We start from the raw sequence: 111,034 nt of genomic DNA, 5'->3' as shown, positions 1-111,034 counted from the left end.
GCCCCTGTCAGGGTGCGGCCGACCTTCTCGGGGTCGGGGTCCCGGACGACGAGCCGCAGCAGGGCGCTCGCGGTCTCCTCGGTGGCGGCGTCGGGCCGGTCGGTGCGGACGAGTTCCCAGCGGGTCTCGGCGGGCGGGTTCTCCGCCAGGGCGTCGTGGATCTGCGCCCGGAGGAGGTCCGCCTTGGCCTCGATGCCGAGGCCGGTGAGGACGAACACGACCTCGTTGCGGAAGCCGCCGAGCCGGGTGAGTCCGACCTTGAGCGTCGGGGGCGGCGCCTCGCCCCGTGCGCCCTCGATCCGGACCCGGTCGGGGCCCTCCTGGGTGAGCCGGACGGTGTCGAGGCGGGTGGTCACGTCGGGTCCGGGGTAGCGGGCGCCGGCCGTCTCGTAGAGGAGCTGGGCCGTGACCGTGCCGATGTCGACGAGCCCGCCGGTTCCGGGGTGCTTGGTGATGACCGCGCTGCCGTCCTCGTGGAGTTCGGCGACCGGGAAGCCGGGGCGGCGCAGCAGGCCCGGGTCGTGCTCGCGGAAGAAGGCGTAGTTGCCGCCGGTGGCCTGGGTGCCGCACTCCAGGACGTGTCCGGCGACGACCGCGCCGGCCAGCCGGTCGTACTCCTCCGGGCCCCAGCCGAAGTGCCACTGCGCGGGCCCGGTGACGAGGGCGGCGTCGGTGACCCGGCCGGTGACGACGACATCGGCGCCGGCGGCGAGGCAGGCGGCGATGCCCGCCCCGCCGAGGTAGGCGTTGGCGGCCAGGGCGCCGCCGGTGGCGGGCAGCAGGTCGCCCTCCACATGGGCGATCCGGGTCGGCAGGCCGAGCTTCGCGACGAGCGCGCGCAGGGCGTCGGCGAGCCCGGCGGGGTTGAGGCCGCCGGCGTTGGCGACGATCCGGACCCGGCGCTCGTGGGCGAGGCCGAGGCCCTCCTCCATCTGGCGCAGGAAGGTCTTCGCGTACCCGGCGGAGGGGTCCTTCAGCTGGTCGCGGCCGAGGATGAGCATGGTCAGCTCGGCGAGGTAGTCGCCGGTGAGGACGTCGAGTCCGCCGCCGGTGAGCATCTCGCGGACGGCGTCGAAGCGGTCGCCGTAGAAGCCGGAGGCGTTGCCGATACGGATCATTCCGGGGCTCCGTGGGGTGCGCGGCCGGCGCCCGCCGGGCCCGCGAAGGCCTGGGCGATGGCCAGCCAGCGTTCGGCGTCGGCGCCGTGGGCGACCAGGGCGGTGTCGTCGCGATGCGCGCGCTGGGTGACGAGGAGGCAGAAGTCGAGGGCGGGGCCGGTGACCTTCTGGGCGGCGTCCTCGGGGCCGTACGTCCACAACTCCCCGTCGGGCGCGGCGATCTCGACCCGGACCGGCTCGGCGGGCACCGGGAGGCCCCGTACGAGGAAGGCGTAGTCGCGGGCGCGGTGGCCGATCCAGGCGACGTGCCGGAGCCGGGCGGTGGGCGGGCGGACGGCCCCGAGGGCGTCGGCGACGTCCTGGGCGTGCGCCCAGGTCTCCATCAGCCGGGCCGTGGCCATCGCGGGGGCGCTCATCGGCGGCCCGTACCAGGGGAAACGCACGCCCGGCGGCACCGCGCGCAGGGCCTCCTGGAGCCGTTCGCGGCCCTCGCGCCAGCGGGCGAGGAGAACGGCGGGCGGCAGCTTCGCGCCCTCCTCCGCGCCGTCGTCGACGAAGCGGTCGGGGGCGGCGAGCGCCTTCTCCGTCTCGGCGGCGAAGCCCTCGGTGTCGGTGGCGGCGAGGAGCGCGGCGCGGTCGGTCCAGGCGAGGTGGGCGATCTGGTGGGCGACGGTCCAGCCGGGCGCGGGGGTGGGCGCGGCCCATTCCTCCTCGCTCAACTCTCCGACGAGACGGTCGAGTTCTTCACTCTCGTCGCGCAGGTCGTCGAGGACGACGACGGGGTCGGACACGGTGCGCTCCCCTCGGGGGACGGGCGGTCTCGGGCCTTCGCGAGGAGCATGTCAGTGACACCAGAAACAATCAAGCGTGCTTGCTTTAGATTCTGCGGGAAGTCTCCCGTCATCCCGGAGAGGTACGGCGGCTCCCTCAGGGCCCCCTCCGGTATGACCCTGAATCGTGCCTGGTGGGGCCGTGTCCGGCCGTCCCCCCCTCCTAGCGTGGAGGTCATGTCGTCGTCTCTCCTCACCTTCACCGTCAAGGACTTCGCGGCCCAGCTGCGCCAACTCGTTCTCACCGGCGCGGCGGTCGCCGTCGGGGTCGCCTTCCTCGTCCTGTCGGTCGGCGGCGCGGGCGCGCTCGTCCAGTCCTACGAGCAGTCGGCCGCCGCCGACGTCGGCGGCGCACCCGTCCAGGTCGTCCCGGCCGACGGGCCGTTCCTGCCCGCCGACGCGGCGGCCCGCGCCGCCCGCGTCCCGCACGTGACGGAGGTGGCCGAGCGCCTCGTCGGGTACGCCCATGTGATCACCCCCTCCGGGCGCCCCCTGGACGACCGGGCCCTGGTCACGTCGATCGCCGCCGACCCCGCCCTGCGCTGGCAGCGCCTCGGCGAGGGGCGCTGGCCCGAGGGCCCCGGCGAGGTGGTCCTCGACCGGGAGAGCGCGGACCGCGTCGGCGCGCGCCCCGGCGGCACCGTACGACTGACGAAGGCCGACGGACGTACGACGGAGGCCCTGCTCACCGGCCTCCTGGACACCTCGGCGTCGAACATGCTCGGCTCACAGCCCTCGATCGGGGTGCCGTACGCGGAGACGCGGACGTACGCGGCGGGGGTACGGGCGACGCACCTGGACCTCGGGATCGGCGGGGGACGCGGTTCGGGGGCCGAAACCGACACCGGCACCGGCACCGGCACCGGCACCGGCCAGGATCCGAAAGTGGACGATCTGGCGGTCGCGAAGGCCGTCAAGAAGGCCCTCGGCGGCAAGGCCGTGGCCGCCTACACCCACGCCGGAGCCGTCGACCACGCCACCCGGAGCGCCGGGACCATGTACGCGGTGGTGATGACGGCCGCACTCTCCTTCGTCCTCATCGCGATGGCCGTCGCCCGCATGGTCGTCACCAACACCTTCTCCGTCGTCCTCGCCCAACGCGCCCGCAGGCTCGCCCTGTTGCGCTGCATCGGCGCCGACCGTGAGGAGCTCCTCCGCGTCATCCGCCGCCAGGGCCTGATGCTCGGAGTGCTCGCCTCCGCCGCCGGGCTCGCGGCGGGCGCGGCGGCCTGCGCGCTCGGCACGGCGCTGCTGACGGCCCTCGCCGACCTGGGCCCGGTCGAGGTCTCGCTCATGCCGGGCGGCTGGACGTTCGGCCTGGCCGGGGTGTTCGGGGTGCTGCTCACGCTGTGGGCCGTACGCAAGCCGGCGCGGGCCGCCGCCGCCGTCCCGCCGATCGCCGCGCTCGCCGCGAGCGGGGCGGCCAAGCTGCCGGAACCGGGCAGCCGGGCGGTCCGCGAGACGGTCTCCGCGCTGATGCTGGCCGGTGGGGCCGCGCTGCTCGCCTTCGGCGCGTTCGGCGGCTCGGCACTGGCGGTGCTCCTCGTGACGCTCGGCGCGATCCTGACCTTCTTCGCCGTCCTGCGGTACGCCCACCACCTGCTGCCGCCGCTCGTCGGACTGCTCGGCCTCGCGCTGCGCCGCCCGTTCGGCACCGTCGGAAGGCTGTCCGTGCAGCAGCTGCGGGCGAACGCCCGCCGGACCGCCGCCGCCTCCTCCGCCATGCTCGTCGGCGTCACCGTCGCCGTCTCGGCCGTGACCGCGATCGGCGCCGCGAAGGGCGGACTCGACACCATGCTGGCGAGCCGCATGCCGGCGGTCTTCGCCCTGGACACGGACGCCGGACGGGTGCCGGCCGACGCGGTCGACGCGCTGCGCTCCGCCGACGGGCTGACGGTCACCCCGGTCCGTACGGCCACCCTCAGCGTCGGCGGCCGGAAGACGACCGTCGCGGCGGCCGACCCGGCGGGGCTCAACCCGGACGCGGAAGGCGTGGCGGCGGCCCGAAAGCTGAAGGACGGCGAGGCGCTCGGGCTCACGGGGCGGGGCTCCTCCCCGACCGTCGCGGGCACCCGGCTCACCGTCGTCCCCGGCGGGGCGGCACTGCCCGTCTCGCTCTACCCGGAGGCGACCCTGTACGTCACGGAGGCCACGCTCGCGAAGCTGGCGACCACGGCCGCCGCCCCCGCGATCTCCACCGTGCTGATCAGCCCGGCGGGCGACACCGGCCACGACGCGGCCCGAGCCGCCGTCGACCGGGCCCTCGCCGCGCATCCGGAGATCCGCGTCGCGGACACCGGCAAGGACGCCGAACTCATCCGGGGAACGCTCGACCGGATGATGCTCGTCGTCACCGTGCTGCTCGGCTTCTCCATCGCCATCGCCGCGATCGGCGTGGCCGCCACCCTGATGCTCACCGTCGAGGAGCGCACCCGCGAGTTCGAGACACTCCGCGCGATCGGCCTCGCGGGCGAGCAACTGCGCCGGGTCCTGACCGTCGAGTCGGCGCTGCTCGCCCTCTCCGGCGCGATCGCCGGAACCCTCCTGGGCCTGCTGTACGGAACCCTCGCCGCCCGCTCCGTACTGGCGGGCCACGTCTCCCCGCTCGAAGCGCCGGCCTCGTCGGGCGGTACGGTCCTCGGCATCCTCGCGGCCACGCTCCTCACGGGCATCGCGGCCTCGGTGCTGCCGGTCCGACGGGTACGGAGGATGGTGGTGGTGGACGCGCTGCACGCGGAGTAGCGGCGCGGCGCCCGGCGGCTCAGAGGGTGCCGGAGAGTGTATGCACGTCTGTACGCCCATGCGCATGTGCACCCCCGTGCGCGCCTACGCGGGCACGTCCCCGCGCCACTTCCTCCGGACGACCGACGACAGGGCCGTGACCGCGACGACGAGGGCGAGGGAGCGGAGGGGGAGGAGGGTGCCGGGGGCGTCGTCGATGACGTCGATGCCGTTGCCCACGGCCGTGATCCAACTGACCGTGCCGACGAGGGCCATGGGGCCGACCCGGCGCTCGCCCGTGATGAGCATGCCGATCCACAGGACGATCGGCATGACCAGGAAGGTGTTCACGATCGCCGCCGTGAACGCCTGATCCGTCGAGTACCCCGGCCCCGCCCCCAGCGTCGCCGCCGCCTGACCGGTGAAGGACAGATACAGGCCGTCGGACAGGATCACATGGGAGGCGGCGACGCCGATCGTGGAGACGATCAGCGCCTTCAGCAGCCGGGGGGCGAGCGGGGTGGGTGAGGACGGTGCCATGGCGGTGACTATACGCACGGTCTATACATGCGGTGTATAGCCCCCCTCTCCACGTGACAGCGAGGGGGCGCTTCGACCGACGGCCTTCAACCGTGGGGGTGATGAAGTCCCGCTGAATCGAACGCAGTTCAGGAGTCGGAGGGGAAGACCGTCGCCGCGTAGGCCGCAGCGGCCGGGGCCGGCTGGAGGGCCGCGTGGGCGGCGATGGCATGGATGTCGCGCCAGGCGCGCTCCAGGCCGCCCCCCGCGATGAGCCCCCGGGCGCCACCGGTACGCATCAGGCGCTCGACGGCACCGGCCAGCAGGTCCACGGCGACGGCGGAGTCCCGCTGATTGAGCGCGACGACGGCCGCCCCAGCTCCGTCCCCGTCCTCGGTCCAGTCGTCCGCCCGCGTCGCCGCCGCCCCCAACAGCAGGTGCGCGGCGTCGATTTCGGCCGCGCAGCGGGCAAGAGCCTGCTGGACCACCGGATCCTCCGACAGCGGACGCCCGCCGGGAAGACGGCGGAGTCCCGTCAGAACCGTCCACGCCGCCAGCGCGCCGCGCGCCGCACCGAGCGCCGGAGCGGCGAACAGAAGGGCGGCGACCAGCTGATACGGCACGCGGTGGCAGGGCGCCACCCCGGAACCGCGTACCACGGCGGCTACCGACTCCCCCTCTTCCTCGCGGGCCCCGGTCACCAACGCGTCGCGCACGAAAGTCCGGTGTTCCGGCACGAAGACCGCGTCCGCCTCCTCGATCACCACGCTGTGGCTGCCCGTCGCCCGCAGCCCCACCGCGTCCCACGTCTCCCTGACCCCGACCCGCTCGCGAGGCACGGCGAGGACCCGGTACACCGGCGCGCCCGCCCCGGAGTGATCGAGGGAGGCCAGCAGCACCCACTCCGCATGCTCGACTCCGCTGGCGAACGCCCACTCCCCCGACAGGTTCCAGCCGCCCGGCGCCCGGGTCAGCCGGCCCGCCGGGGGTACGACGGCCGCCGCGACGCGTGTGTCCGGCGAGTCGCCCCACAGCTCGCGCTGCCCCTCGACCGGCAGGTGCGCGGCGAGGCGGCCGTGCGCGGCGAGCAGCACCCCGCACCAGGCGGTGGACGCGCAGGCCGCGCCCACCTCGGCGACGGTGTCGATCAGTTCGGCGAAGCCGCCGGCCGTTCCGCCCCAGCGGCGCGGTACGAAGTGCCGGGCGAGGCCGGCGTCGGTCATCGCGGCGACCACCTCGGGGTGGAGCCGCCCGGTCCGCTCCGACTCCTCGGCGTGCCGCGCGGCGGCGGCGTACAGGTGTCCGGCGGCGAGGGCAGGCACGGTCGCGGGGGTGTCGACGACTGTCATGACGCGTACTCCTTGAGTGGCGGTACTGATGCGAGACTGGCGCGAGTAGAAAAAGATTCGGTCTGGAAGGTATTTTCTGAGCGGCCGTCATGAACCCCATGGAGGCCGGACACGCGACGGGAGGCGGACGCTCGGTGAGGCAACAGGACAGGGCCCGCATGACCTACGACCTGGTGCTCGGCGCCGCAGCCGCCGAGTTCTCCCTGCATGGATTCGCGGGGACGAACCTGGCCGACATCACGGCCCGCACCGGGCTGACCAAGGGAGCCCTCTACGGACACTTCTCGTCCAAGGCGGATCTCGCCGGCGAGCTGACCCGTTCCTTCACGTCGGGATGGGCCGACGCCCTCGCCACCGCCACCGACGAGGCGAAGGCGAAGGCGAAGGCGAAGGAAGAGACGGAGGAGCACGCGGAGGGGGACACCGAGGAGGACCGGGCACTGCCCGCCCTCCGCCGGCTGCTCGTCGGACTCTCCCGAAGGGCGTACGAGGACCTGCCGTTCGCGGCGGGGCTGCGCCTGGTCATGGACGCGGCCCGCGCCGAGGGAACCGTGCCCGCCCACCTCGACGACCTCGCTGCCGTGGTGGCCCTCCTGATCCGGAAGGGCCAGGAGGAGGGCTCCGTGTCCGACGCCCACCCGGCCGGGCTTCTGGCCCAGCTCGTGGTGGCGTTGCTCGTGGGCGCCCCCGCCGTGGTGACGGCGACGGACGCGACGGCCGGTCCGGCCGAGTTCGTACGCGAGGTGTGGGACCTCCTGGAACCGTCACTGTCCGACACCCCTCGTCCTGCGCGCGGATGAGGTGGGGTGATGACGGAAACAAGGGGATGAACGACGGCACCGGCGGAAGTCACCGCCCCCGAAGCCTCCTTGGCGGCGGGGCTTCTCCGGCGGTGGGGCCGACCGGGACCGGGGCAGCTGATGCGGGGGAAGACCGTAGGGCGGGGGGGGAACCCGTACGGCAGGGGGAACCCGTACGGGCGAAGGGGGAACCCGTACGGCAGGGGGGACCCGTACGGGCGAAGGGGGAACCCGTACAGCGAGGGGAACCCGTACGGGCGAAGGGGGAACCCGTACAGGCGGGGGAACCCATACAGCGAGGGGAACCCGTACAGGCGAGGGGGAACCCGTACGGCGGAAACCGCTGTGCCCAGGGAACCCATACGGCGGGGGCTTCTCCGCCAGTGCGGGCTCTTCCGGCGGTGGTGGGGGTCCGCCGGTGCGGGCTTCTCAAGAAATGGGGGTCTCCGTGGCGGAGGTCCCCGGCGCCGGGTCGGCCGGGCGCCGGGGCGGCGGGCCGCCGGTAGTGGTTCCCGCGGCGCTCGGCCGCGTCCACTACGGAGCCTCAGGCCGCCTGTGGTGTCAGTGCGCGGGCCGGTGGGGCGGAGGGCCGCGCGGTCATGGAGCCGGGCAGCGGCACGGGGCCCGGCAGCCAGGACCAGGTGGCCGTCTCCGCGCGGGGCGCGGACACCGGCCCGTCGCCGACCAGGACCGGATGGCCGACGGCCCGCAGCAGCGGCAGATCGCTCTCGTCGTCCGCGTACGCGGAACAGTCCTCGGGGGCGAGGCCGAAGGCCGTCATGATCCGGTGGGCCGCCTCGGCCTTGGCCTCGCCGATCATCGGCGCGCCGATCAGTTCCCCGGTGAGCCGGCCCTCCGAGGTCACCTCGGGCACGGTGCAGACCACCAGGTCGGCGCCGATCTCCCGGGCCAGCGGGTCGAGACAGGCGGCGAAGGCCCCGGAGACGAGGACGACCAGGTCGCCGGCGTCGGCGTGACGGCGCAGCGCCTCGTACACGGGCGTGTGGAGCAGACCGCCGGCGCGGGCCTTCCCGTACCACTCCTGACCGCAGGCCTCCAGGTCGTCGAGGTGGCTGCCGGCGAGGAAGCGGAAGAAGGAACGGTTCACCTGCTCCCGGGGCACCCCCTCGCGGATCTGCTGCTGGAGCGAGGCGCGCGCCGCGGCGAGCCTGCGGGCGGCGACCTCCCCGCGTCCGCAGAAACGCGCGAGGACACAGGCCATGCTCTTGCAGGTGATCAGGGTCTCGTCCACGTCGAAGAACGCGGCCCGGGCGGGAGCGATGCTCATGCTCTTCTCCCTCTGCCCGCGACACCGGCGTCCGCGATACGAGCATCCCCGATGCGGGAGTCCCCGAGACGCGCGTCCCCGAACTGCCCCTTGAGGAACCGCCCGCCGGCACCGGCGCCCACACCGGCACCGGCACCCGCGCCCGCCCCGAAGGCCCTGCCACCGCCCGTCGGAACGACCCGGCGCTCCCGGACCTGCTGCGGCTCGGCGATCTCGTGCTGCGCCGTCTCGACGAGTTCGAGGATGCGTTCCGCCAGGGGCCGCAGACGCGCTCCCGCCGGTGTGAGTTCCACGGAGCGGTTGCCCCGCCGTTGGAAGAGCGACGCCCCCATGTCCTCCTCCAGGCCCTTGATCTGCGCGGTCACCGCGGGCTGGGAGTAGTGCAGGTTGTGAGCGGCGCGGGTGAAGCTGAGCTCGCGGGCCACTTCGCGGAAGGCCCGTAAGTGCTGGAGTTCCATCTCCGTACCTTTCTACGCTCGTCCGTTCTCGCCTTGGCCTTGCTCTCGTACGTTCACGCGGCGCGGCGGGCCACGGCCGTCGCGAGGACGCGGCTCCCCTGGGTGGCGGCAAGCCGCACCCGGCCGTCAGGGGTCGCCGTCGCCTCGACGGTCACGGTCTCGGCCAGCTCGCCGAAGACGGCGAACTCGGCGTCGAGCGAGGCGAGCGCCACCGGGGCGCCGACTCCCGCCCGGGCTCCCGCGACCGCTCCCCCGCCCGTTCCCCCGGTCCGCCCCGTCAGCAGCGCCGCCTGGCGGAAGGCCTCCAGGAGCAGCATCCCGGGTACGTGGTCCGAGGGGTGCTCGAAGTACCCGGGGTGCGTCGGGTCGACGCGCAGCCGCCACGTACCCGGGGCACCCGGTACGGACAGGAGCACGCCCCGGCCCTCCGCGGAGTCCCCGGCGGCAACGGCACCCGCGACGGGACCCGCGGGCTGCGCCGCCGTACGCCCCCGCTGCCGCAGCCGCCCGTACCGCACCCCGTCGATCACGGTCACGCCGGCGGAGGCGCGGGCGCACTCGCGGCCCCCGGCCTCGATCACCATGTCGAAGCGGGCGTCGAAGCGGCGCGGGTTGCGCCCTCCGGCCGGCGTCACGACCCTCACGTCGACGACGACCGGGAGCGGCCCGCCGCCGACCCGGAGGGCACCCGGGTCGCTGATGCGCAGCGACAGCGCCTTGAAGATGAAGTGGTGGCCGAGTGGCACGTCGTGGTAGCGGTGGCTCAGGAAGATCCCGGCCTGCCGTACGGCCTCGACGAGCAGCATGAAGTCGGCCTGCCCGGTCTTCTCCGGGCGGTACAGCGCGTGGTTGCGGGGCAGTTGGGCGCCGACCAGGAAGCGGTCCGCGCCGGCCACGACCGCGTCGGTGAGGAAGACCTCCGTCACCGAGGCGCGGTGCACGAGCCGCCGGGAGACGGTCCGGTCGAAGCTGAGCCCCTCCTTGGCCTCCCGTATCAGTGACTCCAGTGACTCCAGGGGCTCAAGCGGTTCAAGAGGCAATACGGTCTGCAGCACACCGATGGACATCCTTTTCCCCCTCAAGGTGAATCATCGTGGCGACGAGGGACCTCGGCGGTCCCTCGGCAGCAAGAAATATACCTTCGAGAATGTATATTGCAAGGCGTAGGCACGAGAGAGGCGGACAGGCATGGCGACACCCCGAAGCGAACCGAAGCAGGAACGCGCCCGGCGCACGAAGGTGCACATCCTCCAGTCGGCGGCCGAGCTGTTCTCGGAGCGCGGCTACGCGACCGTGACACTCCAGGACGTCGCCGAACGGGCCGAGATGACCAAGGGGGCGGTGTATTTCCACTACACGAACAAGGAGGCCCTCGCCGTCGCGGTCGTCCAGGAGCACTACGCCCGCTGGCCCGGGATCCTCAACGGCGCCGAGGGCGACCACGAGGAGCCCTTCGACCGGCTCGCGGCCGTCCTGGACACCGTCACCAGGGCGTTCGCGCGCGACATCGTCGTCCAGGCGGGCGCCCGGCTCCAGATCGAACGGGCGCTCATCGACGCCGAGCTGCCCGAGCCGTACGTCGGCTGGGAGGACTACCTCAGCAGGCTGATCGCCGAGGCCCAGGACGCCGGACAACTGCGGGCCGGAGTGGAACCTCGCGCCGCCGCCCGCGTCCTGGTCTCCGCCTTCTTCGGCATGCAGCACATCTCCGACGTCCTGACCCGGCGCAAGGACCTTCCCGAGCGGTACGCGGAGCTGCGCACCGTACTCCTCGACGGGATGCGCGGCTGACCAGCCGCGCACGCCCGCCGTGAGAGACCGGAAACGGCGTGGCCCCCCACGAGAGGTGGGAGGCCACGCCGTATGCGTTCAGCGGCCGTCGGCCGCTCCGTACGCGATCAGGACCTGCTGCCCGAACCGACGGGTGCCGCAGCGGAAGCGGAAGCAGAAGCGGAACCGGAAGCCGTACCAGCGGACGCACCGGTGGCCGCCGCGGACGACGTGGCGCTCGAAGCGACGGGGGCCGGGGTCGCCGCCGGGGCCGCCTTCGCCGCGATGCGGCGCAGGTACAGGTTGTTGAAGACCAGCGCCGCCGCCGTGAGCGCGGCACCGACGATCTGCACGCCCGCCGGGACGACACCCGTCAGGGCGGAGATCACGAAGGCCGTGATCGGCACCACGTCCATGAAGAGGACGCCGTTGAGCGGGCCGAGGTAGCGGTTGCCGAAGTTCCAGCCGAGCACACCCACGAACCCGGCGATGACGCTCATGTACGCCAACTGGGGAAGGATCGAGCCGACCGCGCCCGCCGTCGGGACCGGCACGCCGCCGGCGGCCAGGATGATCGCCGTGATCACCGTGGCGCTGGCGAGACCGAGGACCGTGGTGATCGCCGTGTACTTGATCGGGGACCAGGTCGGGAAGTAGCCGGCGCCCGAGGTGTAGACGACCCAGCACAGCGCGGCGAAGAGCAGCAGGGCGTCGGCGCCGGCCGTCTTCGGGTCGGCGATCAGCGAGCCGATGTCACCGTTCGAGACGACGAGGATGGTGCCGACGAAGGACATCGCGATGAAGACGAGCGAGAACTTCGGCGGAACGACCTTCTTCAGCACCCAGTTCACGAGGAAGCCCATCATGGGCATGGTCGCCATCATGATCGAGGCGTTGAGGGCGCCCCGCTCGCCGATGAGGTCCTGGCCGAAGAAGACCAGGAACTGGAAGCCCGCGAAGCCGGCCGTACCGAACAGCCAGGCCAGACCGATGCGTTCGCCCTTCAGGCGCAGCCCCTCGCGTCCCTCCCGCATCCGCAGGAAGACCAGGAACATCGCGCCGGCGATGGTGTACCGCATGACGGTGAAGGTGAAGGGGTCGATGTGCTGGAGGGTGGAGTCCATCAGGGGGAACATCGCGCCCCAGGACACCGTGGCCAGGAGGCAGAGAAGGACGCCTCGCGTGTACGTGTTCTGACTGTTCATGAGTCTTCCTGTCGGGCCTGAGCGGGCTGGGAGTTGAGGGCCTGCGGGGAGGGAGAGGGGTGACGGAACGGAGAGGAGGGCGGCCGGGCCCCGGGTCCGGAGGAGGGGGTACGGGCTCCGGGACCCGGCCGCGTGCGTGCGTGTTCGTGTGTGTGGGCGGGGGGCCGGGGTCAGACCCCGGCCGGCTCCGGCTCGCGGATCTCCGCCGGCCGGACGTCGAGGAGGTGGAGCACCGACTCCAGGAGCTGGGCCGCCCGGACCTTGCCGGTCGGGCTGTACGGGATGGCCTCGACGGGCACCACGTACGCCGGGAGGCAGGGCACGCGGCGGGCGCAGGCGGCGCTGACCGCCCGGTATCCGCTCTCCTGGCGCTCGGGCGCCACCGGCGTGAAGGGGACGACGAGCACCTCGCCCGCCCCGGGAAGGTTCGTCCGCAGCACGGCGGTCTCCCGGACGCAGGGCAGGTCCATCAGGTCGGCTTCGAGGCCGAAGATGTTGACGTCGAGAGGCTTGCCCGCCTCCGCCTTGGCCACGCCGTCGTTGCGGCCGGTGAGTTCGAGCCGGCCGGCCTCGTCGACGAGGCCGCTGTCACCGGTCAACAGGAAGCGCTGGGTACGCCCGCCGTAGTCGAGGGTCATGAAGTCGGGCTCGCTGGTCGCGTAACTGTCCATGAGCTGGTAGCTGGCGATGGCGACCCGGCCCCGACTGCCCTTCGGGAGCGGCTTGTTGTCGGCGTCGAGGACGACGACGGTGTTGCCGGGCATGGGGCGGCCGGAGCGGCAGGGCGCCACGTGCAGCTCCTCGGGGCCGATCATGACGTTCACGCCGGTCTCGGTGGTCCCGTAGTAGAGGTGCAGGACGGGGCCGAGGCGGTCCCAGGCGTTGTTGATGACCCAGCGGTTGAGGTGCCGGCCGCCGGAGAGCACGAAGTGCAGGCGCGACGTCTTGTGCAGGTGCTCGGAGTTCGGGTGGGCGACGACCCGGGCGAGGACCGGCGGGACCATCAGGGTGGTGGACACGCCCTCGTCCTGGATGATCCGGATGAGTTCCTCGGCGTCGTCGTGCGGGCCGAGGACGACGGTGCCGCCCAGGGTGAGGAAGATGCGCGCCCAGCCGGGCCCGGAGGCGTGGTAGAGCGGGACGGTCACCAGGTGCACGTCCTCCTCGTCGAAGGCGTACTGGTCGACGAGATCGGCGAACCGGCGCGCCTCGAAGGAGGTCCGGCGGACGACCATCTTGGGCACGCCGCTGGTGCCGGAGGTGAAGGAGAAGGCCTCGAAGGGCTGCTCGACGGGCTGCGGGTCGCCGGGCGCCGACACGAGGAGGTCGGTGAAGCTGACCGAGACGGTGTGGCCGTCGGGGAGGCCCACGGGCTCGCTGTCGATGAATATGTCGAGTATGTCTCTGCCGTTCGGCCAGCCGCACCCCTCGACGAGGCCGCGGTGGGCCTTCGAGGTGATCACGACGGTCGGCTCCAGCTGGTCGAGCGCCGCGGTGGTCGCGACGGGCCCGGCGGTGTAGTCGAGGCCGACGCAGGGGATGCCGAGCGAGCTGACGGCGGCCATGGCGACCACCAGCTCCCAGCTGTTCTCGGCGAGGAAGACGGCACGTGCGGGCCGGGTCTCGGGCAGCAGGTCCTGAATGGCGCAGGCCACGCGGCTGACCTTGTCGGAGAAACTCGCCCAGGTCATTCGGGTCTCGCCGTCGACGACGGCGACGCGCTGGGGCCAGCGGGCGGCGTGCTTACGGATGTCCGCGATCTTGATCATGGAGGTGTCTCCCTGGAGGTCGGGCGGGACGGTCGTAGCGGGCGGAGCGGTACGGAGGGGGCGGAGCGGTACGGAGGGGGCGGAGCGGTACGGATGGAGGGTGCGGGGCTCGGGTGCGGGGCTCGGGTGCGGGGCTCGGGTGCGGGGCTCGGGTGCGGGGCTCGGGTGCGGGGCTCGGGTGCGGGGCTCGGGTGCGGGGTCCCGGACCTCAGCGGGTGGCGCCGGCCGTGGCGTTCGCCGCCGCCGACACCGTGGCCGCGGTGGTCGACGCGGCGGATACGGCGGTGGCCGCACCGGCGAGGCGAGCGGAGACCGGCGCGGGAGGCACGGACGGAACGGCTGGCACGGACGGCAGGGAGGGGAGGGGCGGGATCGACGGGATCGACGGCACGGACGGCAGGGCCCCCGTCGCCGCCGCCTGCGCGGCCAGTTCGCCCGCCGAGACGGTCGGGTTCCGCAGCGTGTAGATCTCGCAGCCACTGGACCGCAGGGAGTCGATCTGACTGAGCGTCCGCTCGCAGAGCTTCTCGCCGGGCACGGTGATGGGGATGCCGGGCGGGTAGGCGATGATGAAGTGCTCGGAGGTGCCCGTGGACAGGGCCGCCGAGGCGCTTCGGTAGGTGCGCTGGATGGTGCGGAGGGCTTCGAGGAGCCGTAGCAGCGTCGCCTCGTCCACACCGATGTGGATGTGGAAGAGGACGGCGTCGCCGCTCTCACGGGCGACGTACAGCGCGTACTCGTCGAAGAGCATCCGCCGGAAGTCCGCCGCCGTGACGCCGAGGGCGCTGATGTCGACGAGGACCCGGGTGGGGTCGTCGCTGACGAGCTGCGCCGGGTCGACGAGGTGCCCGTCGGGCCCGAGCGGCCGGTACGCGGAGAGGCGCGGGTCCGTGGCGAGTTCGACGCGCAGGGTGCGGGCGAGGCCGAGGGAACGGCCGAGGAGCGCCTCGCCCTCCGTCTCGGCCTGGAGCCGGGCCAGGTCCAGGCTGGCGAGGACGGGCCAGCTGGGCGAGGTGGTGTGGTGCTGGAAGAGGGCCTGCGCGGTGCGTTCGCGGGCTTCGCCGTCGCCGATGAGGTGCAGGTACGAGCCCTGCCGGAGCGCGGACATCGACTTGTGCGCGGAGTGGGTGACGGCGACGTTCATGGCGAGGCGGGGGTCGGCGGCGCGCAGTGCCTCGACGGCGTGCAGCGCGGTGAGCGGGCGCAGCCGGGGGTGGAAGCGGTGGGCCGCGCCCCAGGCCTCGTCGACGAGGACGGAGACGCCGGGGTGGACGGCGGCGAGTTCCGCGAGGACGGTCGGCAGGTCGTACCGGACACCGTCGTAGGAGACGGCGGAGAGGACGACGGTGTCGTAGGGCCGGCCCTCGACGGCGGCGGCGCGGAACATCTCGAGGAGCCGGGGCAGGTCGGCGTACGTCCGCGGGCAGTCGTCGCAGCAGCGCTGCATGGGTGCGTACGCGACCTGGACGCCGAGCGAGTTGAGTGCGAAGTGCACCGACTGATGGCAGGAGCGGTCCGCGAGGACCCGGGAGCCGGGCTGGGTCAGCGCGGTGAGCGCGACGCGGTTGGCGGTGCTGGTGCCGGCCGACAGGAAGAAGGTGGCGTCGGCACCGAAGCTGCGGGCGGCGAGGCGCTGGGCCTCCCGGAGCGGGCCTCGGGGCCGGAAGAAGGAGTCGAGCATCGTGCCGCTGTAGGACACGTCGGCCGCGAGCTGCGCGGCGCCGAAGAGCGCCTCGTAGGTCTCCCGCATGTGGGAGTCGCGGATAGACCGGCCGTGCGAGAGCGGCAGCGCGTGGAACGTGGCGATGTCACGTCGGGCGACTGCGAGCACGGCGTCAGCGAGGGGGGTGGTCCTGCCGTCCGGGTAGGCCCCGGGGCGAGCCGGCAGAGGAGCCGGCTCCGGAGTGGAGCTGGTGGATGCGGTCATGGACCCATGAAATAAAAACCTTCGCGAAGGTATCAACTGTCATCAGTGACGCTGATGGACCCCCGGACCCGCCACCCGGCCGACCAGCACCGATGCCACGGCGGCCGATCGCGGCCTACCCGGCGGTCCGGCGGGGCCGGGGCACGAGTTCACCCCCACAGTTGGGACAGACATCGCTCATGGCGTCGGCGCAGGGCACGCAGAAACTGCACTCGTACGAGCAGATCCGGGCGTCCCCGTCGGCCGCGAGGGCGGCGGTCCCGCACTTCTCGCACCGGTCACGCATCTCCAGGGCCACGACGGCCTCCTTCCCTCGCACGCGCAACGCGTACGTCCGATGAGAAACCCATCGTCGAGGAGGCCGCACCCACGGGAAACAGCCCGAAAGCCAATGATCAACAGGATCGGGTCAGTGTCTGACCAGGCAGAAGGGGTGACCGGCCGGGTCCGCGTAGACCTTCCAGCGTCGGGTGCCCTCGCCCGCGTCCAGGAGGGTCGCCCCCAGGGCGCGGACCCGCTCGTCGGCGGCGTCCAGGTCGGCGACCTCGAAGTCGAGATGGGCCTGCTGGGGGCGGTCGGGGTGCGGCCACGTCGGCGGGCGGTGGTCGGCGACGCCCTGGAAGCAGAGGACGAGCCCGCCGGGCGTGTGCAGGGTGGACCAGGCCGCACCGAGGTGCCAGCGGGGATCCGGCCGGTCGACCTCGCCGCCGAGGACGGCGCGGTAGAACTCGGCGAGCTCGGCGGGCACGGGGCAGTCGATGACGAGGCACTGCAGTTCGGCGATCACGCCGGGAGTCTAGGGCTGGGCGGGAGAGGACGGCGGATCGTCACGGAACCCGGGTGCGGGGCCCCGCGCCCCTGCCCTCCCCTCCCCCTACGGGCCGGGCCCCCTACGGGCCGGGCCGGGCCGGGGGCCCCTACGGGCCGGGCCGGGCCGGGGGCCCACCCCTTACGGGCCCGGCCGGGAAGCTCCTTGCCCTAGGAGGCGAGGTCCCGTGTCCGGTTGCCCCGGACCTGGGTGCGGATCGCACCCATGCTCGCCGCGATGACGAGAGCGATGGCCAGCGCGTCCGTCAGCGACAGGCCCTGGTGGAGGACGAGGAAGCCGGCCGCCGCCGCGATGGCCGGTTCCAGGCTCATCAGGATCGCGAACGTGGGCGCGGGCAGGCGGCGCAGGGCGAGGAGTTCGAGGGTGTACGGCAGGACGGAGGACATCAGCGCGACCCCCAGACCCAGGGCGATCGTCGACGGCACGAGGAGCTTGGCGCCCGCCTCCGCGATGCCCAGCGGCAGGCTCAGGACCGCGCCGAACGCCATCGCGAGCGCGAGCCCGTCGGCCTGCGGGAAGCGTCGGCCCGTGCGCGCGCTGAACACGATGTACGTCGCCCACATCACGCCCGCGGCCAGCGCGAACCCGGCACCGACCGGATCCAGCCGGTCCAGACCGCCACCGCCGAGCAGGACGACACCGCCGAGGGCCAGCCCGGCCCAGAGCAGGTTCACCAGACGCCGGGAGGCGACGACCGAGAGGATCAGCGGGCCGAGGACCTCCAGGGTCACCGCCGCGCCCAGCGGTATGCGGTCGGCGGCCTGGTAGAAGAGGATGTTCATCCCCGCCATGGCCGTACCGAACGCGACGACCGTGCCCCAGTCGGCCCGGCTGTAGCCCCGGACCTTGGGGCGGCAGACCAGGAGCAGGACAAGGGCGGCGAGCACGAGCCGCAGGGTCACGACACCGAGGGCGCCGGCCCGGGGCATCAGAAGGACGGCGACGGCGGAGCCGAACTGCACGGAGAGCCCGCCGGCGACGACGAGCGCGACGGGGCCGAGCCGGTGGCCGGATCCCTTACGGGCCGCGAAGCCCGTCGACTCGGGGGCACCTGCCGCTCCCGGGGTGCCGGGCGCTCCCGAGGAGCCCGCCGTCCCCGAGGAGCCTGCCGCTCCCGGGGCGCCCTTCGACCCCGCGCCGACCCCGGCGCGCGCCGGGGCGGGGGCCGGGGTCAGGGTCGCCTCCTTGACCGGACTGTCCACCGACGACTCCTCACTCGTTCACTGAACTGCACTTTCAGTCCAGAATAATGCACCCTTGGCTCGATGTCGCCAAAGTCCCCCTCCCACGCTACGAGCCCCCGCGCGGCACCGGAAATGCCGATTGGGCTGCGGTTATGCTCGGAAGGCATGAGCATCGAGCTACGCCACCTCCGCTGCTTCCTCGCCATCGCCGAGGAATCCAGCCTCACCAGGGCGGCCGTGCGACTCCACCTCACCCAGCCGGCCGTCTCCCGCACGCTCGCCGCGCTCGAAACGCACTTGGGCGCCCGGCTCGTCGAGCGCAGCACCCACCACCTCGCCCTGACCGCCGACGGCCGCGCCTTCCAGGACCGGGCGGCGGCGGCGCTCGCAGCGTTCGACGCCGCCGTGGACCCGGCGAGGCTCAGACACCGGCCGCTGCGCCTGGGGCACGCGTGGTCGGCGTTCGGCCCGTACACGACGCCGTTGCTACGGCGATGGCAGCGCGAGCACCCGGAGACCCCGCTCGAACTCCTCCGCGTCGACGACCGCACGGCGGGCCTGACGCGGGGAGAGGTGGACGCGGCGCTGCTGAGGGGACCGGTCGAGGCGCCGGGGCTGGTGACCGAGGAACTCACGACGGAGGAACGCGTCGCGGCGGTCCCGGCCGACAGCCCGCTGGCGGACCGGCCGAGGCTGACGCTCGACGACCTGGCGGACGGCACGGTCGTACTGAACACGGTGTCGGGCACGACGGCGCTCACCCTCTGGCCGCCGGGGGCGCGCCCGGCGGCCACGGTGACGGTCGCGAACACGGACGACTGGCTGACGGCGATCGCGGCGGGCAGGGGCGTCGGAGTCTCGTCCGCGTCGACGGCGGCGCTGCACCCGCACCCGGGCGTCACGTACCGCCCCTTGCCCGACGCCCCGACGCTGCCGGTGGTACTGGCATGGCGCGACGCGTTCCCGCACCCGGCGACGGGGGCACTGGCGGCGATGGCGCACGAGATCGTCAGCGGAAAGTGAGGACGACGCGGCGCCGGGCACGGGCGGCGCGGGCGCGGGCGGCGCGGGCGCGGGCGGCGCGGGCGCGGGCGCGACCGGCAGCGGGGCCAGGTCTGCGTGGGTGCGCGCCGTGGGCGGGTGGAAGGTTGGGGGCGGGGTGCGAGGCCGGGCATCGGTTGGGGGTTGGGGGTGGGGTCGGCCGCGCTGGTGAGGGGGTGGGGGCTTGGCCAGTTGCGGGCCTGGGCGGGCGCAGTTCCCTCGTCCCGGGGTGCGCGGGCGGGGAACGGGGCGGCCCGGCGGCGCTTAGCGGGTCCCGGTCGCAGGTGGGCCGGGCTTCAGGCCCCGCCTGTCCGTCTGGGTGGGTGGGTCGAGTGGTTTCCCGCAGTAACTCGGCCTTGGAGGGCCGATCCGGGCCCACTTGAGGGCTATTACCAGGAGTACAGCGGAGTTACCCGCTCTCCAGCCAAACGCCGACGTCACGTCGGAACTCCCGGTCTTCGTTCTTCCTGGCGGGCCGCTCCACCTGCCGCTTCAACTCGCGCAGGACCCCTGGAGAGCCGGCGGGATCGCGGACCGCGTACACGGCCGCACCCGCTTCGTACGTGTCGGCCAGGAGCCAGACGCTGTTGTCCAGGGCCAGCATGGCGAAGCCGGGATGGCCGGCACGGATGCCGAGGAACGTCGCCGCGCCGGCCCCCATGATGTCCCACCGTTCCAGCAGCCGGACCCGCTGCCAGGCGTGCATCGTGCGTCGCCGGCGGTCTTCCTCGGCGGTCCAGGTCCCCCTGGGCAACATGAGGAGGAACTCGCGGTTCTCGTCGATCAGGCCGGAGGACGTGGCGAGTTCGTACCAGGCCTCGTTGAGCCGCTCCACGAATCGCGGGTCCTCGTACTCGACCAGGCAGAACCCGAAGACCCGCTCGCGTTCGTACCCCAGAACATGCGGCACCGCCGAACCCGGAACCGCGTCGGGTATCACCTCGAGCCCGGCTCGCAGCAGCGGCCTGACCACCTTGCGATACCGCTCCTGCCGACCCAACCCGATACCCCCTACCCCACTACCCCATGCCCTGTTCGGCTCGATCGTGCCGCACCCAGCCTATGACCGAGATCGCCTGGCGGCGCTGAGCGGATTCCCGGTCGCAGGCGAGCCGGGAAGCCGCTGAGCTCCGCCCGGCCGCCACACTCACAAAGAGGGCGGGCGCACCGCGCGGCCCGAGCCCCGAACACCCGGCCCGCCCCTAGAAACCTCGCTCCAGCCCCTCGGCCAGCACCTCCGCCAAGTGCCTCGCCCGGAGTCCCTTCGCAGCCCCCGAAGCCGCACCCGACGCCACCCCCTTCACTCCCCCCTTCACTCCCTTCACTCCCTTCGCCCCCTTCATGCCTTTCCCGCCCTTCGCTCGTTCCCCCGCCAACTCCCCGATCTGCGTCCTGCACGAGAAGCCGTCCGCCAGGACTTCCGCCTCCGGTGGGGCCTCCCTGAGGGCCGGGAGCAGTTGGTCCTCCGCGCACGCGACCGAGACCTCGTAGTGGCCCGGTTCGAAACCGAAGTTGCCCGCCAGGCCGCAGCACCCGCCCGACAGCTCTCCCCTCAGACCCGCGCGTTCCCTCAGCCGCCGGTCCGGCCCGTCCCCCAGTACCGCGTGCTGGTGGCAGTGGGTCTGCCCCGCCACCGGCCGGTCCAGGTGCGGCGGTTCCCAGTCCGGCGCCAGCATCTCCAGCGCCTCCGCGAACGTGTGTACCGACGCCGCGAGGCTCGCCGCCCTCGGGTCGTCCGGCAGCAGCTCCGGCAGGTCCGTCCTCAGCGTCGCCGCGCACGAGGGTTCAAGCACGACCACCGGCCTCACGCCTCCCCCCGCCCCCGCAGCCAATCCCCCTCCCGGTCCCTCTCCATCCCCCTCTACCTCCACCGCTCCCTCCTCCTCCATCACGTCCAACATCCGCCCCATCACCTTCCGCGCCGCCCCCAGCTGCCCCGTCGACACGTACGTCAGCCCGCAGCACACCCTCCCCCGCGGCAGCGAGACCCCCAGTCCCGCCGCCTCCAGGACCCGCACCGCCGCCCTTCCCACCTCCGGTGACAAGTGGTCCGTGAACGTGTCCGGCCACAGGGTCAGGGCCGGCGGGCGGGACGAGGCTCGTTCCGCGAACCAGGACGTGAACGTGCTGTCCGCCACGCGCGGCATCGTCCGTTCCGGTGTCAGCCCCGCCCACCGCGCCGCGAACGGCAGCCCCAGCGCCGGGTTCAGCGCCCGTCCGAACCGGTCCAGCCAGTGCGGCAGCCTGCCCATCGTCCAGTGGGAGCGCGGCCTGCGCAGGAACCCGCGCGGCCCCGCGTAGTGCCGGTCCAGGAACTCCGCCTTGTACGCGGCCATGTCGATGCCGACCGGGCAGTCACTCCGGCAGCCCTTGCACGACAGACACAGGTCCAGCGCCTCCCGCACCTCCTCCGAGCGCCAGCCGTCCGTGACGACCTCCCCGAGCGCCATCTCGTGCAGCAGCCTCGCCCGGCCGCGCGTCGAGTGCTTCTCCTCCCCGGTCGCGCGGTACGAGGGACACATCACGTCCGGCCCCGAACTCGGCCCTTCCACGCGGCACTTGGCCACTCCCACACACCGCGCCGCCTCCCTCCCGACCCCGACCAGCGGCAGTCCGGTGAACCGCAGGCCCTCGTCGAGCCGGCGCGGCCGGACGAGCATCCCCGGGTTGAGGCCCCCGTCCGGGTCCCACACGTCCTTCACCGCGCCGAACAGGCCGACCAGCTCCTCCCCGTACATCTTCGGGAGCAGTTCGGCGCGCGCCTGCCCGTCGCCGTGCTCTCCGGAGAGTGAGCCGCCGTGGGCGACCACCAGATCGGCCACCGCCTCCGAGAAGCGGCGGAAGTCCCGTACCCCCTCCCCGGTCCACAGGTCGAAGTCGATCCGGACGTGCACACAGCCGTCACCGAAGTGCCCGTACGGGACTCCCCGGAGGCCGAAATCGGCCAGCAGCGCGCGGAACTCGCGGAGGTACGCGCCGAGCCGCGCCGGCGGGACCGCGCAGTCCTCCCACCCCGGCCAGGCCTCGCCCCCTCCCCCGGACTCCGTCCGAGAGGTGCCCCCAGGCGTCCGCGTCGCCGTCCCCGCCGCGTCCTCCCTGATGCGCCACAGCGCGCGCTGCCCCGCGGGCTCGCGCACCACGGCCGCGTCCAGCGCGTCGGCCGCCCGGACGAGCCGCCGGGCCGCGCCTTCCCCGTCCACCTCGCAGAACAACCACGCCCCACCCCGGGGCAACCCCTCCACTCCACCCCGACCCGACCCCGAGCCCGCACCCCGAGCGGAACCCGCACCCCCACCCCGACCCTGCCCCGGGCCCGCACCCCGGCCCGCGCCCCCACCCCTCACCAGATCCGCCGCCATCCCCTCCACCGTGAGCGGTCCGTACGCCAGCAGGCCCGCCGCCGCGTCCGCCGCCGCGCTCTCGTCCGCGTACCCCAGCACCACCAGCACCGGATCGGCCGGCAGCCGGACCAGGCGTACCGTCGCCTCCGTCACCACCCCGAGCGTGCCCTCGCTGCCGCAGAACGAACGGGCCACGTCCGCGCCCCGCTCGGGCAGCAGCGCGTCGAGCGCGTACCCGGAGATCCGGCGCGGCAGCCCTTCCGGGTATCCGGTCCTCAGCAGCGCGAGGTTCCGGCCGACGAGGTCCATCAGTCCGGGCGGCGCACCCCGCCCCTCCCGCCCCAATGTCAACCTCTCGCCCTGGTACGTCACCACATCGAGCGAGCTCACGTTGTCCGCGGTGGTGCCCCAGGCGACCGAGTGCGCCCCGCACGCGTTGTTGCCGATCATGCCGCCGAGGGTGCAGCGGCTGTGGGTGGACGGGTCGGGGCCGAAGGTCAGTCCGTACGGCCGTGCCGCGTCCCTCAGCCGGTCGAGGACGAGCCCCGGCCGGACGACGGCCGTCCGCTCCTCCGGGTCCAGGGAGACCAGTCCGGCCATGTGCCGTGTGAGGTCGAGCACGACGCCGGTGCCGGTGGCCTGGCCTCCGATGGACGTGCCGCCGCCGCGTGCGACGACCGGTGTGCCGTGCGCCCGGCACACCTCCAGGACCGCCGCCACGTCGTCGGCGTCGCGCGGCGCGACCGTACCGGCGGGCACACGGCGGTAGTTGGAGGCGTCCATGGTCGCCAGGGCGCGCGCGGTGGTCGAGAAGTCGACCTCCCCGGCAATGGCGGACCGCAGATCCGCGCCGAGTCGAGCTGCTTCCGGAGCCTGTTCCTCGTGTGTTCCCACAAGCCCAGGATGTCTCAGTCCTCGTCTCATCGGGCGGACATCCGGCGACCGGCCCCTTCACGACCCGATACTCTCCGCCTCGTGGCTGATATCCAGATTCCCGCTGACATCAAGCCCGCCGACGGCCGTTTCGGCGCGGGCCCCTCCAAGGTGCGTACGGAGGCGCTGGACGCCCTGGCCGCCACCGGCACCTCCCTCCTCGGCACCTCCCACCGCCAGGCTCCGGTCAAGAACCTGGTCGGCGAGGTACGTACCGGCATCCGTGACCTCTTCTCCCTCCCCGAGGGCTACGAGGTGATCCTGGGCAACGGCGGCTCCACCGCCTTCTGGGACGTCGCGACGCACGGTCTGATCGAGCACAAGTCGCAGCACCTCACCTTCGGCGAGTTCTCCTCCAAGTTCGCGAAGGCCGCCAAGCTGGCCCCGTGGCTGGCCGAGCCGACCGTGATCTCCTCCGACCCGGGCACCCACCCGGAGCCGGTGGCCGAGGCGGGTGTCGACGTCTACGCGTACACCCACAACGAGACCTCCACCGGTGTCGCCGCCCCGGTCAAGCGGGTCGCCGGCGCCGACGCGGGCGCGCTCGTCCTGGTCGACGCGACCTCCGGCGCGGGCGGCCTCCCGGTCGACATCGCCGAGACGGACGTCTACTACTTCGCCCCGCAGAAGTCCTTCGCCGCCGAGGGCGGCCTGTGGCTGGCGGCGTTCTCGCCGGCCGCGCTGGAGCGGGCGCAGACGATCAAGGACTCCGGCCGTCACATCCCGGAGTTCTTCTCCCTGCCGACGGCGATCGACAACTCGCTCAAGAACCAGACGTACAACACCCCGGCGCTCTCGACCCTCTTCCTGCTCAACGAGCAGCTGAAGTGGATCAACGGCCAGGGCGGTCTGGACTGGGCCGTGGCCCGTACGAAGGAGTCCTCGGACGCGCTGTACGGCTGGGCCGAGGAGTCCAAGTACGCGACGCCGTTCGTCACGGACGCGGCGAAGCGCTCGCAGGTCATCGGCACGATCGACTTCGCGGACGAGATCGACGCGGCGGCGGTCGCGAGGGTGCTGCGCGCGAACGGCATCGTCGACACGGAGCCGTACCGAAAGCTGGGCCGCAACCAGCTGCGCGTCGCGATGTTCCCGGCGGTCGACCCGGCGGACGTCCGCGCCCTGACGGCGTGCATCGACTACGTGATCGAAAAGCTCTGACCTCTGGTCGTACGAAGGGCCCGGCACCGGACACCGTCCGCGCCGGGCCCTTCGGCATACCCGGGCCGACCTCGTCGGCGCATCCCGGGCCGGGGGCCCTCCGCCTCACCCGGACCTCTGAGATCAGCGGCTTCCGCGGCGGTGGTCGCTGGGCGCCATGCCGTACGCGCGGCGGAAGGCGCGGCTGAAGTCCGCCTGGCGCCGGAAGCCCCAGCGGCTCGCGATCTCGCCGATTCCGCAGTGCCCGAGAAGCGGGTCGGCGAGGTCCGCCCTGCTGCGTTCGAGGCGGAGGCGCCGGATCAGGGCTCCGACCGTCTCCGGCTCCTCACGGAAGAGCAGATGGAGGAGGCGTACGGAGATGTGGCGGTGGGCGGCGACGGCCGCCGGGCCCAGCTCCGGATCGGACAGGTTGTGGTCGATGAAGGCGCGGACGCGGGTGCGCAGGACCTGCTGCCGGGTCTCGGCGGGCAGCGGGGCCGGGCTGTCGCCGGCGGCGGCCAGGAAGGTGGCGGCGAGGTCGAGAGCCGTGCCGCCCAGTCGGCGCAGCTCGGCGGGCGCGCACCGGTCGGCCTCGGCGCGGAGCCCGTTCAGGTAGGTGGCGAGCAGCGCCCCCGAGCCGGTGCGGGCGGGGAGCGCCCTGCCGAGGAGGCGGTCCGCCCGGTTCTGCGGCAGGGGCAGCGCGGCCCGGGACAGGCGCAGCAGGGTGACCTGCGGGAGCCGCCCCTCGTCGTGGAACTCGCAGATCTGGCGAGCACCGGGGGCACCCAGGTCGCCGCCGACAAGATCGCCCTGCCCGGCGGCGAGCTGCTGCTGACGCTTCCCGGGGAGCGGAAGGCCCGCGACCTGGACGCGACGGCGGTCCCGGGCGACACCGTGGGCACCTGCCGCTGCTCGTACGTGTGCGCCTACAAGTTCGAGAACTTCACGGGCGACCGGTTCGACATGTTCACCTGCGACCACCTGTTCCGCATCGAGTGGAACACGACCGGCTCCTGGATCAACAACCAGCGCTCGGACCTGTACGCGGACTTCTACGACAAGGCCAAGGCCATCCGCTGGACCTCGCCCGGCGGTCTCAGCTACGACCCGCAGGCCATGGCGCTGGGTCTGGTACGTGAGCCCCTGCTGATCCGCCGCTCCGGGCTCAGTCCCGGCGCAGCAGTCGTTTGACGCCGACCACGAGGATCGTGGCGCCCGCGAGGACGAGGAAGCCGACGGTGACGTTGCCCTTCTCGCCCTCGGCTGCGGGGGACGAGGGGGAGTCGGGCGCGCCGCCCGGCGACTCCTTCGGCTTCCCGGAGGGCTGCTCCGCTCCTGGCCGCTCCACCCGCAGGACCCGGCTGTCGCGGCCCTCCGAGCCGAACATGAACGCCGAGCCGTCTCTCGTGTACGTCACCGACTCCGCCTGCCCCTGGAAGGGGGCCCCGACCGCCGTGCCGTCGTCACCGAGGCTGCCGCCGCCCGGGCCGCCCTCCTTCCAGGCGTACTCCTTCGCGCTGAAGTAGCCGCGCAGGACCAGCCTGCCACCGTCCGGCGAGAAGGCGCCGTCGGTCACCCACGGCACCTCGTCGACCTTCCGGAAGACGTTCGTCCCCGAGGAGGAGAGCCGCTCGGGGCCCGCGTACAGCCCGCCGCCGTCCTCGTTCTTGCTGGCGATGTACACCCGGCCGGTCTTCGGATGGACCATCAGTGCCTCGGCGTTGCGCGGCCCGTCGGCGTACTTCACGACGTACTGCTTCGCCGCCACCGTCCGGTCCCCCAGCTCCTTCGGCTCGGGGAAGCGGTAGATCCAGACGTGGTCCCAGGAGCCGTCGAGATTGTCGCCGATGTCGCCGACGTAGATGTCGCCGTCCGGGCCGATCGCGATGGCCTCCATGTCCCGGGGGGTCCCGACCCCCTTCATCGTCAGGGTCGCGACCGTCTTTCCCGTACGGGAGTCGATGCCGTAGATCAGGGGGGCGTCCTGGTCGTTGTGCGTCCAGTAGATCCCGGGGTGGGCCCGGCTCGCGGCGAGGCCGCTGGACTCGGTGACCCGGGAGTCCTCGATGGTGAAGTCCCGGTCGGGCTCCTGCCCTTCGGCATGGGCGAGACCGGCCGGGAGCAGCACCAGGGCCGCCGCCGCGCCGAGAGCACACAGAGCAGATCGCATGACCCAAGCCTGCCACGGTGCGGCGGCGCCGGCCTGGCCCCTCGACCCTGAAAACTCCCTTGACCTGCCCCGGAGCCACTGTCAGGGTCGCGCCCGTGACCACCTCCACACCGCAGCCCTCCGCCCCGCAGCCCTCCTCCGCGCAGCCCTCCGCCCCGCAGCCCTCCTCCGCGCAGCCCTCCGCCCCGCAGCCCTCCTCCGCGCAGCCCTCCGCCCCGCAGCCCTCCGCCCCGCAGACCTTCTCCGCGCCCGACGGCACGACGCTCGCCTACCACGTGTCCGGCTCCGGTACCCCGCTGCTCTGTCTCCCCGGCGGCCCCTTCCAGGACTCCGCCTACCTCGGCGACCTCGGCGGGCTGAGCGCCCACCGGCGGCTGATCCGGCTCGACCTCAGGGGCACGGGCGCGTCCGCCGTGCCGGACGACCCGGCCTCGTACCGCTGCGACCGGCTCGTCGAGGACGTGGAGGCGCTGCGCGCGCACCTGGGCCTGGAGACCGTCGACGTGCTCGGGCACTCGGCGGGCGCGAACCTCGCGGCGCTGTACACGGCCCGGTACCCGCAGCGGGTGGCCCGCCTGGTCCTCCTCACCCCGGGCACGGCGGCCGTCGGGATCGACACGAGCGGCGAGGAGCGGCTCGCGGCGGCCCGCCGGCCGTGGCGCGAGGAGGAGCCGTGGTTCCCGGAGGCGTACGCGGCCCTGGAGGAGCTCGCGGCGGGGCGCGGGAGCGCGGCGGCCTTCGCGGCGGTCGCGCCGTTCTTCCACGGCACCTGGGACGAGGCGGCGCGGGAGCGGCACGCGGAGAGCGACCGGCGGCGCAACGCCGAGGGGGCGGCCGTCCACAGCAGCGAGGGCGCCTTCGAACCGGCCGCCACGCGCGCGGTGTTGGCGACGTTCGACCGGCCGGTCCTCGTCGTCGCCGGCGAGGGCGACGCGAACACCCCGGTGCCGACGGCCACCGCGTACGCGGAGCTGTTCCCGAAGGGCGAGCCGGCCGTCGTGGCGGGCGCCGGGCACTTCCCGTGGCATGACGACGCGGAGGGGCTCCTGACGACCGTGGAAACCTTCCTGAAGGACTGAGGACTGGAGACAGGAAGGCCCGGAACCCGGAACCCGGAGCCCTGAGCCGTGAGCCCTGAGCCGTGAGCCGTGAGCCGTGGGAGCTGACGCCTGAGGCCCGACGCGCACCCCCGTCGTGTCCCGGATCACGTCGCTGCCCCGGGACCGCGTCCGCGATGATATGACCATGCGTTTTCTGTTCGTCGGCGACAGCATGACCATCGGACGCGCCGGCGACTGGACCTGGCGCTACCGCATGTGGCGGCACCTGGAGTCCGCGTTCCCGGGCGGGTACGAGATCGTCGGCCCGCGCACCGGACTGTACGACCCCGCCGCCGACGCCCCGGCCTCCGCGGCGTACGCCGACCCGGCCTTCCCCGAGCCCGCCCGCAGGCATCTGGCCGGCTGGGGCGAGGGCTGGCTGCACATGGCGCCGGTGATCGGCGGGACCGTCACGGCGACCGGGGCCGACGTCCTGCTGGTCTCGCTCGGTCTGATCGACCTCGGTTTCTACACCAACAGCGATCAGACCGAGGCGAACGTCCGGGCCTTCGTCGCGGCGGCCCGCGCCGCGAACCCGCACGTCAGGGCGGTCCTCCTGCCCGTCATACCCAATGTCCGCGCAGGCTACGACGCCCCCTTCGCGGCCGAGTGCACCCGCTTCAACGAGCTGCTCGCGAAGGCGGTCGCCGACCTGGACACGGCCGCCTCGCCGCTGCTGCTCGCGACGGTCCCGGAGTCGTACGACCTCGGAGCCGACACGTACGACGGCACCCACCCGGGCCCCACCGGGGAACACAAGCTGGCGGCGGCCTTCGCCGACGCGATGCACCAGGCGTGGGGGCTGGGCGGCCCGTACCGCCCCTGAGCCCGGCCTCCTGTTTCAGGCCGCCCGGGTGAGACGGTTCGCGAAGGTGGAGAGGGTGTACGCGCCGATGCCGAGGACGACCTCCAGGGCGTTGCGGCGGGTGTAGCCGGCCTTCGCGAAGGCGGCGAGGTCCTCGTCGGTCACCGCACCGGAGGAGGCGAGGACCCGGAGGGTGAACGTCCGGACGGCGGCGAGGCGTTCGGGGTCGGGGACGGGGCCGAGGGCGGCCATCTCGGCCTCGTGCATGTCGACGCAGAGGTGGCACTGATGGCGTTCGGCGACGGTCAGGACGACGGTCTCGCGGGAGTGCGGGTCGAGGGTGGTGGACTCGAAGATCGCGCTGAGCCTGAGGAAGCCGTCGAGGGTCTCCGGGGACTCCTTGAGGAGGGCGACGGCGGCGGCGGTACGGGCGGACATGTCGAGCGGTGCGGACAAGGCGGTTCCCCCTGCCTAGAATGGACAACATGGTTGACCATGTCGTGGGAGAAAACGTAAACCAGGTTGTCGATTCTGGCAAGGGGGTACCCGGGAACGACGCTCCCGGGTACGAACTGCCCCTGCTCCTCTTCGGCGGCTTCCGCACGCTCATCGACCGGCTGCACGCCCGCCTCGCCACGGAGGGGCATCCCGACATGCGCCCCGCACACGGCTTCGCCATGCAGGCCGTCGGCGTTCGGGGTGCCACCGCCAGCGAGATCGGCCGCAGCCTCGGCGTCTCCAAGCAGGCCGCCGGCAAGACCGTCGACCGGCTGCTCGCCCTCGGTTACGCCGACCGTGCCGACGACCCCACCGACGCCCGCCGCAAGCTCGTCCGCCTCACCCCGCGCGGCTTCGACGCCCTGGCCCGCTCGGCGGCGATCTTCGACGAGCTGCGGGCGGAGTGGGTCGCGGCCCTGGGCGCGGACCGCGTCCGGGACATGGAGGGGGCCCTGCGGCAGGTCGTACCTGCGGAGACGGCGTTCCACCTGGACGCCCCGAGCTGGCTCGGGGCGCCCTGACCACCGGCCCGGACACCGGGCGCCCGGGCCGCCCCGAGCGATCCCTCATCCGCCTCCGGTCCCCTACGGGATCACCGGACTGGCCCCCGGTCCCCTACGGGATCACCAGGCGAAGGCCTCCGGGGACGGGCCCGGGCCCGGGAAGATCTCGTCCAGGGCCGTCAGCAGCTCCTCCGTCAGCTCCACCTCCAGGGCGCGCAGCGCGCCGGAGAGCTGCTCGGGGGTGCGCGGGCCGACGATCGGGCCCGTCACGCCCGGCCGGGTGAGCAGCCAGGCGAGGGCCGTCTCGCCGGGCGCGAGGCCGTGCTTGTCGAGCAGGTCCTCGTAGGCCTGGAGCTTCGCCCGGGAGGCCGGGTCGGCGAGGGTGGCCCCCGCGCGTCCCTCCGTACGGCGCTTGCCCTCGACCTCCTTCTTCAGGACCCCGCCGAGGAGGCCGCCGTGCAGCGGCGACCAGGGGATGACGCCGAGGCCGTACTCCTGCGCGGCCGGGATGACCTCCATCTCGGCGCGCCGCTCGAAGAGGTTGTAGAGGCACTGCTCGCTGACGAGACCGACCGAGCCGCGCCGGGCGGCGGCCTCGTTGGCCTGGGCGATCTTGTAGCCGGGGAAGTTCGAGGAGCCCGCGTAGAGCACCTTGCCCTGCTGGATGAGGACGTCGACGGCCTGCCAGATCTCCTCGAAGGGAGTCGCGCGGTCGATGTGGTGGAACTGGTAGACGTCGATGTAGTCGGTGCCGAGGCGCTTGAGGCTGGCCTCGACGGCCCTGCGGATGTTCAGCGCCGAGAGCTTGTCGTGGTTGGGCCAGGCCTCGCCGTCGGCGCCCATGTTCCCGTAGACCTTGGTGGCGAGGACGGTCCGGTCGCGGCGGCCGTCACCCTTCGCGAACCAGGAACCGACGATCTCCTCGGTCCGGCCCTTGTTCTCGCCCCAGCCGTACACGTTGGCGGTGTCGAAGAAGTTGAGTCCGGCGTCCAGCGCCGCGTCCATGATCGCGTGGCTGGTGGGTTCGTCGGTCTGAGGTCCGAAGTTCATCGTGCCGAGGACGAGGCGGCTGACCTTGAGTCCGGTGCGTCCGAGCTGCGTGTACTCCATGGGAGCCAAGCCAACTGCTTCGAGCGCACTCGAAGCAAGGGACTTCCCACGGCATGGGCGGGGCGGGGTACGGGAGGGCTACTGGCCGGCCAGTGACGTCACCGCGATGATCGCGAACATCAGTACGAGCACGCCGGCCATGATTCGGTTACGGGTCTTCGGGTCCACCCGACGAGGTTAACCCGACTGCGCCCCGGACCCCTCAAGCGGCCAGGCTCCGACCGTCTCGTAACGGGGCTGCTCGCCCCGCACCCCGCTCACCGGCAGGCTCGACCGGACGAGCGCCAGCTCCTCGACCTGCCACCGGGTCCCCTCGAAGCCGCCGAGGCTGTCGAGGAACGGGTGCAGGTCCATCCCCTCCCCGCGGGCGCGGCCGAGTGTCACATGCGCCTGGTAGCGACGGTGCTCCTCCATCGGCACCCCGGACCTGCGCGCGGCGGCGTCGGCGCGCTCGGCCAGCAGCCGCAGCTCGTCCAGGTCCCCCGCGACCCCGGTCCACAGGGCGCGCCGCCCGAAGTGGCCGCCCCCGTGGAGCCGCAGCGGGAACGGCGGGGTGCGGTGCGCGGCCCTCGCGAGCCGTACGCGCAGTTCGGGCAGCAGTTCCTCGTCGACCTCCCCCATGAAGGCGAGCGTGAGGTGCCAGCCGGGCCGCGAGGTCCAGCGGAGCCCGTCCGCGCCGGGCAGCCGGCGCAGCCGGTCGACGACGTGTCCGAGCTCGGTCAGCCGCTCCGGGGGCGGCAGGACGGCGGCGAAGAGCCTCATGGGGGAAGTCTGGCAGGAGACGGGCCGTCGCCGTCGGAACGCCTGGTCGCGCGCCTGCCCCCGGGAGCCCTTACCGCCGTCGGATCCGCCGTGGCCACGCGCGCGACAACGCGGTGCGCCAGGCACTTCCCCTCCCCGACCGCTCCCCTCCCGGCCGGATGACGGTGCGGCTAGGGTCGGCGGGATGAAGATCCGGAAGGGCGGGGCGGAGGACCTCCCCGCGATACTCGCGATACTCGACAGCGCCGTGGTGTGGCTCAACGGCGAGGGGATCACCGCCCAGTGGGGCACGGAGTCGTTCTCCGGGCGGCCGAAGGCGGTGGAGCAGGTCGAGCGGACGATGTCCGAGGGCGACCCGTGGATCGTCGAGATCGACGGCGTGCCCGCCGGCACGATGACGCTGACGCCGCACCCCGGCCAGTACATCGAGCCCGCCGGGGAGCCCGAGGTGTACGTCCGCCTCCTGGCGACCGACGGGCGCTTCCACGGCCGTGGGGTCGGCGCGGCGCTCCTGGCGCACGCGGAGGCGGAGACCCGCCGCCAGGGGGTGTCGCTGCTGCGGGTGGACTGCTTCGCGGGCAGCGAGGGCCGCCTCATCGCGTACTACGAGCGCCAGGGTTTCACCCGGACCGAGGAGTTCCTGGTGGGCGACTGGCCGGGGCAGGTCCTGGAACGGCGGTTCTGAGGCGCCGGGGAGAACGGGGGCGCCGGGAAGAACGGGGGCGCCGGTGGGCGCCGGGTAGACGGGGGCGCCGGTCGGCGCCCCCGTACTCGTACGACCTCTCCCGCCTACGCGGCCGTGGCGAGCCGCTCGCGTGCCACGAACCGGACCTGCGGGTGTCCGCGCCGCCAGGTCCACGCGACCTTGAGGTCGCCGACCCGGGCCAGGACCAGGCCCACGACCACCGCCGCCGCGAGCGAGATCACGCCGCCCGTGGCGAAGCCGACGCGGGCGCCGTAGGTGTCGGTGACCCAGCCGAGGAGCGGCGCGCCGATCGGCGTGCCCCCGGCGAAGACCATCATGTAGAGGCTCATGACCCGGCCCCGCATGGCGGGGTCGGTCGCCATCTGGACGGCCGAGTTCGCGGTGATGTTGACCGTGAGGCCGATCATGCCGATCGGTACGAGCAGCAGCGCGAACAGCCAGAACGTCGGCGACAGGGCCGCCGCGATCTCCAGGACGCCGAAGACGCCCGCCGCGATCACCAGCATCCGCAGCCGGGTGGAGCCACGCCGGGCCGCCGCGAGGGCGCCGACCAGGGAGCCGGCCGCCATCAGGGTGTTGAGGAAGCCGTACGCGCCGGCGCCGACGTGGAAGACGTCGCCGGAGAAGGCGGTGAGCCAGATCGGGAAGTTGAACCCGAAGGTGCCGATGAAGCCGACGAGGACGATCGGCCAGATCAGGTCCGGCCGCCCGGCCACGTACCGCAGGCCCTCCCGGAGCTGGCCCTTGCCGCGCGGGGCGCGCTCCACCTTGTGGAGCTCGCCGGTCCGCATGAGCAGGAGGCTCACGAGGGGGGCGAGGAAGGACAGGCCGTTGAGGAGGAAGGCCCAGCCGCTGCCGACCCCGGCGATGAGGACACCGGCGACGGCGGGACCGATGAGCCGCGCGGACTGGAAGTTCGCCGAGTTCAGGGAGACGGCGTTGCGCAGCTGGTCGGGGCCGACCATCTCGGCGACGTACGCCTGCCGGGCCGGGTTGTCGACGACCGTGACCATGCCGAGCAGGAAGGCGATCAGGTAGACGTGCCAGACCTGGATGCTGCCGGAGAGGGTGAGGACGGCGAGTGCGATGCCGCAGACGCCGAGGGCGGCCTGGCTGACGAGCAGCAGGCGCCGCTTCGGGTAGCGGTCGGCGATGACACCGCCGTAGAGGCCGAAGAGCAGCATCGGCAGGAACTGCAGGGCGGTCGTGATGCCGACGGCGGCGGCCGAGCCGGTGAGGCTCAGGACCAGCCAGTCCTGGGTGATGCGGGCCATCCAGGTGCCGGTGTTGGAGACGATGGCACCGGTGAAGAACAGCCGGTAGTTACGAATCCTGAGCGAGGAGAAGGTTTCCCCCCGCCCACGGGTCTTGAGGGTGGGTTGATGGACGGGTGCGGAGTCTGCTCCGGGTCCCGTACTCAAAGTGCGTCGCCTCCTTGGCGCAGGGTCGGGGGTGTCCGGCGGTCCGGGACCCCTGTCCCGGACCGCCGGACACCCCCTTACAGATGGGCGAGCTTCTCCAGGACCGGGGCAGCCGCGCGCAGCTTGGCCCATTCGTCCTCGTCCAGGCCCTCGGCGAGGGAGGCCAGCCAGGCGTTCCGCTTGCGGCGGGACTCTTCGAGCATGGCTTCGGCCTGCTCGGTCTGGCTGACCACCTTCTGCCGGCGGTCGTCGGGGTGCGGCTCCAGCCGGACCAGTCCCTTGGCTTCGAGCAGCGCGACGATGCGGGTCATCGACGGAGGCTGGACGTGCTCCTTGCGGGCCAGCTCGCCGGGGGTGGCGGAGCCGCAGAGCGCGAGGGTGCCGAGCACCGACATCTCGGTGGGGCTCAGCGACTCGTCGACGCGCTGGTGCTTGAGGCGTCGGCCCAGTCGCATGACGGAGGAGCGGAGCGCGTTCACGGCCGCGACGTCGTCGGCGGTGCCGTGGGACAGGTCAGGCATGTTTGTTAGCCTAACTCATTACTCTGTCTAAATACCAACGGGGGCACACCGGGGTAGCGCGCATCACACCCGTATTCTCCGCGCACGCGCGTGAACCTGGCGCTCGCAGGTCACGCTTCGGCATCCATGTATCACCCAAACGAGTGAGTCGGATCCGGAAAGTGACGCAACGAGGCACCCGCTGCCCCGACCCTGACGGCATGGGATCGACAGTGCTCAGCCTGCGCATCGACAGTGAGCTGCTCGACCGGCTCAAGAGTCACGCCGCGAAAAGAGGAATGAGCGTCCAGGACTATGTCGTCCGGACGCTCATTCGGGAGGACTTCGACGAGCGGTTCAAGACCGCCGTCGAGGAGACGCAGAAGTTCTACGGGGAAGGCGGGGCGCCCGGGCCCGAAGGGGCCCGGGACCCGGATCACGTGAGGCCGAGCGCCGGCATCGCGTAGTAGAAGACGAAGACCGCCGACACGACGTACATGGCCGCCGGGACCTCACGGCCCCGCCCGGTCGCCAGCCGCAGCACGCTGAAGCTGATGAAGCCGATGCCGATGCCGTTGGTGATCGAGTACGTGAACGGCATCATCACCATGGCGAGGAACGCGGGCACCGCGATCGTGAAGTCGCTCCAGTCGATGTCCTTGACCGAACCGGCCAGGATCAGGAAGCCGACCGCGAGCAGCGCGGGGGTGGCCGCCTGCGACGGGACCATCGTCGCCAGCGGCGTGAGGAACAGCGCCACCGAGAACAGCGCACCGGTCACCACCGAGGCGAGACCCGTACGGGCACCCTCGCCGACGCCCGCCGTGGACTCCACGAAGCAGGTGGTGGCCGACGAGGAGGTCGCGCCGCCGGAGGCGACGGCCAGGCCGTCGACGAGCAGGACCTTGTTGATGCCGGGGAAGTTGCCGTCCCGGTCGATCAGCTTGGCCTCGTCGCCGACGCCCAGGATCGTGCCCATGGCGTCGAAGAAGCAGGACAGCAGCACGGTGAAGACGAAGAGGGCGCCGGTGAGGAAGCCGACCTTCTCGAAGCCGCCGAAGAGGCTGACCTGGCCGACCAGACCGAAGTCGGGCGAGGCGACCGGGTTGCCGGGCCACTCCGGGGTGGTCAGACCCCAGGACGGGACGGTCGCGACCGCGTTGATCACCATCGCCACGATCGTCATGACGACGATCGAGATGAGGATCGCGCCCGGCACCTTGCGGATGATCAGGGCGAGGGTGAGGAGCGTGCCCAGGACGAAGACCAGGACCGGCCAGCCGGTGAGGTGACCGTCGCCGCCCAGCTGGAGCGGGACGGTGGTGTGCGCGGCGTCGGGGATGCGGGAGACGAAGCCCGAGTCGACGAGGCCGATCAGCATGATGAAGAGGCCGATACCGATCGCGATGCCCTTGCGCAGGCCGACCGGGACCGCGTTCATCACACGCTCGCGCAGACCGGTCGCGACCAGCAGCATCACGACGACGCCGGCGAGGACGACCATGCCCATGGCGTCCGGCCAGGACATCTTCGGCGCGAGCTGGAGGGCGACGACCGTGTTGACCCCGAGGCCGGCGGCGAGGGCGATCGGGACGTTGCCGATGACGCCCATGAGGAGCGTCGAGAACGCCGCCGTCAGGACGGTGGCGGTGACGAGCTGGCCGCTGTCGAGCTGGTGCCCGTACATGTCCTTGGCGCTGCCGAGGATGATCGGGTTCAGCACGATGATGTAGGCCATCGCGAAGAAGGTGGCGAGACCGCCACGGATCTCGCGGGCGACGGTGGAGCCGCGCTCGGAGATCTTGAAGTAGCGGTCGAGGCCGGAGCCCGGCTCCTGGGGAGCGGTGGGCTCGTCGGGCATGGCCTTGGCGGTGGCCGTGGTGCTCATGGGGTGGGTTCCTCTTCGGGAGTGTCCGTTTGGCGGTTCATACGAACGAAACCCGCCAGAGGCAAACCGTTTCAGTATGAACACATGAACGAGCGAGCGTCCATCTCCGCGCGTAGACACCCGAAAGCCCGGCCTAAACTGAGCCCCATGGCGAAGTGGACACCGAAGCACGAGGCACCCGAGCCCCTGGAAGGGCCCGTCGTCGCCACCATCACCGGCGGAACGATCCTGTGGTTCGTCCTCTTCCTCGTCCAGGTCCCCTTCTACGGCTGGTTCGACGACCGGGACCTGACCTGGTGGGTGTGGACCTGCCTGGCCGGAGCCGGCCTGGGCCTGATCGGCATCTGGTACGTACGGGGGCGGGACGCGGCGATCAAACGGCACGCGGCGGCGGGAGCGGCGGAGGCGACGGAAACAGGCGGGGCCGCGCGGGTGACCGAGGCCGGTCAGGGGGCCGAGGCCGGGGACGACCCCGAGACGCCCGGCCGCGCGTAGCACCAGGGGACACGGCTGCCGAGGGGCCGCGTAGGACCAGGGGACGATTCATCTCCTCCCCCGGTCTGATCTTCGCCCTTCTCGGCGGGTGAACGCCCCGAACCGGTCGTACCGTCGAAAACATGACGCAGCAGGCGAAGATCGACACGGGTGGCGGCGAGACGGCCGAAAACGGACCACCCGTGGTCCACCGGACCGCCGGACTCACCTCCGCCGAGGTCGCCGAGCGCGTCGCGCGCGGTGAGGTGAACGACGTACCCGTACGGAGTTCCCGCTCGACCCCGGACATCGTCCGCGCCAACGTCTTCACCCGCTTCAACGCGATCATCGGCGTGCTGTGGGTGATCATGCTCGCCGTCGCGCCGATCCAGGACAGCCTGTTCGGCTTCGTGATCATCGCCAACACCGGCATCGGCATCATCCAGGAACTCCGCGCCAAGAAGACCCTCGACGGACTCGCCGTCATCGGCGAGGCGAAACCGACCGTCCGGCGCGACGGAGTCGCCGCCGAACTCTCCACCTCCGAGATCGTCCTCGGGGACCTCATCGAGCTGGGCCCCGGAGACAAGGTCGTCGTCGACGGCGAGGTGGCCGAGGCCGACAGCCTGGAGATCGACGAGTCACTGCTCACCGGCGAGGCCGACCCCGTCATCAAGAAGCGCGGCGACCGGATGATGTCCGGCTCGTTCGTCGTCGCCGGCGGCGGCGCCTTCACCGCCACCAAGGTCGGCCGCGAAGCCTACGCGGCGCGGCTCGCCGAGGAGGCCTCCCGCTTCACGCTCGTCCACTCCGAACTGCGTACGGGCATCTCCACGATCCTCAAGTACGTGACGTGGATGATGATCCCGACCGCGCTCGGGCTCGTCATCAGCCAGCTGGTCGTCAAGAACGACAACGTCAAGGACGCCATCGCCCGTACGGTCGGCGGCATCGTCCCGATGATCCCCGAGGGCCTCGTCCTGCTCACCTCGGTCGCGTTCGCGATCGGTGTCGTACGCCTGGGCCGCAAGCAGTGCCTCGTCCAGGAACTCCCGGCCATCGAGGGCCTCGCCCGCGTCGACGTCGTCTGCCTCGACAAGACGGGCACGCTCACCGAGGGCGGCATGGACGTCACGGAGTTCCGGCCGCTCGACGGCGCGGACGAGGCCTATGTACGGAAGGTGCTGGGCGCCCTCGGCGAGTCCGACCCGCGCCCGAACGCCTCCCTCCAGGCGATCATCGACGCCTACCCGGAGACGGTCGAGTGGCGGTGCACGGAGTCGCTGCCGTTCTCCTCCGCCCGCAAGTACAGCGGGGCGTCGTTCAGCGAGGGCGACGGCGAGAACTCGACCTGGCTGCTCGGCGCGCCCGATGTCCTCCTGAAGGCCGGCGACCCGGTGCTCACGGAGATCGACCACCTCAACGAGCAGGGGCTGCGGGTCCTGCTCCTGACCCGCACGGCCCACGAGCTGGACAGCCCCGAGGTCGCCACCGACGCCCGCCCCACCGCACTGGTCGTCCTCGAACAGCGGCTGCGGCCCGACGCAGCCGACACCCTCGCCTACTTCGCCGACCAGAACGTCGCCACCAAGGTCATCTCCGGAGACAACGCGGTCTCGGTGGGCGCCGTGGCCGCGAAGCTCGACATGCCGGGCGCGCAGAACACGGTGGACGCGCGGAAGCTCCCCTCCGACCAGGAGGAGATGGCGAAGGTCCTCGACGAGAACGCGGTCTTCGGCCGCGTCACCCCGCAGCAGAAGCGGGACATGGTCGCCGCCCTCCAGTCCCACGGCCACACCGTCGCGATGACGGGTGACGGCGTCAACGACGTCCTCGCCCTCAAGGACGCGGACATCGGCGTCTCGATGGGCTCGGGCTCGGAGGCGACGCGGGCGGTGGCCCAGATCGTCCTGCTGAACAACAGCTTCGCGACGCTGCCCTCGGTGGTGGCGGAGGGCCGCCGGGTCATCGGCAACATCACCCGGGTCGCGACCCTCTTCCTCACGAAGACGGTCTACTCGGTCCTCCTGGCGGTCCTGGTGGTCTGCTCCCAGGTGGAGTACCCCTTCCTCCCCCGCCACCTCACGCTTCTCTCCACCCTCACCATCGGCGTCCCGGCGTTCTTCCTGGCCCTCGCACCCAACAAGGAACGGGCCAGGCCGAACTTCGTCCGCAGGGTGATGCGGTACGCGATCCCCGGCGGCGTCATCGCGGCGGTCGCCACCTTCGCGACGTACCTGCTGGCCCGCCACTACTACACGGGCCCGGACGCCCTGGGCGCCGAGACCAGCGCGGCCACCCTGACGCTGTTCCTGGTCTCGATGTGGGTCCTGGCGATCATCGCCCGCCCGTACACCTGGTGGCGCCTGACCCTGGTGGCCGCGATGGGCGGCGCCTTCCTCCTGGTCCTCGTGGTCCCCTGGCTCCAGAACTTCTTCGCCCTGAAGCTGGTGGGCGTGACGATGCCGTGGACGGCGGTGGCCATCGCGGCGGCGGGAGCGGTCCTGCTGGAGTTCACGTGGCGGTGGGTGGGGCGGAGGTTCCCGGCGTAGGCGTCAGGCGGCGTGCCGGCAGTCTGCGCATCCGGCGTCCGGGTCGTGACTGCGGAAGGCACGGTCGCATCCGTCGCAGTTGACCAGCGGCGCGGGCCCGTCGGTGACGGACGCCGGGGGTACGGCGGCCAGCGGGGGCGGCAGGAGCGCGGAAAGCCGGAACTCGATGAACCGGCCGGGATGGTGAATGGGCACGTGCGCGGGCGGCAGGGCGGCCGTGAGCGTACGGAGGACCTGGGCGGGGGTGGCGTCCCGGGCGAGCCACTCCTCGACGCCGGGAACGAGCCGGAGGACGTCCCGCCAGGAGAGCAGGAGCCGTGAATCGAGGGTCCGGAGCCGGGCGAGGAGGTCGGCGGCGGGGGTGTGGAGAGGGGACGACTGCGGCGGTACGGGGCGGGGCGCGGGGTGGCGTACGGACGCCGGCGCGGCCACGGACTCGGGGGCGGGCACGGGCTCGGGGGCGGACTGCGACTCCGGCGCGGACCCCGGCGCGGACTCCGACTTCGGGGCAGGCTCCGGCCCCGACTCCACCCCCGGACCCGGACCCGTCTCTCGCAGGGTCCCGGGGATGCCGGGTGACGGCGCCTGGCCCCGCCCCCGCCCGCCGCACCCGGGCTTGTCGTACGACAGCGTCCTGGTGGCGAACCGCCCGCCGCCGAGGGCGACGCGCCGCCGCTCGACGTACCCCTCGGCCACCAGTTCGTTGAGCGCCCGCCGAATGGTGACTTCGCCCTCGCGGAACCGCAGGGTGAGCGTCTTGACGGTGACATCGGTGCCGTCGGGCAGCGACTGGATGTACACACCGAGCCCGATGGCGACGGCGGAGAGCCGCGGATGCTGGGTGAGGTGGTTGCCGACGACGGTGAAGCGGTCGGGGTGCCGGTGCCGTACGCGAATGACCCCGGAGCGAGGCGCGTCGACGGGAATCTCGAACGGAACGGGGCGCGGGGAGGGGGCCGCGTTAGACTGCGGATCAGCCATTGGGAAGCGCTACTTCCTGAGTGCTAGGCCCTCGCCGGGATTTCTCAGGTCCCTGCGGGGGCCGACTTGTCATATGCCAGTGATACGGCCGACCGTACCGCCCCCGCCCCCAGGTGTCCGGTTTCCGGACAGACCTTCACCCGATCGTGTGGCCAAGGGAGTTGGGGAGCGGGAGGGGTGGGTTTGGTGTTTCTCTCCCGTTGATTAAAGGACGTCGAGCAGGACCGGGGCGCGCCCGGGCACGCCCCGGTCAGAGCACGCGTCGGCCCGGCCTCCGACCAACACGCCCCCGGGAGAGGCGGCAAGGAAACGGGGACGGTCTTCGACTCCGAAGACCGGGCCAAGACACCCGGCCCACCCCCTGGAAACCTTGCTCGGGGATGTGCGTCAGCTCAGGAAGGTCTTCCGCCATTCCAGCGGTGACATGGTGAGGGCCGCCTCGGCAAGAGCCTGCGCGGACGGCGTCTTGAGGCTGTTCAGGGAGGTGTCGATCCAGTCCTGGACCAGGGTGTTGCCCTGGGCCCGGTACTCGACGGCCTGCACCAGACACTCCAGCTTGTCCGCGTCCTTGGCCACGATCGCCTCGGGCGTGTCGTGGGCCTCGTACTCCTCCACGACGCGCTGGACCCCGGCCTTCACCGCCGGGTGCGCGGCGGACACCTGATCGGCGGTAACCGCCTGGTTCGACGCTGCGTCGATGTAGCGACGCCCGATGTGCGGGATGTCCCCGATCCGGGTCTCCTGCGTGTCGTGGAACAAGCACATCAGAGCGACCTTGGCGGGGTCCACGCCCTCCATCATGGCCAATACCGCACCGATGACCCCGACACGGAACGAGTGCTCGGCGATCGACTCGGGGTTGTTGTTCCCGGTGAACCACCATCCGGTCCGCTTGGCGTTCTTGAGCACGCCCATCTCGAAGATGAACCCGGCCGTGCCCTGGACGTTCGCCGTCTCGTCTGCCATGTGGTGACCTCCGGTTCTCAGGTGCGATCACGCAAAACGTAATGCACGCTGTCGAGTTCGTGACGTGCCCTTTCGGAAGCGATGCCTTCGTCCAACAGCCGGCCAGTACGCTGCGTCAGGTCGTGGGCCAGCCGTGGTGACGCCTGGGTAAGCCAGGGATGGGCGGTCAGCAGGGCCCACAGGGTGTGGGCGTACAAATCGACGTAACCCGGTGCATGGTGCATCCCGTACGTGAGCCCACGTAAGAGGGTGACGGGGTCCCAGCCGGTCAATTCCCTGTCCTGCATGAACTGGTCATCGGACTGAGGGAGTCGCACACCGCCCAGCCAGTACGCCCAGTAGTTGAGGTTCGCCGCCTCCGCCGTGTCGTCACCGGACAGAGAGCGCTCGATGAAGTCCAGAAGCGGCTGCGGATCGCCCAGTCGGGCCAGTGCCGTCGCGGTCGATCGAGCTTCCGCCCAGTGCTCCGACCATCCACGGCGGGCAAGGACTCCCCGCCTGGCGTGCAGGGCATGCGCTGTCCACGCGGCTGCTTCCGGGCCCCGGTCGTACGAGGCGAGGTAGAGCGCCTGTCGATGCAGCAGCGTCCCTCCGCCTGGTTTCCGTGCGACCTCAGCGGTCCGACGCAGGTGGTCGAAGAACAGCGTCCGATCAGCCGCTCCCAGCAGCGGTGCTGCGGCAACAGGCCCTCTCCTGGGGGCCGGGATACGTCCGGCCAGCGCCGGGGGCGCCACGCCGGTCAGGGCCCAGGCCAGCATGTGAGCTGTGTCCCGGGTATGCACCCAGGACGCGAGCGGGTGCAACCCGACGCCATCCGGAGGCTCCAGCGCGGCGCCGATGATCTGGTCAGCATCCATCGCCGCGTCCAACAGCCCCACCACTCCCGGATCCGCGCCCAGTCCCGCCAGCCGACGTCGCAGATTCAGCAGCGCTCCGGCCCTCATGTTCGCGAGCGGCCTGCGGCCCGACTCCCACCCCTGCATGGTGCCCAGATCCACGCCCAGCGCTTCCGCCATGGACACCTGCGTACGCGGGATGCTCTCCCGCGCCACACGCAGCACGAATCCCGCGACGGTTCCAGCAACCGCACGTCCCCGTACGAGCGGCTTCACCATGTCGGCTCCCGAGAGTGCTCCGTCCCCCAACGCGTACTGCCAGTCAGTCCTATCGCGTTCGTGCCGACCGTACGTTCAAGACCCGGAAACAACCAGCACCCCTACGGGTCACCGATGTTGACGCCCGCAGGCCCACGAGAGGAGCCCTCGCATGCCCACCTCCGCACTCCCCCGCAGGACACCCGGTTCCAGCGGCCGGACGTACTCCTACCCCGACCCCCTCCCCGGTGCCCCCAGCCGGGCGCTCCGCATGCGTGCGGCTGCCGGCTGGGTCAAGTTCATGCGGCGGGCCGAAGCCGACGCGAAGACCAAGACGTGAACCCTGTCGGTCACGACGGCTACGAACGACATCCCTTGCTCCACACGCGAGTTCGCGACATCGCCAGCAAGGGCGAAGGTGAGCTGACAGCCGTGACCCACGAACTGCACAGCGACGGCCGCGTGGTCCGTATCGCTCATGTCCGGCCCACGAGTGGCATCGAGTGGACGACCTCGGCCGACAACATCCAGGCCGCTCTGCTGCCCGTCGAGCGCTGACCCAACCATCTTTGGAGGACACCGTGTTCCACCACATGGACCGGCTCCCGACCGGATCGCCCCTGCCCATGGGCCACGCCACCCCCACGCCCTGGGGCGTGGGGCGCATGGCGCCGTACCCCGCCATGGCCCCGTCCTGGTCGAAGGCCGAGATCGACCCGGCCACCCAGACCGCCCGCTACTTCGACCTGGCCGGCCAGGTCACGGAGACGGCGAAGCACGGGACCAGTACCGGAACCAACCCGGGGACCAACACCGGCAACCCTTCCGATGGGTCCGGCGGCGGTGGCTCCGGGGGCGGGGACAGCGACACCGGGAACGACTCCGACCAATGAGCCGCATCGGCCCGGTGCTGGTCGTCACCATGATCGACGACCCCACGGCCGACCTGGTGATCGAGGAGCTGCACGGCCGGGGCGTCCCGGTCGTGCGGCTCGACTCCGGGGACTTCCCCGCCACCCTGTCGTTCGCGGCCACCCTCACGTCTCACGGCATCGCGGGAACGCTGTCCACCCCCACCCGGACCGCCGACCTCTCCCACGTACGGTCGCTGTACTACCGACGCCCGTCCGGCTTCGCCTTCCCCCATCTCGACGAGCAGGACGCCCGGTTCGCCGTCACCCAGGCCCGCTACGGGCTCGGCGGAGTCCTCGCCTCGCTCCCCGGTTGTCTCTACGTCAATCACCCCCACCGCATTGGGGACGCGGAGTTCAAACCCGCCGGTCTCACCGCCGCGGCTCAGTGCGGCTTCCGCATCCCGCCGACCCTCGTCACCTCGGACCTCGACGCCGCCCGCACGTTCATCCGGACCCACGGACCGGTCATCTACAAACCCCTGTCCACACCCCTCTACCGCATCGACGGCGTGTCCTGCACGGTCGAGGTCGGCGAGGTCACCGCGGCGGAGATCGACGAACGGGTGGCCGGCACCGCGCACCTGTTCCAGCACCGCGTCGACAAGGTCGCCGACGTCCGTGCGACCGTCATCGGGCGGCAGGTGTTCAGCGTACGGATCGACTCCGGGCTGCTGGACTGGCGTACGGACTACGCCCGGCTCACGTACACCGTGGTCGAACCACCACCCGGAATCGCCGACGCCCTTCGCCGGTACCTGGACCACTTCGGGCTGGTCTTCGGCGCTTTCGACTTCGCGGTCGACCGCGCCGGGACAAGGTGGTTCCTCGAATGCAACCCGTCCGGCCAATGGGCATGGATGGAACCGGAAACCGGGCTGCCCATGGTCGCGGCCATGGGCGGCCTCCTCGCGCGGGAGGCCGTGTGCACGACGACAGAACCCTCCGCGAGGCCCTGGCCGACCGGCTCGCCTCCGGCGGTCACCTGCGCTCTCCCCGGTGGCGACGGGCCGTTCTCGACACGCCCCGCCACGAGTTCCTTCGCGGCGGCTACTTCCGGCGCGTGGACGGCGTCGGCCCCACCGGCTGGGAGCCGGTGATGCCCGAGGACCCGACCTGGCTCCGGGCGGCGTACACCGACGATTCGCTGGTGACCCAGATCGCCGGAACCATCGCCCCCGGCGACATCCAGGGCCGGATCCTCCGGGCCCCGACCAGCTCCAGCACCATGCCCGGCCTGGTCGTCCGGATGCTCGAAGAGCTCCATGTGGACGACGGGATGCGCGTCCTGGAGATCGGCACCGGTACGGGCTATTCGACCGCCCTCCTCTGCCACCGCCTCGGCGCCGGCCTCGTGACCTCGGTCGAGGTCGACGAGGACGTTTCCGCCCGAGCCCAGGCAGCCCTCGGCGCCACCGGGAACATGCCCGGCCTGATCGTCGGAGACGGTCTCGCGGGGACCCCGGATGCCGCCCCGTACGACCGGATCGTGGCGACCTGTGGAGTCCTGACGGTCCCACCGGCCTGGCTCGCCCAGACCAGACCCGGTGGGCAGATCCTCGCCACGGTGTGCGGATGGATGTACTCCTCCGAACTCGCCCGCCTCACCGTCGGCAACGACGGCACCGCCCACGGCCGGCTCCTCGGCGGTCAGGTCTCCTTCATGCTGGCCCGTCCCCACCTTCCGCCGCCCTTGGGAGTGCTCCCCGATCTCGCCCTCGGCGAGGAACGCGAGACCGCTCTCGGCCCTGATGGCCTGGACGACTGGACCGCCCGATTCGTCGCCCAGCTCGCCGCGCCTCGCGCCCAGCGCGTCCGGATCTCCGTCGACGGCCGCGAGCCGGACGACGTGGTCCTCGACGTAGACGCCGGGTCATGGGCCGTCCTTCACCGCGATGGCGGTCGCTGGATCGTCCGCCAGGGCGGACCGGACCGCTTGTGGGACGGGATCGAGGACCGGGTCACCCGATGGCGGCAGGACGGCTCACCGGGCCTGGAGCGCTTCCGGATCGCCGTCACTCCGGACGGGCAGCACATCACCTGGCCCCGGTGAGCGGCCCGCTCGCCACGAGGCGGCTGCGAGCGAGGCTTCCGCGCGCGCCGGAACCAGCGGCGGTTCTTGCGGACGTCGCGGTGGGGCGGCCCCTCGGGGCGGGCCAGGTGCGCGGGATTCCCGGCGCCCCCGGCTCAGTCGAACCAGCGGTCCCTCGCCAGTTCCGTCGTCCTCGACGGGTCCTCCAGGAGGGCCGCCACCTCGAAGCGGCGGGGCCACTGGCCGGAGGCCCAGGCCAGGCCCGCCGCCACGCCTTCCAGGGTGGACGCGTGGACCACGCCGTCCGGGGTGCGGCGCCAGTCGAGTTCCGTGCCCGCCGCCCTGAGTTCCTCGTGCTCGACGTAGGTCGCCGGGGTCGCCGCGCCCAGCAGGGTGCGGACCGGCTCCGGCACCGCGTGCTCCTCGCCCGTCGTCGTGACCTCCGCCTCGACCGTCTCGCTCAGCCGCCGCACCTGGAACAGCTCCGCCAGGTCCGCCGCCCGCGAAGGCGACACCGGCAGCAGCGGCAGGTCCCCCGCGAGCGGCAGGAGGTCCGGGGCGTCCGCCACCATGGCCTCCGCCGCGTCGACCACCACGACGGCGCCGTCCACGACCGCCCTCAGGTCGTCCGGCAGCGTCACCTGGTCCGGGTCCAGGTCCGCCAGAGCCGTGTACAGGGCGTGGAGCTGCGGCGCCGTCACCTCGCGGGACGGGTCCGCCAGGCGGCCGAGGAGTTCCGCCGCTCCGCCCGGTTCGTCCAGGAGCGCCGGGACCGTCGTGCGGACACCCAGCGCCCTCAGGACCTGCTCGTCCTCGAAGCCGGTCGCGTCGGCGGAGTCGTACAGGCCGGTCAGGAGCGGGTCGCCGCCCGCCGCGCGGAGGCCCGCCGGGCGGCGGCCGTCCAGGACCGGGTGGTCCCGCAGCCACCACGCCGTGTACGAGCGGACCGTCTCCGTCGTCCCGTCCGGCAGCAGCACCCGTACGGGCTGGGTCAGGGCGTCCCTCAGGGGCGGCTGCGCGAGGAGCGCGAGCGCCCGCGGCCAGGCGTCGTCGTCGACCAGGTCCAGGTCCCGTACGGCCACGATCTCCGTCGCCACCGGCGGCACCGGCGACTCCGGCAGCCGGTCGAGGACGTCCTCGCACCACACGTCGACCGCGTCGAGGAGACCGGCGTCGTCGGGCTCCGGGTAGTCGCCCTCGCGCGGCTCGACCTCGTCCGGGTCGAGCAGGAGATCAGTCGCCCTGACCAGGGCGAAGGTGGCGAGCACCCCGCAGGCCGCCAGGGGCTGTTCGCCCCAGCGGGCGGCCAGTTCGGCGTCCACGTAAGCGAGTTCGTCCTCCCGCATCACGGCGGCGAACGCCGAGCCCGGCATCACCAGCTCGCCCGCCGGGGCGAGTTCGCCGTCCTCGTCGGGGAGCGCGAGCGCCCCGAGCCAGGGCTCGTCGCCGGGGTCCAGCTCCGCGTCCCGTACGAGCGCGAGGACCGTGTCGACGAGTTCGTCCGCGTCCAGCGCGTCCGCGTCCTCGTCCCAGATCTCGCCCGCGTCGAGGGACGCCGCGACCGCCGCCCGTACCTGCGGGGTCGTCAGCACCGCGCGGGGCGTGGCCGGCAGGGCGCCCAGCTTCTCCAGGAGCGGGTGCGCGGCCTCCGGGTGGGCGACCTTCAGGCCGAGCCGGGTCAGCTCGGCGGGGGTCCGGTCCTGCGGCAGGAGGACCTGGCGGGGGCCGACGGCCGTACGGGTACGGCCGCCCTCCTCCGCGTCCGCCAGCGGCACCGGGAGACCGGACAGCCGGTCCGGGTCGACGCCGGCGAGGGAGTCGTAGAGGCGCCACCACCAGGTCGGAGCCCGGTCGACCCCGGCGAGCCGGTCCACGGCCTCCGTCAGGGGGACGCGGCCGACCCCCAGGGTGCGCAGTTCGGGGCGCCGCTCCAGACCCGCCGGGAGGAGCGTCGGGAAGACCTCCGCCAGGACCTCCACGGTCTCCGCGCCCGAGCCTTCCGCGACCTCGGCCTCGATCGGGCGGAGGGCGGGGAGTTCCTCGGTGGGCGCGGCGGGCGCGAGGAACGCGACCCTCGGCAGCCGGTCGAGGATCGCCTCGCGGAGCGCCCCGTCGAGCGGGCCCTTGCCGAGCGGCCCGGGGACGAGGTCGAGCGTCGCGGTCGTCACCGGCTGCCACTCGGCAAGGAGTTCGGCGTACGCGTCGGCGGCGCGCTGGACGAGGAAGTCGGTCAGCGGACCGGGTGCCGGGTGCCGGCGCGCGGTGTCCAGCGGCAGTGAGGCGATCAGCAGGGCCGGGATGCCGAGGGGCTCGTCGGTGGGCGTGGGGGCGTGCACGACCGGCGTCGTACGCGGGAAGCGCGGGGCGCCCTCCCCGTCCACGGGTACGGCCCAGGTGACCGACCAGTGGGGGCGCAGGCGCTCCTCGACCGGGCGGTCCTTGAGGAGTCCGGCGTCCAGCGGGCCGCCGTGGGAGACGGTCCGCCAGCGGTGGATGCCGGTGGCGGAGTCGTCGATCCGTACGTAACCGTCGTCCTCGGAGCGGCGGAGGGTCCGTACGCCCTCGGCCGTCTCCACGACGATCTCCGCGAGCCCGGGGAGGGTGAGGAGGAGGGCGTCGTCGACGGAGCCGAGGAGCCGTTCGGCGAGGGCGCGGGCGGCGGTGTCGCGCAGCGGGAGGACGACGACGGTGTCGTAGCCGTCGGGGGCGGTGCCCTCGGCGGGCAGCGGCAGCCGAAGCAGCGGTACGTGGCCGTCGCGGCGGCGCAGTTCGTCACCGAGACCGGGGCTGTACGCGGCGGCCCCGGCGGCGAGTTCGCGGGCCTCGGCGAGGGACCAGCGGACACCGCCGTGGCGGCCGAGGACGGCGGGCTCGTCGGTGACGGCGAGGACGGCGGCGAAACCGACGCCGAAGCGGCCGACGGCGCCGTCGCTCTGCTCGCGCTTGGCGGAGGCCCGGAGCGTCGACAGCGACTCGGCGCCCGTCGCGTCCAGGGGGGCGCCGGTGTTGGCGGCGGCGAGGATCGCCGGGCCCTCGTGGTCGGCGGGGTGCAGGGTGAGGCGGAGACGGCCGGTGACGCCGGCGCGGTGGGCGGCGTCGGCGGCGTTCTGTGCGAGTTCGACGACGAGGCGGTCGCGGTAGCCGCCGAGGGCGAGGTCCTCCTCGGCGTTGGCGTCCTCGCGGAACCGGGCGGGGGAGGCGCCCCAGGCGTCGAGCACTCCCCGCCGCAGCCGGGCGGTGCCGAAGGGGTCGGTTCCGTCGGTCGTCGTCCGGACGCTGACGCTCACGTCTGACTCCACTCTGCGGGGGCGGGGCGGGCCTCGGGGGCCCGGGGGTGGACCTCGGGGGTCCGGGGTGGGCCTTTGGGCCCGGGGGCCGAAGGTACCGTGCCGGGGGCGGTGGCCTTGACGGGGCGCGGGGGCCTTGGGGCGTGTGGGTGCGTCGAGCGCGGGCGGCTTGTGGGTGCGCGTGCCGGTGGCTGGGGGCGTTCAGGCGTGGGGGCCTGGGCCCGGCGGGGGGCGATGTCCCGTGTGCCCACCCGTCCCGCCCTGCGGGACGATTGCCCACACGGTGTGGGGCGCGGCCCGCACGGGTGCGGCGCCAGCCTGCACGGGCGTGGGGCCAGGCAGCACGGTCGTGGGGCCAGCCCGCACGGGCGTGGGCCCGGCAGCGCGGCGCGGGCCCGCCTTGTCAGGCGTCCGCCCACCCGGGGGAGGAAGGGTCCTCCAGGTGCAGGCGCCAGCTCACACGGTGCGCACACGGGCGCGGGCCCGCCCGGCCTGGTGCGGGCGCCAGGTCACACAGTGCGGCGTGAAGCCCCATGCGGTGCGACGCCAGCCCACACGGGCGGGGCCCACACGGTGCGAGGCAAGCCAGCACGGGCGGGGCACACGCGGTGCGGCACCAGCCCTCACGGGCGGGGGCCCGCACGGTGCAGCCCGCGCGGTGCGGCGCGAGGCCTGCGCGCGCGGGGGGACCACGCCGTGCGGCGCCGGTCCCGTCCCGCGTCGGCCTACGAGTGGCCCAGGTCCTCCGACGCGTCGTCCGGTTCCGTTGTCGAGCCGGAGTCCTTTGCCGGGCGGAGGGGGAACGCGTCCGTGCCCATCGAGTCGAGGACCGGGGGGGCCGGGCGCGGGGGCTTCGGCATGACGGCGGCCTCGGAGTGGCCCCCGCAGCCGTACGCGAGGGAGACGACCCGGCCGTCCGCCGGGGAGAACTCGTTCGCGCAGACGCCGAAGGCCTGCTTGAGGGAGCCGGCGAGCGGCACCAGGAAGGCACAGGACTCGCAGGTCGCGGGTGCGGCCATCGCCATCGGCGTCTTCGCGCCGAACGCCTCGTCCCAGCGGTCCGTGGCCGTGTGGAGCCCGTACCGGGAGAGGACCCGGGCCCGGCGCATGCCGAGCTCCTCGGCGACCGCCGCGATCGCGCCGCGCGAGGGCACGCGGGTGACGATCTCGGCGTCCTCCGTGTCCAGGTGCTCGGCCAGCTCCTCCGAGACCACGGAGTTCGGCGGGGGCGCGTCCTCGCCGGTGTAGCCGGGCTCCAGGCGCAGGTCGTCCTGCTCGGTGGGCAGGAGGTCGCCGGGGCCCATGTCGCCGGGCCGCAGCCGCTCGCTCCACGGCACCCACTCGGGGGCGAGGAGGGCGTCGGAGCCGGGCAGCAGGACGGTTTCGTCAAGCGTGACGTTCTTGGCGCGGGAGGCGCGGGTGACCGTCACCGCCCAGCGCCAGCCCCGGTAGCCGGGTTCCTTGGACTCGAAGTAGTGGGTGACGACGCGGTCGCCCTCGGCGACCGCCTCGATGTGGGCGCCGACGATCCCGGGGGCGGCCGCCTCCTCGGCGGCCTCCCGTGCGAGGTCTACGGCCTCGGCGCACAGGCGGTCGGGGATACGCGTGGCTCGCGGGGTACGCGGGGTACCGCTTCGCGTCGTCGCAGCACTCACAGGTCTCGCTTCTCTCCTACGCCGTCTCACGGGTGCGCCGGCCGAGGGGCGGGAGCGAAGCCACGGGCGGCGGGCGGAGCGGACCTGTGGGCCGCATCGACGTCCGCGCACCCGACTTGTCTCGCGTGTCTCGGGCACACCTATCGCCATCCATTCTGCGGGATGCCGAAGAGGCGCGCGGCCGAGAGCTTCCGCCGGTGACGCGCTACGCACGCTACCCCGTTCGCGGGCCTCAGCCCACATGCCCGCCCCAAGTGGCCCGGATCACGGACACCGGGAGGCGGCCGTGAACGGCGTCGGAGGCGGTCGAAGTGGGTGTCGGAGGCGGCCGAGAAGGGGGCCTCCCCGCCGCGCCACGGTTCGCCGGGCGCGCCGGTGGGGCACTATGACGGAGTGGCAGCCGCACGGTCCCCCGCACGATCCGAAGATCATGCCGGACCGCTCCGCCGAGCGGGCCGGAGGGTCGGTCATGCCCTGCACCTGCCCTTCACGGGCACGGCGAAGGGCATCCGCAAGGCGACCCACGCGCACGGCGCGGGCGAGTCGGGGCTCGGGAAACTGATCGAGCTGCACGCCGTGAACGGCGCCGGCGACGTCATGATCACCGTCGCGCTGGCCTCCACGGTGTTCTTCTCGGTGCCGACGGACGAGGCCCGGGGCCGGGTCGCGCTCTACCTCGCCGTCACGATGGCCCCCTTCACTCTGCTCGCCCCGGTGATCGGTCCGCTCCTGGACCGCGTCCCGCACGGGCGGCGGGCGGCGATGGCGGGCGCGATGGTGACCCGCGCGGTCCTGGCGGTCATGATGTCGGGCGCGGTGGCGACCGGCGGCCTTGAGCTGTACCCGGCGGCGCTGGGGGTCCTGGTGGCCTCGAAGGCGTACGGAGTGGTGCGCAGCGCGGTCGTGCCGCGACTGCTGCCACCGGGCTTCTCGCTGGTGAAGGCGAACTCCCGGGTGACACTCGCCGGGCTGCTCGCGACGGGCATAGCCGCTCCCGTCGGGGCGGGGCTCCAACTGCTGGGGCCCCGGTATCCGCTGTACGGGGCGTGCGCGCTGTTCCTGCTCGGGACGTTCTGGGCGCTGCGGATGCCGCCGAAGGTGGACTCGGCGAAGGGCGAGCGGCGGGCGCACCTGCTGACGCACGGCGAGCGGAAGCCGAGCCTGCGGACGGTGGGGCCTTCGGTGCTGCACGGTCTGGAGGCGAACGCGGCGCAGCGGATGCTGTCGGGTTTCCTGATCTTCTTCCTGGCGTTCCTGCTGCGCGTGCACCCGCTGCCCGGGCAGAGCGCCGCCGTCTCGCTGGGGATCGTGGGCGTGGCGGCGGGCGTCGGCAACGCGAGCGGTACGGCGATGGGCTCGCTGCTGCGGGACCGGGGGCACGGGCCCGAGGTGATCATCGCCACCATGATCAGCGTGGTCTGCGGTACGGCGATCCTGACGGCGGTGTTCTTCGGCGGCATGATGGTGGCCGTGCTCGGCGCGGTCGCGGGGCTCACGCAGGCGCTGTCGAAGCTGTCCCTGGACGCGCTGATCCAGCGGGACGTGCCGGAGGTCGTACGGACGTCGGCGTTCGCGCGGTCCGAGACGGCGTTGCAGATGGCGTGGGTGCTGGGCGGCGGGATCGGCATCGCGCTGCCGCTGAACGGAACCCTGGGGATGGCGGTGGCGGCGGCGATCCTGGCTCTGGGCGCGCTGCTCTCGGTGCGCGGCCTGCTGGCGGAGGCCCGCCGCAGACCGGGCCCGAAGGGGCGGGCGAAGACGCGGGTGGGCTAGGGGTGGGCCAGGGGCGGCGGCCTGGGTGGCCCGGGGCGGAGGTCCGGGTGACCTCCGGGGCGGGACCCCGAGTGGCCCGGATGGAAGTCCGGGTGGCCCCGGGGGGGGAGGTCCGGGTGGCCCCGGGGGGGGTCCGGGTGGCCCCGGGGGGGGTCCGGGTGGCCCCGGGGGGAGGTCCGGGTGGTGTCCGGGTAGCCCCCCGGGTGGCCTCGCCGCCGATGGCCCGGGTGCCGCCATCCGGTGCCGGAAGGCGGCACGCCGTACCCCCGCGTGGCGCGGGCGCGGCGGCCCGATAGCCTTCGGCTCATGACCGTTGCGTTCTTCACCGGCTCGCGCCGCCGGGCCGCCGTCGCCCTCGGGGCCGTCTCCGCCGGGCTCCTCGTACTCTCCGCCTGCGACAAGCCGACTCCGATCGCGACCCTGACGGTCGGGACCGACTCGGTCCACTCCGAGGCCGCCTGCTACAACGACGGCGACCCCATCAAGGAGTCGCAGATCCAGCAGTGCCTCAACAAGAAGGCCGAGAAGTCCATCACCGTGGCGATGGACGACAAGATCCGCTTCGGGGTCGACCCCGAGATCGCGGACAACGGCTGGACCATCTTCCTCGGCGGCCAGCAGGCCGAGCCCGAGCCGTACAAGAAGACGTACCGGACCATTCCGGCCAGCGCCTTCTTCTCCAGCCAGTCCGGCGAGCCCGCCAGCCAGACCCAGGTGACCATCGTCGAGAACACCGGCAAGAAGCTGACCGGCATCTGGCACTTCCAGCTGAAGAAGGAATCCTGATCCTCCGGTGGTCCCCGACCACCGGATCCACCGGATCCTGATCGTGACGGCCGTGGCGGCGGAGGCGGACTCCGTCTCCGCGGGCCTCGGCCTCTCCCCCGGCCTCGGCGGCCCCGTACCGCTTCCGCTGCCGGGCGGCCTCGTCCTGCGCCGCCACACGGGCGGCACCGGGGCCGTGCGGATCGACGTGCTCGTCGGCGGGGTCGGCCCCGCCGCCGTCGCCGCCTCGACCGGGACCGCGCTGGCGTACGCCTCGCTCACCGGCACCGACTCCAGCGCGCGAGCCCGAACCGGCACGGACACCGGCCCCCGAGCCGACCGTCCCGCTCCCGGGCCCTACGACCTGGTCGTCTCCGCCGGGATCGCCGGCGGGTTCCAGCCCCTCGCGCCCCTCGGATCCGTCGTCGTGTCCTCGGCCCTCGTCGCCGCCGACCTCGGCGCGGAGACCCCCGACGGGTACCTCGCCGTCGACGAACTCGGCTTCGGAAGGTCCGTCCACCCCGTACCGGACGCGCTGACCGGCCGCATCGCCGCCGCCCTGGACGCCGGCGGACCGCCGCACACCGTCTCGCCCGTCCTCACCGTCTCCACCGTCACCGGTACCGCCGCGCGCGCCGCCGAGCTGGCGGGGCGGCACCCCGGAGCCGCCGCCGAGGCGATGGAGGGCTTCGGCGTCGCCGAGGCCGCCGCCGCGTACGGCCTGCCGGTCGTCGAGATCCGGGCCGTGTCGAACGCAGTCGGCCCCCGCGACCGCGCCGCCTGGCGCATCGGCGAGGCCCTGGCCGCGCTCCGGCGCACTTTCGAGCTGTTGAGCAGCACCGTCTTCGTGGAGCTGGAGCCGTCGTGAGCAAGTTGAAGATCGCCTACTCGCCCTGCCCGAACGACACCTTCGTCTTCGACGCCTGGGCCCACGGCCGTGTCCCCGACGCGCCCCGCCTCGACGTGACCTTCGCCGACATCGACATCACCAACGGCTGGGCGGAGAGCGGCGCCGACGGCCACGACGTCCTCAAGGTGTCGTACGCGGTGCTGCCCTGGATCCTCGACGAGTACGCGCTGCTGCCCTGCGGCGGCGCCCTCGGCCGGGGCTGCGGGCCGCTCGTACTGACCCGGGAGGCCGGTACCGGCGCGGACCTGGCCGGGAAGACGGTGGCGGTGCCGAGCGAGCGCTCGACCGCGTACCTGCTGTTCCGGCTGTGGGCGGCCGAGCAGGTGCCGGGCGGGGTCGGGAACGTCGTCGTGATGCCGTTCCACGAGATCATGCCCGCCGTGCGCGACGGCAAGGTCGACGCCGGGCTCGTCATCCACGAGGCCCGCTTCACGTACAAGGAGTACGGGCTGCACTGCCTCGCCGACATGGGCGAGCACTGGGAGTCCACGACCGGGCTGCCGATCCCGCTCGGTGCGATCGTCGCCCGGCGGTCCCTCGGCGAGGAGACGCTGCGGCGGCTCGCCGACGCGGCACGGACGTCGGTACGGATGGCCTGGGACGACCCCGCGGCCTCCCGCCCATACGTCCTGGAGCACGCGCAGGAGATGGACCCGAAGGTGGCCGACCAGCACATCGGGCTGTACGTGAACGAGTTCACGGCCGACCTCGGCGAGCACGGCTACGCGGCGGTCCGCGGGCTGCTCACCCGCGCCGCGGCCGAGGGACTCGTACCGCCCCTCGGCCCGGACGCGCTCGCGTTCCCGTAGCCGGGACCGGCGGAGGGCTCAGCCGGAGGAATCAGACGTCCAGCTGGTCCGCGACCGCGCGCAGCAGGCCCGCGATCTTCGCGCCCTGCGTCTTGTCGGGGTAGCGACCGCGCTCCAGCATCGGCGTGATGTTCTCCAGGAGCGTCGTCAGGTCCTGCACGATGGACGCCAGTTCGTCGGGCTTACGGCGCTGCGCCGCGGCGACCGAAGGGGTCGGGTCGAGGATCGTGACGGACAGCGCCTGATCGCCGCGCTGTCCCGCGACGACGCCGAACTCGACCCGCTGTCCCGGCTTCAGTGCGTCGACTCCGGCGGGGAGCACCGACGAGTGGACGAAGACGTCGCCGCCGTCGTCACGGGAGAGAAAGCCGAAGCCCTTCTCGCTGTTGAACCATTTGACCTTGCCAGTCGGCAAAGCACACGCTCCCTCTGTCGGTCCCGGACACTTCTGGGCGCCCGTAGAAATGCCCCGGAACACCTTACTGGGGCTGTCCCCAGGGACAGTGAGGGTTAATCCAGTCCCCGAACGAGGAAAACCCCTGCCCAGACAGGGCAGAGGCTCACAGAGGGCGTAGCAGGGGTTCAGGCTTCCTTGGTCTCAGCCTTGATGCGGAAGACAGTCGCACGACCGATGCCGTGCTTAGCCGCTACCTTCATGACGCTCAGGCCGGCGTCCAGGTCTTCCAGGACAGCCGTTCGGTCAATCTCTCGGGGACGGCCCCAGGTCTTGCCGTTGGCTTCACGGGACGCACGGGCAGACGCACGGCGGGCACGGTCTTCCGCTCGGATCACGGGGCGTAGAGAACTCCATGATCTTGGAAGCCGTGCCTGCCACCTTCCCAGAGCGCCGCTGAGCTGACGGATCGCCACGAACCGGGCGTCACACAACTACGTCGAAGCCCTCCGTGATGACACCCTCGCAGCCCCGGCAGTAGTAGAGCGTCTGGCTCATGCCTTCCCGCCCAGGTTCGCGGAGTCGGGACCACCCAGGTTCACGTAGTGGTCGGTGAGCGCCATGAGGGACCGTGCGAGCCTCTGAGCCTGCCTGAGAGCCCACCGGGAAGCAGCGGGCACAGAACGGACCCTGAGGTGCCGTGAGGCTTCCTCCACGCCCACCAGGGCGCACACACGGGGCATGTCTCCCTGGGGGTGCCTGTCGGCCGCTGCGGTGACCTCAGGGATAGCCAGCATCAGCATCCCCCGGAGCGCCTGAGTGAGGCTGTCCAGCTCCTCCTGGGACAGGTTCTCGGAGTCCTTCCTGAGTGCTCTCAGGGCCGTCTGACGCATCGTCTGGACATCGAGCGGGATCGTCTGCCCCGGGACCTGTTCCGCTGCGCCGTGCGCGGTAGCGTTCACGTGTCGACTCCTTGCAGTCGGCCAAGCTCCGGGGCCGTTCGCGCGGTCGCCGGAGCGCTTGACCTCTCATGCAATCGACTTGGCGTGATCGCTTACAGGGACGCAACGTCCTAGTTCTGGTCGCTTAGCTGACGACTCCCAGGAACTCAGCCAACGACCGCAGCCCCGGCGGATGGTTGGGAAGCGACCACAGGTCACGGACGATCGCGACAGCCAACGTGTGGTGTTGCATCCACGTGGGCGCCACCTTCCGCAGGGACTCAAGTGTCTTGACCGCCCCGGCAGCATCCCCGGTGTCCGTGTGGGCACGCGCCACGTCCAGGAGCAGCCACGTACGCCAGGACGGCGGAGTGTCCTTCCTGAGCCGCATTCCCTTGGCCAGTGCCAACGCGTCTTCCGGGTGGCCGTACTGGACAGCGAGACGTACACGCTCGATACGGACCGATGACGGACTGAACACGCTCACCATGCGGCTGTCTCCGCCCTCAGGGAGCTTGGAGACTCGTGCGGCTTCCTTCTCCGCCCGTTCCATGAGGTCCGCCGCGCGGTCATAGTCACCGCTCCTGGCTGCTGACGTAGCGGCGCTCATCGTCAGTCCGCCCCAGACCTTGAGTCCGTCTGCGGTCTCTGCGTTCCCCGCGCTCTTCATGTCGTCCGCAGCCCTCAGGGCGATAGCCAGAGCGTCTTCCAGGCGTCCCTGCCTCTGGTACGTCCACGCAGTGGAGTTCACGAGCATGGGCAGGAGCAGCGGGTTAGAGGACTGGGCAGCAGCGTCTATCGCCCGTTCAAGGCTGATCAGTGCAAGGTCTGTCTTCCCCATGCGCACAGCTACGTGTCCGGCCAGTTGGAGAGCCTTGCCCAGAGCTGCGAACCCTTCCCCCTGCTGCTCCTTGTCGGCAGAGGCCGTGACAGAGCGAGCGTCCGCGATCAGGGAGGGCAGAGCGTCCATCACAGAGTCGAACTCAGCAGCGTGATAGCGCGTCCACCCCTCTGCGATCTGCTCCCGCAGGGAGTCCATGGAGAAGTCAGAGGCCGGCGGTTGCGGCTCGGGTCCCCAGAGCGCGGGCATGACCGCCCGGCGCATCGCTACGAACTTAGGGCCGTCCGTCTCTCCCTTGGACGAGACCGCAGGAGGATCCCCCAGGAGCGTCGTCAGCTCTACCCCTAGACCGTTCGCCAGGGCGTGAAGCGTGGGGAGCCGGGCGGAGTGCTTGCGCCGCTGCTCTAGCTGTCTGATCACGTCCACGGACACGCTGGAGCGCTCTGACAGCTCTTCCTGTGTCAGTCCCGCCAGACGGCGCAGACGGCGCAGGGTCTTCCCCAGGTCTTCGGTCGTCACGCCGACACCGTACGCCGACCACTCCCCCGCTCATCAGGGTTCGGGGCTACTGCCCTACCCCCTGGGGACTCAAGGCACCCGCGCGACTAGACCACCCCGAATTCAGTTTGAATTGTTAAAGGTGGGGGTGGGTGATTCTGAATTGAATTCACTAAAACAATAAAGCCCCGCATTTGTGCGAGACTTTACTTTATGCGCCCTCTCCGTATCCCTCGAATAGCTTTACCACGCTATCGGGGACCGGGTCTTTAATGAACTCCCACGATTCGGGATTCGTCCAATGCCCCGGCACATTCTGACCCATCACGAGCTTGTCCATTCCCCCTTCCTTGCCCAGGCCCAATTCTTGCGCCATGGTCTTAATGTCCCCGAGGTCAATAACAGTGCCCAGACCCGCATTCGGGATTGCGTCAGTCCAAGCCCAGAGCTTTACCCCATAGGTGCGCAGGAACTCCCTGCGGTCTTCCTGGTCTTTACCTTTCCAGACTTCCCCGTACTTCTTACCTGTGGCCTTGATGGCAGGGTTAGCCCTCTCTGCTTCCTGCTTATCCAGGAGAGCCACCTTTGCCGACAGGCTCTTGTGCATACGGTGGTAGGAGTCTTCCTGCCCCTCTCCGTCGTACGCGCCTGCCAGGAAGTCACCTTCCAGCTTTTCCAGGCGTGCCTTAGCGGACTGGAGTTCCCGAGCCTGAGAGGGCCCTACGCCTGCCCTCTCGTACATGTCCCATGTGCCGACGCTCCCCAGAACCTCCTGGTCAACCCACATGTCGAGCACGTCAGCACGCACGTAGAGACCAGTGGAACAGGCTCCGCCCTTGAACTTGTTGGAGCAGCGGTAATACCTGTGTCCGGGAACCTTCGTCCCGTCTTTCCTGGTGTGACCGGAGCCCATGAGTGAAGTCACCGGGGAATTACATTCTCCACACCGTGCGATACCGGAAAGGAGACTCTTACCGCCTGTTCGGCTTTCCGCTCCTTCCGCTTTAGGAGTGGGTTTAATCCGGTCCACCAAATCCGTCCACTCATCCATTGTCGCCAACGGCTTTTCCGAGAGGATGACCATTTCTCCGCCGTCGTCCAGGATCGCTTCACCCTTATAGGTGTAGATTCCCGGGACCCAGGAAGAGCGGATGAATTTGTTGATGATGGTGGACTGCCACTGCGTTCCCTTGACTTCCTCCCCCTTCACCGTTCGCAGGTGGTCACCCCAGGTGAGCACGCCACGGGAATTGAAGTCACGGGCGATACGGTGAGTGGACTGTCCCTCACGGACACGCCGGAAGATCTCTTCTACGTAGGGGTGGAAGTCCTGGTCAATCTCTAGAACCTTCCGCTTACCACCCTCTACGGCTTTGATGCTGTAGCCGGTAGGCGGAGCACCCGTCAGCCATGAACGGTTCTCCAGTCGGCTCTGTACGCCGTTGAGGATGCGTGCCTGGATCGTGTCCCACTCAGCCTCAGCGAAGACGGCCGTCATCCGGGCCATCATCTTCCCCTGAGGGGTGGAGAGGTCGAACCCCTCTTCCACGCAGACGATGTACTTCCCGTGCTCCTGCGCCCACTCCAACAGCTCGTTGAAGTGCATGGAGCGTCGGGTGAGCCGGTCCATCTTCGCCGCAATGATCACGTCGAACTCATCGGCTCGGGACGTGAGCCAGCGTCCGAGCTTGGGGCGCTTGAAGGGGCTCATGGAGCCTGAGACGTCGGTGTCCTCTGCCTCCCCGACCAGGACGCCGGAGCGGAGAACAGAGCTGACGTGCTCTCGGATCACGGTCCTCTGCCAGTTGATGGACGTGGAGCCGTCAGAGTCGGCGGACAGGCGGAGACAGGCTAGGTAGCGCAGACCAGGTGTCATGGCAGGAGCGTAGCGCTCTCTGTGTGCCTAGGTGACCGGCTTGACCTTGCCGGTAGGCACGTCCGCCCTCGTCCTCGTCGATGGGGATGGCAAACGGCGGGCCGACCGGCCCGCCGGCACCAGGCTAGTGGTCCGGAGGCCGGCGGCAAGACGTCGCCGATGTGTTCCTGTGGCCTGGGAACTACCCTGGCCGGATGCGTAGTGAAACCCCTGCCGTACCGGTGAACGACAGCGCCCCGGGTGACGGCCTCGTCAAGGCCGGTGTCGTCCTCTTCGCCATCGGCGCGGTGGCGACGCTGGTCACCGTGGCCCCGCTGTTCCTGGGCACGGACCCGTTCCCCACCGTCGCGTACACCGTCTCCATGCTGATGGGGGTCGGCTTCGCCGTCGCCGCGGCCGGTGTGCTGCGCTCGATCGCGGCCCAGCGGCGCCAGGCGCGTACCGGCGCGACCGCACCGGTTCAGGCCAGGTAGCTCTCCCACCAGGGACGGAAGTCCGTCAGGTCCGTCAGGACCACGTCCGCGCCGGCCTCCGTCAGCTCCTCCGCGGGGCAGGGGCCGGTCGCGACCGCCACCGAGAAGGCGCCCGCCGTCGCGGCGCCCCGGACATCACCGACGTGGTCCCCCACGTACACCTGCGCGCCGTGCGCGCGCAGGGCCTCCGCCTTGCCCTCGGCCCACAGGCTGCCGACGACCGCGTCCGGCTCGATGCCGAGGTGCGCGAGGTGCAGCTCGGCGTGCGGGCCGTTCTTCGCGGTGACGACGATCGTGCGGCCACCCGCCTCGCGGACCGCCGCTATGGCGTCCCGGGCGCCGGGCATCGGGTGCGAGGGCTCGATCGCGTACACCGGGTAGAGCGCCCGGTAGCGAGCCACCATCTCCGTGACCTGCTCCGCCGGGACCCAGTGCGCCATCTCCTGCTCCAGCGGCGGACCGAGACGGCTGACGACGAGGTCCGCGTCGATCGGCACGCCGTACTCCGCCGAGAACGCCTCGAAGGCGGCCTTGATGCCGGGGCGGGTGTCGATCAGCGTCAGGTCGAGGTCGAAGCCGACGGTGAGCGGGGGCGGGGTGGGGGTGGCCGGTGAAGTCGCGGCTGAGGTCGTCATGGGGGCCATTCTCCGGGGTCGCTCCGGAGGCGCTCCGGGGGCCCGGCGAGGGACCTCCGAGGGACCTCCGGCCCGGGTGGCCACAGCAGGGTGCTGCTTACACTGAGCTAAGCCTTACCAAACCTGCCCCGCGCCGCCCGCTCCCCCGCACCACCCGATGGGTCCTGATGCCAGCCGCTTTCCGTACCAGACGGGTCCTCGCGACCTCGGCGGCTCTCGTCGCCCTGCTGCTCGCCGTACTCCTCAGCCTCGCCGTCGGCGCCCGCGCCATCGCCCCCTCCACGGTGTTCGACGCCCTGCTGCACGGCGGTACGAGCCCCGACGCCGAGGTCGTACGTCAGCTCCGCGTCCCCCGCACCCTCATCGGGCTGATGGTCGGCGCCGCGCTCGCGCTCGCCGGCACCGCGCTCCAGGGCATCACCCGCAACCCGATCGCCGACCCCGGCATCCTCGGCATCAGCCAGGGCTCCTCCGTCGGCGTCGTCCTCGCGATCTCGTTCTTCGGCGTGCACACCCTCACCGGGTACGTGTGGTTCGCCTTCGCCGGAGCCGCCCTCGCGGCGGTCGCCGTGCACGCCGTCGCCTCCAGCGGGCGCGGCGGGGCGACACCCGTGAAGCTGGCGCTCGGCGGGGCCGCCATCAACGCGCTGCTGCTCTCCGTCACCACCGGCATCCTCACCACCCGGGCCTCGGCGCTCGACGAGTTCCGGTTCTGGCAGATCGGCTCGCTCGACGGGCGCGACGCGCAGATCGTCGGCCAGATCTGGCCCTTCCTGCTGCTCGGCGCGGTCCTCGTCCTCTCCGTGGCGCGCGGGCTCGACGCGCTCGCGCTCGGCGAGGACGTCGCCAAGGGGCTCGGGCAGCGGGTCGCGACCGTGCGGATCGTCGGCGGGATCGGCGCGACCGTCCTCACCGGCGCGGCCGTCGCCGCCGCCGGGCCGGTCGCCTTCGTCGGCCTCGCCGTGCCGCACATCGCGCGCGCGATCGTCGGCTCCGACCACCGGTGGGTGCTGCCGATGGCCGCGATCGTCGGCCCGGTGATGCTGCTCGTGGCGGATGTCGCCGGGCGGATCGTGTTCCCGCCGGGCGAGGTGCCCGCCGGGGTGATGACGGCGCTGATCGGGGTGCCGTTCCTGGTGACCCTCGTACGCCGGAAGGCGGTGCCCGCATGAGTACGACCCGTACGACCACCGAAGCGGGTACGACCACCGAAGCGGGTACGGCCACCGGCGCGCGTACGGCCACCGGCACGCGGCCCGCCGGGTACGGGATCGTCCGCGCCCGGGGCGTGTCCTTCCTCGTCCACCGGCGCTCCGCGCTCGTCGCCGGGGGGCTGCTGCTACTGCTGGCCGTGTCCTCCGTCGCGTACCTCTGCGTCGGCGAGCGGTTCGTCGGCCCCTCCGAGGTCGTCCGCATCCTGTTCGGGCAGTCGTCGCCGTCCGCGTTCGTCGTGGCGGAGCTGCGCGAGCCCCGGCTCGTCGTCGCGCTCGCCGTCGGCGCGGCGTTCGGCGTCGCGGGCGCCCTCATCCAGACCGTCGCCCGCAACCCGCTCGCCTCCCCCGACATCATCGGCATCAGCCAGGGCGCCGGGGCCGTCACCGTCGCCGCGATGACCTTCGGCCTCACCTCGTACACCGTCCTGCCGTACCTCTCGATCGCCGGCGGGGTCCTCGCCGCCGCGCTGGTGTACGCGTTCGCCTGGCGCGGCGGGCTGCACGCGACCCGCTTCGTCCTCATCGGCATCGGCTTCGCCATCGCGCTGCGGTCCCTCACCACCCTCTTCATGACCAAGGGCGACTACCTCGTCGCCCAGCAGGCCCAGATCTGGATGACGGGCTCGCTCAACGGGCGCGGCTGGGACGAGTCCGCGCCCATCCGCTGGACGCTGCTCCTCATGCTGCCCGCCGTGCTGTGGGCGGCCCGCGCGCAGCGGACCGTCTCCCTCGACGACGACACGGCGACCGCGCTCGGCGTACGGCTCGGGCCGGTCCGGCTCGGACTCGTCGCCGTGGGCGTCGTGCTGGCGTCGGTGGCGACGGGCGTCGCGGGGCCGGTCGACTTCGTCGCGCTGCTCGCCCCGCAGATCGCCCGCCGGATGACCAGGACCGCGCAGATCCCGCTGCTGTGCTCCGCGCTCACCGGCGCGGTGATCGTGGTCCTCGCCGACCTGCTCGCCAGGCGGCTCTTCTCCCCCGTCGAACTGCCGGTGGGAGTCCTGACGGCGGCGGTCGGCGCCCCGTATCTGATCTGGCTCATCGTCCGGAGCCGTACCGCAGGATCCGCTGGAGGCAAGGCGTGAGCAGGCTGACCGCGCGCGAGCTGACGCTCGCCTACGAGGACCGGACCGTCGTCCACGAACTGGACCTCGCGATCCCCGACGGCAAGGTGACCGTGATCGTCGGTCCCAACGCCTGCGGCAAGTCCACCACCCTCCGGGCGCTCGGCCGGCTCCTCAAGCCGGCCGGCGGGGCCGTCCTGCTCGACGGCGAGGAGCTGGCGAAGCTGCCCACCAAGCGGATCGCCCGCGCGGTCGGGCTGCTCCCGCAGACCCCCGTGGCGCCCGAGGCGATCACCGTCGCCGACCTGGTCTCCCGGGGCCGCCAGCCGCACCAGGCCTGGTGGAAGCAGTGGTCGGAGGAGGACGAGCGGGCCGTCGCCGACGCCATGGAACGCACGGACGTCGCCGCGCTCGCCGACCGGTCCGTGGACGCGCTGTCGGGCGGGCAGCGGCAGCGGGTGTGGATCGCGATGGCCCTCGCGCAGGAGACGGACCTGCTCCTGCTCGACGAGCCCACCACCTACCTGGACATCTCCCACCAGGTCGAGGTCCTCGACCTGGTCCGCCGTCTCAACCGGCTGCGGGGCCGCACGGTCGTCCTCGTGCTCCACGACCTGAACCAGGCGGCGCGGTACGCCGACCACCTGGTCGCGATGAAGGCGGGCCGGGTGGTGGCGGAGGGCCCGCCGGAGGAGGTCGTGACGGAGGAACTCGTGAGGGACGTCTTCGGACTGACGTCGGTGGTGGTCCCCGACCCGGTGACGGGGTCACCGCTGGTGGTGCCGGGGGCGCCGTGGGGGGCGGAGCGGGTGGAGAGGGTGGCGGCCGAGGGCTGACGGCTGACGGCGGGCCGACGGCCGGCTGATACGGGCGGGGCGGTGGACGCGTCAGTGGCGGCGGGCCCGCCACAGGAGGAAGAGGGCCGAGGCCACCGCCGCCCCCCGCAACACCCACGGCCATGTCTCCGACACCGCCGCGCCCATCGCCTCGCCGCCCGCCGCCACCGGGTCGCCCCATCGGCCCCCGACCCTGCCCCACAGCCACAACACGCCCGACGCGGCGGCGAGGCCCGGGATCACCAGGACGGTGGTCTTCGCCTCGCCCGGGGTCAGCCGCCGGGAGGCGTACGCGAGCAGCCAGCCCGCCGCGAGCGCCACGAGCGAACCGAACAGCGCCCCGCCGAGCAGGAGGAGCGCCGCGAGCAGCACGAAGGGGCTCCCGAGGCGCAGCCGGGAGACCGGGGCCGTGTCGAACTCCGGTTCCGCCGCCGCCTCGGGTGCCGCGGCCTTGCGGCGGAGGAGGATACGGGCGAGGCGACGGCGCTTGCCCGGGGCGGGGTCCTCGTCCCAGGCCTCCTCGCCTTCCTCCTCGTCCTCGTCCTCCTCCTCGGGGAGCGGCTCCACGAAGAGGTCCGGGCGCTGCACCCCGCCGACGAATCCCGGGAGGCCTTCGGTGGGGTCCTCCTGCTGCCACCAGTCGGAGGTGTCGTCGAGGAGGCCGTCACCGTCGAGGGCGGTGTCGGGTGTGTGGGGGGCCGCGGAGCCGGTCGTATCGAGGCGGGGGGCTTCGGCCTCGGTACGGCCGCCGGCCCTGGGCTTCCCGAAGAGCGACCTGCCGGGCACGGACTTGCCCGACGCGGACTTGCCCGACGCGGTCTTGGAACCGCGCGATCCCGATCCCGATCCCGATCCGGCACCCGTCCCCTCCCGGGTCCTCCTGCTGCCCGGCAGCCACCCCGGCGCTCTCCCCTGGCGCCCCTCCTTGCGGGGTTTCGGCACCGCAGCCGTCCGCGACGCGCCCGGAGGCGGGGCGCCCCCTTCCTCCCGGTCCTCCCGGTCCTCCCGGTTGTCCCGCGCCGCGCGCGGAGTCGCCGCGCCCGGGCCCTCCGCGCGTTCCACCACCTCGTCCGGCGTTCCCAGCGCGCCGAGGATGCCGCGCACCGCCGACGGGCTCTCCTCGCCGTGCGTGGCGCGGCGGCGGTCGATCTCGTTGCGGAGGGCGGACACCAGCCGCATCCGCTCGCTCGCCGGCAGCCGGCGCTGCTGAGCCAGATCGCCGACCCGGCTCAGATAGTCGTAGACCAACTGGTCGCTCTCGATCCCCACGGTGCCCCTCCACGGCCGGTTCGCCCGGTACGGCCCGACGTTAGCGCCTGCGCAGCGGCTAACGTGGTCCGGATGGGGATCGGTGAGCTCGACCGGGAGGCGCACGTGCCCGAGGTAACTGGCGCCGCCGCGGCGCCCCGCACACTCGCCGAGGCGCTGCGCGCACGGGGCGACGAGGGGCTCGCCGCGCTGTTGCGGGCCCGGCCCGATCTGCTGGGCCCCGTACCGAACGATCTGACGCAGCTGGCGACGCGCGCCGGGACGCGGGGTTCGGTGGTGCGGGCCCTGGAGCGGCTCGACCGGTTCGCGCTCCAGACGGCGGAGGCGCTGGCGGTGGCGCCGGACCCGGCCCCGTACCCCGTACTCCTGGCCCTGCTCACCGGCGACGAGGGGGACGCGGCGATCGCGGCGGCGCTGCCGGGCGCGGTGGCGCTGCTGCGCGAGCAGGCGCTCGTGTGGGGCGAGGACGACCGGCTGCGGCTGGTGCGGACGGCGCGGGAGCTGCTGGCGCCTTCGGCGCAGCATCCGTCGCCGACGGGACTCGGGCCGACGGTGGCGGAGGCGACGGCGGGGATGTCGCCGGGCCGGGTGCAGGAGATCATCGGGACGGCGGGGCTCTCGGCGACGCACGATCCGGTGTCGGCGGTGCGGGTGTTGACGGAGTTGTTCACGGACCGGGACCGGATGAGCGCGCTGCTCGACACGGCGCCGCCGGACGCGCTGGCGGTCCTGGACCGGCTGGTGTGGGGTCCGCCGTACGGCGAGGTGACGGCGAAGCCGGCGCGGCCGGTGCAGTGGCTGCGGGACCGGGGGCTGCTGCTGCCGGTGTCGGCGCGGACGATGGTGCTGCCGCGTGAGGTGGCGCTGCATCTGCGGGGCGGGCGGGCGCACCGGGCGCCGGAGCCGCTGGCGCCGGAGCTGCGGGTGCAGCGCGAGTACCGCCCACAGGTTGTGGACAGCGCGGCGGCCGGGCAGGCGCAGCTGGCGCTCGCGACGGTCGAGGAGCTGCTGAAGTCCTGGGACCGGGGCGGGCCGCAGGTGCTGCGGGCGGGCGGTCTTTCGGTACGGGATCTGCGGCGGACGGCGGCGACGCTCGACGTCACGGAGGAGACGGCGGCGTTCTGGCTGGAGCTCTGTTACGCGGCGGGGCTGCTGGCCTCGGACGGTGAGGCGGACGAGCGGTACGCGCCGACGCCGGTGTACGACGACTGGCTCGACCTGCCGCCGGCGGAGCGCTGGTCGCTGCTGGTGGCGCCGTGGCTGACGGCGACCCGTACGGCGGGCCTCGTCGGCGGGCAGGACGCGAAGGGTCGGGCGCTCTCGGCGCTCGGGCCCGAGCTGGACCGGGCGCCGGCGCCGGAGGTCCGGCACCGGGTGCTGGTGCTGCTGGCGACGCTGCCGCCGGGGTCGGCGGCGGACCCGGAGTCGCTGTTCGCGCGGCTCCGGTGGGAACGGCCGCTGCGGGGTGCGGCGCAGGGCGGCCGTCCGGTGGAGCAGGCGGCGGGCGCGGGAGCGGGACCCGGCGGGGCGGGTGTGTCCGCCGTACCGCCGCCGGCGCCCGGCGATCTGCGGTCCCGGCTCGCCCGCTGGACGCTGGCGGAGGCGGAGCTGCTGGGGCTCACCGGGCGGGGCGCCCTGTCGGGGCCCGCGCGGGCGCTGCTGAACCTGCCGCTCGCGGAGGCGGCGACGGACGCCGAGCCGGGCGGCGGGGTCGAGCTGTCGGTGGCGGCCGGGCGGGCGGCGACGCTGCTCGCGCCGCTGCTGCCGGAGGCGGTCGACCACGTACTCCTCCAGGCGGACCTGACGGCGGTGGCGCCGGGGCCGCTGCGACGGCCGCTGGGCGACGCGCTCGCGGTGCTCGCGGACGTGGAGTCGAAGGGTGGTGCGACGGTCTACCGGTTCACGCCGGGATCGGTGCGCCGGGCGCTCGACTCGGGGCGGACGGCGTCCGACCTGCACGAGTTCCTGAAGGCGCACTCCCGTACGCCGGTGCCGCAGCCGCTCGCGTACCTGATCGACGACGTGGCGAGACGTCACGGCCATCTGCGGGTGGGGGCGGCGTCGGCGTACGTCCGCTGCGACGACGACACGGTCCTCGGGGAGATCCTGGCCGACCGGCGATCGGCGGCACTGGGCCTGCGGAGGCTGGCGCCGACGGTGCTCGCGGCGCAGACGGACCCGGCGTCGCTGCTCGACGGGCTGCGCTCGATGGGCTACGCGCCGGCGGCGGAGTCGGCGGCGGGCGACGTACTGATCACCAGGGCGGACGCGTACCGGACGGGCGCGCGGACGGCCCCGGTACCGGTCCCGGACGGCCCGCCGGCCCCGGACGCGACGCTGCTGGGCGCGGCGGTACGGGCGATCCGGGCGGGCGACCGGGCGGCGACGGCGGTACGCAAGGAACCGGCGGCCCCCACGGCGGCGGGCGCGCTGCCCCGCACCTCGGCGGCGGAGACGCTGGCGACGGTCCAGGCGGCGGCGATGACGGGCTCGGCGGTCTGGATCGGCTACGTGAACGCGGAGGGCGCGGCGAGCCAGCGGGTGATCGCCCCGGTCCGGGTGGAGGGCGGCTTCGTGACGGGCTACGACCACACGGCGGACGAGGTCCGCACGTACCCGCTGCACAGGATCACGGGCGTGGCGGAACTGGCGGACGACCAGGTGTGAGGGCGGTCCGGGCCTGATCCGAGCCCGCCCCTGATCCGGAGGCCGGGTCTCAGGTCCTCGGGCTGACGAGAGCCGCCGGGCCGGCCTCCATCGGGAACGGCTTCTCGATCAGTGTCGTCCGCCCCGCCTCGGCGACGGTCCGCTCCACGTAGCGGCCGTCCTGAAGCTCGCAGACGACCAGCGTCGGCGCGGGCTCAAGCTCAAGGCGCCGCCATGGCGCGCCCCATGGACGACGTGAGGTCCAGGGGTTCGCTCGCGGACGCCAGAGCCACACTCTCCGCCTGAGTGACCTTCATGATCTCCGCGAAGTCCACCGTGGACCGGGCCAAGCGGTCAATCTTGAAGAACACGATCGCGTCGAACTCGGCAAGGTGGGACAGGATCCGTTGCAGCCCCGGACGGTCGAGGCCGCGCGAGTAGCCGGACACGTCGATGTCCTCTTCGACGGATATGACCTTCCACCCTCTGGCCTGGCACAACGCCTCGCACGCCGCCCGCTGACGCTCCGGCGAGGTAGACTCTTCTGTTTCCCGCGAAAGGCGGACATAGATGGCCGCGCGCATTCCCGACGCGTCGGCCGGAACGCCCTTCGGGCGACGGGCGCGGGGCATGGCCCTGGCCGTGACAGGCGCAGATGTGGCGTCTGTCACACGAGGATCCTATCGCTGGAGGTATGTGTGTCCTGCCTGATCGTCCAGAGTGACAAGACGCTGCTCCTGGAGGTCGACCACGAGCTCGCAGAGGCGTGTCGGCGGGTCATCGCGCCCTTCGCCGAGCTGGAGCGGGCTCCTGAGCACATTCACACCTACCGGGTGACGCCCCTCGGGCTGTGGAACGCGCGGGCCGCCGGGCACGATGCCGAGCAGGTCGTCGACGCGCTCGTCGAGTACTCCCGCTACCCCGTGCCGCACGCCCTGCTCGTCGACATCGCCGAGACCATGGCCCGCTACGGGCGGCTCACCCTGTCCAAGCACCCCACCCACGGGCTCGTCCTGACCAGCACCGACCGGCCGGTGCTTGAGGAGATCCTGCGGTCGCGGAAGGTGCAGCCGCTCGTCGGGGAGCGGATCGACGCCGACACCGTCGTCGTGCACCCCTCCGAGCGCGGGCAGATCAAGCAGACGCTGCTCAAGCTGGGCTGGCCCGCCGAGGACCTCGCCGGGTACGTCGACGGCGAGGCCCACCGGATCGATCTGGCCGAGGACGGCTGGTCCCTGCGGCCCTACCAGAAGCAGGCCGTCGAGGGCTTCTGGCACGGTGGCTCCGGCGTGGTCGTCCTGCCCTGCGGCGCCGGGAAGACGCTGGTCGGAGCCGGTGCGATGGCCCAGGCCAAGGCGACCACCCTGATCCTCGTGACCAACACCGTCTCCGCCCGCCAGTGGAAGAGCGAGCTGGTGAAGCGGACCTCGCTGACCGAGGACGAGATCGGCGAGTACAGCGGTACGAAGAAGGAGATCCGGCCGGTCACCATCGCCACCTACCAGGTGCTCACCACCAGGCGGAAGGGCATCTACCCCCACCTGGAGCTCTTCGACTCCCGCGACTGGGGACTGATCGTCTACGACGAGGTCCATCTGCTTCCCGCGCCCGTCTTCAAGTTCACCGCCGACCTCCAGGCCCGGCGGCGGCTCGGGCTGACCGCCACCCTCGTCCGCGAGGACGGGCGCGAGTCCGACGTCTTCTCGCTCATCGGGCCCAAGCGGTTCGACGCGCCCTGGAAGGAGATCGAGGCGCAGGGCTACATCGCGCCCGCCGACTGCGTCGAGGTCCGGGTCAACCTGACCGACTCCGAGCGGCTCGCCTACGCGACCGCCGAGGCCGAGGAGAAGTACCGCTTCTGCGCCACCACGGCGACCAAGCGGAAGGTCACCGAGGCACTGGTGAAGAAGTTCGAGGGACAGCAGATCCTCGTCATCGGCCAGTACATCGACCAGCTCGACGAGCTGGGCGAGCACCTCGACGCCCCCGTCATCAAGGGCGAGACCCCGAACGCCCAGCGCGAGAAGCTCTTCGACGCCTTCCGCACCGGCGAGATCAGCGTCCTCGTGGTGTCGAAGGTCGCCAACTTCTCCATCGACCTGCCCGAGGCCACCGTCGCCATCCAGGTGTCCGGCACCTTCGGCTCCCGCCAGGAGGAGGCGCAGCGCCTCGGCCGCGTGCTCCGGCCGAAGGCCGACGGCCACCAGGCGCACTTCTACTCGGTCGTCGCCCGCGACACCATCGACCAGGACTTCGCCGCGCACCGGCAGCGGTTCCTGGCCGAGCAGGGGTACGCGTACCGCATCGTCGACGCGGACGAGCTGCTCGCGCCGTAGCGGTGCTGGTCCGTCCCGTACGGGGCCGGCCTCGCGCGCTCAGTCCATCAGCGCGAGGAACGGGCCCGCGATCCCCAGGGCGTACTCGGCGACCACCAGGCCCTTACGGGGGTTGATCAGGGCCGCCGCGCCCGTGGCGGCGCCCAGGCCCACGGCCCAGAAGCCGGCCGCCATGAAGCCGTCGTCGGCGCCGTCTCCGTCGACGGCGTCGAGGAGCCCCAGGGCGCCCGTGACCACCAGGCACACCGCGAGGAAGAGGAATCCGCCGACGGCGGTGAAGCGGAGGGCGCGGGTGCCGGCGACCGGGGTGCCGGTGGTCGCCGTGTCGGCGGTCGCGGTGGGCTTCGTCGTCATGCCGCGATCACATCAGCGCTCCCCCGGCGCCCACAGCCGTACGCGTACTCAGTCCGGGCCCGGGGCGTACTCAGGTCGTGGGTTCCTGACGCCGGACTCCGGTGGGCCGTAGTCGCCGAGGAGGGCGACTACGACCGCCGCGCCGCCGAAAGCGCGTATCGCGCGCAGCGCCGTGCCCAGGGCGTGGACGCGGGGGCGGGGGACGGTGGTCACGAGAGTGAAGGTCGTCGCGGTCATGCCTCCATCATCGAATCCGGACATTAAGAACACATCGCCCTGGGGGTGGAATCGGGGTCCCCCTCACGTCGGACCCCTTCCCCTAGGGGTCCCGGGGGCGGAAGCGTGGTTCGCCGGGACCTCCGCCCGGCGTTACACTTCTCGGCTTCCCCGCTTCCCGTTCGTGGAGCGCCGCCGTCCGGTCGGAAACCGGCGGCCACCTTGTCGTGTCCGCGTATCCGCCTGCCCGGAGGCCTCACTGTGTCCGCATCCGATCCGCTCGCGCGTGAGCGCGCCCATCTGGCCTCGTCCCGCGCCGCCCTGCGCGCGATGCGCGAGGACGTGGAGGCGCTCGACATCAAGGACGTCACGGCGAACTGGGTGAACTCCCTCGTCCTCGGCCGGCAGATCGAGGACCGGATCAAGGCGCTGGCCGACCTCTCCCACACGCCGCTGTTCTTCGGGCGGCTCGACTACCTGCACACCACGCAGGAGGGCCAGCGCTTCTACATCGGGCGGCGGCACGTCCACGACGCCAACGGCGACCCGATGGTGATCGACTGGCGCGCGCCGGTCTCGCAGCCGTACTACCAGGCCTCGCGGAAGGACCCGCAGGACGTCGGCCTGCGGCGCCGTTTCGGCTACACGGGCGGCGAGCTCACCGCGTACGAGGACGAGCACCTCTCCGACCCGGACGAGCTGGAGCGGACCAGCCGGCTGCTCCAGACCGAGATCGAGCGGCCCCGCGTCGGGCCCATGCGCGACATCGTCGCCACGATCCAGCCGGAGCAGGACGGGATCGTCCGCTCCGACCTGTCGGGGACGGTCTGCGTGCAGGGAGGCCCCGGCACCGGCAAGACGGCCGTCGGCCTGCACCGTGTCGCGTACCTCCTCTACGCGCACCGGGAGCGGCTCGCCCGCACCGGCACCCTGGTCATCGGGCCGAACCGGTCCTTCCTCCAGTACATCGAGCAGGTGCTGCCCGCCCTCGGCGAGCTGGAGGTGAAGCAGGCGACCGTCGACGACCTCGTCGCGCACGTCGAGGTGCGGGGGACGGACGAGGCGGCGACGGCGGTCGTCAAGGGCGACGCCCGGATGGCGGAGCTGCTGCGCCGGGCGCTGCGCTCGCACGTGGCGCTGCCGAAGGAGCCCCTGATGGTGGTGCGCGGCTCGCGCCGCTGGCGGGTGCCCGCGTACGAGGTCGAGGAGATGGTGCGGGAGCTGCTGGACCGGGACATCCGGTACGGGGCCGCCCACGAGGCGCTGCCGCAGCGCATCGCGCACGCCGTCCTGGTCCGAATGGAGGAGGCGGGCGAGGCGCCCGACGACCGGGTGCAGAACGCCGTCGCCCGGAACCCGGCGGTGAAGGCGGTCGTCAAGGAGTGCTGGCCGGCGGTGGATCCCGCGAAGCTGGTGCTGCGGCTGCTGGGCGACGCGGAGTTCCTGGCGGAGCACGCCGAGGGGCTGTTCACCGGGGACGAGCAGAAGCTGCTGCTGTGGGCGAAGCCCGCGCGCAGCGTGAAGACGGCGAAGTGGTCGGCGGCGGACGCGGTCCTCGTCGACGAGGCGCGGGACCTGGTGGAGCGGACGCACTCGCTCGGGCATGTGGTCCTCGACGAGGCGCAGGACCTGTCACCGATGCAGTACCGGGCGGTGGGCCGGCGCTGCACGACCGGCTCGGCGACGGTCCTCGGCGACCTGGCGCAGGGCACGACGCCCTGGGCGACGGAGAGCTGGGCGCAGGCGCTGGGGCATCTGGGGAAGCCGGAGGCGCTGGTGGAGGAGCTGACGGCCGGTTTCCGTGTGCCGCGCGAGGTGATCGCGTACGCCTCGCGGCTGCTTCCGTTCATGTCGCCGGGGCTCGCGGCGGTCGAGTCGGTGCGGGAGAACCCCGGTGCGCTGGAGGTGCGGCACACGGACGCGCTGGACGCGGAGGTCGTCGCGGCCTGCGCCGAGGCGCTGGCGCACGAGGGCTCGATCGGTCTGATCGCCGCCGACGCGCGGATCGCGCCGCTCGCGGAGGCGCTGACGGCCGCCGGTCTCGCGTACCTCTCCCCCGGTGAGGAGACGACCGCCGAGTCCCGGCTGACGCTGGTGCCGGCCTCGCTCGCGAAGGGTCTGGAGTACGACTACGTGGTCCTGGACGAGCCGGCGGCGGTCGTCGACGGCGAACCGGACGAGCGGACGGGCCTGCGGCGGCTGTACGTGGCGCTGACGCGTGCGGTGTCGGGGCTGGCGGTCGTTCACCGCGCCCCCGTTCCGCACCAGTTGGGCGCGCTGTGAGCGGCACGGGGCCCGCGCCGGGCGCCGTCGGGTCCCTGCATCACGTCGAGGTGTGGGTGGGGGACCTGGAGCACGCGGAGGAGAGCTTCGGGTGGCTGCTCGGCGCGCTCGGGTACGCGGCGTTCCAGCGGTGGGAGGGCGGCCGGAGCTGGGCGCTCGGCTCCTGCTATCTGGTCGTCGAGCGGTCGTCCGCCCGTACGTCGGACCGGCACGACCGGCTGCGGCCCGGCCTGAACCACCTGGCGTTCCACGCCGGGGACCGGGCCGCCGTCGACGCGCTGGCCGCCGAGGCGCCGGCGCACGGCTGGCGGCTGCTGTTCGCGGACCGGCACCCGTACGCCGGGGGCGAGGGGGTCTACGCGGCCTATCTGGAGAACGCCGACGGGTTCGAGGTGGAACTCGTCGCCGATCCGGCGTGACCCGACCTCGGACACGACCTCGGACACGATCTCGGACACGATCTCGGACACGGCCTCGGACACGGCCTCGGACACGGCCTCGGACACGACCGATGAGTTTCGGCGTACTCCCCCGTCTATAAGTTGTAGCCGGTGCTGCCGAGCACCGGACACGAACCTCACGGGAGACTCCAGATGCGCACCCTGATCAGCACCGCCTTCGTCTCGCTCGACGGTGTCGTGGAGGCTCCCGGCGGCGAGACCGGCTACCGCAACGCGGGCTGGACCTTCAAGGACATGGAGTTCCTGCCGGAGGCGTACGCACTCAAGGGCCAGGAGCAGCAGGAGGCCACCGCGATGCTGCTCGGGCGGGCCAGCTACGAGGCGTTCAGCGCGGTCTGGCCCGACATGGAGGACTTCGCGGACTACAAGGCGATGCCGAAGTACGTGGTGTCGACCACGCTCACGGAAGACGACCTCGTGGACGACTGGGGCGAGATCACGATCCTGCGCTCGCTCGACGAGGTCGCCGCGCTGAAGGAGACCGAGGGCGGGCCGATCATCATGCACGGCAGCGCGTCGCTGGGCCGCTCGCTCTCGGACGCCGGGCTGATCGACCGGTACAACCTGCTGGTCTTCCCGCTGCTCCTCGGCGCGGGCAAGCGGCTGTTCAGCGCGACGGACAAGGACACCCAGAAGCTGAAGCTGGTCGAGCACGAGGTGTACGCGAACGGCATGCAGAAGAACGTCTTCGACGTCGTCCGCTGACCCCTGACGGGGCGGGTCAGAGCTTCGCGTACTCGGCGAGGGCCTCGGTGCGGGTGCGGCGGGCGACCGCCGCCAGCACCGGGTTCGTGTCGCGGTAGTACTGCTCGGTGACCAGGCCCCAGGCGAGCGCCCAGCCCCGCCCGCGCTCCCAGGTCGCGTCGTCGACGCGGGCCGCCTCCCGGAAGAGGGGGCGGGTGTCGGCGGTGAACAGCGTCCAGGCGGGCATCGTGTCGCAGGCGGGGTCGCCCGTGCCGAGGCCGCCGAAGTCGATGACGGCGCTGAGCCGGCCGGCGCGGCCGAGCAGGTTGCCGGGGAGCAGGTCGCCGTGCACCCAGACGGGGGCGCCGTCCCACTGGGGGAGCCGGAGGACCGCCTCCCAGGAGGCGGTCGCGAGGTCCGCGTCGACCAGGCCGTCGGCGGCGAGGCCCCGGACGGCCCACGGCAGCTGTCCCTCCTCCCAGGAGGTGACCGGGCCGCCCCGGAAGGACGTGGGCCCGTCGCCCGCGTCGACGGCGCGCAGGGCGGCGCCGAAGCGGCCGAGCTCGACGGCCGCGTGGGCGAGGTCGGTGAGCGGGACGTCGTACGTGTCGTCCCCGTCGAGCCAGCGGTAGACCGACCAGGGCATCGGGAACGCGTCGCTCGGCTCGGCGCGGCCCACCGGGACCGGGACGTCCAGCGGCAGGTGCGGGGCGAGCAGGGGCAGCCAGCGCTGTTCCTTCTCGACGTGCCGGGCGGCGTACGCGACCCGGGGCAGCCGGACGACGAGGTCGTCACCGAGCCGGAACATCACGTTGTCCGTACCGGCGGAGCGCACGGCACGGACGGGGAGCCCGGCCCACTCGGGGAACCGGGCGGCGACGAGCCGTTCGACGAGTGCGGTGTCGGGGGTCGGGCCGTCGGTTCCTCGCGCGGTCGCTGCCATGCGGGGAGGTTAACGACCGGTGGGGGGCCGGGGCGAGGAGTTTTCGACGGCGGGAGCACCCACCGCATCACGCCCCCGCCCCTGGCCCCGTCTACGCGTCCACCGCCTCCCGCCATGTCCGTACCGCGTCCGCCGACACCGGGGCCGCCCAGCCCCGGGGGCGGGCCGCGCCGCCGATGTGGAAGGCGTCGAGGCCCGCCGCGCGGAGTTCGGGGAGGTGGTCGAGGCGGAGGCCGCCGCCGACGAGGATCCGCGCCTCGTAACCGGGCTCGCCCGCGCGGGCCGCCTCGGCCTTGAGCGTGGCGAGGCCGTCGTCGACGCCGGTCGCGGCGCCGGCGGTGAGGTAGGTGTCGAGGCCGGGCAGGTCGGCGAGGCGCTTGCGGAGGCCGTCGCGGTCGGCGGCGCGGTCGATCGCCCGGTGGAAGGTCCAGCGGGCGCCGTCGAGGGCGGCGAGGAGGCGCTCGACGGCCACGAGGTCGGGCTCGCCGTCGGGGGTGAGGAAGCCGAGGACGAACTCGTCCGCCCCGGCCTCGCGCAGTTCCAGGGCCCGCCCGGCCAGTGCGTCGACGTCGCCGGCCGCGAATCCGTCGGTGAGACGGAGCATCACGCGCAGCGGGATGTCGACGGCGGCGCGGATCGCGGCGAAACCGGTCCGGGACGGGGTGAGTCCGTCCGCCGCCATGTCGGTGACGAGTTCGAGCCGGTCGGCGCCACCGGTCTGGGCAGCGACCGCGTCTTCCTCGTCGAGGGCGATCACCTCAAGGACTGCACGGTTGCTCATCGAGCCCATTCCTCCATGAATGACGGCTATAGGTCTAGTCCAATGACCAGACTAGCCGTGTGCGTGTCCTCCCGCATCGTGCGTGGCCTCGGAGGCCGCCGGAGCGGGCGCCTGCGCGGGCGCCTTCCCGTTCGCGCCCGCAGTCACCGTGAAGGCCGCCGTCCGCACCTTGCCCTGGTGCTGGAAGTCCAGGAACAGACGGTACGTGCCCGCGCTCGGCGCTGTCGCCGTGAAGGAGACGTCGGGACCGGGGCCGCCCTCGTTCGGGTGCACGTGGAGGTAGGCGAGGTCGCCGTCGCGGAGGGCGACGAGGTGACCGTACGCCCCGAGGTACGGCTCCAGGTCGGTGACCGGCTTCCCGCCCTTGGTGACGGTGAGCCGCAGTTCGCCGGCCTTGCCGGGGTTCAGGGTGCCGCCGAGGCGGACCTGGTAGCCGTCGACGGCGGCGGTCGGCGCGATGGCGGGCAGCGGCTTCGGCGCGTACGCCCCGGGGACGGAGAGGTCGGCGCCGAGCGTGACGCCCTTGGCGCCGGGCGCGGCGGGCTTGAAGTCGGCGAAGGCCTTGTAGCCACCGGCGGCGGGCAGGTCGACGGGGGTCGTCCAGGTGCCGTCGGCCGCCTTCACGGGGTGCAGGTGGCGGAAGGTGTTGAGGTCGCGCGAGGCGACGATGAAGTGCAGTTCCTTGCCGTGCTCGGTGGTGAAGGCGGTGACCTTCCTGCCGGCCGCGTCCTTGACGGAGAACTTCAGGACGCTGCGGCCCGGGGTGGTGACGGGAGTCTCCAGGGCGAGGGTGTAGCCGCCGTCGGAGACCTGGAGGCCGCCGGGGAGGTTCGCGGCGGAGGCGTCGGCGGGCGCGGCCTCCTCGTGTCCGGCGTGGCCGCCTGCGGCGGGGCCCTCGGTGGCGGCGGGCGCGGACGCGTGGTCGCCGTGCTCGGCCTTCGTGGGCTCCTCGACGGGGCCGACGCCCTTGCCCACCCCGTACGCGGCCCCGAAGGTCGCGGCGAGCGCGGCGGCGTAGGCAGTGATCTTCACTCCGGTGTTCATGGCTGCTCTCCCGTACGTGGGTGGGGTGGGTGACCGTGCGGCGCGCCGCGCCGTGTGGGGGCGTGTCGCGCTGTCCGATGCACTTCACCATACCCCTGGGGGGTATCAAGTCAAGTCGGGGAACGGCTTGCGTCGGATACGGGAGGGGGGTATACATGGACTCACAACCGAATACCCCCCGAGGGTATCGGACCGGGAATCGACCGAGGAGGAAGCCATGGGCTCCTGCTGCACCCCCGACAACAGCTGCTCGACCACGGAGGCCACCGCCGTCGCGGTCGCCGACAGCACCGTCACGGTCTACGCCGTCTCCGGCATGACCTGCGGGCACTGCAGGACCGCGATCACCAAGTCCGTCAGCGCGCTGGACGGCGTCCTCGCCGTCGAGGTCGACGTGGACGGCGGCCTGGTGACCGTGACCACGGGCGGCGAGCCCGACGACGCCGCGATCACCGCGGCGGTCGACGACGCGGGCTACGAGCTCACCGGCCGCGCCGCCTGACCGAACAGCCCCCTCGGCCGCCGGGGCCCGCCCACCACGCCCGGGCCCCGGCCCCCGACACCCCGCACACGAGGGCTTCCGCCACCGGGACCGGCGAGTGAGCCGAAAGGGCGCGCCGGGGGAACGGAACCGAGCGCGCGGAGCCTCCCGAGGAACGAGGGAGGCGAGCACGGTCGGGGCCGTGAGCCCGGCACCAGCGCCCCAGAGGCGGACCGAGCCCTGAAAAAAGAGGAGCAGGAGCTATGACAACGACGACACCGGGCACCGCCCAGGTCGAGCTCGCCATCGGCGGCATGACCTGCGCCTCGTGTGCGGCCCGTATCGAGAAGAAGCTCAACCGGATGGACGGGGTCGAGGCCACCGTCAACTACGCCACCGAGAAGGCGAAGGTCACCTTCGACGCCGACATCGACGTCGCCGCGCTGATCGCCACCGTCGAGGCCACCGGCTACACCGCCGCCGAGCCGCAGCCCGAGCGCCCCGCGAGCGGCGGCGAGGAGGGCCCGACCGACGAGGAGAAGGCCGACGAGGAGCTGCGGCCCCTCAAGCAGCGGCTGATCACCGCCGCCACGCTCGCCGTGCCGGTCATCGCGATGGCGATGGTCCCGGCGCTCCAGATCGAGTACTGGCAGTGGCTGAGCCTCACGCTCGCCGCGCCGGTCGTCGTCTACGCCGCCTGGCCCTTCCACAAGGCCGCCTGGACCAACGCCAAGCACGGCGCGGCCACCATGGACACCCTGATCTCGGTCGGCACGATCGCCGCGTTCCTGTGGTCCCTGTGGGCGCTGTTCTTCGGTACGGCCGGCACGCCGGGGATGACCCACCCGTTCGAGTTCACGATCGCCCGTACCGACGGCGCCGGGAACATCTACCTGGAGGCCGCGGCCGGCGTCACCGCCTTCATCCTCGCGGGCCGCTACTTCGAGGCCCGTTCGAAGCGCAAGGCGGGCGCCGCGCTCAAGGCGCTGATGCAGCTGGGCGCCAAGGAGGTGACCGTCCTCAGGAACGGCCAGGAGGTCACCGTACCGACGGCCGACCTACAGGTCGGGGACCGTTTCCTGGTCCGTCCCGGCGAGAAGATCGCCACCGACGGCACGGTCGTCGAGGGTTCGTCCGCCGTGGACGCCTCCATGCTCACCGGCGAGTCCGTCCCGGTCGAGGTCTCCGTCGGCGACTCCGTGACCGGCGCCACCCTGAACGCCGGCGGCCGGCTGGTCGTCGAGGCCACCCGCGTCGGCTCCGACACCCAGCTCGCCCGGATGGCGAAGCTCGTCGAGGACGCGCAGAACGGCAAGGCCGCCGCCCAGCGCCTCGCCGACCGGATCTCGGCCGTCTTCGTCCCGATCGTCATCGCGCTCGCCCTCGGCACCCTCGGCTTCTGGCTGGGTACGGGGCAGGGCCTGACCGCCGCCTTCACCGCCGCCGTCGCCGTACTGATCATCGCCTGCCCCTGCGCCCTGGGCCTGGCCACCCCGACCGCCCTCATGGTCGGCACCGGCCGCGGCGCCCAGCTCGGCATCCTGATCAAGGGGCCCGAGGTCCTGGAGACCACCCGCAAGGTCGACACGATCGTCCTCGACAAGACCGGCACCGTCACCACCGGCCGGATGACCCTCATCAAGGTCCACACCGCCGAGGGCGTCGACGAGAAGGACGTCCTGCGGCTCGCGGGCGCCCTGGAGCACTCCTCGGAGCACCCGATCGCGCAGGCCGTCGCCACCGGCGCCGCCGCCAAGGTGGGGACGCTCCCGACCCCCGAGGACTTCGCCAACATCCCCGGTCTGGGTGTGCAGGGCGTCGTCGAGGGCCACGCCGTCCTGGTCGGCCGCGAGAAGCTGCTCGACGAGTGGGCCATGGCGCTCCCCGCGGACCTCAAGTCCGCGAAGGACGCCGCCGAGAAGACCGGCAAGACCGCCATCGCGGTGGCCTGGGACGGCGAGGCCCGTGCGGTCCTGGAGGTCGCCGACGCCGTCAAGGAGACCAGCGCGGAGGCCATCCGGCGGCTGCGCGGTCTGGGGCTGACGCCGATCCTGCTCACGGGTGACAACAAGGCGGTCGCGGAGGCCGTCGCCGCCGAGGTCGGCATCGACGAGGTCATCGCGGAGGTCATGCCGCAGGACAAGGTCGACGTCGTCAAGAAGCTCCAGGCGGAGGGCCGTTCGGTCGCCATGGTCGGCGACGGCGTCAACGACGCCGCCGCGCTCGCCCAGGCCGACCTGGGTCTGGCGATGGGCACCGGCACGGACGCCGCCATCGAGGCCGGCGACCTGACCCTCGTACGGGGTGACCTGCGGGCCGCGGCCGACGCGATCAGGCTCTCCCGCAAGACGCTCGGCACGATCCGCTCGAACCTGTTCTGGGCCTTCGCCTACAACGTGGCGGCCCTGCCGCTCGCGGCGGCCGGACTGCTCAACCCGATGATCGCGGGCGCGGCGATGGCCTTCTCCTCGGTCTTCGTGGTCGGCAACAGCCTCCGTCTGCGGGGCTTCCAGGCCGCCGACCGCTGACGAACGTCCTTCCCTCCCTCCCCCTCCCCTCCCCGAGGAGCCCGTCGTGGCCGGTTACGGACAGCACAAGGAAGACATCATCAGACGCCTGCGCCGCATCGAGGGTCAGGTCAGGGGGGTGCAGCGGATGGTCGACGAGGACGTCTACTGCATCGACGTCCTCACCCAGGTCTCCGCGATCAACGCGGCCCTCCAGTCCTGCGCGGTGGCCCTGCTGGACGAGCACCTCAGCTGCTGCGTCACGGAGGCCATCGCCCAGGGCGGGGACCAGGCGAAGGTGAAGGTGGGCGAGGCCTCGAAGGCCATCGCCCGGCTGATCCGGACCTAGCGCCCGGGTCAGGGCCCCTGTCCAGGGCCCTGACAGGGTCCTGGACAGGACCGACAGGAGAACCCGTAAGAGGCCCCCGGGGGAGATCAGCCGCTCTTGCGTGAAGGGCAGTCGGCGGACAGCGTGAGACTCAGCCGGAGACAGAGGCCGAGCAGCTGCCGGAGGAGCACCAGCTCCACCGATCCGGGGAGACCGGAGTCGCAGACCTTCGCGCAGGGGCGGTTCTTCGTAGGGGTCGCCAGAAGGGTCTTCATGAGGGTCGACATCCTGCCACTGTACCCCTGGGGGGTATACCTGAGCGGGGGAAGCGGCCCGTACGATGAGCCGCCCGTAGGGGGAGGGGATGCACGTGCGCCGGCTGGGAGAGCTGGAGGCCGAGATCATGGACCGACTGTGGGCCTGGCAGCGGCCCGCCACGGTCCGCGAGATCGTCGACGACATCAACCGGGAACGACGGGTCGCGTACACGACCGTCATGACCGTCGCGGACATCCTGCACCGCAAGGGCTGGCTCCGCCGGGAGAAGGCCGGCCGGGCCTGGCTGTACGAGCCCGTCCGCAGCCGCGAGGAGTACACGGCCGGACTGATGCGGGACGCCCTCGGCGACAGCCAGGACCGCCCGGCGGCCCTGCTCCGCTTCGTCGAGGTCATCTCGGAAGAGGACGTGGACGCCCTCGACGCGGCCCTCCGCGCGGCCCGCGGCGACCAGCAACCACCCCCGCACCCGCACCACCATCCGCGTCCAGGGGACGGGGGCGGCGTGTGAACCACCACATCCTCGTCCCGCTCGGGCTCGTCCTGCTCACCGGCGGCCTGGTCCCCTGGCTGGTGGCCCGGTCCCGCTGGGCCCAGCAGGCACCCAGGCTCGCCCTGACGGTCTGGGCCGCGTGCGGGGCCGTCTTCGCGGGGGCGACCGCCCTGATCCCCGCCCAGCTGGTCCTTTCGGCCGGGAGCAGTCACCGGCTGGCCGACATGTTCTTCACCCTCGAACCGCCCACGCTCGCTCAGGTCATGAACCTCGACGGGCGTGAGCGGTTCGCTTTTTCGCTCTCCCTGCTCGTCCTGGCGCTGCCCGCCGGCGCGTTCGCCCGCCGCCTCGCCGGGGCCCGCCGGGCGCGGCTGCGGCACGCCGGGGTGCTGCGGCTGGTCGGACGGTACGACCCCGCCCTGCACGCCACCGTCCTCGACGACGAACGACCCGCCGTCTACTGCCTGCCCGGCCGCACGCGCCGGGTCGTGGTCTCCTCGGGCGCGCTGCGCGCCCTCACCCCGGCCCAGCTGGCGGCGGCCCTCGCGCACGAGCGGGCGCACATCGCCGGGCGCCACCACCTGCTGGTCGCGGCGGCGGAGGCCTTCGCGGCGGTCTTCGCGCGCCTTCCGCTCGCCCGGTACGGCGGTCCCGCCGTACCGCTGCTGCTCGAAATGGCGGCGGACGACCGGGCATTGCGCCGGTGTACGCGGGACGCGCTGGCCACCGCTCTGTACGCGCTGGCCTCGGGGCGGGCACCGCGGTCGGCATTTGCCGCGGGGGGCCCTTCGGCGGCGGTGCGGATGCGGCGGATCCTCACTCCGCACAGCGCCGGACATCCCGTTCTGCTCGGCCTGTTGACCATCGCTTCGGCGGCACTGGCGATGGCACCCTTGATCGTCGCCTGCTGTTCGTTCCCCTGATAACCGCCCTATTTACTAAGCGAATTCGTAGATTTCGCATCGGTCACGGACAACTGAATTCCCCGCTATTGTGGGTATGTTGGGGCTCACGCTCGGCACGTCGAAGGGTACAAAACCAATGCAGCTGGCTGGCGTTCGGACGGCCGCGGCCGGCGATGCGACGACGATATCCAGGCTGCTTGCCGACGCCATTCGGAGCAGCTACGCGGGAATCCTTGACGAAATCCCTATGCGACGGCTGATCTCCGCGCAGTGCGCACTCCCCCGCATACGAGCGGAAATTGAAATTCCGGGGGGCGCGCCCGGCTGGCTCGGCTGGCTCGTCGCGACCGACACGGAGGGCGCGATCGTCGGAGCGGCGGCCGGCGGGGTCCCCGTACCGGGCGAGGGCGAGGTGTACGCCCTGGCCGTGGCGGACGGCTCCCGGCGCCGGGGCGTGGGTACGGCCCTGATGGCGGCGGCCACCCAGCGGATGCGCGATTTCGGCGCCCGCGACCAGCGCGTGGAGCTGCCGGCGGAGTCCGACCCGGCGCTTCCGTTCTACCGGCACCTGGGTTTCGCGGCCCTCTCCCCCAGGCGCTGGAGCCGCGCACTCTGAGCCGCGCGCTCCGAGCCGGAGGCGTGGCAGATCCACGCCATCGCGTGTTCACGCAGCCCGATCCGGTGGATCGGGGCTCCCTCCCCAGGTCAGGATGGGCCCAGCGGCGCGGTCCCGGCGGCACGGGTACCTCGTCCGGACGGCATGGACCGAGCGAGCCCCTGGAGGAGCGATGCACACACCGAGCGGCACTTCCCTGCCCGTCGTGCCCGCAGCGCTCGCGCCGGTCCTGCCGTCCCGATACGGCCGGGAGCGCGAGCCCGCCCCCGGGGCCGGCGTCCGGGTCACCTCGGACGCCCTGCCCGGACTCGAATCCGTCTCCCCCGCCGACGAGGCGTCCGTGTGGCTGCACGACGCCCTGCTCGGCCCGCACAGCGCGGACATCGTCCGGTATCTCAGCCTCGCCCGCTCCACCGGCGGACCCGTTCTGGACCTCGGCTCCGGCGCCGGGCGGCTCGCCGTCCCGTTCGCCCGGCACGGCTTCGCCGTGGAAGCCGTGGACCGGGACGCCTCGGCCCTTGAGCGCCTCGAAGGCTGGGCCCGCCGGATCGGCCCACAGGTGGCCGGCCTGGTCATGACCCACCGGGCGGACCTCACCGAGCTGCGGCTCGACGGCAGTTACCGGCTCGCGCTGCTCGCGGGCGCCATGGTCACCGCCGTGCCCCCGGCGCGGCGGCCCGGGCTGCTGCGGGAGGTCGCCGGGCATCTGGAGGCGGGCGGGGCGCTGGCCCTGGACTACACGGCGCACCAGCTGCCGGGGCTGATCGCGGAGCCGCGGCGGACCTGGGCGTTCCAGGTGCCGCGGTTCGACGGGATCGACGAGTGGGTGGTGGCCCGGCAGGTCTTCGACCTGCCGTCGATGAGCGAGCGGATCACGTACTACACGGCCAGGACCGGCAAGCTCTCCACGGAGCGGGTGGTGCTCACCACCGACAAGTGGATCGTGGACCCCGAGCGGCTCGCGGCCGAGCTGCACTCGGCGGGGCTGCACATCGAGGGCCGGCGGCGGCACCGGATCGACGAGCGGACCGAGTCCGTCCTGCTCGTGTGCCGGGCGGACGACTGACCGGGGGCGGCGGAGCACCTGAGGAGGTGGACGCGCACGCCTGACGAGGTTGACGAGCAAGAGGTACGATGCACACAAAAGTTTGGGCCGACCAGGTGGCGGGCGGAGAAGATGGCAGTCGTGGAAGAGCTGACGGGCCGCGAGGCGGTGATCCAGCGCCTGCGTGACGTCGGGCTGCGGGTCACGGGCCCGCGCCTGGAGGTGCTCACGGTGCTCGCCGCCGGTGGCCATCTCGACGTCGAGGCGATCACGACGACCGCCCGGAAGCGGCTCGGCACGCTGACCAGCCAGGCCGTGTACGAGATGCTGCGGCACTTCCAGGAGACGGGCCTGGTCGGCAAGTTCGACCGGCCGGGCCTGCCCGCGGTCTTCGAGATCTCGGGTCCCGCGCACCAGCACGCCCTGTGCACGGTCTGCGGCCGGGTGGAGAACGTGTCGGCGCCCGCGCCGGTGCCGCCCCGCGGCGCCCTGCCGGAGTGGCGGGTGGACGACGCGGAGATCGTCTTCAAGGGGCTGTGCCCCGATTGCCGGGCAAGCGCCCCCACTGCCTGAGCCGGGTCCAACTCCGTGCGCGTCGTTCGAATGTGTGGCAGGGTCTAGCGGGGCGATTCAACGGGTCCGGGTGGACCGAGGGGAGTCTGCTGCGCAGTGTCCAGAAATACCGCCGTTCCGCGTGTGGGTGGCGATCAGGCTCTCGCCGTCTACCAGGAACTCCGCATCCACCCGGATGCCACGTTCGACGAGGTCGCGGACCGTTTCGAGCTTTCCGCCGAGGAGCGGGAGCGCTGCCGGGGCGAACTCGCCGCACTGGGACTGACCGAGGCCGGGGAGCCGGCCGGATCCGGGGCGTCCCCGGCGCCCGTCGTCGTCGATCCCGATGTCGCCCTGCTGCGGCTGCTGCGCCGGGAGCGCGACCGGCTCCAGGAACGCCTTGCCGCGACCAGCCGTACGCACACCGCTCTCGAAGCCCTCGCCGGGCCGTTCCTGCAGGCCGGAGCCACGCCCCGGGCCGAGGTGGAGGTCGAGATCGTCGACGCTCCCGACCGGGTCCTGCGGAGTCTCGCGGAGCTGACGGAAACCGTCCGGACGGCCGCGCACTTCATGCACACCGGCTCCGTCCGCCGCGAGGAGATGGGCGGTGAGCTGGACCGGGACCGGCGTTGGGCCGAGCGGGGCGTGCGGGTCCGCGCCATGTACAGCCGCCGGGCCGCCTCGGTGCCGGAGATGGCCCAGCACCTGGAGGAGCGCGCCGCGGTGGGCGTGGAGATCCGGCTGTCCTCGGTGGTGCCGATGAACATGGTGCTGGCCGACGAGAACTTCGCGATGCTCCCGACCGATCCGTACGAGCCCTCGTCCCCGTCGATCCTCGCCCGCGGTCCGGGCCTGGTCCGGTCCTATGTGGCGCTGTACGAGTACTGCTGGACGGCGGCGGCCCCGTACGGCCAGGAGGATCCGGCGGAGAAGGGCTGCGACGGGCTCTCGGAGCAGCAGCGGACGGCGCTGCTGATGCTCGCCTCCGGAATCAAGGACGAGCAGATCGCCCGTAATCTCGGGGTCTCGCTGCGGACGGTCAGCCGTCTTCTGTCCGAGGTGATGCAGGAGTTGGGGGCGGCGAGCCGCTTCGAGGCGGGCGTGAAGGCGGCGCGGCTCGGGCTGCTGGACAGCGAGGGTAACGATCGCGGGCTGTGAGGACGGGGGGCTCCCCGGAGGAGTTCGGATGACGCACGATGGGTGCGAGACCAGGCATGACGGACCCCTCCTGGCCGTATGACAGGGTGAAGGCGGGGGCGACTCGAGGGAACAGGGGGTCACTTCGCCATGATCACCAGCGGCGGCGGTACGGGAGCGCGGCGGTCACCCGATCCTGTGGTGGACCTCTATCAGGAGTTACGCAGGCGAGGGGTGTCCCGGCTGCGCGAGGTCGGGGCCGAACTGCGGCTCGCGCCGGAGGAGTACGAGCGATGTAGGGACGAACTGACGTCCCTCGGGCTGATCGTGCCGACGAATCCCGCCCAGCACGGGGCCCGGGGGGAGTTCGACGGCGCCGCGGGGCAGCAGGACGGAGACACGGTCGCCGTGATCGACCCGGAGATCGCCATGCTCCGGCTGCTGCACCGCGAGCGGGAGCAGCTGCGGGTCCATCTGGACGAGGCGGACCAGGCGTACAGCACGCTGGAGACGCTGGCGGGGTCCTATCTGCGGGCCGGATCGCTGACGCGCTCGGACGCCGATGTGGAGATGCTCAGCGACTACCGGCGGATCCAGCAGGTGCTCGAGGACATCACGGACGTCATCCAGCACGGTCTGGCGTCGATGCACACGACCTCGCTGAACCGCGAGGTGGGTGAGCGGGTGCTGAGCCGGGACCGGCGGCAGATCGAGAACGGGGTGCGCGTCCGCGCCATGTACAGCGAGCGGGTCTGCGTCTCGCCCGAGGTGCGGATGCATCTGGGGCGCCGGGTCGAGGCGGGGGTCGAGGTGCGGATCGCGACGGACGTGCCGATGCCGCTGATCATCGCGGACGCGCAGTTCGCGGTGGTCCCGGTGGATCCGGCGAAGCCGGCGGCGGGCGCGGTGCTGGCCCGGGGCCCGGCCCTGGTCCGCTCGTATCTCGCGCTGTACGAGCACTGCTGGCACACCGCCTCGCCGTACGGGGACGCCTCCGCGCCCGAGCAGGGCGGTGACGGTCTCTCCGAGCAGCAGCGGGCGGCGCTGAGCATGCTCGCGTCCGGGATGAAGGACGAGAAGATCGCGCGTGGGCTCGGGGTGTCGCTGCGGACGGTGAGCCGGATGCTCTCCGAACTCATGCAGGACATGGGGGCGACGAGCCGTTTCGAGGCCGGGGTGCGCGCCTACCGGCTGGGCTGGGTGGACTGAGCCTTTTCCAGAACGCTGACGCGTGGTGAAGGACGAGGACGGCCCGGACGATCGCGGTGATGCGGTTGGAAAAGGCTCAGTGGTATGGCGCCCTGTCAGCTCAAATAGAGTGACGGCCGTTGGCGTGCGAGGTGGGGCGGACCAGGGCGGGCAGACATGCGCAGCGACAGGGTGAAGCAATCGCAGCCGGAGCGCCGTTTCGGGCCGTTCACGGTGCTCGGGGAATTGGCCAGTGGCGGGATGGGGAGGGTGTATCTGGCGGCGTCCGCAGGCGGGCGGACGGTCGCGGTGAAGACGTTGCTGGCCGACGACACGAGCGGTGTCGTCGCCCAGGCGGACCGGCGCCGCTTCGCCCGCGAGGTGGCGCTCGCGCAGCGTGTGCAGGGGGTCTACACCGCGAGTGTGGTCGCTGCGGACGCGCAGGCGCCGATGCCGTGGATGGCCACGGAATACATTGCGGCCCCTTCCCTGCGAGACCTGGTGGCGAGTTGCGGAACCTTACAACCGCAGGCCTTGTACTGGGTCGCCGCGGGTACCGCGGAGGCACTGGTGAGTATCCATGCCGCAGGGCTGGTGCACCGTGATGTGAAGCCGTCGAACGTTCTGCTTCCCATCGACGGCCCCCGGGTCATCGACTTCGGGATCTCCCATGCCATCGACATGACGAGGACGCAGGCCGTGCTGGGTACGGTCGCGTTCGCCGCGCCCGAGCAGGCGCAGGGGCAGGCCACCACACCCGCCTCGGATGTCTTCTCGCTGGGCGCCACGCTGTTCTATCTGGCAGTCGGCCGGGCCCCGTACCGGGACGGCGGCTCGGGCCCGGCGATGGAGCAACTGGTGCGGGCTGCGACCGGCGACCTCGACGTGTCCGGGCTGACGCCCGAACTCCACGCCCTGGTCCTGCCGTGTTTGGCACTCGACCCCGCTCACCGCCCGACGCCGGCCCAGATCCTGGAGGACTGTGCAGGGCAGTTGCGGCGCCGGCCGGCCGGCCGGGGCGGCAGGCATTGGCTGGACCCGGCCTGGACCAGCGAGATCGAACGGTATGGCGAGCGTCGGTCGCGGGAGGTGGAAGACGCGCGGCAACGGGTGGACCCGGACGCGGTGACTGGGCCGGTAGGAGCACCCCAGCGCACCACTGTGCTGCCACCCTCGCCCCAGCACGAGGACGCGCCGCTCGGCCGGCGGGGCAGGCGGGGACGCCTATGGGCCCTCGGTTCGGGGGCAGCAGTGGTCGTCGTAGTGGGGGCGCTGCTGCTCTGGCAGCCCTGGCAGGGCGGCGGGCCGACCCTCGTGGCGCCGGACGAGCCGGTGGGCTTCTACGTCGTGGACAGCAAGGCCGACGGCGTGTGCTCCACCGATCCCCAAGCCCAGCCCGTGCGCGCTCCCGGTACCGAACCGGCACGGTCCTACACCGCGGACGACCGCAGCGCGTGCGTCACCGTCACTGCGCAGGGCGGCCTGCGGGTGAGGAAGCTGGACGGCGTCCGCACCTTCGAGGACTCCCAAGGAGGTCGGGACTGGATCGTCGAGGTCACCCTCAACAGCCAGGACGCCGCCCAGTTCTCCGATCTGACCGGGCAGGTCGCGGGCCAGCCGCAGCCACACAACGAGATCGCCATCGTCATGGGCAACCGGATGCTCGCCAACCCCGTCATCACGCAGCGCTTGGCAGGCCGCACCATCCAGATCGCCACCCACCTCACCACAGCGCAAGCCCGGATCCTGGCCGAAGCACTCGGTGCCCGCTGACCCTACGATGGTGTCAACGTTTTCGGGCTACTTGACACCAGCTGGTCAAGTCTCTTGACACCTGCTCCGACTTTTCAGTCATCCCTGATGCGTGCCACTGGGAACGGCCTCGTGAGGACCGTTCTCGTCCTTCACCAGGCTTCAACCTGAGCTCGGAAGAGGCTCACTGACCGACATCCCGATGGCCCGATGGCCCGCGAAGCCAACACCCCACGGCCGGCGGTGAATTGCTTCGGGGACGGAAAGAGAAAACGAAAGGCTCCGCGGCCGCCCTGAAAGGGAGGCCGCGGAGCCTTTTACCCGACGGCGCTCAATTGGCAGGAATCGGCGCCGGGGAGACACGGTCCCACTCGTTCCCATTGGACGGGGTGGGCGTGGGGGTGGGGGTCACGGGCGCGGTGCCGTCCGTTCCTTCGGCCACCACATGCTGGGAAGCGGCCGAGGCCGTTTCCGGGGCCGTCACGAGCGCCGCACCGCCCGCGACGGAGAGACAGGCAGCCGCGGCGACCGCGAACTGACGGACGATCTTACGCATCCCCGTGGCACGCTCAGCAGACATGATTCCTCCAGGAAGTGGAATGTGAATTCGGTCCTCCGGGGGCCCGTGCCGCCGGGCGTTCCCTGAAGACATCTCCATTCTGTCCCGGCCCCGTAATCGAATCCAGGGATTGTCTCTGCGTGGACCCGCCATGGCGCGGATGCGTCAATGTGCCATCCGTACAACGGAATTGAAGGATCCTGGGCGTCCCATATCTTTGGTCGAACCAAAAGAGATGCTAGACTTGTGCTACGGCCTTCTCGTTCCTCCAGGAGAGAGGGGCCGTCGGGGCAGGGGCGTGCCGCCGCCCTTGCCCCACCACCCCGAGCACGGCCGGCCGGCGCGTCTCCGCGAGCGCCCCCCGGTACACCTCGACGGTCCGCGCGGCGGAAGCGCGCCAGCTCATCCCGCGCGCATGACGGACCGCCGCCTCCCCCATCGTCCCCACCACCTCCGGGTGCTCCGCGAGCCACCGCAGCCGCCGCGCGTACTCCACCGGGTCGTGACCGCGCACCAGCATCCCCGTCACCCCGTCCCACACCGCCGTGGGCAGCCCGCCCACCGCCGCCGCGAGCACCGGCGTCCCGCAGGCCTGCGCCTCCAGCGCCACCAGCCCGAACGACTCGCTGCGCGAGGGCACCACCAGGACGTCCGCCGCCCGGTACCAGTCGGCCAGCAGCTCCTGCCGTACGGGAGGGAAGGACCGCAGCACATCGGTCACCCCCAGCTCCGCGGCGAGCTGCCAGGCCGTCCCCTCGCGGGTCGCGCCCGAGTGGCCACCGACCACCGGAACCAGCAGCCGACGGCGCAACTCCGGAGCTTCCCGCAGCAGTTCGGCGATCGCCCGCACAAGCACGTCCGGGCCCTTGAGGGGCTGTATACGGCCGGCGTAGAGCGGCACGAACGCCCCGGCGGGCAGCCCGAGCCTGGCCCGCGCGGCGGCCCGCCCTCCCCCGGAGCCTTCGGCCTGGGAGGTGCCCCCAGCCGGATGGAAGGTCCGCAGGTCGACCCCCGGGCGGACCACCTCGGTACGCGACACCTCGGCCCCGTACAAGGTGCGCAGCGCCTCCGCCTCGTCGGCCGTGTTGGCGATCAGCCGGTCGGCGGCGGACACCACCTGGTGCTCGCCCCTGACCCGTAGCTCCGGCTCGGGGGTGTCACCGGCGGCGAGGGAGCCGTTCTTCACCCGGGCCAGGGTGTGGGCGGTGTGCACCAGCGGGATGCGCCAGCCGACCGAGGCGATCCTGCCCGCCTGCCCGGAGAGCCAGTAATGCGAGTGGACCAGGTCGTAGCGCCGCTCCTCCTTGAGCAGGGCGAGGGAGAACGGCACCACCAGATCGGGCATGGCCTCCTTGGGCAGTGCCTCGCGCGGACCGGCGTGCAGATGCCGGACCCGTACGCCGGGGGCGAGTTCGACGAGCGGGGGCGCGCCCTCGCCCCGGCAGCGGGTGAACAGGTCGACCTCCACGCCCTGTTCGGCGAGGGCGCGGGACAGCTCGACCATGTAGACGTTCATCCCGCCGGCGTCCCCCGTCCCGGGCTGGTGGAGCGGGGAGGTGTGGACGCTGAGCATGGCGACGCGCAGGGACACGTGGGGCTCCTGAGGAGTGGGGGCCACGTGTCCCTGCGCGTCGCTCGCGCGCACGGTCACGCGACAGGGAGGGAGTCGGACACTGCTGTACGGGGTGCTTGCGTACGGAGGTGCCTTCTTGCTGAGGTGCTTGCGTACGGAGGCCCTCGCTTGCGGAGGGACTCGCTTGCGGAGGTACTCGCTTGCGGAGGCGCTGCTGTACGGAGGTACTTAGTTGCTTAGTAGCGGAGAGCCGGAGCGAGCCGTCAGAAGCCGAAGACCGGGCCCGACGGCGGTGCGAGCCGTGTCCCCGGCAGCGGCGCCGTCAGCGCGTGCCAGTCGACCGCCCGCCCCGGCGCCACCTGGAGCGCCGCCGCGAGCCGGTCCGCGCCCTCCGGCATCACCGGCCGCGCCCACGCCGACAGCGCCGAGGCCACCGCCAACTGCCCGGCCAGCGCCGGCAGATGACGGCAGGAGGTGCTGGGCCGGCACCGCTCGTGGGCGTTGACGTGACCGAAGTCGGCCGCCGAGCGGACCATCTCGTCGAGAACGGCCACCGCGCGGCGCGGGTCGAAGGCGTCGGGGCCGTACGCCTCGCGCAGATCGTCCACGCCCCGGTGCAGCCGCCGCTCCAGGATCTCCCAGCCGGTGCCGCCGGGCATCGCCTGCGGGGCGAGCCCGCCGCACTCCTCCCGTACGGCGGCGAACAGCCGGGACAGCCAGCTGTTCCAGTTCTCGTCCAGCTCGCGCCGGGCGGTCGCGAGCCGCTCCCGGTGGAAGACCGTCCGGCGGCCCAGCGGGCGGGCCTGGAGGACATGGCGGCGCAGGGTGTCGGAGCCGTACTCGGTGAGCAGGTCCAGCGCCCAGACGTTGCCCTCCTGGACGCCCTCCTCGATGACGTACGACTCGTTGACGTTGAAGTCCTGCGGCAGCTTGATGTCCTGCGCGAGCAGCAGCACCGGCAGCAGCACCGCGTGGCAGAAGGCGTGCCCGAAGCCGCAGAAGTGGATGGCGCGGCGGGGCAGCGGCCCCGTCACGTCGTAGCCGAAGAGGTGCATCGCCGCCGCCTCGAAGCAGCCGTCGATCCGGTGGTCGGGGAAGCCCTCGACCGGCACCGGGAGACCCCATTCGGCGGGGTGGCCGACCGCGATGTCCGGCAGGCCGTCCTCGACGAGCGACTCGCACAGGGCCGCGAGGCGCGGCGGCAGGCCCGCCGTCGCCCAGTAGTCGGCCAGCGTCTCCCGGAAGGGCTCCAGGGGGACGTAGAGCCGGCGGCAGCGGCGGGCCACCGCCGGGGTGTCGCAGAGCGCGCAGCGCGCCCCGATCAGGTCGCCGCCGTCGTTGGGGCGGGCGCACTCGTGGCACATCCCGCCGTCGCTGACCGCGCCGCAGTGCGGGCAGGTGCCGGTGGCGTGCGCCCCGTACAGCCAGCGGTCGCAGGGCTCGCAGTACGGCAGCAGACGGGTGCGCGGGGCGATCACGCCCTGCGCGAAGAGCCGGCCGAACAGGTCCTGCACCCAGCGCCCGTAACCCTTGTCGCGGCGCGGGCGCACGATGTGGTCGAACTCCACGCCCGACCGCAGCCAGTCGGCGGTGATCGCGGCACGGTAGCCCTCCGCGACCTCCTCGGGCTTGCGGTTGTGGCGCAGCGCCCTGACCTCGACGGAGCTGGCGTGGTCGGCGGTGCCGGTGGTGAACCGGACGGCCTCGCCCTCCGCGCGCAGATAGCGGGTGAGGACGTCGGCGGCGACGTACGGCCCCGCGAGGTGGCCGATGTGCAGCTCGCCGTGGGTGGCGGGAGGGGTCGCGGTGATCCAGACGGGGGTGCTCATGGGACCTCCTTGACGCTGTGGTGCGGTGGGCTTCAGCGGTCGCGGTCGGCGGAGCGCGGTCGGCGCAGGGCGGTCAGCGGGTCGAAGTGGACGGGCGGGGCGGTCAGCGGGGCTCGAAGTGGAACGAGCGGATGAAGCAGTCGCGCGGCTGCTCGACGGCGTAGACGATGCATTCGAAAAGGGCCTGCGTCGTCAGTTTCTCGTCGGGTGCTATTCCGTCCGGATTCGAGCCGTCCCATTCCGCGAACCGCGGGTCGGAGGTCGAGAAGTCGGGCGGGAAGAGGGAGAACACCCGGACCCCGGAGGGCCGGAGCCGGCGCGACAGGATGTCGGCGAATCCGGCCTGGGCGCTCTTCGCCGCCCAGAAGGCCTCGTGGGCGACGCCCGCGGTGGCCGCGGAGGCGCCCTCGGCGTCGCGGACGGCGACCATGTTCACGATGTCGGGCCGCAGCGAGCCGCGCAGCAGCGGCAGGAAGTGCTTCACCATGAGGACGGTGCCGCCGGCCGTCGACTCGATCGTCTCCACGATCTCGGCGTCGCTGGCCGCCTCCAGGTCCATCCCGTCGAGCCAGCGGGCGCCGTTGTTGACCAACAGGTCCACACGGTCGGTGTGTTCGCCGACGCGGGCGGCGAAATCCCGGATCTCGGCGGGCCTGCTGAGGTCGCAGCCGAAGGCGTGGATACGGTCACGGGCCGATCCCATGACCTCGGTACGGGTGCGTTCGGCGGCCTCGACGGTCCGCGCCGACACGTAGACCTCGGCGCCGAGATGGGCGAATCCGACGGCGAGCGCACGACCGAAATAGCGGGACGCCCCGGTCACGACGACACGCAGATTCTCGAATTTCATGTGTGCCTGCTCTCCCCACGGATACCGATGGCCGGTCCATTTCAGCGTGGCAGAGGAAACGGACCGCGGGCCTGGTGAGAGGGGTGCGCGTTCACGCCGTTGCGTGGATACGCCACGGCACTTCGAGCCTTTCCAGGACGCGGGCCCGCTTGTGGTGGACGCGGACGCGGTCGGGGGCGGTGGAGACGGTGACCGGGCCGCCGGGGGTGCGGACCTCGCCGTGGACGGGCGGCACGACGGTGCCGTCGAGCGCCCCGGCGGCGGCGAGGGCGGCGGCCCCGGTGAGGGCGAGCCGGGGGTGCCAGCCGCCGACGGTGAGGGCGCGGACGGAGAGCCGCCCGTCGGGTCCCGCGGCGAAGGCGGCGATCTTGGGGAGGGCGGAGTGGGGCGGGTGGCCGAGGAGGCGGGCGGCCTCGGTACGGAGGAGGAGCAGCCGGTCACGGAGACGGTCGTCGCTCAGGGCCCCGAGACGCCGGGCGTCGACGAAGACGTACGGGTTGCCGTACCGGACGAGGGAGGCGGGGATGCCGTCGAGCAGGTCGACGGGCCGGCCGGTGGGGAGGGCGCCGGGGGCGGTCGGCGGGGTGAGGAAGCTGAGGGTGTACGCGGCGGGCCGGGGGTGCGAGGACGGGCGCGCGTGCAGTGGGTCGCCGTGCCGGTCGGCCAGGTGCGGGGCGGTTCCGTGCGGGTCGCCCGCGTCGGGTTCGGGCTCGGGTTCGGGCTCGGGTTCGGGCTCGGGTTCGGGTTCGCACAGCACCGTGTCGCCCGTCGTCACCGCGTGGACCGTGACCGGGCCCCGGTGGGCGGTCGCGACCACGCAGGCGAGGAGGGAGTGTCCGCAGCCGGCCCGGAAGTCGAAGCCGCTGCCGGGGAGCGCCTGGACGAAGCGGTGGTCGAGGTCGACGTCGGGCCGCACCGAACTCCCGTACAGCGCGATCTTGTTGAGCCCGGCGTACGGCGTACCGGCGAGGGCCCGGCGCAGGTGCGCCAGCTCCTCGGCCAGGGCCAGCGCCCCGGCCGGGAGCCGGTCGAGGCGTACGACGAGGGTGGGGCCGGGGGCGTCGTCGGCGCGGACGACGGTGACGGGGACGACCGCACCCCGGGGGCCCCGCGGGTCAGGCGGCACAGCCGACCGGGATCCTCATGCCCTGGACGACCTCCGTCCACAGCTCGTGGACGGCGAGGGCCCACAGGGCCTGGGCGTCCTGGCGCGAGGGGCGTTCGAGCTGGCGGGCGAGGAGTTTCTGCACCCGGTCGGCGCGGACCTTCCCACCGAGGACGAGACGGGCCGGGGAGAGCAGTTCGCGGACGGTGTCCAGGAGCGGGCTGCCGGGCGCGAGCATGGCGGAGACGGGCAGCGTGAAGGGCTGCTTGGGCCGACGCAGGACCGCCGAGGGGAGGAGTTCCGCCCCGGCCTCGTACAGCGCGCGCTTGCCCGTACGGGCGGCCGTCGGCAGCGCGCGGGCGTGCGTCACGACCGACGGCTGGCAGAACGGCATGCGCGCCTCGACGGCCCAGGCCATCGAGAGGTGGTCCACGCGCCGCAGGTGGTACGCGGGGAGCCGCCAGCGGGTCTCGAACGCGGTCATCGCGGTGAGCCGGTCCTCGCCGACGGCCTCCGCCGAGCGGAGTTCCTGCTCGATGCGGTCGGCGGCGGAGCCCTGGTCGGCGATGTGCGCCCGGTAGTTGGCGGTGTAGAGGTGCTCGCGGAGCATCCGGGGCGCGGCGGACAGGGCGTCGGCGTAGGTGCCGGCCCAGTCGGCCCCGGCGGGGGCGGCGAGCGCGTCGCGCATCCGGTCGTAGCCGCCGAAGAGTTCGTCGGCGCCGTCGCCGGTGAGGGCGACGGTGAAGCCGTTCTCGCGGACGGCGCGGAAGAGGGCGTAGGTGGAGAGGGTGATGGGGTCGGCGTTGGGCTGGCCGAGGTGGCGGACGGTGCGGGTGAGGAGGGAGCCGAGTTCGTCGGGGTCGACGGCGACCTCGTGGTGCACGGTCCGGGTGCGGCGGGCGACGGAACGGGCGTACGCGGCCTCGGACTCGGGCCAGCGGCCCCGGTAGGTGAGGTGGAAGGTGTGCAGCGGCGGCGCGTCGGTCTCGCGGGCGTGTTCGGCGGCGAGCGCGGTGACGAGGCCGGAGTCGAGGCCGCCGCTGGTGATGGCGCAGACGGGCACCTCGGTCTGGGCGAGCCGGCGCACCTCGTGGCGGAGCACGTCCTGGGTGTCGCCGACGGGGGTGGCCCGGTGGGCGCCCCGGCGGCGTACGACGGGGGCGGCGCCCGGCCGTACGAGGGCGGTGCCGCCGGGCGGCAGGACGCTGACGCCGTCGAGCGCGGTGTGCGTGGAGAAGGAGGTGCGGGTGGCGAGGACGGTGTCGAGGGAGTCCTCGCGCGGGGAGATCCGTACCCCTTCGAAGGCGAGGAGGGCGGGGATCTCGGAGGCGAAGCGGGTGGAGCCGTCGTAGGGGTCGTGGTGCAGGTGGACCGGCTTCATGCCCATGTCGTCGACGGCGAGGACGAGTTGGGTGCTGCCGGGGCGCAGGTCGAGGACGGCGACGGCGAACATGCCGTCGAGGTGCTCGGCGAAGGCGGGCCCGTACTCGGCGTAGAGCGCGGGGAGTACGGTGCCGTCGCAGCGGTCGGGGAACCGGTGGCCGCGCGCGGCGAGGGTCCTGCGCAGTTCGGCGTGGTTGTAGATCTCGCCGTTGAGCACGGCGAGGATGCCGGGGAGGTGGGGCAGCCGGTAGGGCTGCTGTCCGCCGCAGGGGTCGGTCACGGCGAGCCGGTCGCAGCCCAGGGACCAGCCGGGCCCGCTGAGCACCTGGCGCTCGTCGGGTCCGCCGTGGCGCTGGCGGGCGGAGACCGCCGCGAGTTGGGCCGGCTCGGGGCGGTCCGCCCCCGCGGCGAAGGAGCCGAGAATCCTGCACATGCCGGTCGCCTCCGTAAGTCACTGTCCTCGTCAACACACTGGTCGCACCCAATGATTTGAATCTACCAAGCTTTTGAATGGCGCGTAAGTGCCATGTCCAGTTCACGCCACGACGTGGCCTTGCGACGCCCCCGCCGCCCCAACAGGCTGGCCCCATGGAGGACTTCGCGACGACCGAACGTTCCGCGCCCGAATCCCTGCTGGTGGTGGCGGCACACCCCGACGACATCGAGTTCTGCGTCAGCGGCACCGTCATGCAGTGGATCGAGCGCGGCACCCGCGTCACGTACTGCATCGTCACGGACGGCGGCGCAGGCGGTTACGACGACCGGCTCCCCCGCCAGGCGATGGCGGATCTGCGCCGCGCCGAGCAGGTCCACTCGGCCAAGCTCAGCGGCGTCGCGGACGTCCGCTTCCTCGGCTACCCGGACAGCTTCGTCGAGGCCTCGGTGGAACTCCGCCGGGACCTGTGCCGGGTCATCCGCGAGGTCCGCCCGCAGCGGGCCATCATCCCCTCCCCCGAGATCAACTGGGCGCGGGTCGCGGACCTCCACCCCGACCACCGCGCCGTCGGCGACGCCTGTCTGCGCGCGGTCTACCCCGAGGCCCGCAACCCCTTCGCGCACGCCGCGCTGCTCAAGGACGAGGGCCTGGAGCCCTGGACCGTCCACGAACTCTGGCTGATGACCGGCCCCACCCCGAACCAGTACGTGGACGTCACCTCCGTCTTCGACCGCAAGGTCGAGGCCCTGCGCATCCACACCTCCCAGACGGCCCACTTCGACGACCTCGCGGGGCTCCTCCGCACCTGGCTCGGGGAACACGCGACAGCCGGCGGCCTGCCCCCGGGCCGGATGGCGGAGGCCTTCCAGATCGTCCACATCGACTGAGCCCGACCGGCGAACACCGGCGAACACCGGCGAGGACAGCGGGGAGTGCACCTCCTGGCTGGACCGCCGACGGGAAACGGCCCGCCCCGGGAGTGTTCCCGGGGCGGGCCGTCGCGCTCGGCAGGTGCTGTCGGTCGGTCAGCGGCCGGCCGTCGGGGTGTCGGCGCTTCCGTGCGGCGGCGCGACGGGGCGGCGGCGCGAAGGGCGTCCGTACCGCGGGATCAGCAGGCGCCCAGGTCCTGCCAGACACCCCACTCGCCCGTGGTGCCGGGCTCCTCGCCCGTCGTCCACCACTTGGCCTTCCACGTGTGGCCCTTGTGCGAGACCTGCTGGCCGCCGGTGTAGACGGTGGCGGAGGCCCACGGGGCCGCCGTGCACTGGGTGGCGCCGCCGGTGACGGTCAGGGCGAGGACCGCCGCGTGACCCGCGGACGCGCTCGAACCGTTGACGACGATCTGGTACGTGCCGGAGACGGCCGTCGCCGTCGTGTTCACGGTGAGGGTCGAGGAGCCCCCGGCCGTGACCGAGGCAGGGCTGAGGGTGGCGGTGACGCCCGCGGGCAGGCCGCTGACCGTGAGGTTCACCGTCTGGGCCGTACCGGCGGTGACGGCGGTCGACACCGCCGCCGTGGTGGAGCCGCCCGCCGTGACGGTGGCGGAGGCCGGGGCGGTCGTCACCGAGAAGTCGTCGGTGGGGGTGGTGGTGCCGCTGGTGAAGGGCGCGAAGATGTGGGAGAAGTCCCAGGTGTTCTGCTGGATGCCGGAGCAGTTGTCGGCCGCGGCGCCGCCGGCGCAGCCGCCGTTGTCACGCTGGAGCGCCCAGAAGGACAGCGTGTTGATGCCCTTGGAGACCGCCCAGTCGTAGACCGTACGGGCGTTGGCGAGGGTGAAGGTCTCGGCGGGGCCGAAGTCGTCGACGCCGATCATCTCGGTGATGCCGACCATGCCCCAGAGCTGGGCGGGGGTCTTGGTGGGGTAGAGCTTGGCGAGCTGGTCGTACAGGCCCTGGCCGGCGGTCTTGGTGTCGGCGGCCATGTCGTGGGCGGCGTTGTCGTAGTAGTCGAAGGTCATCATGTTGACGACGTCGACCTTGGCGCCGTTGGTCACGGCGTTCTTGAGGACGGCGAGACCGCTGGCGGCGAGGCCGTGGGTGGTCGTGGGGAGGGTGTACGAGATCTCGATCTCGCGCCCGTTGGCGGCGGCCCAGTCCTGGAGGACCTTGATGGCCTTGTTGCGCCGGTCGATGCCCGCGGTGTTGTCGAGCGAGTCGACCTCGATGTCCATGTCGAGCCGGGTGACGTCGTAGGTCGTGATGACCTTCTGGTAGACGGCGGCGATCTGGTTGACGTCGGTGCAGCTGTCGGCGATCTCGGTGCCGGTGGTGTCGGCCGTGTACCCGCCGAAGGAGGGGATGACGTCGCCGCCGCGCGACTGAATGGTCTTGATGTCGGCGCCGAAGGTGGACTGGGCGACGGGGGAACCGCTGTCGCCGTTCCAGTACGCGGTGCAGGAGCCCTTCGTGGCGGTCTGGAGGAACGCCATCGTCAGGTGCTTGGCCCCGGACTGGGCGCTGAGGGCGGCGGGGCTCTCGCCGGTCCAGGCCTCGAAGTAGGGAGCGAAGACATGGGCGGGGAGCGGGGTGGCCGCCTGGGCGGGGGCCGTGGCGGTGGCGGCGAGGCCGAGGGCGGCGACGGCGGTCGCGGCGGCGGTGAGGGCGGAGCGGAGCGACCTGATGCGTCTCATCATGGCAATCCAATGACTGTGGGGGGGTGCGGGGACGCGCCGACGCCGTTGGGGCGCGCGGGTGGTGGGGATACGGAATCCCCGTTGTCCGGGCCGCGTCAATGGATCGGACCAAAGTTGGACTAGACCAATTTGGCGGTGTGTTGTGTGGTGCATCGAGCGAGGGCGGGCGCGTACTGCCGCGTTGCAAGGAGTGGACGGATTGGTCCAATGAGCCACGCACGCCCACCCTTTACTCCTGTTTGACCCTCGCGGCGGGGGAAGCGGTTCTTCCGGACGGGCGGGGGTACTGGGCGTACATGTCAAAGGGATGGCGCTGGTTCTTCCTTGCCGTGTTCGTCGTCTGGACGGTCCTCGCCCTCCAGTGGGCCGACGTGGGCTGCGACTACCCGGAGGCGTACCTCGCGGTCCTCCGCTTCGGGACGCCGGAGGGCCTGGAGTTCCTGCCGGCGTGCGCGGGGTAGGCGCGGGACGGGGTGCGGGGCGGCGGGGGTCGGCTCGCGCGGGGCAGCCGGGGTCGGCTCGCGCGGGGCAGCCGGGGTCGGCTCGCGCGGGGCAGCCCGGAACGGGCGCGCGGAGTGACTCCCGGCGTGCCTACGATCGCCGTATGACCTCTCGTAACGGCTCGGCCCTGTCGCTCTGGTCGCGGGACTCCTTCCTGTCCGTCGGGTCGGTCGGGTCGACGCTGTCGGTCGGCTCGGTCGGTTCGTTCCTGTCCGTCGGCTCGGTGGGTTCCGCCCTGTCGGTGGGCTCCGTGGGCTCCTGGGCGAGCGTCGGCTCCCTCCTTTCGGCCCGGTCGAGCTGGTCCGTCCTCTCCTGGCGCGCGCACCGCGGGGTGCTCGCGGCGGGGACGGCACTGGCGCTGGCGGGCGCGTACGGGATCAGAGCGTCTCGGGTACGCCGGGCCTGAGCCACCTCAGCCGGCCGGCCGGCTCCGGATCGGCCGCGAAGGCCTCGGTGATGCGCGCCGGGTCCTCGGCGAGGTGCTCCCAGGAGTCGTAGTGCAGCGGGACCACCGTGCGCGCGCCGAGCGTGCGGGCGAGCGCGGCGCCTTCGCGGGCACTCATCGAGAAGGCGCGGTCGCCGGTGGACGGGAAGTGCGCGTCTCCCAGGGCGCGGGGCTCGCGGCGAGTCGTGGTCGGATCCGGTTCCTACACCTCCGCCCGTGCCGCCTCCGCCCGTGCCGCTTCCGCTTCCGGCTCCATGACCGGCCAGGCGATCTCCAGGCGGTTGTCCGGGTGGTCCGGGGTGCCGGTCCAGTTGCGGAAGACCGAGCGGACCGGGCCCGCGAAGGCGAAGCCGTGGTCGGCGGTCCAGTTCGCGACGGCGTCGTACGCGGAGAGGATGTCCGGGTACGCGGCCGCCGCGCCCACCACCTCCGTACACGCGAAGGAGTTCTCCGGGAGGTCCCTCACGGACATCCCCTCCGGGAGAACCCCCGGCTGGGCGCCGGTCGCCGAGAACGGCAGGCAGGCCTCGACGAGGGTTTCGTTCTCCTCGTCGCACACCCCGTGGTACCGGACGAACGCGGGCCCGGTGAAGGTGAGCGGGCCGCGCCCGGCGAGGGCGTACATCTCCTCGTAGGCGGTACGGAGGAAGGCGTCGAGGCCGGAGTGGTCGACGGTCGCGCCGCGGACGAGGACGCGTTGGGCTTCGCCCTGGCGAAGGGTGACGGGGTGGCTCATCTCTGCTCCTCGGGTCAGTCGGTTCAACAGGCCGTGGACGACGGACCGCTGGCGGGCGAGCCGGGTCTCCGTGGCGGTGAGGTGGGCGCGCAGCGCCGACGCCAGCTCCTCGCCACCGTCGCCGTCGCCGTACGCGAGCAGCCTTCGCACCTCCTCGATGGGAATGTCCAACTGCCGCAGTGCGCGCACGAGTTGGGCGGTGCGAAGCTGTTCGGGCCGGAAGTAGCGGTAGCCGCTGTCCGGGTCCACATGGGCCGGGGTGAGGACACCGCTCGCGTCGTAGTGCCTCAGCGCGGTGACCGAAAGGCCACTGGCCCGGGAGAACTGCCCGATCGGCAGCAGGTTCGTCCTGTCCATGGGGAGGACTGTGCCGTCTCGGGTAACCCGAGAGTCAACAGGGCGGCCGGCCTCTCACGACCGGGCGACCAGCCGCACCGCGAGCACCACGATCAGCGTGCTCGACGCGAGCGCCGTGACGAGCCGCCCCCGGGCCCCGGCGAGGGTCCGGCCGAGGAGGGTCCCGCCGAGGGCGAGGAGCAGCTGCCAGCTCGCGGAGGCGAGGACGGCCGCGAGGACGAAGGCGGCGCGGTCGGGGAGGGTCGCGGGCGAGGAGGGCCCGGTGGCGAGGACGAGCGCGGCGAAGTAGATCACCGTCATGGGGTTGAGGACCGTGATCCCCAGGAACGTGAGGTACGCGCGGGCCGGTGTCAGGGCCGTACCGTCGTCGCGGGAGGCGAGGCCGCCGGTACGGAACGCGGCGAGCGCGCCGTGGGCCGCCCGGAGCGCGAGGGCGACGAGCACCACCGCGGAGGCCCACCGGAGCGGGGTCATCACCGGGGTGAGCAGCGGGACGAGGGCGGAGCCGCCGAGGACGGCGACGAGCGCGTACACCCCGTCGGCCGTGGCGACGCCGAGGGCCGCGCCGGCACCCGTACGCCAGCCGGTACGGGCCGTGACGGCCACCAGGTAGGCGCCGACGGCGCCGACCGGGATCGCGATGCCGTAGCCGGCGAGCAGGCCGGCCACCACCGCGGCGGTCACGCGACGGCGGTGATCGCGCCTTCGGGGGAGCCGGGCCGCTGCTGTCGGCGGTAGGCCGAACCGTCCTTCGTACGGGCGAGGAAGCCGCCGGTCACGAGATACCGGCGGAGCGCCGAGAAGTCCTCGTGGACGGTGAGCAGGGCCTCGTTGACCTCGGACTCGCGGTAGTCGCGGCCGTCGTCGAAGAGGGTCGCGGCGAGGTGCGCGAGCAGGGCGTCACGGCGGGCGGGCCGACGGGGGACAGCCTTGAGCCGCCCGTCGGCGGCGAACAGGTCCGCGACGGAGCGGGGGGAAGGATGACTGGTCATGGGCGCAAGAGTGGCCGCCGGTCCCCCGCCCCGCAAAGGGTTTTCACTTCGGTTCGGGCCGCACGATCACGTTCACGGCCGGCTGGACGGTGGGCAGGAAGGACCGGACGCCGGCGCGTTCGAAGAGGGGCCGCGCCTTCTCGACGAAGGCGAGGAAGTCGTCCTCGGACTCCCAGAAGTCCACGACCCGCCACCCACCGGTCCCGTCGGGCCCGGCGGCGTGCGCGATGAACCCGTCGGGCGGGAACCAGTCGGTGGCCCGCAGCATGCGGGTGGTCTCCTCGTACTGCTCCTGGGTACCGCCGGGGAGCTCAAGGGTGACGATGACGGCCATGGGGGCTCCTGTACGTACGGGAAGGGTTCGCTGCCCAGCAGACCAGGAGGCCCGGGGGGCCGCACGGGGACGGCCTCCGAACGAGCGAGGGGCACTGACCCGGGGGTGGGCGTCAGCTGTTCCACTCCGAGGGGGTGAACGTCAGCCGCTCCACCTGTCCGGGTTCGTATGTCTCCTGGATCGGCTTGCCGTTGACGACGAGCCGGAAGGCTTCCGCGTCTCCCAGGACGAGGCTGATCTGCTCCCCGTCCGAGCACGAGCCCGAGGGAATCCGGCGGACTGCGAGGTCGCCCGGGTCTCGGGCCCGGAAGAGCCGATGGAAGACGGCGGGGTGCGCGCGTACGCCATCGCCCCGGACGCGGCGGAACGCCTCTGGGAGTGGTCCCTCGCGGCGACGGGGACGGCACCGGCCCGCGCTGAACCCGCGTCCGCGCGGTGCCCCGCGAGGGTTACGAGAGCGGGGTGAGCCCCTTGAGGGCCGCGACCGTCAGGCGTACGGCGCGGTCGGTGACCGTCTCGTAGTCGCCGCCGGCCTCCAGGGCGGTGGTGGCGGCGTTGACGAAGCCCTGGAGGAAGCGCGCGGTCAGGAGCGGGTCGTCGTCGCCGAGGTCCCGGAGCGCCTCGACGAGCGGGTCGAGGAGATCCCGGTGGGCACTGTCGGCGCCCGCGCGCAGGGCGGCGGCGTCCTTCTCGTCGGCGACGGCGCGGGCGATGCGGTGCTCGCCGTCGCGGACCATTTCGAGCTGGGCGGTGACGTACGCGGCGACGCGCGCCTCGGGGGCCTCGCCCGCGGCGGCGAGCGCCGCGTGGATGCGGCCGGTCCAGCGGGGCGCGGCCTCGCGGACGACGGCGGTCAGCAGGTGGTGCCGGTCGGGGAAGTACTTGTAGACGCTGTTACGGGCGAGGCCGGTGCGGCGGGCCACCTCGGCGAAGGTCACCTGGGAGGCGTCGCCCTCCTCCAGGAGCTCGCGGGCCGCGTCGAGCAGGGCGGCGCGCTGCTGGGAGCGGTGGTCGGCAACCGTGGCGGCGTGAATCCTGGGCACGGGTCAAGTCTATGAGCCCGCCGCCCGCGCGTATCCCGGCCAGGAACCCGGCCCGAGACCCAGCCGGAGATCCTGCCAGGGACCCAGTTAGGGACGCCACGTCGCCATCTTCTATCTTAGGGACGCAACGTCCCTAACTTTGGAGACCACCGTGTTCCTCGCCCTGCTGGAACTGAGAGCGGCCCGTGGCCGCTTCCTGCTGATGGGCAGCGTCGTCGTCCTCGTATCGGCGCTCGTCGGCATCGTGTCCGGCTTCACCACCGGCCTCGGTGACGACACCGTCTCCGCCCTGCGCAAACTGCCCGCGACCCATGTCGCCTTCGCCGCGGGCTCGGACTCGGACCAGTTCGCACGCAGCCTGGTCGACGCCCGCACCGCCACCGGCTGGAGCCGGGAGAAGGGCGCCGAGGCCACCCCGATCGGCGTGACGATCACGCGCGGGACGACCGATCGCGGCACCGAGGTGGACCTCGCCGCCTTCGGGATCGTGCCGGGCGCCTTCACCGACCCCGGCGCCGACGCCGGCAAGCCGCTCGACCCCGGCCGACCCCAGGGCGTCGTCATCTCGCGCCAGCTCCTCAACGAAGGCGTCCACGTCGGCGACACCCTCGTCATCGACCGCCTCGGCATCCGCCTGGACGTCGTCGGCAGCACCGGCCGCTCCTCGTACGGTCACGTGCCCGCCGCGTACGTGACGACCGACATGTGGAGGCAGATCCGCTTCACGACCCCGGGCGCGCCCGGAACCCCGTCATCCGGAACCGCGTCGGCCGCCGCCGGAGCCGGCTCACCCACCCTCCCCGTCCAGTACAGCGCCATCGCCCTCCGGCTCCCCGACGGGACCGACGCCGCCGCCATCAGCGCCGCCGACCGCCGTCACGACACCACCACCGTCCCCCTGGAGACCGCCTTCACCGCCGCCCCCGGCTACGACGGCGAACGCCTCACCATGAGCTCCATCCAGACGTTCCTGTTCCTCATCGCACCGCTCGTCGTCGGAGCCTTCTTCGCCGTCTGGACCGTCCAGCGGACCCCGGAACTCGCCCTGCTCCGCGCCATGGGCGCCTCCCGGCGCAGGCTCCTCGGCCACACCCTCACGCAGGCAGCCGTGGTCGTCGCCACCGGCACCGCCGTCGGCGCCGCACTCGCCGCCGCGCTCGGCCTGCTCGTCGGCGAGAAGGTCCCCTTCAGCCTCCCCGCCGGCACGCTCACGACCACGATGCTGTCCGTGGCCCTCGTCGGCCTCGCGGGCTCCGCCCTCACCCTGCGACGCGTCACCACCGTCGACCCGATGACCATGCTGGGAGCCGGCCGATGAGCCTCCACCTCCACGACGTCACCGTCACCCTCGGCCGAGGGGAGTCCCGTACGACCGCCCTGCGCGGACTCGACGTGACCTTCCGGCCGGGTGTCCTCACCGCGCTCGTCGGCCCCTCCGGATCGGGCAAGTCGACGCTGCTCGCCGTCGCCGGGGCGCTGCTGCGGCCGGACGAGGGTCAGGTGCTCCTCAACGGCGTCGACCTCGCCGCGCTCACCGACGGGGAGCGCGCCCGCGCCCGCCGCGAACGCATCGGCTACATGTTCCAGAGCGGCAACCTCCTCACCGGCCTCACCGCCGAGGAACAACTCCTCGCCGCCGCTTCCCTCTCCGGCCGCCGCCCGCGCGCCCTGCGCCCGAAGGCCCGCGCGCTCCTCGACGAGGTCGGCCTCGGCCACCGGCTCTCGCACCGCCCCGACCAGCTCTCCGGCGGCGAACGCCAGCGCGTCGCCCTCGCCCGTGCGCTCCTCGTCGAGCCGGAACTCCTCCTCGTCGACGAGCCGACGGCCGCCGTCGACCGGGCCCGTGCGGACGACCTGACGGCCCTGATCGCCCGCACGACGCATGAGCACGGCTGCGTGACGGTCGTGGCGACGCACGACCCGGTGGTCACACAGGCGGCGGACGAGACTGTCGACATGCAGGCACACGTACCCGCGGTCACCACCTGAGGCGTACGCCGGTCACGCGGGCGGGCTTCACGAAGCGCGCCCGCCCCGCACCGCGCCGCACTGCGCGCCGCCGCGCGGTATCGGCCGGACACGGACCTGCGCGCCAGACCGAACGCGAGCCCCCCACCCCTCCGTCAGCCCAGTCGCACCCGCGCGTACGCGGTGAAGGCGGACCAGGCGGCCGGGGTGACGGTCAGCTCGCCCTTGGAGTGGTCCTTGGTGTCGCGGACGAGGACGCGGGGGAGGTTGTCGGCGACCTCGATGCAGGCGTCGTTGTCGTTCCCGCTGTACGTGCTCTTGTGCCAGTTCGGCGAGGTCTCAGTCATCGTGTTCCTTCGCGATCGCGCGCATCAGTTCCAGGGACGCCCGGACGCCCAACGCACCCTGCTGCAACAGATCATAGACACGCTGGAATCGCATCACCTCTGTTGGTTCCTCGGTGTAGTTACCCGTACTGAACCCCTCGGTGTACGCCCCGCGCTCCCCGTTGGGAAGCGTCAGAAGAGCGACGGAACCAGCTACGGGAGTACCTCTCATGGGCAACACCTGGATGTTCACATTGAGGCGTTCGCTCATGGTGAGCAGATGCTCGATCTGCTCCCGCATCACCTGCCCGCCGCCTACGTCGCGGCGTAGGCAGGCCTCGTCAAGCACGATCATCATCCAGGGCGGATCGGGCTGGTCGAGTACGGCCTGACGTTCCAGCCGCCTGCTCACGAAGCCGGCGATCTGGCCGGAGTCGCCCGCGAGGCCCGCTTCCATCGCCGCCCGCGCGTAGCCGGCGGTCTGGAGCAAGCCCGGTACGACAATGGAGAACTCGTGTATGGCGGTGGCTTCGAGTTGTCGCCGCATGTAGGTCTTGGCGTAGTCGCGCACGTTCTGATCGGTGACGATCTTCACGAGGTTCACCAGGGAGCCGGGCAGTAGGCGTAAGACGATCTCCAGCTTCTTCGCCAGGTCCCTGTCCGGCGGATCCTCACCGCGCTCGATCTCGGAGATCCGGGTACCGCTGCTGAAGACCTTCGCCGCCACGTACGCCTGCGTCCACTCACGCCCGAGCGCCAGGCGTGCCTCACGCACCATGTTCCCGAGGTACTGCTCGATGCTGTCCCCGGGGTCCAGATCCTTCGCTCCTGGCATATGCCCCGTTCCTCACCTGCGACAGAGAACCCAACTACTGGCGAGCGTATGGCTCGTCACGCGATCGTTGAGGGCATCCAGGAGGAAATCCACCGGAAAGAGAGCCCCCCATGCCCACACCCACCACCACACCCCCCATCCGCCCCGTTTCCGAGTCGGAAGCCGCGCGGGTCTTCCAGGAACTCAAGGCCGCCATGGACTCCGTCGGACTCCCCACCAACGGCCTCTACCGGGACGTCACCCACTCCCCCGGCGGCGATGTCCACCGGTACGGGCTGGGGGTCGTCAGTCTCCGTGGGGCGGAGCGGCTCACCGGTCTGCTGCGTGACGCCCGAGCCACCCCGTGAGGTACCGCGTCGGCGATGTCGTGACGGACGCACAGCGCGCGCTCACCGGGCGCGTGCGCGGCGTGCACGGCGGCATGCTGGTCCTCGTCCGCCCCAGCGGCTACCTGTGGGAGGCGGCGATGGACCAGTGCTGGACGGCGAGTCCCGAGGAACGCGAATGCCTCACCCCACGCGGAGCCGTACGCGTCATCAGCACGTCACCGTCGCCCACGCGTCCCTCTTCCTGATCGCGGTGGCCGTATCCGCGTTCTGCACGGCGCTCTGGCTCCGCATCCCATAGTGCGTCGCCGAGGTGTGGACGGACATGCGCCCCCTCAGCCTCCGCCGGGCCATGGGCGACGGGCAGCCGGTCTCACGGGGGCGGCGGGCGCGGTCCGCCGCCCCGCCATCCGCGCAGTCAGCGGTCCCTCACCACCGGGGTCCCACCCGCCGTATCACTGATGCCGCTTCCCGTGACCGCCAGGGACGCGACGACCGTTCCCCTCCTCCCCCACGCGCTGTCCTCGGTGAGGACCGTGCGGGTGCCCAGGAAGCGGGCCGTCGTCCTGTCGAAGATCCATTCCGCACGTTCGCCGTCATGCACGCGCGCCACCGCCGTCCCCCTGCGGCCGGCCGCGTCCACGGCGTCGGGGACGACCACCACTCCCGGGATACGGGTCGCCGCCCGGTAGAGGGCCGCCGTCGTCCCGGGCGGCACCACCGCGCTGCGCAGGAGGTCCCCGATCGCAATGAAGGCCTCCTGGTCCGGGCCCGTCGTCGAGCCGCTGCCCGCTCCGTGGTTCTCCTCCGCGTCCTCGTGGATCAGCTTCAGCAGAGCCCCGGGGTCCGTGGGCAGGCCGGCTGCGTACGCGTACGTCGGGGAGTGCAGGCTTCCGCCGTCCGGCCCGCTGGGCAGCATCGTGTCCTGGCCGTCCTTGCGTTGGAGGGTCGGCCGGCTGCCGTCCACCGAGGTCCACTGCTCCATGTCCTCCGCCTCCCGCGTACGCTCCATCCCCCCGCTCGCGGTCTCCGAGAGGACCGTCGTGTGACCGGTCACCTTCACGTAGGCGTACTGGCCTGTGTGCAGCGGCACTTGAGGTCGCGCCGCAGCCGCCAGCGCCGCCCGCTCCAGCAGTCGGACGGACTCGGCGGAAGCCGGTGACGGGGCATCGCGGAGAGCTGGGGAGCCGTACGGCCCCAGGGCGAGACCAAGGCCGAGGACGGCCGCGGTCGCGCCCACCGCGAAGGCGATACGCGGCCGCCGCCACCCCCGCCTCGACTCCTCGCCGGCAGCGCCCGGCCCAGCCTCCCGCTCGAACTCGGCCAAGAGGTGCCGGCGTCGCAACTCCAGGCGTCCCGCCGACAGCTCGGGGTCCGGCGTCGACGGCAGCACCCGCAGCGCCTCCTCCCGCTCGTACCGCTCCCGTTCCCGTTCCTTGTCCCGCTCCGGATTCATCCCGCACTCCCTACCTCTCCGCCATAGACCGCCCCGGGATCCACCGGCCCCGCTCCCTCCCCCAGTTCCGTCGCCATCAGCCCGCGCAGCTTCCGCCTCGCCCGGGACAGGCGGGAGCGCACCGTGCCCACCGGTATTCCCAGGGCCTCCGACGCCTCCGCGTATCCGAGGCCGGACCACACGATCAGGCCGAACACCTCGCGGTCGGCCCTCTTGAGGCGTCCCAGGGCGTCGGCGACGGCGGCCAGCAGCCGCGCGTCCACCAGCTGTCCGACGACCTCGTCCGAGAAGTCCGGCAACGGCTCCGGCGGCGCCATGCGGGACATGGCCGCGCGGTGCCGACGCGCCGCGCGGGCGGTGTTGCGCAGGACATTCGTCGTGATGCCCAGCAGCCAGGCGCGGACGTTCCGCACCTCGCCGCGCAGCTTCTCGCGGTGTCGCCAGGCCTCCAGGAACGTCAGTGACATGACGTCTTCGGCGAGGGCCCAGTCGCCCGTGCTGCGCACGGCATGCGCGTAGACGACTCGTGCGTGCTCGTCGAAGATCGCGGCGAACGCCGCCTGATCACCGGCCCGGATGCGTTCGTCGTTCAGTTGGGACTCCACGTAGGTAGGTGTCCGCCGAGCCGCGCAGGTTCCGTCGTCCCATGGGGCGGCTCCTCGCGAACTCGCCTCCGGTTCGGAGGACTTCACTCTTACGGGCGCAGTTCACCCGGTGTGTCCAGTTGCGCACCTTGTGTGCGGTACGTTCGCGCAAAACGGCCCCCGGAGATGGATGCGAACCATCGCCGGGGGCCTCAACCACTCGCGGAACAGGGATCCACCGTGATCTACCGGAACGTTATCTCGCCCCCTCGTGCCTTTACCCAGTTCTCGCACGAACTCATCCGGCACCCCCGCCTTCGCTCCGACGCCGTTCGCCTCCTGACCTGGCAGCTCTCCCTCCCCCGGGGCGCCAGGGAAAATCTGTCCCGTACGGCTGAACGTGCCGGCATCGGCGCGACCGCCTTCACCCGGGCCAAGCGGCAGCTCATGGACGAGGGCTTCCTGCACGAGCGGCGCGTCCAGGTGGCCGGTGGCCGCTGGGCCACCCAACAGCTCGTCTCCAGTCGGCCGTTGAGCCCCGAGCAGGCCGTCAAGCTCCTCTCCCGCACCCCTCTCCCCACCAGCCACGAAGCCGCGTTCCCGCAGGTCGCACCGGGTCGCGCAACACCGGCCGTCGGCGCACCGACTCCCCCGTCGACCGACCGTCATCCAGATAAAGATCCTGGGGAAGAGACCTCCTACCTTCCCCCCGCCTCCGAAGAGGCTCCCGAGCCCGTGGAGGAGGCTCCCGAAACCGTCGAAGAAGCTCCCGGGCCCGAAACGCCCCATCTCGACGACGCGCGCGCCCTCATCGGCGCCCTTCCCCTCCTCTCCCCCGCCCTCCGGCACATCCCGCCCGGCATGCGCGAGGAACTCACCCGCCTCGCCGCCCGCTGGCTCGACGCCGGGCACACCTCCGCCGACGTCCACGAGCACGTCCTGCGCGGCCTCCCCGGCGCCGGGACCCCCGTCCACCGGCCCGGTGGCCTCGTCCGCTACCTCCTCCGCGACGTGCCGGCCCGCGAACTCCCCCGTCCCGCACCCATCGGCACCCGCCTCTCCCCCCGCCTCGAAGGCGCCCGTGAATGCCTCAGCGGCACCCACACCCACCCCATGCTCTTCCGGCCCACCGCCGACGAGACCCTGTGCCCCGACTGCCGCACATGAGCCGCACAGCCCCGGGCACGGCAGCACGCTGACCCTCGTTCGCCCCAGCGGCTACCTGCGGGAGGCGGCGATGGACCAGTGCTGGACGGCGAGGAACGCGAAAGCCTCACCCCACGCGGAGCCGTACGCGTCATCAGCACGTCACCGTCGCCCACGCGTCCCTCTTCCTGATCGCGGTGCCCGTGGCCGCGTTCCGCACGGCGCCATGGCTCCGTACGCCGTAGTACGTCATCCGTTCCGCGATGACTACCTGACAGACTCTCGTGGATCTGGTTCGCGTGTGAATGGGACCACTGAGGGTTTTCCAACCTCACGCTGTCGCGTGGTGAAGGACGAGAACGGCCTTCACCACGTCGGTGATCCGGTTCGTGCCGCAGCGGAGCTTCCGTAGGAGTCGCCAGCCCTTCAAAGTGGCCATGGCCTGCTCGCCGAGGCATCGGATCTTGGCGTGGGAGCTGTTGTGGCGGCTCTGCCACCGCTTGAGGCGACGGCCCCGGAAGGGCACCCGGACCGGGCGGCCAGCGCCCTGATACGCCTTGTCCGCCCAGCACTTCAGCCCTGCGGCGGCGACTGCGTCGACGATCCCGTAGGTCAGGTCGTGGGTGGAGCCGGGCAGTGCGGGTGATGCCCACAGCACGCGGCCGAACGGGTCGGTCAGGACCTGGACGTTCATGCCGTGCCGCTTGCGTTTGCCGGAGTAGTACGGGGTGTCGGCCGCGATCCGGTCGATCGGCAGCAGGGCGCCGTCGAGGATCACGAAGGCCAGCCGGCTCGCGGTCCGCATGACCTGGGCCAGGCTGGGCGCGAGCGCGGCCAGGAGTTCCATCGCCTCGCGGACGTAGCGGTAGACGGTCGCGATCCCGATGCCGAACCCAACGGCCAGATGGGCGTAGGTGTCGCCGCAACGCAGATGCGCCAGGACCAGGAGGGCCTGACGGCCCGGCGTGATGCGCCGCCACCGGGTGCCGAGCTCACGACGGTGCGCAGCCGGGCGCCCGGCGAGGTGGCGCAGGTGGTCACTGGACAGATCGATCGCCGATGGGTAGACAAGCACGCGAAGCTCCTGGTCGGCACGGGTGACCTTGGTCGTGAACCCGTCTACCAGGAGCTTCACCAGTTCGTACAGCCCGCCAACCACCCGCCTGCACCGTCAGGTTGGAAAGGGCTCAAGGTTGACGAGGAGTCGAGATCGTGTCGGAAGCGATAACGGGTGACGCCGAAAGCGAGCTGAACCCAAGGCCGATGAGGAGGCGATCCACCGCTGCGTGGGCAGCGCTTCCTTCTGCGCTGATCGCCTTCGTGTTTGTGATGGCATCGGGGGTGTCAGCGCATGCCTTCAATACGTTCAATGCGCACCGTCTGAAGTACGGCGTCTACAGCCAGTACTACTGGCTGGATTCCACGGCGGAAAACTCCCACCCCACAGCGATCCGAGGAGGCGTGGGACACTGGAATGCCAGCAATGCGCCGGTCTATTATCTCAACACCAGTGACAAGACTCAGAGTCGACTGGACTTCTACAGACGATCGACCCCTAGTGGAGCATACTGCGCGATCACTGCAATGTATGTCGACACCGCGCAAGTGGACTACAACAGCACGGATTGGGTGTGGGCCAAAATCACCGTCGACCCCGCTTTGACCAATGCGGGACTGTGCGGCCCCGACACCCACCGTGATGGAACCATCGCGCACGAGCAGGGGCACGCAATGGGCCTGGCGCACAACAGTAATTCGAGTTCGCTGATGTACACCTCTCTAGCCAACACGAATGTCGACACTCCGATAGGGGATGACGTAAATGGCATCAACTACCTCTACTGACAAGTCGGCTTCGCGCCGTGCTGGGTTTGGCGCCCTGGCGGCCGGGCTCATGCTGCCGCTAGCCTTGTCAGCGTGCTCCAGCGGCGCCGAGGGCTCCGCAGCGAAGGACTCCGCCCGCGGATCACAGTCGGCGCCGAGCCGCGGGACGGCGGCCGGATCGCGCGACACTGCGGACCACAAAGTACTCCTCGACGGATCTCTCGACCGCAGCTACGCCGCCCCTAGCTTTGCCGCATTCGCCCAGCAGGCCAGGGTCGTCAACGTGATCAGCGGCACGGTCACCGCCACCCGACCGCTAGTCACCGAGCCAGCTACCACTGTCGAGACGATCTTGACGATCTCCGTGGAGCGGCAGCGAGACAAGGGCGCCCCTACCACCGTCGAGGTGCGGGAACAGGGAGGTGTCGTCTCCGTCGCACAGGTACGCTCCGACTTCGAGGGCAAGCTGGGGCGCAAGTTGACCAGCGAAGAGTTGGCCGAGACGGTCGACTACAGCTTCAACGGGATCGCGCACGCGCGAGTGGGCGATCGAGTCCTCGTCGTGGTAGCCGACGATGCCTCCGTTCAGAGCGAGGGTGCCTACGTCAGTCTGGCCCGACTCGTAAGGGGAGACGCCGCAGGCGGGTTGGCCAAGGCGAGCTCCACGAAGTTCACCTGGCCCGGTGAAGTCCCGAACCCGGCCTGGGAGAGCGAGGTCGACGTGGAGCCCCTCATGCAGTGAGCCCTTTCCAAGCTGGCTGTGCTGACCGCGAGTTGGACAGTCCTGCACAACGACGAAGCTCCTGGTAGACGGGTTCTCGACCAAGATCA

At 72.3% G+C, this 111,034-nt stretch carries 110 protein-coding genes and 1 pseudogene (1 of these 111 cut by a window edge); 52 read left to right on the top strand and 59 right to left on the bottom strand.

From position 1 onward, the window contains the following. On the bottom strand, positions 1-1,118 hold the 5' portion of the coding sequence (locus ABT154_RS18570; RefSeq protein ID WP_351857905.1) for an acyclic terpene utilization AtuA family protein. It extends 679 nt beyond the left edge of the window; only the first 1,118 of its 1,797 coding nucleotides appear in the window; the start codon lies at positions 1,116-1,118; its stop codon lies beyond the left edge, outside the window. Next, complete coding sequence (locus tag ABT154_RS18565; protein ID WP_351857904.1) at positions 1,115-1,909, bottom strand: TIGR03084 family metal-binding protein; 795 nt, start codon at positions 1,907-1,909, stop codon at positions 1,115-1,117. The genes ABT154_RS18570 and ABT154_RS18565 overlap by 4 nt, the downstream gene beginning before the upstream one ends. 216 nt (positions 1,910-2,125) lie before the next feature. On the opposite strand from ABT154_RS18565, the gene ABT154_RS18560 reads away from it, so the two are divergent. Next, a complete protein-coding gene (locus ABT154_RS18560; RefSeq protein WP_351857903.1) occupies positions 2,126-4,690 on the top strand; it encodes an FtsX-like permease family protein in 2,565 nt (854 codons plus the stop codon). Positions 4,691-4,774: 84 nt separating this feature from the next. Here ABT154_RS18560 and ABT154_RS18555 read toward each other — a convergent pair whose 3' ends face one another. Both ABT154_RS18555 and ABT154_RS18550 read right to left on the bottom strand, forming a co-directional pair. Then, a complete protein-coding gene (locus tag ABT154_RS18555; RefSeq protein WP_351857902.1) occupies positions 4,775-5,209 on the bottom strand; it encodes a hypothetical protein in 435 nt (144 codons plus the stop codon). A gap of 128 nt (positions 5,210-5,337) precedes the next feature. Beyond that, positions 5,338-6,537, bottom strand: coding sequence for an acyl-CoA dehydrogenase family protein (locus ABT154_RS18550; RefSeq protein WP_351857901.1), 1,200 nt, complete (start codon positions 6,535-6,537; stop codon positions 5,338-5,340). A 158-nt stretch (positions 6,538-6,695) separates the two neighbouring features. Here ABT154_RS18550 and ABT154_RS18545 point away from each other — a divergent pair, with 158 nt between their 5' ends. Next, positions 6,696-7,337: a TetR family transcriptional regulator gene (locus tag ABT154_RS18545; protein WP_351857900.1), complete on the top strand. Its 642-nt coding sequence runs from the start codon at positions 6,696-6,698 to the stop codon at positions 7,335-7,337. Positions 7,338-7,881: 544 nt separating this feature from the next. Here the strand turns inward: ABT154_RS18545 and ABT154_RS18540 are convergent. The 3 genes from ABT154_RS18540 to ABT154_RS18530 are packed head-to-tail and all read right to left on the bottom strand — an operon-like array spanning position 7,882 to position 10,138. Next, on the bottom strand, positions 7,882-8,625 hold the full coding sequence (locus ABT154_RS18540; RefSeq protein ID WP_351857899.1) for an HAD family hydrolase: 744 nt from the start codon (positions 8,623-8,625) through the stop codon (positions 7,882-7,884). Next, positions 8,622-9,083 (bottom strand): LysR family transcriptional regulator, encoded by a 462-nt coding sequence (locus tag ABT154_RS18535; RefSeq protein WP_351857898.1) that lies wholly within the window; start codon positions 9,081-9,083, stop codon positions 8,622-8,624. The genes ABT154_RS18540 and ABT154_RS18535 overlap by 4 nt, the downstream gene beginning before the upstream one ends. 53 nt (positions 9,084-9,136) lie before the next feature. Continuing rightward, positions 9,137-10,138 carry a ScbA/BarX family gamma-butyrolactone biosynthesis protein gene (locus tag ABT154_RS18530; protein WP_351857897.1) on the bottom strand — a complete coding sequence of 334 codons (1,002 nt, stop codon included), beginning with the start codon at positions 10,136-10,138 and terminating at the stop codon, positions 9,137-9,139. 133 nt (positions 10,139-10,271) lie between these two features. On the opposite strand from ABT154_RS18530, the gene ABT154_RS18525 reads away from it, so the two are divergent. Continuing rightward, entirely contained in the window at positions 10,272-10,874 is a 603-nt protein-coding gene (locus ABT154_RS18525) for a ScbR family autoregulator-binding transcription factor (protein WP_351857896.1), read from the top strand. Between the two features lie 107 nt (positions 10,875-10,981). On the opposite strand, the gene ABT154_RS18520 is transcribed toward ABT154_RS18525, so the two are convergent. From ABT154_RS18520 to ABT154_RS18495, 6 genes are all read right to left on the bottom strand, one after another. Further along, positions 10,982-12,058: a DMT family transporter gene (locus ABT154_RS18520; RefSeq protein WP_351857895.1), complete on the bottom strand. Its 1,077-nt coding sequence runs from the start codon at positions 12,056-12,058 to the stop codon at positions 10,982-10,984. 170 nt (positions 12,059-12,228) lie between these two features. Continuing rightward, positions 12,229-13,827 (bottom strand): class I adenylate-forming enzyme family protein, encoded by a 1,599-nt coding sequence (locus ABT154_RS18515; RefSeq protein ID WP_351857894.1) that lies wholly within the window; start codon positions 13,825-13,827, stop codon positions 12,229-12,231. A 208-nt stretch (positions 13,828-14,035) separates the two neighbouring features. Further along, the gene (locus ABT154_RS18510; RefSeq protein ID WP_351857893.1) at positions 14,036-15,754 is read right to left on the bottom strand and encodes an aminotransferase class I/II-fold pyridoxal phosphate-dependent enzyme; all 1,719 of its coding nucleotides are present in this window, start codon (positions 15,752-15,754) and stop codon (positions 14,036-14,038) included. Positions 15,755-15,869: 115 nt separating this feature from the next. After that, positions 15,870-16,052: a DUF1272 domain-containing protein gene (locus tag ABT154_RS18505; protein ID WP_317876346.1), complete on the bottom strand. Its 183-nt coding sequence runs from the start codon at positions 16,050-16,052 to the stop codon at positions 15,870-15,872. A gap of 111 nt (positions 16,053-16,163) precedes the next feature. Then, on the bottom strand, positions 16,164-16,541 hold the full coding sequence (locus ABT154_RS18500; protein ID WP_351857892.1) for a VOC family protein: 378 nt from the start codon (positions 16,539-16,541) through the stop codon (positions 16,164-16,166). Between the two features lie 191 nt (positions 16,542-16,732). Continuing rightward, positions 16,733-17,785: an EamA family transporter gene (locus ABT154_RS18495; protein WP_351857891.1), complete on the bottom strand. Its 1,053-nt coding sequence runs from the start codon at positions 17,783-17,785 to the stop codon at positions 16,733-16,735. A 147-nt stretch (positions 17,786-17,932) separates the two neighbouring features. Here ABT154_RS18495 and ABT154_RS18490 point away from each other — a divergent pair, with 147 nt between their 5' ends. Next, entirely contained in the window at positions 17,933-18,790 is an 858-nt protein-coding gene (locus tag ABT154_RS18490; protein WP_351857890.1) for a LysR family transcriptional regulator, read from the top strand. A gap of 427 nt (positions 18,791-19,217) precedes the next feature. Here ABT154_RS18490 and ABT154_RS18485 read toward each other — a convergent pair whose 3' ends face one another. Further along, entirely contained in the window at positions 19,218-19,718 is a 501-nt protein-coding gene (locus tag ABT154_RS18485; protein ID WP_351857889.1) for a hypothetical protein, read from the bottom strand. Between the two features lie 292 nt (positions 19,719-20,010). Further along, positions 20,011-23,073: an FAD-binding and (Fe-S)-binding domain-containing protein gene (locus ABT154_RS18480; protein WP_351857888.1), complete on the bottom strand. Its 3,063-nt coding sequence runs from the start codon at positions 23,071-23,073 to the stop codon at positions 20,011-20,013. 51 nt (positions 23,074-23,124) lie between these two features. On the opposite strand from ABT154_RS18480, the gene serC reads away from it, so the two are divergent. Continuing rightward, positions 23,125-24,243 carry a phosphoserine transaminase gene (gene serC / locus ABT154_RS18475; protein ID WP_351857887.1) on the top strand — a complete coding sequence of 373 codons (1,119 nt, stop codon included), beginning with the start codon at positions 23,125-23,127 and terminating at the stop codon, positions 24,241-24,243. Positions 24,244-24,366: 123 nt separating this feature from the next. Here serC and ABT154_RS18470 read toward each other — a convergent pair whose 3' ends face one another. Continuing rightward, a complete protein-coding gene (locus ABT154_RS18470; protein WP_351857886.1) occupies positions 24,367-25,203 on the bottom strand; it encodes a helix-turn-helix domain-containing protein in 837 nt (278 codons plus the stop codon). Here ABT154_RS18470 and ABT154_RS18465 point away from each other — a divergent pair. Next, a complete protein-coding gene (locus ABT154_RS18465; RefSeq protein WP_351857885.1) occupies positions 25,186-25,413 on the top strand; it encodes a hypothetical protein in 228 nt (75 codons plus the stop codon). The two genes, ABT154_RS18470 and ABT154_RS18465, sit on opposite strands and share 18 nt — an antisense overlap. On the opposite strand, the gene ABT154_RS18460 is transcribed toward ABT154_RS18465, so the two are convergent. Further along, positions 25,388-26,392 carry an SdiA-regulated/phytase-like domain-containing protein gene (locus tag ABT154_RS18460; protein ID WP_351857884.1) on the bottom strand — a complete coding sequence of 335 codons (1,005 nt, stop codon included), beginning with the start codon at positions 26,390-26,392 and terminating at the stop codon, positions 25,388-25,390. The two genes, ABT154_RS18465 and ABT154_RS18460, sit on opposite strands and share 26 nt — an antisense overlap. Before the next feature lie 275 nt (positions 26,393-26,667). Between ABT154_RS18460 and ABT154_RS18455 the strand changes: the two genes are divergently transcribed. After that, entirely contained in the window at positions 26,668-27,471 is an 804-nt protein-coding gene (locus tag ABT154_RS18455; protein WP_351858017.1) for an alpha/beta fold hydrolase, read from the top strand. A 166-nt stretch (positions 27,472-27,637) separates the two neighbouring features. Beyond that, positions 27,638-28,318, top strand: coding sequence for a GDSL-type esterase/lipase family protein (locus ABT154_RS18450; protein ID WP_351857883.1), 681 nt, complete (start codon positions 27,638-27,640; stop codon positions 28,316-28,318). Between the two features lie 15 nt (positions 28,319-28,333). On the opposite strand, the gene ABT154_RS18445 is transcribed toward ABT154_RS18450, so the two are convergent. Next, the gene (locus ABT154_RS18445; protein WP_351858016.1) at positions 28,334-28,735 is read right to left on the bottom strand and encodes a carboxymuconolactone decarboxylase family protein; all 402 of its coding nucleotides are present in this window, start codon (positions 28,733-28,735) and stop codon (positions 28,334-28,336) included. 47 nt (positions 28,736-28,782) lie between these two features. Between ABT154_RS18445 and ABT154_RS18440 the strand changes: the two genes are divergently transcribed. Beyond that, positions 28,783-29,316, top strand: a complete 534-nt coding sequence (locus tag ABT154_RS18440) for a MarR family winged helix-turn-helix transcriptional regulator (protein WP_351857882.1) — start codon at positions 28,783-28,785, stop codon at positions 29,314-29,316. A gap of 102 nt (positions 29,317-29,418) precedes the next feature. Here the strand turns inward: ABT154_RS18440 and ABT154_RS18435 are convergent, their stop codons facing one another. Then, the gene (locus ABT154_RS18435; protein ID WP_351857881.1) at positions 29,419-30,408 is read right to left on the bottom strand and encodes an aldo/keto reductase; all 990 of its coding nucleotides are present in this window, start codon (positions 30,406-30,408) and stop codon (positions 29,419-29,421) included. A 177-nt stretch (positions 30,409-30,585) separates the two neighbouring features. Beyond that, the gene (gene thpR, locus ABT154_RS18430; RefSeq protein WP_351857880.1) at positions 30,586-31,170 is read right to left on the bottom strand and encodes an RNA 2',3'-cyclic phosphodiesterase; all 585 of its coding nucleotides are present in this window, start codon (positions 31,168-31,170) and stop codon (positions 30,586-30,588) included. Between the two features lie 184 nt (positions 31,171-31,354). Between thpR and ABT154_RS18425 the strand changes: the two genes are divergently transcribed. Further along, positions 31,355-31,855: a GNAT family N-acetyltransferase gene (locus ABT154_RS18425; RefSeq protein ID WP_351857879.1), complete on the top strand. Its 501-nt coding sequence runs from the start codon at positions 31,355-31,357 to the stop codon at positions 31,853-31,855. Positions 31,856-31,959: 104 nt separating this feature from the next. Here the strand turns inward: ABT154_RS18425 and ABT154_RS18420 are convergent, their stop codons facing one another. After that, positions 31,960-33,297, bottom strand: a complete 1,338-nt coding sequence (locus ABT154_RS18420; RefSeq protein ID WP_351857878.1) for an MFS transporter — start codon at positions 33,295-33,297, stop codon at positions 31,960-31,962. Positions 33,298-33,374: 77 nt separating this feature from the next. After that, on the bottom strand, positions 33,375-33,818 hold the full coding sequence (locus tag ABT154_RS18415) for a MarR family winged helix-turn-helix transcriptional regulator (protein ID WP_317873784.1): 444 nt from the start codon (positions 33,816-33,818) through the stop codon (positions 33,375-33,377). Positions 33,819-34,018: 200 nt separating this feature from the next. Between ABT154_RS18415 and ABT154_RS18410 the strand changes: the two genes are divergently transcribed. Further along, complete coding sequence (locus ABT154_RS18410; protein ID WP_056552923.1) at positions 34,019-34,264, top strand: hypothetical protein; 246 nt, start codon at positions 34,019-34,021, stop codon at positions 34,262-34,264. Here the strand turns inward: ABT154_RS18410 and ABT154_RS18405 are convergent. Next, entirely contained in the window at positions 34,234-35,685 is a 1,452-nt protein-coding gene (locus tag ABT154_RS18405; protein ID WP_351857877.1) for an NCS2 family permease, read from the bottom strand. The genes ABT154_RS18410 and ABT154_RS18405 overlap by 31 nt on opposite strands. Positions 35,686-35,832: 147 nt before the next feature. Here ABT154_RS18405 and ABT154_RS18400 point away from each other — a divergent pair, with 147 nt between their 5' ends. Further along, positions 35,833-36,180, top strand: a complete 348-nt coding sequence (locus ABT154_RS18400; RefSeq protein WP_351857876.1) for a DUF2530 domain-containing protein — start codon at positions 35,833-35,835, stop codon at positions 36,178-36,180. A 122-nt stretch (positions 36,181-36,302) separates the two neighbouring features. Continuing rightward, positions 36,303-38,711 (top strand): HAD-IC family P-type ATPase, encoded by a 2,409-nt coding sequence (locus tag ABT154_RS18395; protein ID WP_351857875.1) that lies wholly within the window; start codon positions 36,303-36,305, stop codon positions 38,709-38,711. Between the two features lie 3 nt (positions 38,712-38,714). Here ABT154_RS18395 and ABT154_RS18390 read toward each other — a convergent pair whose 3' ends face one another. The 3 genes from ABT154_RS18390 to ABT154_RS18380 form a co-directional block, all read right to left on the bottom strand. Beyond that, positions 38,715-39,692 carry a hypothetical protein gene (locus ABT154_RS18390; RefSeq protein ID WP_351857874.1) on the bottom strand — a complete coding sequence of 326 codons (978 nt, stop codon included), beginning with the start codon at positions 39,690-39,692 and terminating at the stop codon, positions 38,715-38,717. Between the two features lie 387 nt (positions 39,693-40,079). Continuing rightward, positions 40,080-40,658, bottom strand: a complete 579-nt coding sequence (locus ABT154_RS18385; RefSeq protein ID WP_351857873.1) for an HD domain-containing protein — start codon at positions 40,656-40,658, stop codon at positions 40,080-40,082. A 17-nt stretch (positions 40,659-40,675) separates the two neighbouring features. Beyond that, on the bottom strand, positions 40,676-41,773 hold the full coding sequence (locus tag ABT154_RS18380) for a helix-turn-helix domain-containing protein (RefSeq protein WP_351857872.1): 1,098 nt from the start codon (positions 41,771-41,773) through the stop codon (positions 40,676-40,678). 151 nt (positions 41,774-41,924) lie between these two features. On the opposite strand from ABT154_RS18380, the gene ABT154_RS18375 reads away from it, so the two are divergent. The 5 genes and pseudogenes from ABT154_RS18375 (at position 41,925) to tgmC (ending at position 44,716) form a co-directional block, all read left to right on the top strand. Further along, positions 41,925-42,092 carry a hypothetical protein gene (locus ABT154_RS18375; protein ID WP_351857871.1) on the top strand — a complete coding sequence of 56 codons (168 nt, stop codon included), beginning with the start codon at positions 41,925-41,927 and terminating at the stop codon, positions 42,090-42,092. A 92-nt stretch (positions 42,093-42,184) separates the two neighbouring features. Continuing rightward, positions 42,185-42,310 (top strand): hypothetical protein, encoded by a 126-nt coding sequence (locus ABT154_RS18370; protein WP_351857870.1) that lies wholly within the window; start codon positions 42,185-42,187, stop codon positions 42,308-42,310. A 23-nt stretch (positions 42,311-42,333) separates the two neighbouring features. Further along, positions 42,334-42,645, top strand: a complete 312-nt coding sequence (gene tgmA / locus ABT154_RS18365; RefSeq protein WP_351857869.1) for a putative ATP-grasp-modified RiPP — start codon at positions 42,334-42,336, stop codon at positions 42,643-42,645. Further along, positions 42,642-43,583 (top strand): annotated as a pseudogene (gene tgmB / locus ABT154_RS18360) (ATP-grasp ribosomal peptide maturase); the annotation flags it as partial. The gene tgmA and the pseudogene tgmB, both read left to right, overlap by 4 nt. A 5-nt stretch (positions 43,584-43,588) precedes the next feature. Beyond that, complete coding sequence (gene tgmC / locus ABT154_RS18355) at positions 43,589-44,716, top strand: ATP-grasp peptide maturase system methyltransferase (protein ID WP_351857868.1); 1,128 nt, start codon at positions 43,589-43,591, stop codon at positions 44,714-44,716. Positions 44,717-44,850: 134 nt separating this feature from the next. On the opposite strand, the gene ABT154_RS18350 is transcribed toward tgmC, so the two are convergent. Together ABT154_RS18350 and ABT154_RS18345 are read right to left on the bottom strand one after the other, a co-directional pair. Beyond that, positions 44,851-47,994, bottom strand: coding sequence for a sacsin N-terminal ATP-binding-like domain-containing protein (locus ABT154_RS18350; protein WP_351857867.1), 3,144 nt, complete (start codon positions 47,992-47,994; stop codon positions 44,851-44,853). 713 nt (positions 47,995-48,707) lie between these two features. After that, complete coding sequence (locus tag ABT154_RS18345; RefSeq protein ID WP_351857866.1) at positions 48,708-49,637, bottom strand: DUF3027 domain-containing protein; 930 nt, start codon at positions 49,635-49,637, stop codon at positions 48,708-48,710. 393 nt (positions 49,638-50,030) lie between these two features. On the opposite strand from ABT154_RS18345, the gene ABT154_RS18340 reads away from it, so the two are divergent. The 4 genes from ABT154_RS18340 (at position 50,031) to ABT154_RS18325 (ending at position 53,894) form a co-directional block, all read left to right on the top strand. After that, a complete protein-coding gene (locus ABT154_RS18340; protein WP_351857865.1) occupies positions 50,031-51,410 on the top strand; it encodes an MFS transporter in 1,380 nt (459 codons plus the stop codon). 306 nt (positions 51,411-51,716) lie between these two features. Next, complete coding sequence (locus tag ABT154_RS18335; RefSeq protein ID WP_351857864.1) at positions 51,717-52,196, top strand: DUF2771 domain-containing protein; 480 nt, start codon at positions 51,717-51,719, stop codon at positions 52,194-52,196. A 7-nt stretch (positions 52,197-52,203) separates the two neighbouring features. Further along, positions 52,204-53,043 (top strand): futalosine hydrolase, encoded by an 840-nt coding sequence (locus tag ABT154_RS18330; RefSeq protein ID WP_351857863.1) that lies wholly within the window; start codon positions 52,204-52,206, stop codon positions 53,041-53,043. Next, complete coding sequence (locus ABT154_RS18325; RefSeq protein ID WP_351857862.1) at positions 53,040-53,894, top strand: 1,4-dihydroxy-6-naphtoate synthase; 855 nt, start codon at positions 53,040-53,042, stop codon at positions 53,892-53,894. Before ABT154_RS18330 ends, ABT154_RS18325 begins: the two co-directional genes overlap by 4 nt. A 31-nt stretch (positions 53,895-53,925) precedes the next feature. Here the strand turns inward: ABT154_RS18325 and ABT154_RS18320 are convergent, their stop codons facing one another. The 5 genes from ABT154_RS18320 to ABT154_RS18300 form a co-directional block, all read right to left on the bottom strand. Further along, positions 53,926-54,309: a cold-shock protein gene (locus ABT154_RS18320; protein WP_030322122.1), complete on the bottom strand. Its 384-nt coding sequence runs from the start codon at positions 54,307-54,309 to the stop codon at positions 53,926-53,928. A 167-nt stretch (positions 54,310-54,476) separates the two neighbouring features. Further along, complete coding sequence (locus ABT154_RS18315) at positions 54,477-54,686, bottom strand: helix-turn-helix domain-containing protein (protein ID WP_351857861.1); 210 nt, start codon at positions 54,684-54,686, stop codon at positions 54,477-54,479. A gap of 156 nt (positions 54,687-54,842) precedes the next feature. Next, a complete protein-coding gene (locus ABT154_RS18310) occupies positions 54,843-55,250 on the bottom strand; it encodes a DUF6415 family natural product biosynthesis protein (RefSeq protein WP_351857860.1) in 408 nt (135 codons plus the stop codon). Positions 55,251-55,374: 124 nt separating this feature from the next. After that, positions 55,375-56,589, bottom strand: a complete 1,215-nt coding sequence (locus tag ABT154_RS18305) for a helix-turn-helix domain-containing protein (RefSeq protein ID WP_351857859.1) — start codon at positions 56,587-56,589, stop codon at positions 55,375-55,377. A gap of 190 nt (positions 56,590-56,779) precedes the next feature. Further along, positions 56,780-58,444, bottom strand: coding sequence for a recombinase family protein (locus tag ABT154_RS18300; RefSeq protein ID WP_351857858.1), 1,665 nt, complete (start codon positions 58,442-58,444; stop codon positions 56,780-56,782). A 194-nt stretch (positions 58,445-58,638) separates the two neighbouring features. Here ABT154_RS18300 and ABT154_RS18295 point away from each other — a divergent pair, with 194 nt between their 5' ends. After that, a complete protein-coding gene (locus ABT154_RS18295; protein ID WP_351857857.1) occupies positions 58,639-58,917 on the top strand; it encodes a hypothetical protein in 279 nt (92 codons plus the stop codon). Here ABT154_RS18295 and ABT154_RS18290 read toward each other — a convergent pair. Then, positions 58,905-59,561, bottom strand: a complete 657-nt coding sequence (locus tag ABT154_RS18290) for an HAD family hydrolase (protein ID WP_351857856.1) — start codon at positions 59,559-59,561, stop codon at positions 58,905-58,907. The genes ABT154_RS18295 and ABT154_RS18290 overlap by 13 nt on opposite strands. Before the next feature lie 158 nt (positions 59,562-59,719). Between ABT154_RS18290 and ABT154_RS18285 the strand changes: the two genes are divergently transcribed. Genes ABT154_RS18285 through ABT154_RS18275 form a run of 3 tightly spaced genes read left to right on the top strand, consistent with a single transcriptional unit; the run spans position 59,720 to position 62,666 of the window. Beyond that, positions 59,720-60,724: a FecCD family ABC transporter permease gene (locus ABT154_RS18285; protein ID WP_351857855.1), complete on the top strand. Its 1,005-nt coding sequence runs from the start codon at positions 59,720-59,722 to the stop codon at positions 60,722-60,724. Continuing rightward, positions 60,721-61,851 carry a FecCD family ABC transporter permease gene (locus ABT154_RS18280; protein ID WP_351857854.1) on the top strand — a complete coding sequence of 377 codons (1,131 nt, stop codon included), beginning with the start codon at positions 60,721-60,723 and terminating at the stop codon, positions 61,849-61,851. Before ABT154_RS18285 ends, ABT154_RS18280 begins: the two co-directional genes overlap by 4 nt. Beyond that, positions 61,848-62,666 (top strand): ABC transporter ATP-binding protein, encoded by an 819-nt coding sequence (locus tag ABT154_RS18275; protein WP_351857853.1) that lies wholly within the window; start codon positions 61,848-61,850, stop codon positions 62,664-62,666. The genes ABT154_RS18280 and ABT154_RS18275 overlap by 4 nt, the downstream gene beginning before the upstream one ends. Positions 62,667-62,717: 51 nt before the next feature. Here the strand turns inward: ABT154_RS18275 and ABT154_RS18270 are convergent, their stop codons facing one another. Next, positions 62,718-63,935, bottom strand: a complete 1,218-nt coding sequence (locus ABT154_RS18270) for a hypothetical protein (protein WP_351857852.1) — start codon at positions 63,933-63,935, stop codon at positions 62,718-62,720. Positions 63,936-64,007: 72 nt separating this feature from the next. On the opposite strand from ABT154_RS18270, the gene ABT154_RS18265 reads away from it, so the two are divergent. Next, positions 64,008-66,602 carry a helicase-associated domain-containing protein gene (locus ABT154_RS18265; protein ID WP_351857851.1) on the top strand — a complete coding sequence of 865 codons (2,595 nt, stop codon included), beginning with the start codon at positions 64,008-64,010 and terminating at the stop codon, positions 66,600-66,602. A 200-nt stretch (positions 66,603-66,802) separates the two neighbouring features. Here the strand turns inward: ABT154_RS18265 and ABT154_RS18260 are convergent, their stop codons facing one another. Beyond that, on the bottom strand, positions 66,803-67,252 hold the full coding sequence (locus ABT154_RS18260) for a recombinase family protein (protein WP_351857850.1): 450 nt from the start codon (positions 67,250-67,252) through the stop codon (positions 66,803-66,805). Between the two features lie 27 nt (positions 67,253-67,279). Between ABT154_RS18260 and ABT154_RS18255 the strand changes: the two genes are divergently transcribed. Continuing rightward, positions 67,280-68,917, top strand: a complete 1,638-nt coding sequence (locus ABT154_RS18255) for a DNA repair helicase XPB (protein WP_351857849.1) — start codon at positions 67,280-67,282, stop codon at positions 68,915-68,917. A 39-nt stretch (positions 68,918-68,956) separates the two neighbouring features. Here ABT154_RS18255 and ABT154_RS18250 read toward each other — a convergent pair whose 3' ends face one another. Together ABT154_RS18250 and ABT154_RS18245 are read right to left on the bottom strand one after the other, a co-directional pair. Further along, a complete protein-coding gene (locus tag ABT154_RS18250; RefSeq protein ID WP_351857848.1) occupies positions 68,957-69,271 on the bottom strand; it encodes a hypothetical protein in 315 nt (104 codons plus the stop codon). A gap of 48 nt (positions 69,272-69,319) precedes the next feature. Further along, on the bottom strand, positions 69,320-69,508 hold the full coding sequence (locus ABT154_RS18245) for a hypothetical protein (RefSeq protein ID WP_351857847.1): 189 nt from the start codon (positions 69,506-69,508) through the stop codon (positions 69,320-69,322). Between the two features lie 201 nt (positions 69,509-69,709). Here ABT154_RS18245 and ABT154_RS18240 point away from each other — a divergent pair, with 201 nt between their 5' ends. The 3 genes from ABT154_RS18240 to ABT154_RS18230 all read left to right on the top strand — a co-directional run bounded on the left by ABT154_RS18240 (position 69,710) and on the right by ABT154_RS18230 (position 72,936). After that, the gene (locus tag ABT154_RS18240) at positions 69,710-71,770 is read left to right on the top strand and encodes a HelD family protein (RefSeq protein ID WP_502969537.1); all 2,061 of its coding nucleotides are present in this window, start codon (positions 69,710-69,712) and stop codon (positions 71,768-71,770) included. Further along, positions 71,767-72,189, top strand: coding sequence for a VOC family protein (locus ABT154_RS18235; RefSeq protein ID WP_351857845.1), 423 nt, complete (start codon positions 71,767-71,769; stop codon positions 72,187-72,189). The genes ABT154_RS18240 and ABT154_RS18235 overlap by 4 nt, the downstream gene beginning before the upstream one ends. A 174-nt stretch (positions 72,190-72,363) precedes the next feature. After that, complete coding sequence (locus ABT154_RS18230) at positions 72,364-72,936, top strand: dihydrofolate reductase family protein (RefSeq protein WP_351857844.1); 573 nt, start codon at positions 72,364-72,366, stop codon at positions 72,934-72,936. A 16-nt stretch (positions 72,937-72,952) separates the two neighbouring features. Here ABT154_RS18230 and ABT154_RS18225 read toward each other — a convergent pair whose 3' ends face one another. From ABT154_RS18225 to ABT154_RS18215, 3 genes are all read right to left on the bottom strand, one after another. Beyond that, positions 72,953-73,858, bottom strand: a complete 906-nt coding sequence (locus ABT154_RS18225) for an aminoglycoside phosphotransferase family protein (protein ID WP_351857843.1) — start codon at positions 73,856-73,858, stop codon at positions 72,953-72,955. Positions 73,859-73,949: 91 nt separating this feature from the next. Continuing rightward, entirely contained in the window at positions 73,950-74,639 is a 690-nt protein-coding gene (locus tag ABT154_RS18220; protein WP_351857842.1) for a copper homeostasis protein CutC, read from the bottom strand. 51 nt (positions 74,640-74,690) lie between these two features. Then, positions 74,691-75,683 (bottom strand): DUF8832 domain-containing protein, encoded by a 993-nt coding sequence (locus tag ABT154_RS18215; protein WP_351857841.1) that lies wholly within the window; start codon positions 75,681-75,683, stop codon positions 74,691-74,693. Between the two features lie 217 nt (positions 75,684-75,900). Here ABT154_RS18215 and ABT154_RS18210 point away from each other — a divergent pair, with 217 nt between their 5' ends. From ABT154_RS18210 to ABT154_RS18200, 3 genes are all read left to right on the top strand, one after another. Further along, the gene (locus ABT154_RS18210; protein ID WP_317877909.1) at positions 75,901-76,185 is read left to right on the top strand and encodes a heavy-metal-associated domain-containing protein; all 285 of its coding nucleotides are present in this window, start codon (positions 75,901-75,903) and stop codon (positions 76,183-76,185) included. 242 nt (positions 76,186-76,427) lie between these two features. Next, positions 76,428-78,692 carry a heavy metal translocating P-type ATPase gene (locus ABT154_RS18205; protein WP_351857840.1) on the top strand — a complete coding sequence of 755 codons (2,265 nt, stop codon included), beginning with the start codon at positions 76,428-76,430 and terminating at the stop codon, positions 78,690-78,692. A gap of 46 nt (positions 78,693-78,738) precedes the next feature. After that, positions 78,739-79,020: a metal-sensitive transcriptional regulator gene (locus tag ABT154_RS18200; RefSeq protein WP_015035316.1), complete on the top strand. Its 282-nt coding sequence runs from the start codon at positions 78,739-78,741 to the stop codon at positions 79,018-79,020. An 86-nt stretch (positions 79,021-79,106) separates the two neighbouring features. On the opposite strand, the gene ABT154_RS18195 is transcribed toward ABT154_RS18200, so the two are convergent. Further along, positions 79,107-79,286: a hypothetical protein gene (locus ABT154_RS18195; RefSeq protein ID WP_351857839.1), complete on the bottom strand. Its 180-nt coding sequence runs from the start codon at positions 79,284-79,286 to the stop codon at positions 79,107-79,109. A gap of 83 nt (positions 79,287-79,369) precedes the next feature. Here ABT154_RS18195 and ABT154_RS18190 point away from each other — a divergent pair, with 83 nt between their 5' ends. The 8 genes from ABT154_RS18190 (at position 79,370) to ABT154_RS18155 (ending at position 86,984) form a co-directional block, all read left to right on the top strand. Continuing rightward, positions 79,370-79,786 (top strand): BlaI/MecI/CopY family transcriptional regulator, encoded by a 417-nt coding sequence (locus ABT154_RS18190; RefSeq protein WP_351857838.1) that lies wholly within the window; start codon positions 79,370-79,372, stop codon positions 79,784-79,786. Next, the gene (locus tag ABT154_RS18185; RefSeq protein ID WP_351857837.1) at positions 79,783-80,691 is read left to right on the top strand and encodes a M56 family metallopeptidase; all 909 of its coding nucleotides are present in this window, start codon (positions 79,783-79,785) and stop codon (positions 80,689-80,691) included. The genes ABT154_RS18190 and ABT154_RS18185 overlap by 4 nt, the downstream gene beginning before the upstream one ends. 229 nt (positions 80,692-80,920) lie before the next feature. Next, on the top strand, positions 80,921-81,289 hold the full coding sequence (locus ABT154_RS18180) for a GNAT family N-acetyltransferase (RefSeq protein ID WP_351857836.1): 369 nt from the start codon (positions 80,921-80,923) through the stop codon (positions 81,287-81,289). Between the two features lie 172 nt (positions 81,290-81,461). Further along, positions 81,462-82,355: an SAM-dependent methyltransferase gene (locus ABT154_RS18175; protein WP_351857835.1), complete on the top strand. Its 894-nt coding sequence runs from the start codon at positions 81,462-81,464 to the stop codon at positions 82,353-82,355. 111 nt (positions 82,356-82,466) lie between these two features. Then, complete coding sequence (locus tag ABT154_RS18170) at positions 82,467-82,907, top strand: Fur family transcriptional regulator (RefSeq protein ID WP_351857834.1); 441 nt, start codon at positions 82,467-82,469, stop codon at positions 82,905-82,907. Positions 82,908-83,030: 123 nt separating this feature from the next. Next, positions 83,031-84,044 carry a helix-turn-helix transcriptional regulator gene (locus ABT154_RS18165; protein WP_351857833.1) on the top strand — a complete coding sequence of 338 codons (1,014 nt, stop codon included), beginning with the start codon at positions 83,031-83,033 and terminating at the stop codon, positions 84,042-84,044. Positions 84,045-84,173: 129 nt separating this feature from the next. Further along, positions 84,174-85,232, top strand: a complete 1,059-nt coding sequence (locus ABT154_RS18160) for a helix-turn-helix transcriptional regulator (RefSeq protein ID WP_351857832.1) — start codon at positions 84,174-84,176, stop codon at positions 85,230-85,232. A 156-nt stretch (positions 85,233-85,388) separates the two neighbouring features. Beyond that, positions 85,389-86,984: a serine/threonine-protein kinase gene (locus ABT154_RS18155; RefSeq protein WP_351857831.1), complete on the top strand. Its 1,596-nt coding sequence runs from the start codon at positions 85,389-85,391 to the stop codon at positions 86,982-86,984. A gap of 776 nt (positions 86,985-87,760) precedes the next feature. On the opposite strand, the gene mshA is transcribed toward ABT154_RS18155, so the two are convergent. The 5 genes from mshA to asnB all read right to left on the bottom strand — a co-directional run bounded on the left by mshA (position 87,761) and on the right by asnB (position 94,695). Next, complete coding sequence (gene mshA, locus ABT154_RS18150; RefSeq protein WP_351858015.1) at positions 87,761-89,095, bottom strand: D-inositol-3-phosphate glycosyltransferase; 1,335 nt, start codon at positions 89,093-89,095, stop codon at positions 87,761-87,763. A gap of 263 nt (positions 89,096-89,358) precedes the next feature. Further along, positions 89,359-90,924 carry a class I tRNA ligase family protein gene (locus ABT154_RS18145; protein ID WP_351857830.1) on the bottom strand — a complete coding sequence of 522 codons (1,566 nt, stop codon included), beginning with the start codon at positions 90,922-90,924 and terminating at the stop codon, positions 89,359-89,361. A 103-nt stretch (positions 90,925-91,027) separates the two neighbouring features. Next, positions 91,028-91,774, bottom strand: coding sequence for an SDR family oxidoreductase (locus ABT154_RS18140; RefSeq protein WP_351857829.1), 747 nt, complete (start codon positions 91,772-91,774; stop codon positions 91,028-91,030). A 91-nt stretch (positions 91,775-91,865) separates the two neighbouring features. Further along, on the bottom strand, positions 91,866-92,900 hold the full coding sequence (locus ABT154_RS18135; protein ID WP_351857828.1) for a 2-methylaconitate cis-trans isomerase PrpF family protein: 1,035 nt from the start codon (positions 92,898-92,900) through the stop codon (positions 91,866-91,868). After that, positions 92,890-94,695: an asparagine synthase (glutamine-hydrolyzing) gene (asnB, locus tag ABT154_RS18130; RefSeq protein WP_351857827.1), complete on the bottom strand. Its 1,806-nt coding sequence runs from the start codon at positions 94,693-94,695 to the stop codon at positions 92,890-92,892. Before asnB ends, ABT154_RS18135 begins: the two co-directional genes overlap by 11 nt. Before the next feature lie 155 nt (positions 94,696-94,850). On the opposite strand from asnB, the gene ABT154_RS18125 reads away from it, so the two are divergent. Then, positions 94,851-95,585, top strand: a complete 735-nt coding sequence (locus ABT154_RS18125; RefSeq protein ID WP_351857826.1) for a PIG-L deacetylase family protein — start codon at positions 94,851-94,853, stop codon at positions 95,583-95,585. Between the two features lie 221 nt (positions 95,586-95,806). Here ABT154_RS18125 and ABT154_RS18120 read toward each other — a convergent pair whose 3' ends face one another. Next, on the bottom strand, positions 95,807-97,327 hold the full coding sequence (locus tag ABT154_RS18120) for a glycosyl hydrolase family 18 protein (protein ID WP_351857825.1): 1,521 nt from the start codon (positions 97,325-97,327) through the stop codon (positions 95,807-95,809). Between the two features lie 299 nt (positions 97,328-97,626). Here ABT154_RS18120 and ABT154_RS18115 point away from each other — a divergent pair, with 299 nt between their 5' ends. Both ABT154_RS18115 and ABT154_RS18110 read left to right on the top strand, forming a co-directional pair. Next, on the top strand, positions 97,627-97,791 hold the full coding sequence (locus ABT154_RS18115) for a hypothetical protein (RefSeq protein ID WP_157869987.1): 165 nt from the start codon (positions 97,627-97,629) through the stop codon (positions 97,789-97,791). Between the two features lie 143 nt (positions 97,792-97,934). Beyond that, positions 97,935-98,237 carry a hypothetical protein gene (locus ABT154_RS18110; RefSeq protein WP_079044521.1) on the top strand — a complete coding sequence of 101 codons (303 nt, stop codon included), beginning with the start codon at positions 97,935-97,937 and terminating at the stop codon, positions 98,235-98,237. Here the strand turns inward: ABT154_RS18110 and ABT154_RS18105 are convergent. The 6 genes from ABT154_RS18105 to ABT154_RS18075 form a co-directional block, all read right to left on the bottom strand. Beyond that, positions 98,209-98,394 carry an MBL fold metallo-hydrolase gene (locus ABT154_RS18105; protein WP_351857824.1) on the bottom strand — a complete coding sequence of 62 codons (186 nt, stop codon included), beginning with the start codon at positions 98,392-98,394 and terminating at the stop codon, positions 98,209-98,211. The genes ABT154_RS18110 and ABT154_RS18105 overlap by 29 nt on opposite strands. A gap of 84 nt (positions 98,395-98,478) precedes the next feature. Beyond that, positions 98,479-99,369 carry a MerR family transcriptional regulator gene (locus ABT154_RS18100; protein WP_351857823.1) on the bottom strand — a complete coding sequence of 297 codons (891 nt, stop codon included), beginning with the start codon at positions 99,367-99,369 and terminating at the stop codon, positions 98,479-98,481. 54 nt (positions 99,370-99,423) lie between these two features. Continuing rightward, positions 99,424-100,053 carry a LysE family transporter gene (locus ABT154_RS18095; RefSeq protein WP_351857822.1) on the bottom strand — a complete coding sequence of 210 codons (630 nt, stop codon included), beginning with the start codon at positions 100,051-100,053 and terminating at the stop codon, positions 99,424-99,426. Continuing rightward, on the bottom strand, positions 100,050-100,361 hold the full coding sequence (locus tag ABT154_RS18090; protein WP_351857821.1) for a DUF2087 domain-containing protein: 312 nt from the start codon (positions 100,359-100,361) through the stop codon (positions 100,050-100,052). Before ABT154_RS18090 ends, ABT154_RS18095 begins: the two co-directional genes overlap by 4 nt. 43 nt (positions 100,362-100,404) lie before the next feature. Further along, positions 100,405-100,695, bottom strand: a complete 291-nt coding sequence (locus ABT154_RS18085) for an antibiotic biosynthesis monooxygenase family protein (RefSeq protein ID WP_351857820.1) — start codon at positions 100,693-100,695, stop codon at positions 100,405-100,407. Positions 100,696-101,144: 449 nt separating this feature from the next. Continuing rightward, complete coding sequence (locus ABT154_RS18075) at positions 101,145-101,738, bottom strand: TetR/AcrR family transcriptional regulator (RefSeq protein ID WP_351857819.1); 594 nt, start codon at positions 101,736-101,738, stop codon at positions 101,145-101,147. A gap of 151 nt (positions 101,739-101,889) precedes the next feature. Here ABT154_RS18075 and ABT154_RS18070 point away from each other — a divergent pair, with 151 nt between their 5' ends. Next, entirely contained in the window at positions 101,890-103,056 is a 1,167-nt protein-coding gene (locus ABT154_RS18070; RefSeq protein WP_351858014.1) for an ABC transporter permease, read from the top strand. After that, positions 103,053-103,727, top strand: coding sequence for an ABC transporter ATP-binding protein (locus ABT154_RS18065; RefSeq protein WP_351857818.1), 675 nt, complete (start codon positions 103,053-103,055; stop codon positions 103,725-103,727). The genes ABT154_RS18070 and ABT154_RS18065 overlap by 4 nt, the downstream gene beginning before the upstream one ends. Before the next feature lie 134 nt (positions 103,728-103,861). Here ABT154_RS18065 and ABT154_RS18060 read toward each other — a convergent pair whose 3' ends face one another. Both ABT154_RS18060 and ABT154_RS18055 read right to left on the bottom strand, forming a co-directional pair. Further along, positions 103,862-104,053, bottom strand: a complete 192-nt coding sequence (locus ABT154_RS18060; RefSeq protein ID WP_351857817.1) for a DUF397 domain-containing protein — start codon at positions 104,051-104,053, stop codon at positions 103,862-103,864. Then, positions 104,046-104,867, bottom strand: coding sequence for a helix-turn-helix domain-containing protein (locus ABT154_RS18055; protein ID WP_351857816.1), 822 nt, complete (start codon positions 104,865-104,867; stop codon positions 104,046-104,048). The genes ABT154_RS18060 and ABT154_RS18055 overlap by 8 nt, the downstream gene beginning before the upstream one ends. Positions 104,868-104,977: 110 nt before the next feature. Here ABT154_RS18055 and ABT154_RS18050 point away from each other — a divergent pair, with 110 nt between their 5' ends. After that, positions 104,978-105,214 carry a hypothetical protein gene (locus ABT154_RS18050; protein WP_351857815.1) on the top strand — a complete coding sequence of 79 codons (237 nt, stop codon included), beginning with the start codon at positions 104,978-104,980 and terminating at the stop codon, positions 105,212-105,214. A 20-nt stretch (positions 105,215-105,234) separates the two neighbouring features. Continuing rightward, positions 105,235-105,441: a hypothetical protein gene (locus ABT154_RS18045; RefSeq protein WP_351857814.1), complete on the top strand. Its 207-nt coding sequence runs from the start codon at positions 105,235-105,237 to the stop codon at positions 105,439-105,441. Between the two features lie 170 nt (positions 105,442-105,611). Here ABT154_RS18045 and ABT154_RS18040 read toward each other — a convergent pair whose 3' ends face one another. Then, positions 105,612-106,649 (bottom strand): CU044_5270 family protein, encoded by a 1,038-nt coding sequence (locus ABT154_RS18040; protein ID WP_351857813.1) that lies wholly within the window; start codon positions 106,647-106,649, stop codon positions 105,612-105,614. Next, a complete protein-coding gene (locus ABT154_RS18035) occupies positions 106,646-107,254 on the bottom strand; it encodes an RNA polymerase sigma factor (protein WP_351857812.1) in 609 nt (202 codons plus the stop codon). Before ABT154_RS18035 ends, ABT154_RS18040 begins: the two co-directional genes overlap by 4 nt. Positions 107,255-107,473: 219 nt before the next feature. Between ABT154_RS18035 and ABT154_RS18030 the strand changes: the two genes are divergently transcribed. Further along, positions 107,474-108,400 (top strand): hypothetical protein, encoded by a 927-nt coding sequence (locus ABT154_RS18030; protein ID WP_351857811.1) that lies wholly within the window; start codon positions 107,474-107,476, stop codon positions 108,398-108,400. A 310-nt stretch (positions 108,401-108,710) separates the two neighbouring features. Here the strand turns inward: ABT154_RS18030 and ABT154_RS18025 are convergent, their stop codons facing one another. After that, complete coding sequence (locus ABT154_RS18025; RefSeq protein ID WP_351857810.1) at positions 108,711-109,454, bottom strand: transposase family protein; 744 nt, start codon at positions 109,452-109,454, stop codon at positions 108,711-108,713. 137 nt (positions 109,455-109,591) lie between these two features. On the opposite strand from ABT154_RS18025, the gene ABT154_RS18020 reads away from it, so the two are divergent. Further along, positions 109,592-110,224, top strand: coding sequence for a matrixin family metalloprotease (locus ABT154_RS18020; protein WP_351857809.1), 633 nt, complete (start codon positions 109,592-109,594; stop codon positions 110,222-110,224). A 262-nt stretch (positions 110,225-110,486) separates the two neighbouring features. Continuing rightward, a complete protein-coding gene (locus tag ABT154_RS18015; protein ID WP_351857808.1) occupies positions 110,487-110,945 on the top strand; it encodes a hypothetical protein in 459 nt (152 codons plus the stop codon). Positions 110,946-111,034: the final 89 nt, after the last annotated feature.

The sequence above is a fragment of the Streptomyces sp. NPDC001728 genome (assembly GCF_040297565.1).
In the GTDB taxonomy this organism is placed as follows: Bacteria; Actinomycetota; Actinomycetes; order Streptomycetales; family Streptomycetaceae; genus Streptomyces.
Note: the sequence above shows the minus strand (reverse complement) of the source record. Positions and strands in the feature narration are given on the sequence as shown.

Excerpts from the sequence above, each read along its gene's own strand:
- ABT154_RS18560 (WP_351857903.1), top strand. The coding sequence starts at position 2,126 with ATGTCGTCGTCTCTCCTCACCTTCACCGTCAAGGACTTCGCGGCCCAG.
- ABT154_RS18555 (WP_351857902.1), bottom strand. The coding sequence starts at position 5,209 with ATGGCACCGTCCTCACCCACCCCGCTCGCCCCCCGGCTGCTGAAGGCG.
- ABT154_RS18550 (WP_351857901.1), bottom strand. The coding sequence starts at position 6,537 with ATGACAGTCGTCGACACCCCCGCGACCGTGCCTGCCCTCGCCGCCGGA.
- ABT154_RS18545 (WP_351857900.1), top strand. The coding sequence starts at position 6,696 with ATGACCTACGACCTGGTGCTCGGCGCCGCAGCCGCCGAGTTCTCCCTG.
- ABT154_RS18540 (WP_351857899.1), bottom strand. The coding sequence starts at position 8,625 with ATGAGCATCGCTCCCGCCCGGGCCGCGTTCTTCGACGTGGACGAGACC.
- ABT154_RS18535 (WP_351857898.1), bottom strand. The coding sequence starts at position 9,083 with ATGGAACTCCAGCACTTACGGGCCTTCCGCGAAGTGGCCCGCGAGCTC.
- ABT154_RS18525 (WP_351857896.1), top strand. The coding sequence starts at position 10,272 with ATGGCGACACCCCGAAGCGAACCGAAGCAGGAACGCGCCCGGCGCACG.
- ABT154_RS18520 (WP_351857895.1), bottom strand. The coding sequence starts at position 12,058 with ATGAACAGTCAGAACACGTACACGCGAGGCGTCCTTCTCTGCCTCCTG.
- ABT154_RS18515 (WP_351857894.1), bottom strand. The coding sequence starts at position 13,827 with ATGATCAAGATCGCGGACATCCGTAAGCACGCCGCCCGCTGGCCCCAG.
- ABT154_RS18510 (WP_351857893.1), bottom strand. The coding sequence starts at position 15,754 with ATGACCGCATCCACCAGCTCCACTCCGGAGCCGGCTCCTCTGCCGGCT.
- ABT154_RS18490 (WP_351857890.1), top strand. The coding sequence starts at position 17,933 with ATGAGCATCGAGCTACGCCACCTCCGCTGCTTCCTCGCCATCGCCGAG.
- ABT154_RS18480 (WP_351857888.1), bottom strand. The coding sequence starts at position 23,073 with ATGAGACGAGGACTGAGACATCCTGGGCTTGTGGGAACACACGAGGAA.
- ABT154_RS18465 (WP_351857885.1), top strand. The coding sequence starts at position 25,186 with ATGTTCACCTGCGACCACCTGTTCCGCATCGAGTGGAACACGACCGGC.
- ABT154_RS18460 (WP_351857884.1), bottom strand. The coding sequence starts at position 26,392 with ATGCGATCTGCTCTGTGTGCTCTCGGCGCGGCGGCGGCCCTGGTGCTG.
- ABT154_RS18450 (WP_351857883.1), top strand. The coding sequence starts at position 27,638 with ATGCGTTTTCTGTTCGTCGGCGACAGCATGACCATCGGACGCGCCGGC.
- ABT154_RS18445 (WP_351858016.1), bottom strand. The coding sequence starts at position 28,735 with ATGTCCGCCCGTACCGCCGCCGCCGTCGCCCTCCTCAAGGAGTCCCCG.
- ABT154_RS18440 (WP_351857882.1), top strand. The coding sequence starts at position 28,783 with ATGGTTGACCATGTCGTGGGAGAAAACGTAAACCAGGTTGTCGATTCT.
- ABT154_RS18435 (WP_351857881.1), bottom strand. The coding sequence starts at position 30,408 with ATGGAGTACACGCAGCTCGGACGCACCGGACTCAAGGTCAGCCGCCTC.
- thpR (WP_351857880.1), bottom strand. The coding sequence starts at position 31,170 with ATGAGGCTCTTCGCCGCCGTCCTGCCGCCCCCGGAGCGGCTGACCGAG.
- ABT154_RS18425 (WP_351857879.1), top strand. The coding sequence starts at position 31,355 with ATGAAGATCCGGAAGGGCGGGGCGGAGGACCTCCCCGCGATACTCGCG.
- ABT154_RS18415 (WP_317873784.1), bottom strand. The coding sequence starts at position 33,818 with ATGCCTGACCTGTCCCACGGCACCGCCGACGACGTCGCGGCCGTGAAC.
- ABT154_RS18410 (WP_056552923.1), top strand. The coding sequence starts at position 34,019 with ATGGGATCGACAGTGCTCAGCCTGCGCATCGACAGTGAGCTGCTCGAC.
- ABT154_RS18405 (WP_351857877.1), bottom strand. The coding sequence starts at position 35,685 with ATGAGCACCACGGCCACCGCCAAGGCCATGCCCGACGAGCCCACCGCT.
- ABT154_RS18400 (WP_351857876.1), top strand. The coding sequence starts at position 35,833 with ATGGCGAAGTGGACACCGAAGCACGAGGCACCCGAGCCCCTGGAAGGG.
- ABT154_RS18395 (WP_351857875.1), top strand. The coding sequence starts at position 36,303 with ATGACGCAGCAGGCGAAGATCGACACGGGTGGCGGCGAGACGGCCGAA.
- ABT154_RS18390 (WP_351857874.1), bottom strand. The coding sequence starts at position 39,692 with ATGGCTGATCCGCAGTCTAACGCGGCCCCCTCCCCGCGCCCCGTTCCG.
- ABT154_RS18385 (WP_351857873.1), bottom strand. The coding sequence starts at position 40,658 with ATGGCAGACGAGACGGCGAACGTCCAGGGCACGGCCGGGTTCATCTTC.
- ABT154_RS18380 (WP_351857872.1), bottom strand. The coding sequence starts at position 41,773 with ATGGTGAAGCCGCTCGTACGGGGACGTGCGGTTGCTGGAACCGTCGCG.
- ABT154_RS18375 (WP_351857871.1), top strand. The coding sequence starts at position 41,925 with ATGCCCACCTCCGCACTCCCCCGCAGGACACCCGGTTCCAGCGGCCGG.
- ABT154_RS18335 (WP_351857864.1), top strand. The coding sequence starts at position 51,717 with ATGACCGTTGCGTTCTTCACCGGCTCGCGCCGCCGGGCCGCCGTCGCC.
- ABT154_RS18300 (WP_351857858.1), bottom strand. The coding sequence starts at position 58,444 with ATGACACCTGGTCTGCGCTACCTAGCCTGTCTCCGCCTGTCCGCCGAC.
- ABT154_RS18295 (WP_351857857.1), top strand. The coding sequence starts at position 58,639 with ATGCGTAGTGAAACCCCTGCCGTACCGGTGAACGACAGCGCCCCGGGT.
- ABT154_RS18290 (WP_351857856.1), bottom strand. The coding sequence starts at position 59,561 with ATGGCCCCCATGACGACCTCAGCCGCGACTTCACCGGCCACCCCCACC.
- ABT154_RS18285 (WP_351857855.1), top strand. The coding sequence starts at position 59,720 with ATGCCAGCCGCTTTCCGTACCAGACGGGTCCTCGCGACCTCGGCGGCT.
- ABT154_RS18280 (WP_351857854.1), top strand. The coding sequence starts at position 60,721 with ATGAGTACGACCCGTACGACCACCGAAGCGGGTACGACCACCGAAGCG.
- ABT154_RS18265 (WP_351857851.1), top strand. The coding sequence starts at position 64,008 with ATGGGGATCGGTGAGCTCGACCGGGAGGCGCACGTGCCCGAGGTAACT.
- ABT154_RS18250 (WP_351857848.1), bottom strand. The coding sequence starts at position 69,271 with ATGACGACGAAGCCCACCGCGACCGCCGACACGGCGACCACCGGCACC.
- ABT154_RS18245 (WP_351857847.1), bottom strand. The coding sequence starts at position 69,508 with ATGACCGCGACGACCTTCACTCTCGTGACCACCGTCCCCCGCCCCCGC.
- ABT154_RS18230 (WP_351857844.1), top strand. The coding sequence starts at position 72,364 with ATGCGCACCCTGATCAGCACCGCCTTCGTCTCGCTCGACGGTGTCGTG.
- ABT154_RS18225 (WP_351857843.1), bottom strand. The coding sequence starts at position 73,858 with ATGGCAGCGACCGCGCGAGGAACCGACGGCCCGACCCCCGACACCGCA.
- ABT154_RS18220 (WP_351857842.1), bottom strand. The coding sequence starts at position 74,639 with ATGAGCAACCGTGCAGTCCTTGAGGTGATCGCCCTCGACGAGGAAGAC.
- ABT154_RS18215 (WP_351857841.1), bottom strand. The coding sequence starts at position 75,683 with ATGAACACCGGAGTGAAGATCACTGCCTACGCCGCCGCGCTCGCCGCG.
- ABT154_RS18210 (WP_317877909.1), top strand. The coding sequence starts at position 75,901 with ATGGGCTCCTGCTGCACCCCCGACAACAGCTGCTCGACCACGGAGGCC.
- ABT154_RS18205 (WP_351857840.1), top strand. The coding sequence starts at position 76,428 with ATGACAACGACGACACCGGGCACCGCCCAGGTCGAGCTCGCCATCGGC.
- ABT154_RS18195 (WP_351857839.1), bottom strand. The coding sequence starts at position 79,286 with ATGTCGACCCTCATGAAGACCCTTCTGGCGACCCCTACGAAGAACCGC.
- ABT154_RS18180 (WP_351857836.1), top strand. The coding sequence starts at position 80,921 with ATGCGACGGCTGATCTCCGCGCAGTGCGCACTCCCCCGCATACGAGCG.
- ABT154_RS18175 (WP_351857835.1), top strand. The coding sequence starts at position 81,462 with ATGCACACACCGAGCGGCACTTCCCTGCCCGTCGTGCCCGCAGCGCTC.
- ABT154_RS18170 (WP_351857834.1), top strand. The coding sequence starts at position 82,467 with ATGGCAGTCGTGGAAGAGCTGACGGGCCGCGAGGCGGTGATCCAGCGC.
- ABT154_RS18160 (WP_351857832.1), top strand. The coding sequence starts at position 84,174 with ATGATCACCAGCGGCGGCGGTACGGGAGCGCGGCGGTCACCCGATCCT.
- ABT154_RS18155 (WP_351857831.1), top strand. The coding sequence starts at position 85,389 with ATGCGCAGCGACAGGGTGAAGCAATCGCAGCCGGAGCGCCGTTTCGGG.
- mshA (WP_351858015.1), bottom strand. The coding sequence starts at position 89,095 with ATGCTCAGCGTCCACACCTCCCCGCTCCACCAGCCCGGGACGGGGGAC.
- ABT154_RS18145 (WP_351857830.1), bottom strand. The coding sequence starts at position 90,924 with ATGAGCACCCCCGTCTGGATCACCGCGACCCCTCCCGCCACCCACGGC.
- ABT154_RS18140 (WP_351857829.1), bottom strand. The coding sequence starts at position 91,774 with ATGAAATTCGAGAATCTGCGTGTCGTCGTGACCGGGGCGTCCCGCTAT.
- asnB (WP_351857827.1), bottom strand. The coding sequence starts at position 94,695 with ATGTGCAGGATTCTCGGCTCCTTCGCCGCGGGGGCGGACCGCCCCGAG.
- ABT154_RS18125 (WP_351857826.1), top strand. The coding sequence starts at position 94,851 with ATGGAGGACTTCGCGACGACCGAACGTTCCGCGCCCGAATCCCTGCTG.
- ABT154_RS18120 (WP_351857825.1), bottom strand. The coding sequence starts at position 97,327 with ATGAGACGCATCAGGTCGCTCCGCTCCGCCCTCACCGCCGCCGCGACC.
- ABT154_RS18115 (WP_157869987.1), top strand. The coding sequence starts at position 97,627 with ATGTCAAAGGGATGGCGCTGGTTCTTCCTTGCCGTGTTCGTCGTCTGG.
- ABT154_RS18110 (WP_079044521.1), top strand. The coding sequence starts at position 97,935 with ATGACCTCTCGTAACGGCTCGGCCCTGTCGCTCTGGTCGCGGGACTCC.
- ABT154_RS18105 (WP_351857824.1), bottom strand. The coding sequence starts at position 98,394 with ATGAGTGCCCGCGAAGGCGCCGCGCTCGCCCGCACGCTCGGCGCGCGC.
- ABT154_RS18100 (WP_351857823.1), bottom strand. The coding sequence starts at position 99,369 with ATGGACAGGACGAACCTGCTGCCGATCGGGCAGTTCTCCCGGGCCAGT.
- ABT154_RS18090 (WP_351857821.1), bottom strand. The coding sequence starts at position 100,361 with ATGACCAGTCATCCTTCCCCCCGCTCCGTCGCGGACCTGTTCGCCGCC.
- ABT154_RS18085 (WP_351857820.1), bottom strand. The coding sequence starts at position 100,695 with ATGGCCGTCATCGTCACCCTTGAGCTCCCCGGCGGTACCCAGGAGCAG.
- ABT154_RS18065 (WP_351857818.1), top strand. The coding sequence starts at position 103,053 with ATGAGCCTCCACCTCCACGACGTCACCGTCACCCTCGGCCGAGGGGAG.
- ABT154_RS18060 (WP_351857817.1), bottom strand. The coding sequence starts at position 104,053 with ATGACTGAGACCTCGCCGAACTGGCACAAGAGCACGTACAGCGGGAAC.
- ABT154_RS18055 (WP_351857816.1), bottom strand. The coding sequence starts at position 104,867 with ATGCCAGGAGCGAAGGATCTGGACCCCGGGGACAGCATCGAGCAGTAC.
- ABT154_RS18050 (WP_351857815.1), top strand. The coding sequence starts at position 104,978 with ATGCCCACACCCACCACCACACCCCCCATCCGCCCCGTTTCCGAGTCG.
- ABT154_RS18040 (WP_351857813.1), bottom strand. The coding sequence starts at position 106,649 with ATGAATCCGGAGCGGGACAAGGAACGGGAACGGGAGCGGTACGAGCGG.